This window comes from Shewanella sp. MF05956 (assembly GCF_059758055.1).
Window position 1 is genome coordinate 173,015 of record NZ_JCAYNV010000005.1, and the last position, 85,990, is coordinate 259,004.

Genomic DNA, 85,990 nt, shown 5'->3' on the forward strand with positions numbered 1-85,990 from the left:
TATTAGCCGACTTCCAAACGGATATTATTAAGCTTGATATGGGGCTTATCCGCAATATTCATTTAAATACAACGCGTCAGATCATCGTCAGCCATTGCTTGAATATGATGCACGAACTCAATATCACGGTTTTAGCCGAAGGGATTGAAACCATGGAGGAGTATCTTTGGTTAAAAAATGCTGGTATCGAGCTAATGCAAGGTTATCTTTTTGCCAAACCCGGTTTTGAATGTTTGCCTGACATTGATTTTGAGTTGCTCAAGGCATAAATCAGATAATAAAAAACGCGCCGTAAAGGCGCGTTTTAACATCTATTGACTATGACACTAGCGGATTAGAAGTTTGCAGAACGTGGCGCACGTGGGAAAGGGATCACATCACGGATATTGTTCACACCAGTCACATATGACACTAAACGTTCAAAGCCTAAACCAAAGCCTGAGTGAGGCACTGTGCCATAACGGCGTAAGTCACGGTACCACCAGTAATCTTCCTGGCTTAAATCCATTTCAGCTAAACGTGCATCAAGCACATCTAAACGCTCTTCACGTTGCGCACCACCAATGATCTCACCAATGCCTGGTGCTAACACGTCCATGGCGGCAACCGTCTTGCCATCATCGTTTAAACGCATGTAGAACGCTTTAATGTCTTTAGGGTAGTTTTTCACTACAACCGGCGCTTTAAAGTGTTCTTCAGCTAAATAACGCTCATGTTCAGATTGTAAATCAATGCCCCATTCAACAGGGAACTCGAACGTCTTGCCGCAGTTTTTAAGGATCTCTACTGCATCAGTATAATCAACTTGCGCAAAGTCACTGCTTACAAAAGCTTGTAAACGTTCAATAACCGTTTTATCAACACGTTCGTTGAAGAAGCTTAAATCATCCATACGCTCTTCAAGCACTGCATTAAACGCAAACTTAAGCATTTTTTCAGCCAGCTCAGCCGCATCATCTAATGTAGCGAAAGCCACTTCCGGTTCAACCATCCAAAACTCTGCAAGGTGACGAGTTGTATTGGAGTTTTCTGCGCGGAAAGTTGGGCCAAAGGTATACACTTTAGATAAAGCACAAGCATAGGTTTCTGCGTTTAACTGGCCAGAAACAGTTAAAAATGCTTCTTTACCGAAAAAGTCTTTGTCATAATCCACTTTACCAGCATCTGTGCGAGGTAAGTTTTCCATGTCTAAAGTCGATACTCGGAACATTTCACCAGCGCCTTCACAATCAGAAGCGGTAATCAGTGGGGTCGATACCCAAATAAACCCTTCTTGATGGTAAAAACGGTGAATAGCTTGTGACAAACAGTTACGCACTCGCGCTACAGCACCAATAATGTTGGTACGTGGACGTAAATGTGCAAGTTCACGAAGATGCTCAATAGAGTGACGTTTAGCGGCCATTGGGTAGGTATCTGGGTCATCAACAAAGCCGGTGACTTCAACGCCAGAGACTTGCAGTTCAAATGCTTGGCCAGCACCAGGAGAAGCCACCACTTCACCGGTCATGACTACAGCGCAGCCGGCAGTCAATTTCAATACATCGTCATTGTAATTGGCTAGGCTATTTGGTACGACACCTTGTATAGGGTCGAAACATGAACCGTCGTAAACGGCCAAGAAAGAGATACCAGCTTTAGAATCACGGCGAGTTCTTACCCAGCCACGTACAGTGACTTGCGAACCGATTGCGTGTTCACCTTTAAATACAGAAGCGACAGATGTAATGCTCATTGTTGCTTAATTCTCCAACGTATCGAATTATGAATATAAATTTGCGTTTATCTTACCTTGCTGGTGGCTTTTCTCAAGCTTAAAACGCTATTCTATAATGATTATTGTGTTACTTTTGATTAAGTCGGTTAAATATTTGGCAAAAGAGCAAGTTAAGCCAATGCCGATTACCGTCATCACTCCTATCTTAATTAATTATCAGTGTGAAAATTAATGAAGAGGTATGAGGTTGGCATATTGTGTAAACCAAGGATTAGGACATGTCTCGATTAGGTACTTTGCAAGTTGTGTTGACCGTATTATCGATTTTAGGGTGGAGTTTAGCCATTTATGCGTTAATTATTTATGGTGAGGCGAGGCCAGATCGCGCCGTGGGGTATTTTTTGAGTAAAGGTGTGTCTGTGCGTCTTTATTGGGAACCCGATTTGACGGTTAAGTTAGAGTATTTAATCTGGTGTTGTGCGGGCGTGAGTTTTTTAAACTTGCTGGTTAACTTTTATGCTAAAACAACCACTAGAATTGGCTTTTGGGTCAATATCCCTTTGCTACTGTTGGTGTCGTTATCTGCTGGGTTATACATTCGTTACATGATTTAAATTATAATTAAAAATCAATCTTGCGTGACATGGCGGTATAGTAAATCGATTATTACAGACAAACGACCACTAGAATTGGCTTTTGGGTCAATATCCTTTTTCTATTGCCACTGCTGGTGTCGTTATTTGCTGGGTTATACATTCGCTACATGATTTAAATGATAATCAAAATCAATCTTGCGTGACATGGCGGTATAGTAAATCGATTATTACAGACAAACGACCACGAGGAATGGCTTTTGGGTCAATATCCTTTTTCTATTGCTACTGCAGGTGTCGTAATCTGCTGGGTTATACATTCGTTACATGATTTAGATTATAAGCAAAATCAATCTTGCGTGACATGGCGGCATAATAAATCGATTATAGCTGCCGTTACTCCCCAAATAAAACGGTCTTCAAACGGCATGAAATGAACGTGATAGCGTTTTCCATGTCGATAATGAAATACCTCATGCCGATTATTTCTGTCAATAAAAAAGCTTAATGGCACCGTAAAACAGTCTGCTACTTCGCCCGGATCAATGATTAACTCGAAGGGCTGTTTTACAAAAGCCACCACTGGCGTTATCTCAAATCCCGTAAATGTTTTGTGCGGAGGAAATAAGCCTAATACCTCAACGTTTTCGGCGCTTAAGCCTATTTCTTCATGGGCCTCTCTCAATGCCGTATCAATGGCATTTAAGTCAGTAGGTTCAACTTTACCGCCTGGGAAGCTAATTTGCCCAGGATGATGACGTAAATGCATTGCCCGTTGGGTCAATACAATTTGCAGTTGCTGATCTATTTCAATAATCGGAATTAACACCGCCGCTTGGCGTCCCAAATACGATGTTGGTGCGGATGCAATCGCGCCACTCAATTGATGTAATCGGTAGCGTATTTGAAATTCGTGTTTATTCATTGATGTGTTTGAATCCAATTAATAGTTTATTGAGTGTTATACATATTCAATTAATTATATGTTCGATCAGAGTCACTCAGATTTCAGTTTGAGACGCATTGTTGAAAATATGGTTGTTTCTTTGTAAAACAATGTAACAAATAAATGGAAAGCCTATGTGATTCTTAAGGGCGGTTTTCTGCACCTTCTATGCTGCTTAATATGTTTATTAGGTACAACTGCATGGTCTTATTTTTGCCATAAAATTAAAACATTTCCACCATCTATAGCAGTCAGATGTAGGAGATAGAGTAACGCAGGAGCCGTTGCCGAAAAACAACGATGCCTAACAATCCTATTATTTATCTATAAACCGCAGAATTTCCACTTAATACCAGATAATTAATAAAATGGGTTTAAACATCCAACAATGAGTCGCGCCCAGCAACTCATTGTATAACATTTGAACAAGCCTATCAGAATGCTCAATAGTTTAGGTAATTTGTTTGCTGCACGATTAACCGTTCCTACTTAATATCAACCGTCTACGCAATAAACCGAGTAATAATAATTATAGTGACATTGATTGCTTAATTGCGCCATTTTGTGACACGTGCCCGATTATCGTGCATTTAATAGTCCTAAAATGATTGTGTGTTTAAACATTTAAACGTCAACATCGATTGGTAAGTTGCTGATTTATATTTAGTAATCGTTGTCATTTTATTGCCATTAATCTGTCTTCAATTTGTTATGATGAACTGGCATGGTAACTGCTGGAATGAATGCAGTTAATTATCGCGAGGAAGACAAATATGGGACTAGAGAAGTTGCTATATTTGCAAGGTGTAGGGGCAGAATTTATCGATTGTTTCGGTAATCTTGTTCACATACCCGCTAGGGACAGGCAGGGGATTTTAACTACGATGTTATTGCAATCATCGTTTCATCAACGTGAACATCTTCATGATGAGTCCGACACTCAATCATTTGATATACAGGATTTTACTCAGCAGCAATTATCACCACCAAAGATAGACGCGCGAATAGAGCAACTCGATGTACAGCCTTGGTTGCTTCCGTTACATACTTTTCAATGGTGTACCATTGAAAAGCTTTATGTCGATGTTTATCTGCCAGAGAATTATGCATCTGGGTTTGTGGTGACCATTAGCGGTGAAAATATTGACACACTCTCGGTGAGTGCCAATGTAAGTGATTGTGTTATTGCTGGCGAATATCATATTAATGACAAGCGTTATTGCCAATATCGCTTAATGCTTGATAACGCGGCATTGCATTTAGGTTATCACCAAGTTGATTTAGTGTTTAATCATGATCCTCAGCGTAAAAACACCTTACAGGGACAATTGATGGTTGCGCCGTCTACGGCTTATCAAGGTCGTTCAGCGCAGCCATTTAACAACAATAAAGAAACATGGGGACTTAATGCGCAACTGTATGCTTTACGTAATGAGGCGCAATGGGGGATTGGTGATTTTGGCAATTTAGCTGAACTTATAGAGTACGCTGCCCATGCTGGTGCAGATTTTATTCTTCTCAATCCACTACATGCTGTAGACATCAGCCAGCCAGATAACCCCAGTCCATACAGCCCGACAGACCGCCGTCGATTAAACCCTTTATACATACAAATTGAAGCCGTTGATGAGTATAACGCCCTCAATGGGGAACTTTTATCACAAAAATGGCAGCAAAAAAGGTTAGTGCTGAATCAAGCACACCTTATTAATTACGATGAAGTGCATAGCCTGAAATATGCCGCTTTCGATAAGTTGTATCAAATATTTTGTTCTCATCACGTCAAGTTAGAAACACCAAGGTACAGAGCCTATAAGGCGTTTTTGGCACAAGATGAAACTGCGCTGATGCAGTTTGTTACCATCGAGGTGGAATTAGCACCTAAATATTTCACTCAAGATGTTGGCTTTTATTTGTATCTACAATTTGTCGCTAATGAACAATTACAAGCTTGCCAGTTGAATGCTAAACAGTGTGGAATGAGTATTGGGCTTATTCGTGATTTGGCTGTCGGGGCGGTGAGTCATGGCGCCGAAATTAGTGCCAATGCCGATTTGTTTTGTGACAACGCCAGTATTGGTGCACCACCAGATCCTTTTGCTGAACATGGCCAAAATTGGGGCTTAACCCCATTCGATCCGGTTAAATTAAAACAACATGATTATGGTCATTTTATCCAGTTGGTTCGCAGTAATATGCAAAGTTGCGGAGCATTGAGAATTGATCATGTCATGGGATTACTGCGTTTGTGGTGGTGGCCACTACATGAAGAACTCGGTAATGGCTGTTATGTCTATTATCAATTAGAAACCTTGTTAGCCATTATTTGTTTAGAAAGCCAGCACGCTCGTTGCATTGTGATTGGCGAGGATTTAGGCATAGTACCACCGGAAATTGTGGCGTGTTTGCACGAAGCCGGCATTTTATCTAATGAATTATTTTATTTTTGTAAAGACCACAATAACTTTAAATCACCAAAAAACTATAAGCGTCAAAGCCTAATGATGCTGGCCAATCATGATGTACCAACGCTTTCTGCGTGGTGGTTTGGTGCGGACTTACGTCTACGACGTCAGCTCGAATTGATTGAAACCGATGACAAGTTACAGCAGGCCATCACTCAGCGTCAGCAAGAGAAACAGCAATTAATTGATTTGCTTATCCGCGAACAGGAATTTGAGCTACCAACCTCTACTACATCGGTTGAACAATTAGATTTTGACAGTGTGTTATTGGCCTGGATCCGAGTTGCCGCAAAAGGCAATGCACAACTGTTTAGTGTGCAATTAAGTGATTTAGTCGCCGATAAACACGGAGTAAATATTCCCGGCACCTGGAAAGCATTCCCTAATTGGCAGCGGCGATTACCCCTTTCAATCAAACAAATGTCCCAAAGCCCTAAAGTACAGCAACGTCTTGAAGCGATAGCATCAGCCCGAAAGTCCCAAACTCAAGCCAATCCAGTTAACACAAGTACCGTAAACACAACAGTAAACACCAATGCAGAAAACACATCGTCATCCGATAAACGTGCCTATTAATGGATCATTGAATATGACTGTAGCGACCCCGTATTTTCAACAAGGTAGTGAAATAGCCTTATTAAATGGTGAGTACACAGATGTGTTTTCACTGCTTGGCATGCACAGTGCTAATGATGGTAAAACACTGGTTGTCCGTTGCTTAATACCTGGTGCGATCAGTGTTGATGTATTGAGCGCTAAAGATGGACGTAAAGTGGCAACACTTGAGCAAGTGAACGAGCAAGGTCTATTTGCCGGTAAAATGGGCCGAAGAGTGAAGCCTTTTGCTTATTTATTGCGGGTGCAATATCCCTTATGTGAGCAGCTCATTAACGACCCATATCAATTTGACAGCTTACTCAACCCTGATGACGTGTATTTATTTGGCGAAGGCAGCCAGTTGCAAACATACCATTTTCAGGGTGCTAATTGGCGTGAACATCAGGGTCTGAAAGGGGTTCATTTTTGTGTGTGGGCGCCTAATGCTAAGCAAGTTGCGGTGATGGGGGATTTTAATTTATGGGACAACAAGCGTCATATATTGCGTCACCATCCTGCTAGTGGGCTGTGGGATATTTTCATTGCTGAGGTTGAACCCGATCAACACTATAAATATGCCATTAGCGATATGCATGGCAATCGCGTTATTAAGTCTGATCCTTACGCGGTCGCCATGCAACCATCACCTCATAATGCGTCGAAAATCCCTCATGTCGAACGTTATGACTGGCAAGATAGTCAATGGTTAGCAGAGCGGGCAAGTCATCAGCCACACGTACAACCTATGTCTATCTATGAGGTGCAATTAGCCTCGTGGCGTCGCAATGGGGATGACGGCCAGGAATATACTGATTACTCGCAGTTAATTGCCGAGTTAGCACCTTATATAAAAGAGATGGGTTTTACTCATTTACAGTTAATGCCAATCAGCGAATATCCGTTCGATGGATCTTGGGGTTATCAACCTGTAGGGTTATTTGCCCCGACTTATCGCTTTGGTGATGCCAATGGCCTTAAAGCTTTTATTGATGAATGCCATCAGCAAGGTATTGCGGTGTTGCTCGATTGGGTGCCAGCACATTTTCCTCGCGATCCTCATGGATTGGTAAGGTTTGACGGTAGTTGCTTATACGAACATGCTGACCCCCGCAAAGGCGAACAACCGGACTGGGACACACTAATTTATAATTATGGTCGCGCAGAAGTTCGTAGTTTTTTATACAGTAATGCCCATTACTGGTTAGATGAATTTCATTTTGATGGTTTAAGGCTTGATGCTGTGTCGTCTATGCTCTACCTCGATTACAGCAGAAGAGCAGATCAATGGATCCCAAATAAATTCGGCGGGCGTGAAAACCTTGAAGCTATCAGCTTTCTACAAGAGTTAAATGCGCGCATGTACCAATGCTTCCCAGGCATTAACATGATTGCTGAAGAGTCAACCGCATGGCCAGGTGTGACGCAAGCCACCAGCAATAATGGCCTAGGTTTTGGCTTTAAATGGAACATGGGGTGGATGAATGACACTTTACGTTACATCAGTTGTGACCCTCTTTACCGACGTTATCATCATGGTGAGCTTACCTTTAGCTTAGTGTATGCCTTCACCGAACAATTTATTTTGTCACTCAGTCACGATGAAGTGGTTCACGGTAAGGGGTCGTTACTGCATAAAATTCCGGGTGATGACTGGCAGAAGTTCGCCACATTACGCGCTTATTATGGCTTTATGTGGACTCATCCGGGCAAAAAATTATTGTTTATGGGTAACGAATTTGCCCAGCGCAACGAATGGAACCATAACCAGAGCCTAGATTGGCATTTATTAACCTATGCAACACATCAAGGTGTGCAAGATTGGGTGCGCGATCTCAATCAATGCTATCAACAATATCCTGCATTATATCAACGCGATCACCATAGCGATGGTTTCCAATGGCTCGACTGCAACAATGCTGACAATAACATTTTGGTGTTTTGTCGTTTTGGCATGGACAAGCAACAACATGTCGTGATTGTGGTCAACATGTCTCCACAGGTTTATTACGACTTCAGAGTGGGTGTACCCACGGCGCAAAACTATCGCGAGTTGCTCAACAGTGACCATCGCCACTATGGTGGCGGTGATGTCGTCAATGATAATCCCTGTGAAGCTCAGGCTACTCCATGGCAAGGCATGTTACACAGTATTGTTATCACAGTACCACCGTTGGGTTGCAGTATTTGGGTTCCAGAACTAGACGAACAAGATCAGCCTACGCAATAAGTGGGTGACGAAATAATGGTTTCAACTTTACAAGGGTATGTTATGGATATGACCAGCGGTTATCCTTATCCACTTGGGGCAACACTCGATGATAATGGGGTGAACTTTTCGTTATTTTCGGCGCATGCAACAAAAGTAGTGCTGTGTATTTTTGACTCCACAGGCAGTGTTGAAATAGCGCAATATATTATGCAGCATCAAACACGACAGATTTGGCATTGCCACTTATCGGGTGCTAAAGCGGGACTGCTTTATGGCTATCGAGTTTTTGGGCCTTACCAGCCTGAACTCGGGCACCGTTTTAATCATCATAAATTTCTGCTCGATCCTTACGCCAAAAGATTAGTGGGGGAAGTGACATACCACCCTGCGATTTATGGTTATGACATTGATGCCTTAAATGAAGATTTATCATTTGATACTCAAGATAGCGCACCATATATGCCCAAATGTATGGTGTTAGACAGTCGATTTGTAAACGATATTCCAATAGCACCCCTTAATATTAGTCTCGCTAGAAGCATCATATTCGAGACTCATGTAAAGGGTTTTACTCAACAGCACCCCAATATTCAATTGTCCCAACAAGGGACGTTTGCTGGGTTAGCTAGCCAACCGATAATTGACTATTTACAGAACTTAGGGATTACCTGCATAGAGTTGTTACCCGTGCATGGCTTTTTTGATGAACCCTTTTTGGTGCAAAAAGGCCTGACTAATTACTGGGGATACAACAGCATTGCTTTTATGGCTCCACATTCTGCTTATTTATCGGATGAGGGAGATATTGGCGAATTCAGACGAATGGTTTCTACACTTCATCTTGCTGGGATTGAAGTGATCCTCGATGTGGTTTTTAACCATACCGCCGAAGGAAACCATTTGGGACCCACTTTCAGTTTTCGTGGTATCGATAATGCTAGCTACTATCGGTTATTACCCAATGAAAAACGTTTCAACATTAACGATACTGGCTGCGGTAATACCTTCAACCTTAATCATCCTCAAGTACTGATGCTGGTCATGGATTCGCTGCGCTACTGGGTAGAAGTGATGGGCGTTGATGGATTTAGATTTGATTTAGCCAGTTGCCTTGGACGAGAAGCCTATGGATTTGATCGTGGAAGTGGCTTTTTTGATGCCATCACTCAAGATCCTGTGTTGTGCAAAGTCAAATTGATTGCTGAGCCTTGGGACATTGGCCCAGGGGGGTATCAGTTAGGCAATTACCCAGTGGCATTCAGTGAGTGGAATGACCGTTATAGAGATGCCATGCGCAAATTCTGGCGTGGCGACAGTGGTTTATCGCCTGAGTTTGCCAAGCGGTTCCACGGTTCAAGCGATTTTTTCGAACATAACGGTCGAGGCCCTGCCGCGAGCATCAATTTTATCACCAGCCATGATGGTTTCAGTTTGCATGATTTAGTCAGTTATGGCGATCGTCATAACTTGGCCAACGGTGAAGATAACCGCGATGGACATCAAGAAAACTGCAGTAGTAATTATGGCATCGAAGGTGAGTGCGACGATGACGCCATTAATGCCATCCGCAGTCGACAAAAACGTAACTTATTAACCTGTTTGTTGTTGTCTCAGGGGGTGCCGATGTTGTTGGCAGGCGATGAATCGAGCCAAACTCAACAAGGTAATAACAATGCCTATTGTCAGGACAATCCCATAGGGTGGTTTAACTGGGACAATATCGATTGGCCATTAGTGAACTTTACGGCGCAATTAATCAGCTTACGTAAACGCTTTCCAATGTTATGCCATCAAGCGTTTATTCATAAGCCAGAAGCCCTTTTTGATAATGGTTTAGCCTGGTTTAACCGCCAGGGTGAGGTGATGAACAAATGCCATTGGGGTGAGTATCAAATCCGGACCTTGAGTGTCATTTTAACGGGGAATTTAGCTCATGCTGATATTGGTGCTGCCGCTGAGAGTACAGAAGCATTGTTATTGATGATTAATACAGATGAATTAGCGCATACCTTTACTCTGCCACAATTACCCCATCTTCGATATTGGCATTGTTTATTACATACCCAAGAAAGTGAGCCTTCAGTGAATGAGGATCAGCAAGTCAGTTTAATGAGTCGTAGTTTAATGTTATTTCATACCGAGTTTACAAGGAGCAATTGATGACCACAGCGAAAGATAACGCCAGTGCCAATATCAGTAAAACCAATAGTAAAGTTGAAGTCACTGCCGAGATATTAATAGACGAACAAAATTGTTCTCACGAAGAACCTTGCGATAGCTTAAAGGCCTTATTAGCAAGGCATATGCGCTACGAATTATGCAGAGACGACCATGATAAACATGAATTGTTTAATGCCTTAGCACAAAGCGTTAAGGAACAAATGCTTGATGACTGGCGACAAACACGGCTCAAGGATAATCAATATCAACAAAAACAAGTGGCCTATTTGTCATTAGAGTTTTTGATGGGCCGAGCATTAGGCAATGCATTATTAAGTTTAGACATTACCGAGGATGCTCAACAAGTACTCACAGAGTACGCTACTAACTTAGAACATATAGAACAAGTTGAGCATGATGCAGGGTTAGGCAATGGTGGACTTGGACGCTTAGCCGCTTGTTTTCTCGACAGTTGTGCTAGTTTGGATTTACCCGTTACAGGTTATGGTATCCGATATCAATACGGCATGTTTGTACAAAAAATAATAGATGGCTATCAGGTAGAGCGACCCGATCGTTGGTTACGAAATGGTAATCCTTGGGAAGTGCGAATTTCTAATCATATTGTTTCTGTCCCTTTTTATGGTCATACCGAAACCCATTCTTTTAAGCAGGGACATCGGCATCATGTTTTGGTTAACACTCAAAAAGTATTAGCTATTCCATATGATATGCCTATTCCTGGTTATAAAAATAATCGTATTAACACTTTACGTTTGTGGAAAGCGGAAGCCAATGATGATTTCGATTTAACAGAGTTTAACGAAGGTGATTATGCAGAAGCGGTAGCGACTAAAAACTTGGCTGAACAAATTACCATGGTGTTGTATCCCAATGACGCTAGTGTTAATGGTAAAGAATTAAGGCTGAAGCAACAATATTTTTTATCTTCAGCTAGTTTACAGGACCTATTAATCCGTTATGTGAACAAGTTTGGTGAAGATTTTAGCCACTTCAGTGAGCTTAACGTAATGCAGCTTAATGATACTCATCCTAGTATTGCGGTGCCTGAATTGATGCGATTGTTGCTTGATCAATATGGCTTAAGTTGGGACGCAGCGTGGGCAATTACAAGTCAGTCGATGGCATATACCAATCATACTTTATTGCCAGAGGCATTAGAGCGTTGGTCGGTTCCTATGATGAAAAATATGCTTCCTCGTATTGTCGAAATCATATTTGAGATTAATGCACGGTATTTAGAGTTGGTGGCACATCATTGGCCTGGTGACATTCAAAAGCTAACTGAGATGTCAATTATTGAAGAGGGCGGAGAGCAGCAAGTTCGTATGGCCTACTTAGCCATCGTTGCCAGTTTCTCTGTTAATGGTGTGGCAGGGTTACATACTCAGTTACTCAAAGAGGGGTTATTTAATAACTTCTATCAATTATGGCCTCACAAATTTAACAACAAAACTAACGGTGTTACCCCTAGACGTTGGCTAGCGTTTTGTAACCCAAAATTATCTTCGTTGATTTGCAGTCGTTTAGGCAACGATTGGATTAAGGATTTGTCACGGCTTAAGGGACTAAATGACTGTATCAGTGACAAAGCATTTGTTAAAGAATGGGCCTTGGTAAAATTTGAGAATAAACAATCATTAACCAAATTTGTGAAACAGCAGTGTGGCGTCGAGTTTGATCCAAAGATGATGTTTGATGTGCAAGTTAAGCGTATCCACGAATACAAACGCCAATTGATGAATATTCTTCATGTTATCCATTTATATCGCCGCATACTTAACGGAGACACTCAGGATATGGTGCCACGTTGTGTGTTAATTGGTGGCAAGGCTGCTCCTGGATATGCCATGGCAAAACAAATTATTAAGCTGGCCAATAATGTAGCCCATATGATCAATTCTGATCCTCTTGTTACGCCATATTTACGCATGGCATTTATACCTAATTACAACGTCAGTGCGATGGAGAAAATTTGTCCGGGCACTGATTTATCTGAGCAAATATCAACAGCGGGTAAAGAAGCTTCAGGTACAGGCAACATGAAATTCATGATGAATGGTGCCTTGACCATTGGCACATTAGATGGCGCCAATATAGAAATGCTTGAAGAGGTTGGCCATGAAAACTTCTTCTTATTTGGCTTAAATGCTAGTCAAGTAACGCAAACTCGTATGGATTACCAGCCTCAACACATTATTGATCATTCGCCAGCCCTCCAAGGGGTGATGAATATGTTAGAAAGTGGTCATTTTAATTTGGTCGAACCGGGGATTTTCGACAGCATTATTGCCTCGATTATCGATCCTAATGATCAATGGATGACGGCCGCTGATTTTGACAGTTATTGCCAAGCACAAGCGCTGGTGGCAAAAACCTATCTTGATCAAGATAGCTGGCAACAAATGAGTATTAAAAATACCGCCGCAAGCGGGCGTTTTTCAAGCGACAACACCATAGCGAGCTACCGCGACGAAATTTGGATGAAAAAGTAAACAGGTAAGTGATTTGATGCCACAAATAAGTTAAATCATGTATCAATGTTTATTTATTAATGGCTATTTAAAATAGCAAAATGGAGTCTGCTTATGAGTAATATTCGTTATATTAGTAATTTAACCCGTGATACCTATGCGTTGATTTTAGCGGGGGGACGTGGTTCTCGCTTGTACGAATTAACCGATTGGCGCGCTAAGCCCGCACTCTATTTTGGAGGTAAATATCGCATTATTGATTTTCCATTATCAAACTGTATTAACTCTGGAATACGCCGAGTAGGGGTGGTGACACAATATAAGTCGCATTCATTAATTCGTCATGTTACTCGTGGCTGGGGACATTTTAAAAAAGAGCTAGGGGAGTCGGTTGAAATATTACCGGCTTCTCAACAAACATCAGGTAACTGGTATCAAGGTACTGCAGATGCGGTATTCCAAAATATTGATATTATTAGACAGGAAATTCCGAAATATGTGATGATCCTATCTGGTGACCATATATATCGTATGGACTATGCAGGCTTGCTAGCTGCCCATGCAGAATCAGGTGCTGAGATGACTGTGTGTTGTTTAGAAACACCTATTGACGAAGCCGCTGGAGCGTTTGGGGTGATGGAAGTTGATAGCGATCATCGGGTGATTGGCTTTGAAGAAAAACCCGCTGAGCCCAAACCGGTTCCAAGTGATCCTACAATGTGTTTAGCTTCGATGGGCAACTATGTATTCAACACTAAGTTTTTATTTGAACAGTTAAAAAAAGATGCCAACAACGAAAAATCAGATCGTGACTTTGGCAAAGACATCATTCCAGCCATTATTGAAAATCACAAAGTGTTTGCATTTCCATTTTCCAGTGCGGTTGCTGGACAACCTTCATATTGGCGTGATGTTGGGACATTAGATTCGTTTTTTCAAGCAAACATGGAGCTGTTATTACCCACACCGCCACTCAACCTTTATGATGCCAAGTGGCCAATTTGGACCTATCAAGAGCAGTTACCACCCGCTAAATTTGTGTTTGATGATGATGATAGGCGCGGTATGGCTGTGGACTCTATCGTTTCTGGAGGCTGTATTATTTCAGGTGCTAAAGTTAAACGTTGTGTGTTGTTTGATGAAGTGAGGGTATGTTCTTATTCATTTGTAAAAGACTCGGTTTTATTACCCGATGTGGTGGTATTGAAGAATTGTAAAATCCAAAATGCCATTTTAGATCGGGGTTGCATCATCCCAGAAGGAATGGTGATTGGTTATAATCATGATCACGATAGGGCTAAGGGTTTTAGGGTATCCGAAAAAGGCGTTACTTTAGTAACACGGAAAATGTTGGGTTTACCTGTTGGCTACGAATAAGGACTGGAAATGACTCAAGGTAGTGTAAAACGAGTACTGCTGGTGGCAGCAGAAAACGATGCACTTCACGGCGCTAAAGTGGGTGGCATGGCGGATGTTATCCGCGATTTGCCCCCAGCATTAGCCATGTGCGAAGTGATAGCCGATGTTGCTATGCCAAATTATGGTTTTTTAGCCCAGCGATATCATGCTATGCATATGGTTGATATTGAGGTGTGCTTTGCGGGTGAACACCACTCTGTAGCGGTGTATCGGATGCCTAGACCGCAAAACAAAGATGACATCGCAGCGGCCAGGCAAAATGATGCTGACGATTCAATCGCGCAAATCTATTTATTTGATCATCCGTTATTTAACCATCACGGTAAAATCTATTGTAACGGTTCCGCCGACAGACCGTTTGCCGAAGATGCGACCAAGTTTGCTTTGTTTTCACTCTGCGCGGCTACTAGTTTAGTGCAAGGAGTATTACCGCGAGTGGATGTGTTACACCTTCACGACTGGCACACTGCCATGGTGGCAATGCTTCGCAGTTGTGTTGATGAATTTGCAGTCTTAAAGGCTTTACCTTGTGTATTTACGATTCACAACTTGGCATTACAAGGGATCCGCCCCTTTACCGGAGATGATTCTTCATTCGGCCATTGGTTTCCGCAATATATGGGTAAATTAAACCCAATTGCGGATAACAGCTTGTTTGATCCTCGTTATGACAATTGCATCAATCCAATGCGAATGGGGATTGTACTGAGTGACAAAGTGCATTTGGTGTCACCGACCTATGCTCGAGAAGTGCTCATACCATCTGACTATATTAAAGGTTTTTTTGGTGGAGAAGGTTTAGAGAACGACTTAATTGCTAAATGTCAGCAAGGCAAGTTAGTCGGGATCATTAATGGTTGTGTTTATGATGAGGGTAATAACACCGATGAACCTCATCATGATTATGCGGCGTTGTTACTTAAAGCTGAAAACACCCTTATTAAATGGCAAGCTAAGGTTGCTAATGTCAATGTGATAGATTCCATTGCACTTACTCGCATTAACCAATATAAACATGCACTAATGGCCAACACCCAGTTGCTAAAAAACAGTCAGGTTGTTCCCGATACAGACCGTTTTCTGTTGACTTTTGTTGGACGTTTAACAGAACAAAAAATGTTGATTTTATTACAACCATTTATTGATGCTGAAGGTCGAACCACCACAAAAACAGTGCTAGATGCGATAGTCGAATCGCTTCAGCGACATCAACCGAGTGGGGTATTTATGTTGCTTGGTAGTGGTGATCTGCATATTGCTAAGGTACTGCAAGCTACCGCGGCGCGTTATGATAACTTTCTGTTTTTAAACGGTTATGATGAAGCATTGTCTGAGCAGCTTTATCAATCGGGCAGTTTATTTCTAATGCCAAGTTCATTTGAGCCATGCGGAATAAGTCAAATGCTCGCAATGCGGGAAGGGCAGCCTTGTTTGGTTCATGGCGTGGGCGGACTGAATGACACGATTATAGATAATGTCAGTGGTTGGGTGTTTAATGGTGAAACGCTAGCAGCGCAAGCGGAAGCTCTGGTTGAGCGAGTTAATCAAGTGCTTGAGTTATATGGCAGTGATACTTGGCAACAGGTGAAGCACAATGCTGCCAAACAGCGGTTTAGCTGGAACGATGTCGCGAAGCAGTATCTTGAAAATCTTTATGACACTAATGCTAATGATCATTAAACTTAGTGAGTAAACACGGTCAGTAAGCATTACTCCGCTAGCAAGACAACGTAAGTTAATGTTATTACCCCATCGTTCTCTGTTCAGCTTGAGGTAATAAAAAGCCAATCAAACATGATTGGCTTTTTTGTTTTCAGCGTGAGTTATCGGCTGATTAATGCTTACTAATAACGATTATTTAGTAGGTGTAGCGTAGATCTAAGTAATAGTAGCCACCGTTAAAACCAAATGGAGTATTGGTTAATGGGTAAACAAAAATACCATTGAAGTTATTGTCTTCAGGACGTTTCTCTGGGTAGGTATCAAACAAGTTTTGTACACCGAGTGTTACCGCTAATGAATCAGTTGCTTGGTAACGCGTGCTGATGTCTGTCACCCATTTTGCGTCATATTCTACTTCACTTGACGAATAGCCTACGGTGTATTTACCGAAATAGCTAAAACGTAAGTTAGTGGTGAAGTCATCATAACGATGAGTAAAACCAATATTACCGGTGTTTTTAGGTGTTGCTTCAGTCATACGGATAACTTCAATACGATCAAATAGATCATCTTCTAATCCATCAAGAATAGACGGTAAGTTAATTGATTCAATTTTGGTTTTTTTGTATGAATAAGCAAGATTGGCGCTCACATCACCAAATTGGCCAAGGTCAAACTCCTGGGTCATAACCAAATCAACCCCTTGAGTTTCAGTATCAACTGCATTTATAAAGAAACGCGCTGAGTCGGCATTGCTACCGGCTAAGGCTTCAGCAATCACAGGTGAACTTTCTTGGTCTACCGAACCCGATAAAATAATACGGTCATCAACATTAATTTGATACGCATCTAAAGTCGCCGTAAAGCCATTGTCGCCGTTATACACTAAACCTGCACTGACTGAATGCGAGATCTCAGCTTTAAGATCGGGAATATCTAATGCATCTTTGATTGGCGATAACTGGTTAAAGGTACCTGATTCGCGTGGTACAAACTCACCGGTTACCGGGTCAGGGTCAAAGAAGGTCGATACGTTGGTAAAGTAAAGCTGCTGCACACTTGGTGCACGGAAACCCGTATCAGTGGTTAAACGTAATGCTACATTGTCAGTAATATCGTAACGACCCGACAACTTCCAGCTGGTGTTACTGCCAAAATCTGAATAGTCTTCATAACGCACTGCAGCAGCCCAATAAAATTCATTGGTTAACTGGTTTTCAAGTTCGAAGTATATACCGGTATTGGTACGGTCTTCATCCACTTCAGATTCTTTAGTAAAACCACCAAAGCCCTGGCTTCCACCCGCTTTACCTTCGTAATCACCTTTAATGTATGATTCTACTTGGCCGGCTTCAATTTCATAGCCACTTTCGCGGAATGTGACACCTGTGGCGACCACGATTTCTGAATCATTATAAAAATCATAATAGGTAGACGCATCAAGATTGAGGTTTAACTCACTATTAGACAGGGTGCCAGCATAAAAATCGGTTGGACTCGTTGGACCTAAAGAGGCGTTAATGGTGTTTTCAACATTATATTCAAAGCTGTTGCTACCGTAACCGGCAGAGGCATCAATGTTCCAATCACCTAATTCAGCGTCATAACCCATTACAAATGAATAATCGAGGATTTCAGGGCTAATTTGTGGTAAATAACCATCTGGATAGACTTCAATGATGTTACGCAAATCTAACGCGCGGCGATAAAACGCTCCAGAAGTTGAGGTACGTTTGCTAATCCCGCCAAATGCATACACTTTACTGGTGTCTGTGATGGCTTGTTCAGCATTCACAAATAAGCCGTAGTTATCATAATCGCTGTCACCAACGTGGTGGTTTTTACGATTAATTGTGTCTTCACGAGGATCTAAGCTACCATCAGCCAATTCTGGGTATTGTTGACGGCTATCAAGACCTGCACGGTTAGTGGCATTTTTTTGATGCGCTTCTAAAGACACATTCACAAAGCCATCATCGCTAAAGCTAAAGCCCTGGTTAACACCTACACGTACTTGCTCACCATCACCTTCATAGGTTTGGCCTATTTGGGTAGAAATGCTGCCGCCTTCATTGCTGTCTTTAAGTACAACGTTAATCACACCGGCAATGGCGTCTGAACCATATAAAGCAGAAGCACCATCACGCAGAATTTCAATGCGTTTAATCGCAGTCATCGGAATGGCATTTAAGTCAACGTTTGACGAGCCTTTACCCACAGTACCTGATAAGTGCACTAGGGCAGAACCATGACGACGTTTACCGTTTACTAACACTAAAGTGTGGTCAGGTGACATGCCTCGTAAACTTGCAGGTCGTACCGCATCACTACCATCAGTAATGGATGAAAATGGTACGCTGAAACTAGGGGCGGCAAACTGAAGTGCTTTTGCGGTTTCGGTAATCCCGGTCGCTTCAAGTTGCTCTGAGGTAATAATATCAACAGGTGTTGGGCTATCAGTGGCTGTGCGCAGGGCAATACGTGAACCAATCACTTGAATGCGCTCTAGATTGAGACCTTCCTCTTCAGCCATAGCGGCTGGGGCGGAAATACTGGCGATGACCGCCAAAGATACGAGACTTTTATACATTAGCAATCCTGCGATAACGTTAATAGAAATTATATAACATTATAGACCAGTTTTGCTGGAGATTAGATCTGTTTAATATATGGTGAGTTAGTTTAATACGGCATATGTAATGACACACAGGTATAGTGAAATATACTAATGCAAACAGTTTGTTAATTTACTTTTTAACACAAATAAAAACACCTGTTAAATTTAACAGGTGTTTAACAGTGTAGCCGGTGTCGCTCACGATAATTGATTAGCTAGGCAAACTTGCTTGATGAGCTTTAATAAACTTATCCATCGTCTGTTCAGCTCGTTGTTGCGCAGAGGTCCAAGTGTCAGTTGCTGTCATGGTTTCAACCACTTCGTAATAACACTTAATTTTAGGTTCAGTGCCTGAGGGTCTTACAATAACTCGGGCACCATTTTCTAAGCAGTAAATTAATACATCACTTTTAGGTAAGTCAATGACCGCAGTAGAACCATCGGAAAATGTGCGTAAAGACTGTCTTAGATCATCGCTTGACGTTACTGCAAAACCGGCAATATTGGCGGGTGGTTGTTGGCGTAAATGCTCACCAATGTTTGGCGTATCAGGTTTTAGGGCAATACTGACTTGCGCATTAAGGTGAAAACCATGCAGACGGTAAATTTGCTCTAGCTTGTCCCACACAGTTTGATTTTTGGTGGCCAATTCAGCGCACAACTGTGCAAACGCGACTAATGCAGATAAGCCATCTTTATCCCACACCATGCTGCCCACGGTATAACCCAGCGCTTCTTCATAAGCGAATAAGAATTGGTTATCAGCCTCGCATTTGTTTATTCCTACATTCATCAACCATTTAAAGCCGGTGAGAGTGGTATAACATGTTGCTTGCATCGATTGTGCAACTTTAGACAACAAACTTGACGACACGATGGTGGTGCCCACTAGACGTTGGTGGGCTGGGGCGTGTGATAATAAATACTCGCCAAACAACACACCGACTTGATCACCTGTAAGCATTTTATAGTCGTTTTCAGCAGTACGAACAGCCACAGCAAAACGGTCGGCATCAGGATCGTTGGCACACGCGAGCATGGCCTGATGTTTTTTAGCTTCCGCTATCACCAAATCCATCGCGCCTTTCTCTTCAGGATTAGGGAAGTTCACCGTGGGGAAATCGCCGTCAGGTTCACGTTGTGCCGCGACAGAATAGACTTGGGTGAATCCTGCATCTTTCAACACGGCTTCAGCCATGTCAGCGCCCACACCATGCATAGCGGTGTACGCTAAGCTTACCGGTTGGGTATTAGCATGTTGTTGCAATACACTCGCAGTATGAATGCCTTCGCGGTAGGTTTGGTAAAAATCATCTTCGAGCCAAATCAACTTAGCTTGTTTCTGGGCATCATCAAGCGAGATAAATGGGATGCTCTGGGTGGCAGCATGTTGAATTTGCGCGGCAATACCTGAGTCATGTGGCGGAATAATTTGCGCACCATTTTCCCAATACACCTTATATCCATTGTATTGTGGTGGGTTGTGGCTTGCGGTAACCACAATGCCTGCAGCAGCGTTAAAGTGTTTTACTCCAAAGGCCACTAATGGTGTAGCGGCAACCCGAGTCGTTAACCGAACGGTTATGCCCATTGCGGTCAGCACACTGGCAGCATCGTGAGCAAATGCGTACGAATCATGACGCCCGTCATAACCAATAATCACACCTCGACTGGCAGCATCATTAATTTGTGCCAATAAATAGGCACCTAGACCTGCCGTTGTTTGTCTCACAACGAGGCGATTCATTCCCATGGGGCCTGGGCCCACTTCACCACGAAGTCCTGCGGTGCCAAAGGCTAAACGACCTGAAAACATGTTGGTTAAAGCTGTTTCGTCTTGATTGTCGAGTAATGTTTGTAATTGAGCTTGAGTGCTAGGATCGGGGTCTTGTTGTAACCAGTGATGAATTTGATGCTGTAAGTGGGTATTCATGATCAACCTCATTGATAATCATTTTCAATTGCTGCATTAACATTAGAAAAATAACGGCATAAGAACAAGTAAAATTACGATATTGACTGGGTAAATAACCAAATCAATACATATTAATAACCTATTAATGCCATTTATATACGACCGTGAAGGTGGGATCCGTCACATAAAAAAACGCGTATTACTGAGTAATACGCGTTTATTGACGAAAGCGCCTGTTTAAATCGCTTTATTTAAAGATCTTTATTTAAATCTAAGCAATTTAAACCTTCAATTTACATCTAGGTGTGAAACTTAAGCTTTTGGAAAGTTCTGTGGGAAGAAAGCCCGTTTTGCCTCATCATCAAACTCGCCTTTAAAAGCGACATCTTTTCCAAAATTACGAGCCGTTTCAATGGCAGGGCGTGCACTCACGTGATCAAACCAGCGCTGTAAATTAGGGTATGGTGCTAAACCTTCCTCACCAAGCACAACCGACGCTTTATCAATCCAACCCCATGCAGAAACGTCCGCAATGGTGTATTCGTCACCCACTAGGTACTCACGACCCGCTAAATGATCGTTTAATACTTCGTAATGGCGCTGTGCTTCACGTAAATAACGGTTAGTGGCATAGGCGATTTTTTCAGGAGCATGATGTCTAAAATGAACGGATTGACCAGAAAAAGGACCAAGGCCAGTGGCAATAAACATTAACCACGACAACAACTCACCGCGATCTTCTGCTTTGCCCGTTAACTGGCCAGACTTATCAGCCAGGTATAACAAAATCGCGTTAGAGTCGAAAACTCTTACGCCATCATCATCAATCGCAGGCGTTTTAGCATTGGGATTAATCGCTTTAAATTCAGCAGTATGTTGCTCACCTTTAAGAGTATCTACAGGCACAAGCTCAAACGGTAAACCTGTTTCAGCTAAGAATAGAGCAACTTTCATTGGGTTAGGGCCAGGGTGGAAATAAAACTTAAGCATGTGAGCTCCTTTTTCAGTTAAGGCTGATATTGAAACAGGTTTTGAGTGAATGCTCAAGAAGTATTTGAGCGAGTGGTCAAAGATGCTAATGCTTGTTGCAGAATATCACAGCGCAAATTAAGCACATAAACGCCTTCGTTTCTCGGGTATATGGTTCAAAAATGGGTACTCGATGAACCAATTTAAGTTATTGCCGGCTAATACTTATTGGTTAAAATACCTTGCTGCAAAAAATTGACTATGCAGATTGGGCTCATTAGGTTGGCTAACGCGATACGCGAGGAATAACATGAAAGAGCAATATGAATATCAATTAATTGTGTTTATTAACGCTGAGATGCAACAAGACTTAGCTCATGATCTTAATCATGTGTTTAGAGTGGTTAACACGGCTAAAGCATTATGTGTCACTGAAGGCGCTGACCCTGCGATAGTCATACCAGCAGCTTATTTACACGATTGCTTCTCGTTTGCTAAAAATCATCGAGACCGTGCTCAAAGCTCACGTTATGCGGCAGATAAAGCCAACGCTTTTTTAGAGGGTATTAATTATCCAACTCAATTTTTACCTGCCATTCACCATGCGATAGTTGCGCACAGCTTTAGCGCCAATGTTGCGCCACAAAGTGTCGAAGCTAAAATTGTTCAAGATGCCGACAGGTTAGATGCATTAGGCGCCATAGGTATTGCAAGATGTCTTCAAGTCAGCACCAGCCTTGGTGTGAGCTTGTATAATGCTGATGATCCATTTTGTATAAACAGACAAGCTAATGATCGTCTTTTTGCTATTGACCACTTTTACACAAAATTATTTAAGCTTGCTGACACCATGCACACCGAATCTGCAAAAATAGAAGCCAGCAAAAGAATTGAGTATATGCAAAGCTTTTTGGCTCAATTAAATACTGAGATTTAACGACCTAGCAAATATCAGCGTACTATTGTTTATTAAGACTCTCTAATAAGGGCAAGATTTTACTGACTTTATCAAAGCTTTCTTGATATTCCGCTTTCGCATCAGAATCCGCCACAATACCGCCACCAGCCCAACAATAAATACGGTTTTGCTCGGTCACTAAGGTGCGAATGGTAATACTGGTGTCCATATTACCGTCCTGGCTGATGTAACCAATACTGCCGCAATAAAGATTACGTCTTGATGGTTCTAACTCTTCAATAATTTGCATGGCGCGTATTTTAGGTGCGCCAGTAATAGAACCGCCAGGAAAGGCGGCCTGGAGTAGATCAAAGGCATTATGATCGGCTGCCAGTGTGGCGGTAACTGTGCTCACTAAATGATGCACCGCAGGAAAGCTTTCAATCGCGAATAATGTCGGCACCTTAACACTGCCAGGCGCTGCTACTTTACCTATATCGTTACGCAGTAAATCCACAATCATGACATTTTCAGCGCGATCTTTTTCTGAATGGCTTAGGGTGTCGGCTGCAAGTTTATCCTGAACGGGGTCAATACTACGTGGCAAGGTACCTTTGATTGGCTTTGTTTCAATATGTTTTTGCTGTAACCGTATAAAGCGCTCAGGCGATATCGATAACACACAATGCTCGGGTAAACGCATAAATGCTGAAAAGGGCGCTTGGTTAGCATGCGACAATGCACAATAAGCCTGCCATTCGTCACCTTGATAATGTGCTTCAAAACGCTGGGTTAAATTGATTTGATAGCAATCCCCGCTGAGTAAATACTCATGTACCTGAGCAAACTTTTGTTGGTATTGCTGCTCAGTAAGTTGGTTTTGCCAAGCTGAGGTTAAGGTGAAATCTTGTGTGGCAACGAGAGACCGGTTTTTTAGATTACATTGATTTTTTATTTTTGATTGAATTAAATTCACTTCAGTTTCAAGCGCAAGCTTTCCATTGTAATGGTAAGAAAACCAGCACTTTTTGTCATAGCAATAAATCAAGCAAAAATCGTAAAACCCGATATTCATCTCTTGCAGGTGAATATCTTTGTTGGCTATTTTGGGCAGTTTTTCAATTGTGCGGCCTAAATCATAACCCCATGCGCCAACAGCACCAACACTAAATGGGTGTTCACATGCTTGTTGAGTGGGATAAAGCAAAGTGTGAATGTGGGCTAAGTTTTCAAGGGGTGACTGCGCAGCATAAGGCGTAATATTCAGTTGTCCAATATCGTGATGGATCGGGGTAAATTGGCACTGGCCTTCATCGCTGGTTAAGGTCGCTATAGGATTAAAGGCAATAATGTCAAACTTCGCATCCGGGTGCGCGGCATTGGCGGAGTCGAGTAATATGGCCCAGGGGTTATCACTAAATAATGCAAACAGTTGTTTAGTGTCAATTTCCCAATCTAATTTTTGCCCATAGAGTGCGTTTTTTACCCGCGCAAACATCGATTACCCTTATCTAAAAATGTGATGTAGCCCAAAAAGGATGGAAAGAGTATCATATTGGTCTAAATAGTTAACCTCGTTTGGTAGCCGTTTAATGACGCGTGATTGAGTCAGTTAATAATAACGAGATGGTTACCCAAACGTTTCTGTTGATAAAGATAATAATGTTAGGCCGCAATGGCTGCTGGAGCGCCCCATATGTCGAGCAATACCCCTACAACGATTTCCAATACTCCTGTTGTAATTAAACAGGCCGACTTTATTGAGAGTATCGCTGATTCACTGCAATACATTTCTTACTATCACCCAAAAGATTTTGTTGATGCGATGTTCAATGCTTACAAGCGTGAACAAAGTGCTGCAGCTAAAGATGCGATTGCACAAATCTTAATTAACTCGCGCATGTCAGCAGAAGGTAAGCGTCCGCTGTGTCAAGACACCGGTATTGTGACCACATTTGTTAAAATTGGTATGTCTGTACAGTGGGATAAAACAGACATGACAGTACAAGAAATGGTCGATGAAGGTGTTCGTCGCGCTTACACCAATCCAGATAACCCATTGCGTGCATCGATTGTCGCCGATCCTGCTGGCACACGTAAAAACACCAAAGACAACACCCCGTCAGTGGTACACATTGATATGGTTGCCGGCAATCAAGTTGAAGTAATGATTGCAGCAAAAGGCGGCGGTTCTGAAAACAAATCTAAAATGGCAATGTTAAATCCGTCAGATGATATTGCTGCCTGGGTTGAAAAAACCTTACCGACTATGGGCGCAGGTTGGTGTCCACCAGGCATGCTCGGTATAGGTATTGGCGGCACGGCTGAAAAAGCCGCGGTAATGGCAAAAGAGTCATTAATGGATCCGGTTGATATTCACGAGTTAATGGCGCGCGGCGCAGAAACAACTGAAGAGAAGTTACGTCTCGATATTTTTGAGCGTGCTAACAATTTAGGCATAGGCGCTCAAGGTTTAGGTGGTTTAACCACAGTGCTAGACATTAAAATCAAATCAGCGCCAACTCATGCAGCATCTAAGCCTGTCGTGATGATCCCAAATTGCGCGGCAACCCGCCATGTACATTTTCATTTAGACGGTACAGGCCCAGTTGATTTAGCACCACCATCATTATCTGATTGGCCTGAAATCACTCGCGAAGCGGGCGAGAACACTCACCGTGTCAATCTAGATAACATCACTCAAGCTGAAATCGAAACCTGGAAGAGCGGTGATACCTTATTACTCAACGGTAAAATGCTAACCGGTCGCGATGCTGCGCATAAGCGTATTCAATCGCTATTAGATTCTGGCGAAGGTTTACCTGCAGGAGTTGATTTTACCGGCAAGTTTATTTACTACGTTGGCCCAGTTGATCCGGTTCGTGATGAAGTTGTTGGCCCTGCAGGCCCAACAACGGCAACCCGTATGGATAAATTCACCGACATGATGTTAGACAAAACCGGTCTAATGGGCATGATTGGTAAATCTGAGCGTGGCCCTGAAACCGTGGCTTCAATTAAAAAACACAAAGCAGTTTATTTAATGGCAGTGGGCGGCGCAGCTTATTTAGTGTCTAAAGCGATTAAAAAAGCCCGTGTTGTTGCATTTGAAGACTTGGGAATGGAAGCCATTTACGAGTTTGACGTTCAAGATATGCCGGTTACCGTTGCTGTAGACTCTAATGGCGTTAACGCTCACGAGACAGGACCTGCAATATGGAAAATCAATATTGCAAATAGCAAAGCTAAGTAATCGCAAGCTGCTAGAAAGCATCGATAAGCTTGTTAAACAACAAGATGTCATGTGATAAGACGCTCAAGTTTACAGCTTTTTACAAAAGGCCTGTTGCTTGAGCGTTTTGCTTTCGCTAGTCTGCAATACATATTGATATGTTGATCCTAAATTAGGTTCAGCATGATTTCTACCTAAAACAACTGAGACTCTATAACAATGAAAAAGTCCTCTGTATTATTTGCACTGGTTGCCGCCGGAATGGCAACGTCAGCGCTGGCGGCTGAGCCGACACCTTTTAATGTGCAGCAACTCGTTAATTTAAATAAAGTTCATTCAGCTGCTGTGTCAAACGACGGTAAAAACCTCGTTTATGGCGTTAAAGTCGTTGATGAAAAAGGCGAGGCGAGTTCGGATCTGTACTTGCTCGATTTAAGCAACAAAAACGCTAAACCTAAACAGCTAACGGCTGCTGCGGGTACTGAACATGATGTGAGTTTTTCATTAGATGGGCAGTCGATTTATTTCCTTGCCAGCCGCACGGGTAGCAGTCAGTTATATCAGTTAGCCCTCAACGGTGGCGAAGCCATCGCGGTAACGGATTTACCGTTAGATGTGAATGGCTACAAATTGTCTCAAGATGGCAAGCAAGTTGTTATGACCATGCGCGTGTTTCCTGAGTGTAAAGACTTAGCATGTTCTAAAGACAAGTTTACTGCCATTGATGAAAGCAAAACGTCTGGCCGCGAATATAAGCAATTAATGGTTCGTCACTGGGATACCTGGGAAGACCATGCACGTAACCATTTATTTGTAGCGCAATTAAACGGTAAAAAAATCACTGAGCCAACCAATGTTACCGCTAATCGCGACACTGAAACGCCTCCCAAGCCATTTTCTGGAATGGAAGAAGTGACCTTTACGCCAGATGGTAAATACGTGGTGTATAGCGCAAAAGCGCCAAGTCGCGATCAAGCCTGGACAACCAATTATGATTTATGGCAAGTACCTGTGGCAGGTGGCGACACGGTTAATTTAACCGAAGCCAACACGGCATGGGACTCACAGCCAACGTTTTCTGCTGATGGTCGCTATTTGGCGTACTTAGCCATGACCAAGCCAGGTTATGAAGCAGACCGTTACCGCATCATGTTACGTGACAATGTCACAGGACAAGAAAAAGAAGTCGCGCCTCTATGGGATCGCAGTGCAAGTTCGCTTAATTTCAGTGCCGATGGTCGTACTTTATATGTCACCGCTCAAGATGTGGGTCAGGTCACTATTTTTGAAGTGAACACTCAATTTGGTGATGTGCGTCCTATTTATAATCAAGGCAGCAATAGTTTAATCGCGGTCACTAACAACAAATTGATTTTCCAAAAGTCATCACTTGTTGAACCAGGTGATTTATACAGCGTGACGGCAGAAGGTGAGCAACTTACTAAACTAACTGACGTCAACAAAGATAAATTGGCCAATATTAAATTTGGCGAGTTTGAACAATTCAACTTTAAAGGTTGGAATGATGAAACCGTTCATGGTTACTGGATAAAACCGGCTAATTATGAAGAAGGTAAAAAATACCCAATCGCGTATTTAGTGCACGGTGGCCCACAAGGTTCATTTGGCAATGGATTCAGTGGTCGTTGGAATGCCCAGCTTTGGGCTGGCGCAGGTTATGGCGTAGTGATGGTCGACTTCCACGGTTCTACCGGTTATGGCCAAGCATTTACTGACTCAATCGGTAAAGATTGGGGCGGCAAGCCACTGGAAGATCTTAAAAAGGGCATGGCGTCAGTCACTGCTCAGCAACCCTGGTTAGATGCAAACAATGCTTGTGCATTAGGTGGCTCATACGGTGGATACATGATGAACTGGTTCCAAGGTAAATGGAACGATGGTTTCAAGTGTCTTGTTAACCATGCGGGTCTATTTGACATGCGTTCAATGTACTACGTAACAGAAGAGCTATGGTTCCCAGAATATGAATTTGGCGGTTCGTACGACAAAAACAAAGAACTGTTTGAGAAGTTTAACCCAGTTAACTATGTTGAAAACTGGAAAACGCCAATGTTAGTCATTCACGGTGAAAAAGATTACCGCGTACCTTATGGTCAAGGCCTGGCGGCATACACTTACATGCAACGTAATGGTATCCCATCTGAGTTGTTAGTGTTCCCTGATGAAAATCACTGGATTTTAAACCAGGACAACCTGCAACAATGGTACAAAAATGTACTCGGTTGGATGGATCGCTGGACAGCAAAATAGTCATTACGATGAACTGACGCAATACCGTTAATATGACTTAACGGTAAGACTCAATTAAACAGAGATGTCACCTAAGGTGGCATCTCTTTTTTTATGAGAAAAAATAACAGTAATGTTAGTATTTTTCATCATGATGGTTTTATGTTCAATGTTATGATTTGTTGCTTATCGACATATCTTTAAGGTATACAGCCACTAAAATCGTTTTATGGGTATATATTCAGCAATAATGAGAGTGAACAGACATAAAAACTCAGTAGAGTATTATCTACTGCACTTTCCTTAGGGATATATGACTAACAGGTTCTCATCGCTTAAGAATTTAGTCACTAACCAATGTTAATTAAATTGCAGATAACGGGGTAGATGTCTATTTTATGCACTACTCTGTTTGTCTTAAAATATAGTAAAAGAACAAGAAATTATCCAAGTCATAAAAAAGAAACTCATTGTGGTAGTTAAATGAACTGATGTTTATTCTAGAACGGTAAACGTGCCCTATATGCCAAATTAATAATAAATAATTAGAAAAAAAATTTATAAGTTATATACAATCTCTACCATTGGATATCAGATCAATTATTTTTACCTTTAAGCAGATAGCATAACTTTAATTTAAGTGGTAGTACTGCAGTATTTTTAATGTATTTTTGTTACATAATAAAATATGCATGATAATAATTGAGTAATTAATCTAAATAAAATGCGTCATAAAAGGCATAGTTTATTTGAGAATACTTTAAATCTTAATAGCATTAGTGGATAAAAATAACTTAAAAATAACTTAAAAATAACTTAAAAATAACTTAAAAATAACTTAAAAATGAGAGTCGTCAAAAGGTGTTTTTTCTAAGCTACTGAAAGGTAACACTTAAAGCTCAAGTTAGAGTTGGCTGTCAATGACTAATTAGATTCATGATTTATTCAAATCATTCAATTTACAATGATCATTACGTATCAACTAACCCTCAATAGAATGCTCCTACCTTCTAAAACATCAATCCTACAAATGGTATTGCTGACAATTTACATGCACTAAACACCAATTTTAAACCTGAGAAGGTCCCGTTTTAGAGTACATATGAATTTGAGTGATTAAATATGGTTGTAAGTGTTGAATGATAATGGTTTTAATGTTTAAATTATGTTGCAAAAAGGAAAAGCCGTTAAGGTTGGTTAAATAAAAAACGATTCGAAGTTTTAATCTTAACGGATGTAATTTAATTACTAATATGAATATATCAGGGAGAATTCATGTTTATAAACTCAAAGTTATCACGCTCTATACGCCTTGCTATGGCAATGGGAACCGTTGCTACTCTAGCATTACCAGTCTATGCAGCAGATGAAATTAATGATGATGAAAAAATCGAGAAGATTGCCGTTACAGGCTCTCGTATTGCAAAAGCGGAATTAACTCAACCAGCTCCTATTGTGAGTATTTCTTCAGAAGAGTTAGCCAAATTTGGTAATTCAGATTTAGCGAGCGTTCTTTCAGAACTACCGTCAATTGGCGCAACTAACACTATTATTGGTAATAATAATAGTAATTCTGAAGCCGGTGTCAGTTCAGCAGATTTACGCCGTTTAGGTTCGAATAGAACATTGGTTCTTATAAATGGCAAACGACATGTTGCAGGTTCAGCTGGTTCGGCACAGGTAGATTTGTCAACGATCCCAGCAAGTCTAATCGACAGAGTTGATATTGTTACTGGTGGTGCATCTGCTATTTATGGTTCTGATGCGGTATCTGGTGTTATCAATATTATATTAAAAGATAACTATGAAGGTTTTGAATTCAATGCAACTGCTTCCGATTCTTTAGAAGGAGTAGGTACGAAAGACCATTCATTTGATATTTTAGCGGGTGCAGACCTTTCTAATGGTAAAGGTAATGTCACGTTCTTTGCCGGATACGACAGGACCAAAGAAGTCATGTCTGAAGATATTCGTCAGTTTGAAGGTTGGGGCACAGTTGCCAATCCTGCCGATACTGGTGAAAACGACGGTATTCCTGATAGGTTAAGAAGACGAAATGTTTCTTCTGAAATGATCCATGCAAATGGTGTTGCTAACGCATTCGGTGGTGCTGCAGGACGTTGGGTCTTCGATGACGCAGGCAATCCTCTTGTGCAAACAGAGCGTGATTTGTCGAATAGTTTTGCATTCGGTTCTTTCCCTGATGGCTGCGATTATTGTTTTAATGGTGAGGATTATGAAAACTACACTCCTGCCGTAGAAAAAATAAATATCGGCTCAACGTTCAACTATGATATCAATGATAATATTAATTTTTACAGTGATGTGAAATATGTACGTTCAGATATTAAGCAACAATTTCAACCATCATTCCGTTTTGGTAATGTAAGTGTCAATGTTCAAGATAATGCATTCCTTGATGCCGGATTAAGACAGACGATGCTTGATGCAGGACAAAGCTCGTTTGGTTTTGCCAAATTCTTTGATGAGCTTGGAAACCGTTCAGCTGATAACGTCCGCGAAACTTTCCGTTATGTGGGTGGAGTACGGGGTGGGTTTACGTTAAGTGAAACCATGTTTGATTATGAAACCTTTTACGTTTATGGCCGTACCGATAACCAACGTAAAACTCTGAATGACCTAATCCCAAATAATTTCCTTGATTCATTAGATTCTGTAATTGATCCTGACACCGGTCTTGCTGCTTGTAGAAGTCAAGTTGAAAGTGCACAACCTGACGGTTATACCAGTAGTGCATCTGTTAATAGCGCAGATTGTGTTGCCTATAATCCGTTTGGACTCAATAATGCTTCTCAAGAAGCAAAAGATTGGATTTCAGCTGATGTAACTCGTCAAGACGTTATAACGCAAGAAGTCATTGGCGGAACACTAACGACTGACTCATCTGAGTTCTTTGAACTTCAAGGTGGCGCTGTCGATGTTGTTGTTGGTTTTGAATATCGAGAAGAAACATCTGAAACAACCACAGATGAATTCACGAAAGCAGGTTTCCTATCCGGTGCAGCGACACCAGATGCATTTGGTGAATATGATGTAAGTGAATATTTTATCGAAATAAATGTTCCTTTAATTAAAGATATGACTCTTATCCATGAGTTAAGTGTTGATGCAGCTTATCGTTCAGCTGATTATTCTCACGCAGGTAAAACTGAAGCATGGAAAGTTGGCATGTTCTACTCGCCAATCGAAGAGTTAAGCTTACGTGGAACAATCGGTGAAGCGGTTCGTGCGCCTAATATTGGTGAGGCTTTCGATCCTGTGTCGCCAGGTTTTGCTACAGTGAGTGACCCATGTGATGCCGATAATATCAATGACGATCCTGATCGAGTAGCTAACTGTGCGGCAATAGGAGTACCTAGCGGTTTCCAAGCCAACGATAACGTCAGTGTAGATACATTATCTGGTGGTAACCCAGAGTTAAAGTCAGAAAGTTCTTCATCAATGACTTTAGGCTTAGTTTGGGTGCCTACATTTGTTGATAACTTATCTTTTACAATAGATTATTACGATATTGATATTGAAGATGCTATTCTATTTGTTGATGCTCAAGATATTGCTGATAACTGTGTAGATGCTACAGGTGGACCAGATGCCGGTTATTGTTCGCAAATAGACCGTAACGCATCAAATGACATCGAATTAGTGCGTTCAGGGTACTTAAATGCTTCTGCTATCTACACTAAAGGTTTAGAATTTCAAGCAAGTTATAAAATGGATATGTCCACTTTTGACATGCCTGGTGAGCTAAGTTTTGGCCTTTTAGGTAACCACTTGATTGAACTTGAACGTTTTGAATTCCAAGACCGTCCTGATGAAATCAATGATGAGAAAGGTGAAGTCGGCGATCCAGAGCTTCAATTACGTATGACTATCGATTATCGTATTGATGACCTCCAACTTAGTTGGGCAACGCGTTATATTGATCGTGTCGTAACCTATGATGTGTCACCAAATGGTGGTTCACCTGAAGATTTAGCTCAAGGTTGGGTGCCATCACTTACCACTCATGATTTTACTGCTTCATATCGCGTGAGTGATAATCTATTTGTTAATGGCGGTATTCGAAATGTATTCGATAAACTACCTCCAGGATATACAAATGACGCTTTATATGATCTAGTAGGTCGTCGTGCGTTTGTAGGAATGAAAGTTAACTTCTAATTTAAGTTGATTAAGTTAGTTGGTTATTAAATTAAAGGGCTGCATTTTTTGTAGCCCTTTTTTTGTCAAAATGTTAAGTGAATATGCTGCAAAAATTTAAAAATAGTAATAACCTAATAAATCAGTCTGATAGATTTTGTGCGAATTATATTAATGAGTTTCCCGCATGTTCGCATTAGCTTTTTTATGGCAAAATGGCTCTGAAATAACAAAAAATCTCATTATGTAAATCCACATGTTTCGGCTACATTAGCGCGCTCAGAATTGAGCTTCAAATCAGGTAATATCAAGAGGGTTTAGTTAGTGGATTTTATGCTTTATATCAAGTTCTTCTTAGGACTGTTAGCGATTATCAATCCGGTAGGATTATTGCCTGTATTTGTGAGCTTAACCAGCCATCAAACTGAAGCTGATCGCCAAAATACTAATCGTGATGCAAATATTGCCGTAGTGATCATTTTATTGGTGACAGCAATAGCAGGGCATTACATTCTTAGTATGTTCAGTATTTCATTATCGGCTTTTCGTATTGCCGGTGGTAGCTTGATTTGTATTATTGCGATGTCGATGTTGCAAGGTAAAATCAGTGAAGTGAAACGTAACCAGGAAGAAGACCGTGAGTCTTCAGGTATGGAATCTGTTGCAGTTGTGCCATTGGCTTTGCCATTAATGGCTGGTCCCGGTGCCATTAGTGCGGTGATTGTGTTTGCAGCGGAGCATCACCAAATAACCAACTACATTGGTATGTTTTTAACCATTATTACCTTAGGCCTTGTAAGTTGGGGTTTATTCCGCATGGCGCCAATGCTGTTTAAACTATTAGGTAAAACTGGCATTAACGTAATTACCCGTCTAATGGGTCTACTGATGTTGTCTTTAGGCATTGAAGTGATCGCCGCAGGTGTTAAAGGCTTATTTCCAACCTTAATTGGGTAGATTTTGCCTAAGTTGCCGAGCATTTGTGCAAACGCTTGATAGTGGGGTAATTTAGCTTGACCCGCTATCGGCATTTGCGTAAAGTACGCCACGATTAACATCACAGCTGCTATAGCACGTTAACGTCTACAACAATGTGATGGTTTATTAAATATGCAAGGTTAGATTGATAACGCGTATATTTAATGAAAACGAATAAATGGATTTGAATATGTCATGTATTTGAATCCGACAAATTGGTGAGCTGGCTGAGTGGCTGAAGGCGCACGCCTGGAAAGTGTGTTTAGGTTTATCCCTAACGAGAGTTCGAATCTCTCGCTCACCGCCAAATATGAAAAAAGACGTCTTCGGACGTCTTTTTTCATTTCTAATAGATTATTTTCACTCAAGTGTATTGACCTATGAGTGAATGCTATACTGACCCCACGCTATTTTTTATCCTACTTATTGAGTACTCATTTCATGCCATTTTCGACACTTGGATTACGCGACACTATTGTCAAAGCCTTAGCTGAAGTGGGTTATAGCAACCCAACGCCTATTCAACAACAAACCATTCCGGTGATTTTACAAGGTAAAAACCTACTTGCCGCCGCGCAAACCGGTACCGGTAAAACCGCGAGTTTTGTGTTGCCAATATTAGAACGTTTAGCCGACACGCAAACGGAACGCAAAAAGCGCATTCGCGCCCTCATTTTAACGCCTACCCGTGAACTTGCTGTACAGATCCAAAGTAACATAGTGGCTTATGCCAAACATGTGGGTGTGAGCTCGTTTGTGATTTATGGTGGTGTTGATGAAAAGCCGCAAAAACAAGCGTTGCTCGACGGTGTCGATATTTTAGTGGCAACCCCTGGGCGTCTTCTCGATTTATACACCCAGCGTGCCGTGCATTTTGACGAAGTCGAAGTATTAGTGCTCGACGAAGCTGACCGCATGTTAGACATGGGCTTTATTGAAGACATCAATAAAATCATTGATAAACTGCCATCAGAACGTCAAAGCTTATTGTTTTCTGCAACACTGTCGAACCAAGTTCGTGCACTGGCTAAAACGGCTATTCATCGCCCTGTTGAAATCTCAGTGATTGCTGATAAAAACTCAGCGCCAAAAATCTCACAATGGTTAACCACGGTTGATAAAGACAAAAAATCTGCTTTATTAAGTCATTTGATTAAAACCGAAGCCTGGGACCAAGCGCTTATTTTTATTGAAACTAAGCAAGGTGCCGCCAAGTTAGTCAGCCAATTAGAAAAACGTGATATCGAGGCGGAATGCATACACAGTGGCCGCAGTCAGCCTGTGCGTGAACAAATTTTAGCAGATTTTAAATCGGGTAAAATTAAGTATCTGGTTGCGACAGGGATTGCATCTCGCGGTATCGATATTGACGATTTATCACGGGTGATTAACTACGACTTACCCTTTCCTGCGGATGATTATATTCACCGTATTGGTCGTACAGGCCGTGCAGGTGCGGCTGGTGAAGCGATATCCTTTGTCTCTAAAGATGATTTTAAGAACTTGTGCATGATTGAGAGCCGTTTAGGTCATTTGCTAGAACGTAAAGTCATTGATGGATTTGAGCCGAATAAGCCGGTGCCAGAGTCTATTCTCAATCACATGCCTAAAAGTCGTCAAAATAAGCCCAAAACGCAGGATGAAAGACCGACATTAAGTTTAGGTAAATCTAAAAGCGATAACACAGATTTTAGAAAAGCCAAAACTCAGAAAGCGCCTGTAAAGAAAGGACCAAAGCCAAATCCTTGGAATCTATAAACTTATTGCTTATTGCTTATGGATTAAAGGTTCACTCATGAGGCGCTTACACGTTAAGCGCTTTAGTAATGATATTGTGACCAGTTAACTCGTGGTTTTTGCAGACAGGCAAGGGCAGTCATCTGGCAGTACCATTCGCAGCGCGTGTGGTACAACTTCAAAACGCATTTGCTTACTTGGGTATGGCTCGCCATCAAGATTAAGTGGCAACTCAATCGGGAAATCGATTTCAAGCCAACGAGTTTGAAAATGATAACAAAATTTCGCTTCACCACTTAGAGTGGATATTTCCTCTATCACGGTGGGAATGTCTAAAGGCGAAAAAGACTTCAACAAGGTTACATCCATCAAACCGTCATCAATATATGCTTTTGGTGCTAACAGCTGTCCACCACCCGCTTGACGGCCATTACACATCGCACCAACCACAATCTCGCCTTCAAACCTTCCTTTAACGGTTGTGATGCTTCCTTGATAAGGCTTAAATCCTAGCGCTTTAGCCAATCCGGTTAAGGTATAAGCGCCGCCACCTAAAAAATCTTTTAACTCGCTTGGCGTTTCGGCAGTGACTTGTGCGCCAAAACCTGCAACCGCAGCGTTTATAAAATACTGCGGTGTGGTGTGGGTATCATCAAGATTTGATGCGTTAATCACATCAACATAAAACGCGTTACCTGTAATAGCCAACCGCAAAGCTGATGGAATGTGTACAGGGATATGGCAAGCGCTAGCAAAATCATTTGCGGTGCCTAAAGGCAATAAAGCCAGCGCTATGTTATTTGCAGGAGCGTCAGTGAGTTGCAACGCAGTGACGGCTTCGTTTAAGGTTCCATCACCGCCGCCCACAACAATTCGTGCAACATTATCGTTAATCGCTTCATCGATAAAACGCTGCATATCAGCGTGTTCCCACGTAACCCGAACATCGATAATATGACCTTCATCCCGAAGCAGCATAACGGTTTGTCTTATCTCGGCAATCGCCGCTTTTTTACCGTTAAGGATCAGTCGAATGTGGCTCGCTTGCATGGTGTTTTCCTTCATAGATACACGCAATAGGGTAGACGATAAAGATAACGAGTGAATGGCTCAAATGGATATCTATTTATTGACGGCATAAGTATCATTTAGTGTCACAAAAGATGTCTAGTTGCTGCAAATAGTAAACGAACATGGTTAACTATGGACATTGTGAGAATCAATTTTTCGACTTGAGCGTTAACCAGATAGTTAACGCCATGTAAGCGACGATTAAACACCAATTAAAAATACAAAAACGATAAACTTAGGGATATAAAATGAATAAAGCATTATTGCCGTTGGCTGTCTCATTTGCACTCGCCAGTTTGCTAGGCTGTAGCGACAATCAAACGAGTGTAGCAACTGAGCAAACTACAGCAACAAAAGACGTTACCACACCAGTAGCCGCAGTAGAATTAAACTTTAACGATTATTCACAACAGTTTATTGATGAGTTATGGACACTGTCGCCAACATGGGCGCTTTACAGTGGTAAACACGTAAACGATGGCTACCTTGATATTCCGAATCAGCAGAGCCGTGACAGCACATTGGCTTTTGTTGATAAACAGGAAACCGCACTGGCACAATTTGATCCATTAACGTTAACGGCTAATCAGCAGATTGATTATAAATTACTGGTTAACCTTATTGAGTCGATGAAGTGGGATGTACAACGTTTTAAAAGCTGGCAATGGGATCCGTCTAACTACAATGTGTCCGGTGGCTTTGCGCAAATCATTAACGAAGATTTTGCCCCTCTAGATGAACGTTTAACCTCCGTTATTGCCCGATTAGAAAATGTACCTGCTTATTACGAAGCGGCAAGAGCTAACATTAGTGATCCAACACTGGAGCATACTCAATTAGCCATCATGCAAAACCAAGGTGCGTTTTCAGTATTGTCTGATGCGCTTGTTAAACAAGTCGCAGACTCTGGCTTAACGGCAGAACAAAAAGCGTTGTTTACCTCACGTTTTGATGCGGCTACTGCTGCGATAACCCAGCACATTGAATGGTTAACGGCACTTGAAGTCAAACTGACCAAAGATGGCGCGCGAGATTTTCGTATTGGCGAAACCTTATACGAAGAAAAGTTTGCCTTTGATATTCAGTCTGGGATGACAGCAAAACAGCTATTTGACAAAGCGGTTGCGGACAAAAATCAAATCCAGCAAGAAATGGCTAAAATCACCACCCAAATATGGTCTAAGTACATCAACACGCCACAGCCAACAGATGACAAATTGGCCATTCGTCAGTTAATCGATGTGTTATCGGCTAAACATGTTAAACGCGAAGATTTTGTGCAAGAAGTACGCAAACAAATTCCTGAACTGATTAAGTTTGTTAATGACAAGCAATTAGTCACCCTCGACCCTAAAAAGCCGTTAATCGTACGTGAAACTCCAGAATACATGCGCGGGTTTGCAGGAGCGTCAATCAGTGCGCCAGGGCCTTACGATCAAGGCGGTAATACCTACTATAACGTATCGCCGTTAGATGGCATGAGCGATGAATCTGCAGAAAGCTATTTACGTGAATATAATCATTGGATTTTACAGGTGCTTAATATTCATGAGGCGATCCCGGGTCATTACACCCAGCTTGTGTATTCAAACCAATCACCAAGCCTGGTAAAAAGCTTGTTTGGTAACGGAGCGATGGTTGAAGGTTGGGCGGTATACACTGAGCGCATGATGTTAGAAGAGGGCTATGGTGATTTTGAACCTGAAATGTGGCTGATGTATTACAAGTGGAATTTACGGGTTATTTGCAACACCATTCTTGATTACAGCATCCAGGTTAATGGTATGGGCGAACAAGACGTGATCAATTTACTCGAAAACGAAGCGTTCCAACAACGCGCAGAAGCTGAAGGGAAATGGCGCCGTGCAACGTTAAGCCAGGTCCAGTTAACGAGCTATTATGCTGGCTATCGTGAAATTTATGATTTCCGTGAGCAGCAAAAAGCCAAGTTAGGTGATGATTTTGACTTAAAACAGTTCCATGAAACGTTTTTAAGTTATGGCAGTGCGCCAGTTAAGTTCATTAAGCAGTTAATGAGCGAAAAATAATCGTCAAAGCTGCGTGAGTGTAAATAAAATGGTCTGAATGTTCAGGCCATTTTTTATGCCTGATGAAAATGAATGCCCATATTGTGATGTAGGAACATAGTCAGTTGTTAATTGTTGTGATAATCTAAATAGAAATCGTTATCATTAAGTGGTTGGGCATGAAACACATTCTATTAATTGATCTACATTCTGCAACTCATGAGTTATTTCATCAACTTAGCGCGCAAGGGTACTATGTCAATCAAGTCGATAACGCCTTTGATGCACTGATCAAAATGGAAACGTTAACCCTGGAAGCCATATTACTTGATTTTTCTGTGCCTAAAATGGATTCCTTTTGGTTATTGATAGCCCGACAAGCCCCGACGCCGATTATTGTCATTGCAGATGCGAACAATGAACTTGAGCGTATTAATGCACTTGAGTTGGGTGCCGACGATTATTTGAGCCAACCAGTTAATGTTCGTGAGTTACAACTGCGCCTAAATGTGCTGAAGCGCCGTTCGCATCCCGCGATTAATGACGTAAAACCTCCCCAAATTAGCTTTGAAGACGACACCTATACGGTCAATTTAGTGGATAACGCGTTAGTGTTAACACAAACTGAATATCGCTTGTTTAAGTATTTATTTGAACATCAGGGTGAGGTCGTGACAAAAGCGGAATTACAACAACGGGTACTTCACAAAGAACATGGCCGGTTTGATCGTAATTTAGACATGCACATCAGTAATACTCGGCGTAAGTTAGTTAAAGGCAATCTGCCTAGAGAAATGATCAATACCGTACGTGGACAAGGCTACAGCTTTAGCTTTTAAAAGGTTCACACCAATAGCCGCATTTGATAAGCTATGGCGCATAAAATAAGGTATATACCGAGTTCAGGTTAAATATAAGCGCAAGCAAATTAAAGGAAATTCCAATGCGGATCAGTGCAAACTTTGACGGTGGCAATATTAACGTCATCAAGATCGACAAACACGATGACATTCAACTCGCTATTCGTCCTGACTTTGGCGATGAATTCTATCAATGGTTTAATTTCCGTTTAGAAGGTGAAGTCGGTCAAACTTATACCTTAAATATCCTTAACGCAGGCACTGCATCTTATCCAAAAGGCTGGGAAGATTATCAAGCAGTGGCAAGTTACGACCGTCAAACCTGGTTTAGACTGCCAACGCAATATGAAAATGGCGTACTCACTATTCAAGCCGAGCTAGACTGTGAAGCAATGCAAATTGCCTACTTTGCACCTTACAGCTACGAGCGTCACCTAGACCTCATTAGTGAAGCCCAATTACACCCATCAGTGAGTCTTGAGCATTTAGGCTTAACCTTAGATGGTCGTGACATGACGTTGCTAAAAATTGGTGATGGCGACTCAGACAAGAAAAATATCTGGATTACTGCACGTCAACATCCTGGCGAAACCATGGCAGAATGGCTAGTCGAAGGTTTACTCAACCGTTTACTAGACGGCGATTGCCCAACGTCTAAAGCGCTGTTAGACAAGGCAAATTTTTATATCGTACCGAATATGAACCCAGACGGAAGTGCACGTGGTCATTTACGTACCAATGCTGTGGGCACCAATTTAAACCGTGAATGGCAAACGCCGAGCCTAGAAAAAAGCCCAGAAGTGTATTATGTAGTGAACAAAATGCAGCAAACTGGCGTAGATCTATTTTACGATGTGCATGGTGATGAAGGTTTACCGTATGTATTTTTAGCGGGTTGTGAAGGTGTGCCAAATTACAATGATAAAATGGCCGCATTACAACAACAGTTTGTTAGCGCTTTAACCATTGCCAGTGCGGATTTCCAAACTGAATTTGGTTATGACAAAGACGAGCCTGGTAAAGCTAATTTAACAGTGGGTTCTAACTGGGTAGCAAATACATTTTCATGTTTATCTAATACATTAGAAATGCCGTTTAAAGACAACGCAAACCTAGCCGATCCATTTGTTGGTTGGTCTCCAGAGCGCAGTATTTATTTAGGCGAGGCTTCATTGGTAGCCATGCTCGCTGTCGTTGATAGCTTATAATCTCAATTGAACTCAGCAGGAACGGTATAACATGGCGTTAGTTGCATGCCCTAAATGTCAAAAACGTATTTCCAGCCAAGCCAAACAATGTCCGCATTGTAAAACTGATTTGTCTGGTAACACGCAATCTTTGTCTGTTATTAGTCATATAGAGCGTTCAAACAGTTTAATGAACCAAAGTTTTATCTATTTGACCTTATTCATTGCAGGTGTAGTGGTGTGGTTTTGGGGCGGCGAACCTGCTCAAGGTGTCACCTTGTACTTAGCTGTGGCCAGCTTTGTGGCAGGTTTTACAGGTTACTTGATCACTCGGATCAGAATTGTGTTACATAAACGGAAATCAGTATGAACGATATCAATAAAGTCATCGATGAAATGCCAGATGAAGTGTACCAGCGTTTATTGTCTGCCACTGAATTAGGTAAATGGGATGACGGAACTGTGTTGACCGAGCAGCAGCGAGAATCAACGTTACAAGTCGTGATGATGTATCAAGCGCGTAAGTTGAATCAAACGGAGCATTTTACCATCGCATCAGGTGGTAACATTAATGAACTGTCTAAAACTGAATTGAAAAAACAGTTTAAAGGTGAAGCGATTGCTGAGTTTAAAGAAGCAGACCTGTAATTTATCCATTGCTAGCAACCGATAAATTCTGCGTAGAGTACGACCGCTCACTACCATGAGTGAAATTAATTGATGAAAAATGCGAACCGCTAGGTTCGCATTTTTATTTTTTATAGGATATAAAATCAATGATTTATTGATTATCCTTCAGTAAGCTCACCAATCAGATTTTGTTGCATACGCTGTTTTATTTGATTTGATGTCAAACCAATTGATAGTAAATAATGCAGTTTAGCGAGTGCGGCTTCAATGGTCATGTCTGATCCGCTAATCACGCCAGCTTGAGCCAGTGCATTACCCGTCGCATAACCGCCCATATTGACTTTCCCCTGAAAACACTGCGTTAGGTTCACTAACACAATACCGCGTTCGTCAGCCTGTTTCAGCGTGTCTAACAGTTGTTTATCTTGCGGTGCATTACCAACGCCAAAGGTGAGCAAGATTAAAGCTTTAACGGGTTGCTGCAAGATGTTGATAAAAATTTCAGTTGAAATACCGGGGTATAACGTCACCACGCCAACAGGTTGCGGGCTAATGGTCACCACTTCGAGCGGCTGATCGGTGGGCGCACTGATTTTTCCCGCCTTAAGGTTAATTTTTATGCCAGCCTCTAACAATATCGGAAAGTTCGGTGAAGCAAAGGCATCAAAACCATCGGCATGAGCTTTGGTTGAGCGGTTACCACGGAACAATTTATTATTAAAAAACAAACAGACTTCTGCCACAGGATAGTTCGCAGCAATGTATAACGAATTAAGTAGGTTGGTTTGACCGTCAGAGCGCAATTGCGCTAATGGAATTTGCGAACCTGTCACAATGACGGGTTTGGATAAACCTTGCAACATAAACGACAGTGCCGATGCGGTATATGCCATGGTGTCAGTACCATGCAAAATCACAAAGCCATCGTATTTGTCGTAGTTGGCCTGAATATCATTAGCAATCATTTGCCAATCGGGTGGTGCCATGTTCGATGAGTCGATGAGTGGACTGTATTCGTGGATAACAAAATTAGGCATTTCATCATGATAAAACTCTGGCATAGATTGAACACAATCTGTTAAAAAACCGGCAACGGGTACAAACCCATTCGCAGTTTTTTGCATGCCGATAGTACCGCCAGTATATGCAACGTAAATCGAGCGTTTTGTCATGAAGTTTGGACTCAAATAAAGCAACCATTGAAGATATCGCAAATTATACGAGTTTATTTAACGATACCCAATAAAAAAGCCTGCAATGCAGGCTTTTTTTGAATAATCTTCATCTTATGCGGCTTGGTTATTCTGCAAAAGAGGGTTAACCGTGATTAATAGCTACATTGTTCACAATAAAGGTAAGCATTATTTGGGTCATCAAATTTTGAAAACTCTTCATAAACACCCGCCCATTGCTTAACCATTTTCTCAACCATGGTTGTTTTACCAAAACTTTCTGGCATATATGATGCTGACGCGCCGAGAACTTGTTGCATTAACTGTTGTTCAGCAGATAATTCTTGCTCGATAAGCTTCACATCAAACTTATCCATTTTGGCTAATTCTGCTGCTTTGGCTAATGCCGCTTCCATATCGCCTAATTCATCAACTAACCCTAAGGTCAGCGCACGTTTACCTGTCCAGACGCGGCCTTGAGCAATGCTATCAACCTGTTCTAAGGTCATATGACGCTCTTGCGCCACTAACGAGATAAACTCGTGATAACCGCGTTCAATATGACGTTGAATCACTGCCGCAACTTGTGGACTCAGCTCGCGCGCCGGAGATAAACCGGCCCAGTCTGATGTGGCAACGCCGTCTGATGTAACACCAATATGAGTCAGAGCCTTCTCAAAGGTGGCAAACATACCAAAAATACCAATCGAGCCGGTTAGGGTGGTTGGTGTTGCAATAATATAGTCTGCACTGGCTGCAATCCAATAGCCGCCTGATGCGGCTAAACTGCCCATGCTAACCACAACAGGTTTGCCAGCCGCTTTGAGTGCCAATACTTCTTGGCGAATCTGTTCTGACGCAAATGCACTGCCACCAGGGCTGTCTACACGAAGTACAACCGCTTTTACCTTGTCGTCAAAACGTGCTTTTGTTAGCAGTTCAGAGGTACTGTCGCCACCAATTTGACCCGCAGGTTGCTTGCCGTTAAGGATGTTTCCTTTAGCGACAATTACTGCGACAGAATCATTTTCTATAAACTGTGGTATAGGAGCTGTGACGCTGCGGTAATCATTAAAACTAATTTGACGATAGTTTTTACCATCTTTATCAGCACCTACACGCTGCATCATGGCTAAACGAAACGCATCAGCAGAGACTAATTCGTCAACCCACTTCATGTTAATCGCCATTTGTGCGCTGTCGCCATCGGCTTGCTCTAATTGCTCAAGGTAGGCATCAGTGCTGAGCACCAATTGATCAGGCGCAATTTGACGGTTACTAGCAACAATAGTGGAGTAGCTTTGCCACATGTCGCCGAGTAATACTTTACTGGCTTCTTTGTCTGCTTCAGACATGTCATCACGAATAAATGGCTCAACGGCAGATTTAAACGTACCGACACGGAAGACATGGGTGGTGATGTTCAGTTTTTCGAGTGCCGCTTTGTAATACAAGCGGTAGCGACTTAAGCCATCAAGTGACACCATACCTTTGGTATTTAGATAAATCTTGTCAGCAAAGCTGGCCAAGAAATACTGGTCTTGATCATAACCATTCTCCATGGCAATAACTGACTTGTTGGCAGCTTTAAATTCGGTTAACGCTCCACCAATGGCGGTCATTTTACTGATCCCAGCGCTTTGTAGGTTGGCTAAATCAAGTACGATGCTAGTAATGCGCTTATCTTCTGTCGCATTATTAATGGTGTACAGCACGTCTGCCAATAAGATTTCACCGCTAGGGTCGTTATCCTGGCCCTGGGTTAATGCCGCTTCAAATGGGTCAACATAGTGCTTTTGATCCACAATGCTGCCCGATAAGTTCAGGACTAAAGCGGATTGATCTTCAACCACGACTTCATCTTCACTGCTGAGCACCGCCACAAATATGATGGCTAATACACCAAAAAATATAAAGTTAATTATAAGCTTGCGAATGGTGTTTACCGTATTCCACAACAGTAAAAACATTCTTTTTAAAAACGAGGGTTTAGCGGACATTAGCCACTCCTTTATCAGTCTAATGCAGTCATCCTAACTGAAAATCAACTCAAATGTGAAACTCAATTGTAAAGGTTTTTAACAAACGACCGTTTAAATGATTGAGCAATTCAAATTGTCGTTGTATGCTGGTTTAAATCACTTGTTTAAAAAGGATGTTTGAATGTCGTTTCCACACTTACTAGAACCTTTAGATCTAGGCTTTACACAGCTGAAAAATCGCGTGTTAATGGGCTCAATGCACACAGGCTTAGAAGAAGAAAAAGGCGGATTTGAGAAACTGGCAGCGTTTTATAAAGAACGTGCTGAAGGCGGTGTAGGCTTAATCGTGACCGGTGGTATCGCCCCTAATTTACGTGGGCGTTTAGCGCCTAATGCTTGCCAGTTAAGCTTTTCTTGGCAAGTTAGTAAACATAAAATTGTTACCGATGCAGTACATGATGGCGGCGGAAAAATTTGTATGCAAATATTGCATGCCGGCCGTTACAGTTACCATCCATTCAGTTTAGCGCCGAGCAAAATAAAATCTCCGATCACTCCCTTTACACCATCCGCCATGTCAGGCCGCCAAGTGCGCAGCACCATTAAAGATTATGCCACCAGTGCCGCATTAGCCAAAAAAGCGGGCTATGACGGTGTTGAAGTTATGGGCTCTGAAGGTTATTTGATTAACCAATTTATCAGCACGCGCACTAACAAACGCAGTGACGAGTGGGGCGGCAGTTTTGATAACCGCGCACAATTTCCAGTAAAAATTGTTGAAGCTATTCGTGAAAAAGTCGGTAAAGACTTTATTATTGTGTTCCGCCTATCGATGCTCGATTTAGTTGACAACGGTTCAACATGGGATGAAGTCGTGCAATTAGCCAAGTGGCTAGAGCAAGCCGGGGTCAGCATTATTAATACCGGGATTGGCTGGCATGAAGCGCGTGTGCCGACCATTGCCACAAGTGTTCCTCGTGGTGCATTTTCTTGGGTGACAGAAAGACTTAAAAAAGAAGTCAAGGTGCCGTTAATTGCTACAAACCGAATTAACACCCCTGAAATTGGTGAATCGATTATTGCATCTGGTCAAGCTGACATGGTGTCAATGGCGCGTCCTTTCTTGGCCGATGCTGAATTTGTCAATAAAGCAGCGGCTAATACTCCTGAACTCATCAACACGTGTATTGGTTGTAACCAAGCCTGTTTAGACCACACGTTTTCGATGAAACGTGCCACCTGTTTAGTCAATCCTCGTGCATGTTACGAAACCGAAATCAACTTTACACCCACCACGAATAAGAAACGCATCGCGGTGATGGGCGCAGGCCCTGCAGGGATGGCGTTTTCAGTTTATGCCGCAACTCGGGGCCATGATGTGGTGTTGTTTGAAGCCAAATCTGAAGTCGGTGGTCAGTTTAACTTGGCGCGTAAAATCCCAGGTAAAGAAGAGTTTAACGAAACCATTCGTTACTTTATTAATCAGATTAAATTACACAAGATTGATTTACGTTTAAACACTAAATTGGATGCTGCTGTGTTAGCCACTGAAAAGTTTGATGAAGTGGTTATTTCATCTGGTGTGGTGCCGCGCGAACTTAAATTACCGGGCTTTGATAATCCTAAAGTGGTTGATTATCAACAAGTGCTCAATGGTCAGGTTGAAATTGGTCAAACTGTTGCGTTAATCGGTGCTGGCGGTATTGGTTTTGATATGGCGCACTTTTTATGTGAACGTGAATCGACCAGCTTACAAACAGATAAATGGTTACAGCAATGGGGTATCGATAAAACCTACCAACATGCTGGCGGTTTAACCGAAGAGGCTGAACATCATCCGGGTCGTGATGTGTATCTGCTGCAACGTAAAACCACTAAAATGGGCAAAGGCCTGGGTAAAACTACCGGTTGGATCCACCGCAGTGTGTTAAAGCAGCATGAAGTGAAAATGAAAACCGGTGTGAGTTATGAAAAGTTTGATGAGCAAGGTCTGCATATCAAAGTGGGTGAACACTCTGAAATTCTTGCCGTTGATAACGTTGTATTGTGTGCTGGACAAGTGTCTAACACCACATTAGTGGATGAAATGAAAGCCAGTGGCTTACCTGTCCATCTTATTGGTGGAGTAGATGTGGCAGCAGAGCTTGATGCTAAGCGTGCTATCCGTCAGGGTGCTGAGTTGGCCATGGTGATTTAAGTTCAGTTAAGGCTTTTGAGGCATAACCAATAAAAAAACCTAGCAATCATTGCTAGGTTTTTTATTGGCTTAAAATACCCTTAGTACAGGTTATTTTTCACTGTTAAGTGCAGCATCAATGTCTGCAGCACTGTGACGTTCAGCTAAGCTCACATCACCCCATGATGTATTGACAATTTTGCCACGTTGCACACCAGGACGCTGTAATAGTTGGTTAGCCCAACGGACAACATTTTTATAACTGGCAACATCTAAAAACTCTGCAGCGCTATATAAGTTGCCTAATACCAGGTTGCCATACCAGGGCCAAATAGCCATGTCGGCAACGGTAAAGTCTTCGCCGGCGATAAAGGTGTTATTTGCTAATTGCTTATCTAATACATCTAACTGACGCTTAACTTCCATCGCAAAGCGATTGATTGGGTATTCTTGCTTTTCATCGGCGTAAGCATAGAAGTGACCAAAACCACCACCGAGAAACGGTGCCGAGCCTTGCGCCCAGAATAACCAGTTAAACGTTTGCGTTCTTGCTGGGCCAGATTTAGGCAAAAAGTGACCAAATTTTTCTGCTAAATACACTAGAATTGACGCAGACTCGAACACATTGATATCTTCAGCAGCCGATTTATCGACTAATGCAGGGATTTTAGAGTTTGGGTTAACCGCAACAAAGCCAGATGAAAACTGGTCAAGCTCGCTGATATTAATTAAATACGCATCGTATTCCGCTTCTTTTACGCCAAGCGCCAATAGCTCTTCAAGCATAATCGTGACTTTTTGACCATTAGGCGTGCCTAATGAATATAACTGTAATGCATGTTCACCAACTGGCAGAGTCTTTTCAAATCGGGCGCCAGCGACAGGGCTGTTAATATTTGCCCATTTGTTAGCACTACTGGCTTCGTTAACCCACACTTTAGGTGGAACATATTGATTACTCATAAAATCTCCTCAAATTCGATAATGTAATGTCACCATTAAATATGGCGTGATACTAATAATGTGTTGTAAATAATCTTTTTATCATCAATCTGTCGCAATAATCGTTTACAAACTGTCTGTTGTCGCTAAATTCTATTTCACTAATTTCTATTGCACTAAATAGGCTTAGCACTAAATATACTTAATTAATCGTGCATCACTAACGAGTATCTTCAGTTTAAGCGATCACTATTTAAATAAGTCATAACAGCTGCAATAAAAAGTGAGTCAATACGCCTAACCCTTGAGCATTTCGGCTAATTCAATCAAATCACTCACGATCAAATCAGGTTGAATTTCCCATGGGTCAAATATTTTACTGGGGCTTCGTTTTACCCATACAGCTTGTAAACCAGCCGATTTAGCGCCAATCACATCCCAAGGATTACTCGATACCATCATGCATGAGTTCATATCAGCTTGCATGCGCCTCATTAAATATTGGTAAACATCCGGATTGGGTTTGTAAGTCTGTAAATCGTCAACACTGATCACATGGTGTAAATGTGGCAAAATCTGCGAATTAGCCATTAACGTTCGCACAGACAATTCTGGTCCGTTAGAAAATGCCGCTATCTGATGACCTTGCTCTTTGAGTTTTTTAAGCCCAGGGATCACATCATCAAACGCGTTTAACTCAGCAAACTTTGCCATTAACTGCTGTTGCTCGGTAGACGTCAATGATATCTGATAAACATGTAAACAATATTGTAGCGCCTGTTGAGTACAAACAGTAAAGTCAGCATATTGCTGCATCAGCGCGCGTCTAAAGGTATATTCAACTTTCTTGTCGTGCCATAACTGGCCAAATTCAGAGGCTTTATCGCCAATAAGATTCTCAAGGTGCTGCCCCATATCAACTGGGTCGACAAGGGTGCCGTACACATCAAAACCAATAGAATAGTTCATCTGATATCCTGTATTTAGTAGGTTAACACTCAACATTTAGACGATGTAATGACTATAAACTAACTGTAACGAGTGTTCAATAACTATTTTGAGCGCTCATTCAATAATTATATTCAATCACATTAAAATGATAATTTGTATTGCAACTTTATCAGACACCAACAGCGCGGTATCATATTGTGATAGAGATAAATGTGATTGAGATAAATGAGGTTGATAAAATGGAATGTCCAAGCTGTAACAGTCAATTTGCCAGAAGAGCATTAAAAGTGGTGCGTAAAGGCGATAACGGTGTCGAAGCACAATGCCCAAAATGTAACACTTGGCTGATGTTTGAACCTAAAATGATGCGCATTAAAAACATCGGTATGTTGTTGCTATTGGTGTTTAGCGTTACCAATTTCTTTCTTGAAAACAGTGATTATCGCCTAATCTGTTCATTTGCCGCTTTTGCTGGTGCGTGTATAGCGTTATTTGGCGCGTTTAAAGGCAAAATGATTGTTGTTAAATCAAATGATAATAAGGAACCCGCATGAAAACGGTTGTTATCACTGGTGCAAACCGCGGCATAGGCTTATCGCTCGCGACAATATATGCGCAGCAAAATCAGGTTGTTTATGCGCTTTGTCGTCAATCATCAGTGGAACTTGCTGCCCTAGGTGACAATGTAAAAGTCATTGAAGGTGTTGATGTTACGCAAGATGCTGGCATTGAAATCATGCAAACCCGTTTACGTGGCGTAAACATTGATCTGTTAATTTGTAATGCAGGTATTTTACGCGACGAAAGACTTGATCACCTTAATCTCGATACCATACGACAACAATTTGAAGTCAACGCACTGGCGCCGCTCCGGGTTGTTGCATCTTTACAGTCACATTTAGTCAATGGTGCAAAAGTGGCGATGATCACTTCTCGGATGGGATCGATTACCGATAACAATTCAGGTGGTCGCTATGGCTATAGAATGTCTAAAGCCGCGTTAAATGCTGCGTCAATGTCGCTTAGCCATGATTTAGCACCAAGACAGATATCAGTAGGCATTTATCACCCAGGATATGTACAAACCGAGATGGTCAATTATGGCGGGGATATTTCAGCTATTGATTCAGCATCAAGATTAATCGGCTTAATTGATGCACTTTCGATGGAGACATCGGGTGTGTTCAAGCATTCTAATGGTCAAGATTTACCTTGGTAACATTGGTAACATTGGCAACATTGATATAAACCAGACATAAAAAACGCGAGCAAATGCTCGCGTTTGTGTATCTGAATGCTTAACATTCAGCAGGGCAGTTTACTGAGCTGCTTCTGCTTGAATTTGACCCACTAATAATACTGGCGCAGCATCAATGTCATCTGCGTCCATCATTGACGCAATTCGCTCAACCGCAGACAATAACTGGCTTTGCTCCCATTCTTCTAAGTTTTGGTAATGCTTAATAAAATGTTCTTGAAGCGGTTTAGGTGCGCTACTGAGTATTTCATTACCCGCATCGCTCAACGATAAATGCACTTTACGCTTGTCGGTTTCGCTACGCGTACGGATCACCAGATTTCGGCTTTCTAGTCGATCAATAATGGTGGTGACTGTAGCTGCGCTTAAATTAATTTCTTGGGCAATTTGTTTTGCTAATGGTGCGTCAAGCTCATGGATTTTCTTCATCACCATAAGTTGCGGCCCTGTTAAACCAGAGAGTTTATTCAATTGACGCGAGTGTATATCGATAGCTCTGATCACTCGGCGCAATGAAATTAATAATTGTTCGTACTTTTCCATAATGTCCTCTAGACCACAGAGTTAGCAATTTTGCCCGCACCTTAACAGATATAAGGTCATTACTCATGCGTAAAATCAAAAAAAGCAGAATAACAGCGAACCGTTATTCTGCTTATGTCGCGTAGATCAAATTACAGGTTAAATGTGCGCGAGACTGAAAGTACAGCGCGAGTATCACTTAAATCTGTATCCCAATCAGTATCTTCAACAGCAACGTTAAAATCAAAACCTTCCCAGCTTGTCATATACTCAGCTCGGTAATGGTTATAAGACTTGTCTTCGCCCCATGAAAATTTATCTTTATCAAGTGATGTTGAACGGTCAAAACTAACACGAATATCATGACCTTCTGTAATCGTAAATGTATGAGCAACCATAGCAATGTAATGGCCAGCATCTAAACCAAAGTAATCCCACGAGTACCAGAAGTTTAATTCACTTTGACCTAACGACGAGGTGTAGCCAAATTTAGTGTAGATTTCTGGGTAGTAATAATCATCTGATGCATCATCACCATGGTAAGTATAGTAAGCAATACCCGCATCTAACGACACGCGGTCATTCAGCTCAAAGTATTTACCGGCATAGAAATCTAGCTCTAGCCAGGTATCTTCGCCGCTACCGAAATCAACATTCGATGCCCAAGCACCAACATACCAACCGTCATCCATTGCATAATCAAGGCTAGCTTGTAGTGCCGGGTCATTGTCTGTTTGGCTTACACCATTAAAGGTGTAATCTGATGTTGCGTTAACTGTGGTGCTTAAATCTCCCGCCATCACTGATGTTGGTAGGGCAAATAAACTTAATAGCGCCAGTGTTTTAATTTTAGTGTTCATTATCATTCCTTGGGTATTATTATTATTAATTAATCCAGTAACTCAATTTTTGTAAAATCAATTTTGTTCGCTTTTGGCGAGCGTTCAATGTCTGCCACTTTAGTTAAGTGACCTTTTAAAATAAAGAAGAAACAACTTAATATTAGGCCGATGGCTAATGCTCCAACCCATTGAATTTCTAAGAAGTCTAACTTAAATAATAAGGTTAATCCGCTCAGTAACACAACATTACCTATGATATACGGCACTTTACCAAAACGCTCTACTGTGAGGTTTAAATTATCTGTGTATAAACGCACTAGTGAGTCTAATGAGTTAATCACAAACGTGATGCCCACGATGACCATAGCAAGGTTATAGAACCCTGAGGTGTCGATACCATTCGCGCTGTAGTAATAAAGTACAGTAAACCAGATTGCAATTGGGATAGACGGAAATACCATCATCGCCAGTAATACTTGATAGGTTTTCATGCCGCCAACAAAACGCGCAGTAAACTGACCAATCATAATACTCCAAGCAAACCACCAGAATAAGTAGAACTCGTGGTAATCATTCATGGGTAAGACAAACTCATGCATATTTGAAAAGTAGCTACCGATTAACGCAAAGGTAGTAAAGAATTCACCCACACTTGAATCGTCTGACAAAAATGCACCAGACCACATCAACGCGATTAAGCCAAAGAATAACCAGGTACTGCCTAAACTTAAGTAGCGTACATATTTAATGCTGGTGCTTGAATATACTGCAGCAGCAATTACCATAAATACAATGAGATAGAATGTACTCACAACCGATTCACCGTCACCTAAGTTAGGCAAATACCAAGGGAGATTTGTGAGCAGTAAGTATGCCGTAAACGCACAGGTACCGATAATAACCAGGTTATTAATAAACTTGATCAACGGAATTTCAAAATACTTCACTCTGGGTTCAATAACACAGAAATAGAAACAGGTTAAAAAGTAAAAAGCCCAAATTAAACAAGCCCAAAAACCAAACTCAATGGCGAGGGGATTAGTAAAACCATACTCAGGGCTGGCGGCTAGATCGGCATATCCCGCAAATTCAGTCAGCGGGAACATAATCAGTCCCACATCTAAACCAGAGGTAAAGAGAATCGCAATAAAAGTAAACTTACGTACAGGCGTCACACCAATACATTGCATATTACCCCAGCGATAAATCACAAATGCGATAGCGGCGAACGTAAATAAAATGCCTATTGATAACCAGGTCGTCATTACTTAACTCCTGATTTAATTGTGTGTGCAAACATGATGTTGGCTCCTTGTTGTATGTTTTATTTAATGCCATAGAACAATGTTTAAAGGCGGTTATGCCCTCAAGCCTTAAGTATCGCTGTCGATAGTTAAACCCTGATAGATTGAACATAGCTAAATTGGTCATTCACAAAATTGTAGGTTGACCAAAGACCTTTACCTCAAACCGTTGGATTAACTCAGCGATCTTTTTGGCGCTTTTACCCGCTGCTGAGATTGCCAATCATCGGCGATAGTTACCTTGGCAAAACTAGGCGCTAGCGTTTGTTTACCCAAAATAATGTCTGCTACACGCTCGGCCACCATAATCGTCGGCGAGTTTAAATTACCGTTTGGTATCGTCGGGAAAATCGACGAATCAACCACTCTTAAGCCTTTAATACCGTGCACTTTAGTGTCTGAATCGACAACCGCCATGGCATCTTCACCCATTTTGCATGAGCAAGAAGGGTGGTAGGCACTCTCAACTGAACTGCGCACAAACGCATCGATTTGTTCGTCGGTTTGTATGGCTAAGCCAGGTTGAATTTCTTCACCACGGTATTCATCTAATGCAGGTTGATTAATAATTTCACGCGTTAAGCGTACGCAAGCTCTAAAGCCTTCGATGTCATCTTGATGCGATAAATAATTAAACTGAATTTGTGGCGCAACCTTGGCATCTTTAGAGACAACGGTCACTGCACCGCGACTTTTTGGCTTGTTATGGCCAATGTGAACTTGAAATCCGTGACCGGCAAACGCTTCTTTACCGTCATAACGCATTGCTGCAGGTAAAAAGTGGTATTGCAAATCTGGCCACTCTAAACCGGGTTTTGAGCGGATAAAGCCACAAGATTCAAAATGGTTTGTCGCACCTAAGCCTGATTTATCTAAAATCCAACGGGTACCAATGAATAGCTTATTAAGTGGGTCTAACTTTCCGTTGAGTGAAATAGGCTGTAAGCACTTAAATTGGAAATAAAACTCTAAATGATCTTGAAGATTTTGACCGACACCAGGTAAGTGGTGAACGGTTTCAATTCCTGCGTCGGCTAAGATTTGCTTATCGCCAATACCAGACAATTGTAAAATGTGTGGCGAACCGATAGAGCCTGCAGACAACACCACTTCTTTATTGCAGTGCACATCAATCATTTGGCCTTTACGCTCGTAACGCACGCCAACGGCTGTTTTGTCTTGCATAATGACGTTATGCACTAACGCATGAGTCACTACGGTTAAATTGTCGCGTTTCATCGCCGGACGAAGATAAGCGTTAGCAGTAGACCAGCGAACGCCATTTTTAACCGTCATGTGCATTGGGCCAAAGCCTTCTTGCTGACTGGCATTATAATCACTCGTCGCTAAGTATCCGGCATCGACACCTGCATCCACAAAAGCTTGATACAACGGGTTTTTCATTTCGTTACCGTTGTTCACCGCTAAAGGTCCCGTGTCGCCGCGGTAAACATTGCCACCAAACGACCATGTTTCGGCTTTTTTGAAATACGGTAAACAATGGGCGTAGTTCCAATCTTTTGCACCATGTTGCTGCCACTCGTCAAAATCACGTGCATGACCACGTACATACACCATGCCGTTAATTGACGATGAGCCGCCCAACACTTTACCGCGAGGACAATGCATACGACGGTTATCTAGATGTGGCTCGGCTTGTGTTTCAAACTGCCATGCATACTTTTTAGTATTCATCGGGATTGAAAGGGCGGTTGGCATTTGGATAAAAATACTCTTATCACTACCACCAGTTTCTAAAATTAATACTTTATTGTCTGGATTTTCGGTTAAGCGGTTGGCTAATACACAACCTGCGCTACCAGCACCAACAATAATATAATCGTATTCATGAGACATTTGCGTAGACATTAATTGGGTCACTCCTAAAATGGGCTTTCAAGTGACTGCATACCCACGTAAACCGCTTTAATTTGGGTATACGCTTTTAAGGTTTCAGAGCCATTCTCACGACCAATACCAGACATCTTGTAACCACCCACTGGCATTTCTGCTGGCGATGCACCATAGGCGTTTATCCAGCAAATACCGGCTTGCATTTGGTGAATTACACGGTGAGCGCGAGTAATGTCCTGGGTAAATACGCCAGCGGCTAAACCTAAGTGAGTGTTATTGGCTCGCTGAATCACTTCATCTTCATCATCAAAGGTAAAGACTGACATTACCGGGCCAAAAATCTCTTCTTTAGCAATGGTCATGTCATCAGTGCAATCAGTAAAGACAGTAGGAGCAACAAAGAACCCATGAGGTGCATTATCAGGGCTTAATGCCACACCACCGGTTAATAAGGTGGCCCCTTCTTTTTTACCAATAGCGATATACTCAAGCACTTTTTGTTGATGTGCTCGTGAGATTAATGCGCCAAAATTGGTTTCTGCATCCATCGGATCGCCACAAACAATATTATTTTCAGTGCGTTGCTTTAAGCGCTCAATAAATTGTGGGTACATGTTTTTTTGCACAAATACGCGTGTGCCATTAGTACACACTTCACCCTGGGTATAAAAGTTCGCCAACATGGCTGCTGATACCGCATTTTCAACATCGGCATCATCAAAGATGATTAACGGTGATTTACCGCCAAGCTCCATGGTCACTTCTTTTAAGGTACTTGATGCTGCAGCCATCACTTTGGTGCCTGTGCCGACTTCGCCAGTAAATGAGACTTTGGCAATATCGTCATGAGTCGTTAACCAGGCACCTACACGGCCATCGCCTTGAACAACGTTAAACACACCATCGGGTACGCCTGCTTGAGTGAATATTTCTGCTAAACGCATTGCACCGCGAGGCGTTTCTTCAGAAGGTTTAAAAATCATTACATTGCCACACGCTAGCGCAGGGGCGGCTTTCCAGCATGCAATTTGTAATGGATAGTTCCATGCGCCAATGCCAGCACAAATGCCTAACGGCTCACGGCGAGTGTAGTAAAAGTCATCACCAATAGATTGTTGATTACCTTCAATGCTAGGCGCTAAACCTGCAAAAAACTCGATTGAATCGGCGCCGGTAACGACATCAACAACCGAGGCTTCTTGCCAGGGCTTACCAGTGTCAAGCACTTCACCTGCGGCAAGCTCGTCGTTGTGTTCACGAAGTAGGGCTACTGCTTTTAATAAAATTCGGCTACGTTCCATCGGTGTCATCTTTGACCAAACGGCAAAACCTGTTTTGGCACTCTCTATTGCGGCGTGTTGTACCGCTTCTGTCGCGACTTCTACTAAATAACTTACGCTGCCTGTTGCAGGGTTAACGACTTCGAAGGTTTCTCCGCTGCCATTAGATATGTACTTACCATGAACGTAATTTTGGTATGTGATTAACGCTGACATTCAATTTCTCCGTGTTGCACGATCACAGCCTCTATAAAGGCTTTAGATAAAATTTGGGCTTGCTTAAAATCTTCTACAGGGCTGTGGCTTAACGCACTGCGTAACCAAAACCCGTCGATAATTGCCGCAGTTTGTTTGGCGGCATTAATCGCGTCTGTTTTGGGTAATAATTGTTTAAATGAATAAAGCAGGTTGCTGTATAGGCGCTGATTATTGATGTATTGCAGCCTGGCCAGTCCTGGGTCGTGCATGGCTTGAGACCAAAAACTTAACCACGTTTTTGTTGCCGCACTTGATCGTTGAAGTTCAGTAAAGTTAGCTTCAACTATCATTGATAATCGTGCCATTGGGGTTAATGTTTTGCCTGACGTTCTGGTCAGTAAGGCTTGCTTCAATTCTTCTAATAAGAATTTTTGCGTGGCTTCAATTAACCCTTGCTTGCCACCAAAGTAGTGGCTGATGATCCCTGATGACATACCCGCTAAACCACTGATCGTATTAATTGTGGTGTGCTGTAATCCATGACGTTCGACTGACATTAACGTGGCATCTATGAGCTGCTGTTGTCTGACGTTTTTCATTGCTGGTCTTGACATTAGTGACATCCTTTTTTGGCTGAAACGTTATTAATTGAACGTTCAATTAATAACAATACTAATGATTAGACCTCTAATTATCAAGCGGTTGTTTGATATAGATCACTATAACCGCGTCATTTTATTGCTAGGTGATTGAGTTGGGTTACTATAAGTAATTGTTATATATGAATTATTAGTTTTAGCGGCTATTTGTGACGTTATTGTCGGTTTTTATTAATTATTGCAGCTGTAATGATTTTTCTGTTCAAATAATCGACCAGACTCACGCTTGTGGCATGTTAATACGATGAGGCACACGCTATACCACGCTTGTTTATAAGTGGTTTTCATATAACAGGCTTGTCCTGCAAGCCAACCATAAGCTCATTCGTTAACGCTGATAACGTCAAGCCTCACTAAAATCAAAATCGTGCCTCAAACAAGATTGTATGAAGACACTGTGATGTAAGAATCAAAATAACAAAAAAGTATTTGGCATATGCTATTAATGAGTATATAAATAGCATATGCCATTTACTTGTGTGCGTAATCTAAAAAGGATTGGGTAACTGGTACCAAAAAATATTAATTATCGCAGTGAATTAACTGCAAGAGAGGACATAATGATTACAGTCATACCTATTAAAGATGAGCATATTGCTAACCATTTTAGCAAAGCAGAGAGTTTCATTATGGTTAATGAACAAGCCAGTATTGTTGCGCGATTTGATAATCCGGCATTGAGCGATGGCTGTGAAGGTAAACGTAAGTTAGTTGAACTTATCAAAGCCCATGGCGCGACCCGAGTGATTATGAGAAATATTGGCCAACAATTGTTGTCTAAGTTACTTAACCAACAACTCGATGTTTTTCATGCCAAAAATGGTCGTACAGAGATTGCTTATTTTGCCAACGAACACTTAGCTGAATGTGAACCATACCTTGATGCATCGCAGGGCAGACCTTCAACTAAGCATATCGCTAAACAAGGTAAAGGCGGATGTTGCGATCATAACCATGGTGAAAGTGGTTGTCATGGTGGACATTGTGATTCTCATGAACATGGCGAAAGTGATATAGACTTAAGCGAACCCATGCATATCAAGCGCTGTTGCCAGAAAAAACATTCGTTATTACGTGCGAATTAAACGACTCAAGTGAAAGTCTTAGTTGAGCGCTTGAGTAGAGCATCTGAGCTGAGCTGCCAGAGTGTTGAATCCAGAAGTGAAGTGGCTAGAATTTAGAATTTAGTGTTTAGTGTTAGAGTTAGGTGCTTGATCTGAATGTGAGAGTTAACACCGTAGTTAAAAGTAATACTTTATTCGTTAAGCGCTCACATTGCAGCAGAAGTATCACGCAAGCTTACAGCTTTAAACCGTATCGTTGTAATTTACGATATAAGGTTCGCACGCTGACATTGAGTATGATGGCCAATTCGGCGGGCGAACCTGTAAATTGTAGACACACTTGCGATAAATACTCGGATTCAAGATCATCTAAACTCATCATTTTCGTCTCAGTGAGATTAACTGCACTAGCATCAAAGCCTGGTGTATGTTGAGTCGCTGCTTTGCTGGCGGTTGCATTGATGCTTTCAGGTAAATCACTACTGTGGATCAAATCTTCATTAGCAATCAGCGCAGACTGTTCAATAATATTTCTTAGTTCGCGAATATTACCCGGGAACGAGTAACTGCTAAGGAGTTGTAACGCATTGGCTGAAAACTTTTTGTGTTTATAGTCTGACAACTTCATAAAATGATTGATCAAGGTTGGAATGTCATCTTGTCGCTCACGCAATGAGGGTAGGTATATTGGGAAACCAGCGATGCGATAATACAAATCTCGTCTAAATTCACCTTTATCCACCAATTCAAGTAAGTTTTTATGACTGGCACTGACTAATCTAAAATCAGATCGTTTTTGCTTTAAGCCACCTACCGCTCGATAACATTGTGTTTCGAGTAACCTCAATAACTTAACTTGCATGTTCATGGGGACATCACCAATCTCATCAAAAAAAACTGTCCCACCATGGGCAATTTCAATGAGTCCTTTTTTACTGGTGGTCGCGCCAGTAAAAGCCCCTTTTTCAAAACCAAATAGCTCACTTTCAAATAGATTTTCGCTCAGTCCGGTACATTCAATGACCACAAATGGTTTGTCGCTTCTATTACTGGCTTGGTGTACGGCTTTTGCGACTAACTCTTTACCCGCACCTGTTTCACCTTGCAGCAATACAGCGATGTTTGATTGCGATGCTCGGTTGATTTTATTGAGCATTTGTTTAAACGGAGCCGATTGGCCCACCATGGTGTCTTTTTTTGATTCAGTTGATGCATAGTCAATGGAATCTAAAATCTCAAGAAAGCCCATGATCATGCCTGCATCATCTTTAATGGGCTTCATTAAAATGTCGCAATACGATTTACCTTGAGCAGTACTGTGTATGTGAACGGCGTTTGCTGCGCGCGTTGTTTTTTGGCACTGCTGTAACGGACATTCCTCGCCATGTTTGTCACAAGGTTCATCGCTGTGATGAGATATTTGATGACAACGACTTTTACCTAACGTTACCTCTGTATCATAGGTTTCAATATACGCTTGGTTTACGGCATGGATAATATAATCGGGGGTGATGAATATGGCCGGCTTATCTATTGCGTTGATCATCGATTGTACAACGGTAGTATTTTTCATTGTGCTAGCTCTCATAAACATGCGCGCTAAATTAGCTGTCATTAATGCCACCAAAAATGACAGTGTGTGACATTTTTGTCAACAAGATACGTCGCGGACATTAAATCAATAACGACTATTTAGCCTATAGCGCTATAAAATAGGCTTTTTATTTTATTTTGCGACATGGCACAAAGTTTGTAAGTAGATCCTTGAATATCTCAAGACCGCATCTGGTCCCAAGAGGAAAAGGAACAAAAATAATGAACGCAACAAAGACTCCTAATATTTTATTTGTTAAAACCCTAGCCATAAGCAGTATTGCACTTTTATCTTGTGTCAGTTCCATGGTCAATGCACAACCATTAACCGAACAACAACTTGAGCAAGAAGCCAATCAAAAAATTGCCCAATTTAGTCAGGCATTAAAAGGGCAGCTACAAGCTGCTATTAAGCAAGGTGGACTTCCTGCCGGTGTGTCTGTGTGCAAGTCAGTTGCCCCTAGCATTGCTGCTGAAAACTCTAAAGACGGTTGGACACTCAAACGAACCAGTTTGCGCGTGCGTAATAGTGATAACACACCAGATGCCTGGGAGTTGGCACAGTTAACGCAATTTGAACAAACAAAAGCCGCAGGCAAGCAAGCCGCTGATGCCCCAATTGTTGCGAGTGAATACATTGTTAACGGTGACACGACTGAGTTTCGTTATATGAAAGCCATTCCAACACAAGAACTGTGTTTAGGCTGCCATGGCAGTAACATTACTCCAGAGCTAAGCACGCTAATTAAACAAGCTTATCCAGACGATAAAGCCATAAACTTTGAATTAGGCGACTTACGCGGTGCATTTTCATTACAAAAGGTCATCAGCAGTACAGAACAATTGAAAACCATAAGTGGCAAACCTTAAGGTGAGCGTATGGTGGGTTATGTTAATGGCGTATTAATGGGTAATCTCTATTAGCCAACGCAACCCCGCGATATCACATATTCTGCGGCCGAAGGGCCTTTGTTGCGACCCTCGCCGCAGTTTACTATTTTGTTTTCAGTTAACATTATGCTGTAGTTAATAACCGCCTTGATATGTCGCTAAATAAAGGCTGAATTAGGGTTTTATCTAACAAAAATGCAATGCTTTTTGTTGGGAGTTAATTGTTCATGAGTAAAATCCGCATCGATCCCTTCTATCACCCAAGCAGTCACTCTGTGAGTTATGTGGTGACCGATCTTGCTTCGCGTCAAAGCGCCATTATTGACCCTGTGTTAGATTTTGATATTGCCTCGGGTAAAATAACGACTGTGTTAGCAGACAGTATGATTGACTATCTAGACAGTAATGGCTACGAGCTTGAATGGATTTTAGAAACCCACGCTCATTGCGATCATATTTCTGCTGCATGTTATATCAAACAGAAACGCGGTGGTTCTACTGGTATCGGCGAGCACATCACTAAAGTGCAACATATGTTTAAGCGGATCCTTAACCTGGATGACAGCTTTCATTGTAATGGTGAACAGTTTGACCAGTTGTTTGTTGATGAAGAGCTGATTAAGTTAGGTCACTTAGATGTACACATCATGCATACTCCAGGGCATACACCTGCATGCGTGAGTTACCTTATCGAAGATGCCGTATTTGTTGGTGATGTTATTGCTTCACCCGACATTGGTACCGTGAGTGCTGATTTCCCCAACAGCAGTGCAGCGACGTTATACCACTCCATTCAAAAAATATTAGCCTTGCCTAATAGCACCCGGGTATTTGTTGGTCATCAGCCGCAAACTGCGTGGACACAAAGCAACATAGTTGAAACCTCAATCCTGGCTCAAAAGCGCACTAATCGGGTTGTAGGCGGTAAAATAAGTTTGGATGAGTTTATTCAATTGCACCAAGAGCAACATCAAGGTACATCGATGCCATCATTGTTATTACCTGCAATACAACTCAACATTAGGGCAGGACACTTACCGCCCCCAGAAGGTGAAGATAATTACTTTCTAAAAATTCCGCTTAATCAATGGTAACAATGTACTGCTAAGCATTAAGCATTAAGCATTAAGCATTAAGCATTAAGCATTAAGCAATAAGCAATAGCATTAACAATCAATAATAAAAAAGAGCCATAAATGGCTCATTTTTATATGCTTATGCACTGTACTGACTCACTCATATTAACTCATCTCTAAACCTTCATGTCTTCACACTGATGCTTATGAGCGTTAATTTAAGGATAAGCTTTGGTTTAAAGTGACGTTATGAGTTAAAGCCGTGAATCTCAGACTATATTTTATGAGGTATCACGGGAAAGCCATCTTGCTCCCATTGCATCATGCCACCAGCAACCGATAACGGTTTGGTAAAGCCCATGTTCTGCAACGAGGCAGCAGCTAAAGCAGAGCGTCCGCCCGTACGGCAAATAAGATAAATCTCTTTGTCTGCCAACTCATTTAACGCTAAAACCCACTCACAATGATGACTAACTGATGGGTGCTCATGAATCTTCATTTCTAATACACCCCGAGGTAGGTTAACTGCACCTTCGATATGGCCAGTTAAAAACTCTTCATGTTCGCGCACATCAATAATGATAATGTCAGGATTTAACATTGCTGTGAGTAATTGCTGCGTGTTGACTTCAGCAATCGTTGTTTTGATTTCACTAATATATTCTTGAGCAGTTTTCATGTGTGCCTCGTGATACTAAATAATTGATTGAGTTGTAATAAACAATGCCATTACCACTAAAAATACCGCGAATACTTTTTGTAATGTGGCTTTAGGGAGGTATTGGGTGAGCTTCTGTCCGGCTAAACTTCCGACAAATCCGCCAGCAATCATGATGGCAATAACAGGCCAGTCGAATTGCAGCCCTTTATCAGACAACAAGCTGTAATATTTAATGAACCCCATTGAAGAGTTCATGGTGATAATCAACAAGCTGGTACCCACTGCTAACGACATTTCAATGCCGCCGAGCAATACCAAGGCAGGGATAATTAAAAATCCGCCACCGACACCCACAAAACCTGTGACGACACCGACTAATAATCCTTGCAATAGCACGTTAGCGAGCTTGAGTTTGCCTTGGGTGAATTCAGCATTTTGTTTGCGCCACATCATCACCGCACCGATCAGCATTAATCCCACAAACACACTCAGTTGGATCTGGCTGGTAAAATAGGTACTAATCCAAGCACCTAAATACGTGCCCGCCATACCGGGTACACCAAACAAAAAAACATGTGGCCATGAGACCATTTTTTGTTTAATAAACCCGATACTACTCACCGCGCTAATGGCTGCGACAATACAAAGAGACGATGCTATTGCGAGCTCTGGTTGCATCCCAACAAGATATAACAACACAGGGACCGTGAGTATTGAACCTCCAGAACCCAGCATGCTCAGCACTAAGCCAATCACTAACGCACCTAAAACGGCTTGTATCATATTGATAACCTCTGTTTTAAAGTAAGTTAATCGGCACTTTTAAATACACAGTGCCATTCGATTCAGGTGCTGGCATGTTACCCGCGCGAATATTGACCTGAATAGACGGTAATATCAGTCTTGGCATGGGTAAGGTGGCATCACGAGCTTGACGTAGCGACACAAACTCAGCTTTGCTGATGCCATTTTTAACATGGATATTGTTGGCTTTTTGTTGGCCCACTTGGGTTTTAAACTGGTGACTGCGACCTTCAGTTGGATAATCATGACAAACATAGATATCTGTAGACTCAGGCAAGCTAAACAACGATTGAATTGAGTCATATAAAGTGTTGGCGTCACCACCGGGGAAATCACAACGAGCAGTGCCTACATCGGGCATAAATATGGTGTCGCCGACAAAAGCGGCTTGTTCATTGATGATGTAAGCTAAGTCAGCAGGGGTATGGCCAGGTGTGTGCATAATACGAATAGTCATATTGCCCACTTGCAACAATTCATTGTGTTTAAATAACCGGTCAAACTGGCTGCCATTGGGTAAAAAATCACTTTCAAGATTAAAGACTTGCTTAAAGGTTTGTTGCACTTGAGTAATGTGTTCACCAATACCTATTTGACCACCAATTTGATCGCGGATATAACTGGCAGCAGATAAATGATCTGCATGTGCGTGAGTCTCAAGTATCCATTTAACACTTAATTCTTGGCGTTCAACCCAATGCAGAACACGTTGAGCACTGCGGGTGTCTGTTCGCCCGGACTTATAATCAAAGTCTAAAACCGGATCGATAATCACCGCAAAGCGTGTGGCATTATCTGCAATAACATAGGTGAATGTTTCACTGTCATCATCTAAAAATTCATGGACACTAAATGTTGAGTTCATTACAAATCTCCTATAAAAAAGATGCACAGGGGCGGGGGATACCCCCTGTGCAGTAACGGATTAAAGAGATTTCTTGCTGAAGTACCAATCTACATAATCATATCCTTGGCCTAAACGTGCTTTGGCGTCGGCTGTTGTGGCTGGTGGTGGAACAATGACATCATCACCAGGCTGCCAGTTTTCAGGGGTGGCTACACCATTTGCATCACTTGTTTGTAATGCTTTAACGAGGCGTACAAATTCATCAACTGAGCGACCATTGCTCATTGGGTAATACACCATTGCGCGTAAAATACCTTCAGGGTCAATAATAAAGGTCGCTCTTACCGCCGCGGTATCGCTAGCACCGGGTTGGATCATGCCGTATGCTTTGGCGACTTCCATTGATAAGTCAGAAATGATTGGGAACGTAATTTCAACACCAAAGTTTTCTTCAATGTTACGTACCCAAGCAATGTGAGAGTGAATACTGTCAATCGATAAACCTAAAAGTTCAGTATTCAGCTTGGCAAACTCACCTGCACGTTGAGCAAAACCCATAAACTCAGTAGTACAAACAGGGGTAAAGTCAGCAGGGTGTGAAAATAATACTAACCATTTACCTTTATAATCATTTAACGAGCGCATACCGTGAGTCGTTTTAGTATTAAACGCAGGTGCAGGGCGGTTAAGTTGTGGGAAAGATACGATTGATTCAGTCATGTTATTACTCCAAATGAATTAAGTTAGGGTAATTTGAATCTAAAAATTAGATTACAAACTTGCTTTGTAATAGCAATGGGCGGGCCAACTTTGTTTCGGTCGTATTAAATTGACTAAATAAAACCGTAAGCTACTGTTTAATAAAATTAATTTATATTTTAATTTTATTGTTCTCATTGTCGGTGTTGTTAATTAACAGAGGCGAGTACAGGTAAAGTGTCATTTATGACATTGAGCGCTTTATGTGACTGCCATTTATGACGCTAAATGATTTAAGAATATGACTAATATCGCTTTTGGTCAGCCGTAAACGCAGAAGAATGAATATTGATTGATACCCCCTGAGTCAGCATATTGAGAGCTACGAGTTGATTACTCTTTTTACTCTTTATTTTGCTACTCAATGCGCAACTTTATTTATCGCAACATTATTTAGCGCTAGTAATGAGCAGTAAAATGCATTTAACTCAGCACAGCTATCTAAACCATGAAGGAGCTACAATGGATGCAACAATGATGATGTGGAGTGTATTGTTTGGTGCTATTGGAATGGGCTATTTTGTCTATGGAAAGCGCCAGCGAGCAATCGTACCTTTGTGTGTAGGCATGACGTTATGCGTGTATCCGTATTTTGTTGCCAGTGTGACCAGCTTACTGATCATAGGTGTGGTGTTAGTCGCGATACCGTACTTTATCCGGCTGTAGCTGTGAATATCTTAAAGGTTGTACAACCGCAATAAAGCATATTCCAATAGCATCTTACATTGAGCAAAAAGGTACTGATTAATATGGATGTAGCATCGGACAAGTCCAATAAACGATTCTTACCTTGAACACAACGCATAAATACTAAAACGTTATGTTTTCATTGGAATTAACAAATGAGTTTGAGCACTAATCAATTAAATTTAATCGTCGTATTGTTCTCACTTTCATTAGGTGTTGCTTTAGGGCTATTAGCACTCAACTATTCAAATTTACCATTAGGCTTCAGTTCAATAGTCGGTTATTGTATTTTTATGTTGGGTTACTCTAAAAAATATAATGTAATTAATAAACTAGCTTTTGTTAGCGCTATCACATTGATTGTGGGTTGGGGTATTTATATTGCGGGTTAATATTGATAGGGTTTGAGTCGTAACCATTTAATTAATAACATAAAATATCAATTTTTAACTTTAGTTTCTTAACGTTGTCGCCCATAAGTTTTTACCCATCATTAAGACGTTTCCTTGGTATCAGTGTCCTTTCTGTACCTTAGTCTGTCTTTTTCTACTGCCGCCACTCTTCTATAAGTTTAAGCCACATACTATCAGTTGTTGATGGTAAGACAGGATACTCTAAGAAGGATTGTGGTTGAGTCCCTTTCTATCCTTGCAGGGTAGTACTTTGCATTGATTGTGTTGTAAGCACAGGCGAATATTTAAACAACGAGCATCCTGACTCATAGAGCTACTTTTGTGGGGTAATTAACTACTTTTTGCCTGTAGCTTCTTTGTATCGCGAGTGAGCGGCAACTCATCCAGGTCTCAGTGAATACAATCTTACTTTCTTTAAATATTTATTACTCACTTCTTTATTCTAGGCTATCTCGCCATGTAGAAAGCGCGTTAATGTGGCTTGGGTAAATACCACAACATCCACCAATAATGGTCGCTCCTAATTGGGACCAGCACTTGGCAAACTCAAGGTATTCTTCTTCGGAAACATGACGTAACGTTTGCAAGGTGCCATTGGCTTGATGGCCCGATTGGATTGGGGTAAAACTATTTGCAAAGACACCAATAGTTAACGTTTTATTGTGTTGCGCTAATACTTGTACAACATCATTAATGGCTTGCTCGATAACTTCAGGGATCGAACAGTTAAACAAGATCCCTGTTGCATTCGTTGCCAACAATGCCGCAACAGCATCGGTGAGCAATTCCCCAGAACGTAGCCGAATCGGCTGGTCAACTTCATCAATCAGAGTATAAGCGAAATAACAGGGCTTATCGGTATTGGCTAGCACCTTAGCAATGACCTCTGCTTCAGCAATACTGGCTATTGTCTCAGCAAGCCAGATATCGGCCTGCTTATCCTGAGCTGTAAACAAAGTAGAACAGATCTCGTATGCTCGCTCTGCCTCAAATAACTCAGGACGATAGGAGCCTAAGGCAGGGGGGATTGAGCCAGCAACAAGCACCTGTCGTTGAGATTGAGTGACAACCTCACGTGCAATATCTGCCGCTTTTTCAGCAAGCTTTGCACCTTGCTCTGCATACAGCGCTTCACCTAAATGAAAAGGGACACAGGCATAGCTATTAATCGTGATAATCTGTGCCCCTGCGTCGATAAAGCTTTGATGAGCTTGCGCTACGAATTGTGGCGACTCAATTAATGCCTGCGCACTCCAGAGCGGCTGAGAAAAAGGCGCGCCGATACGTTTGAGCTCACGCCCCATACCGCCGTCTAAAATTGTTAGTGTTGTCATAATTGATTTCCGAAAGACTAAATTCGTATTTTGTTTCCAGTATGACCAGCTTACTGATCATAGGCCTCTGTTATCAACACTATTTTGGATAGCTCAAGTAGAAGCATAGGTATTCGTGTTTAAAGCAATAATTGAATACTAATAATTGAATGCTATGATTTTTGTTAAATATTAACGCTACATAACGAGTTTGTATTATTCTCGATTATCTAAATTCTCGCTTTCACCTAGACTAAAAGGTGATTGATTAGTGAAAAACAAGTTGATAAGTTACTGAAATTATTAATAATTAAAGTGTTTATACGATAATTCTTTAGATGAACATCTAAGGATGTATATCGGGATTATCTCTAATACGCTGTAGGTTTCGCACATGTTTGGTAGTATTTTTCTAGCAAGTATTATTCAATTTGGAGAAGTGAAAGGATGTTCAGATCCCAGGGTAATACCCCCTAAAAATAGTTGCTCTCGGCAACAGCTCCTGCATTGCTCTATCTCCTGCATCCATGCAGTCGTACGTCAAAATGCTATTAAGCAGTATAGAAGGCACAGAAACCCGCCTTGCAGGAGACACTCAGACCGTTCATTTCTTTGTTGCATTGTCTTAAAAGGGAATAACCATTATTTCAACAATGCGCCTCAAACTGAACAATCTGACTCTGATTGGTCACATAATTAATGGAATTGGTATTATTTAGGTCTTCGCAGATAGAGTGATAAAAAATGCCAGTCAGTTAACTGACTGGCATTTTTGTGTCGGATGCTTATTGCATCAAAACTGATTAGCGTACGGTTTTAAGCATTAAATGTTAATTCCTAACGCTTAACGCCTAAAGCCTAACTTCTAACTCCTTGTACGTAATCTGTAATCTGTAAAACTACCAAATACGCACGCGTTGATCTTCTGGTAAATACAGCTTGTCACCTGGTTTAACATCAAACGCTTTGTACCATGCATCGTGGTTACGTGGTGCTAGTGCACGGTAACGACCTGGGGCATGAGTACCTGCACGTAATTGACTTAGCATACTTTGCTCAGTGCGTTTTTCTTTCCACACTTGTGCCCAAGCCATAAAGAAGCGTTGATCGCCTGTGGTGCCGTCGATAATAGGTGCTTCTTTACCGTTTAGGCTTAACTTGTAAGCATGGTATGCCATTGACAATCCGCCCACATCGCCAATGTTTTCGCCTAGGCTGTTACGGCCATTGACAAAGTTTTCTGGTAGCGGTTCGTATAGACTGTATTGTTGCGCCAACATATCGGCTTTGGCTTCAAAGGCGGCGCGATCTGCATCTGTCCACCAATTGCGCTGAATACCGTGCGCATCTGATTTAGAGCCTTGATCATCAAATCCGTGGCCCATTTCATGGCCAATAACTGCACCAATACTGCCATAATTTACCGCTGGATCAGCATTTGGATCAAAAAATGGAGGTTGTAATATCGCCGCAGGGAATACAATTTCATTAAACGAACTGTTGTAATACGCATTAACAAACTGGGGTGTCATGCCCCAACGATTACGATCCGTTTTCTTAAGCTCATTTGCAACGCTATCATCTTGGAAATACTGACGAAGCTGAGCAATGTTCGCGACTAAGTCATCTTTCTTTAATGATAAGCCATCGTATTTTTGCCATACATCTGGGTAACCAATTTTAGGCGTAAATGCCGCAAGTTTGGCGTGTGCGTTGACTTTGGTTTCTTCGCCCATCCAATCTAAGCCATCAATACGTTGACCTAGCGCTGTGCGAAGGTTTTCGACTAGCTCAGCCATTTGATGTTTAGATGACTCAGGAAAATAGCGTTCTACGTAGACTTTACCAATCGCAAACCCTAATGACTGGGTGCCAGACATTTGTTCAACAGCGCGTTTCCAACGTGGACGAGGCTCTTCTTGACCATTTAATGTTTTACCAAAAAAGGCAAAGTTTTGATTAAAGATGTCTTCAGACAATAATTCAGCATTATTGGTGATGGTATGGAAGGTGAGGTAGTCTTTCCATACTGCAAGATCGCTATTATTGACTAAGCCAATCATGGCGTTAACCGGTTCTGGCTGTGAAATGTTTAACTGCGGGACTTGGTAGCCGGTTTGTTCAAAAAACAGATCCCAATTAAAGCCAGGGTATGTTTTGGCTAAATCGCTGCGGGTGATTTGGTTTAAGGTTAGGTCGCGGTCGCGACGCTTTTCACGTGGCCACTGGCCTTCAGCAATTTGGGTTTCTAGCGCTAAGATAGCTTTTGCACGTTGTTCGCCATTTTCAATACCGGCATAGTTAAGCATGGTAGCAATGTGCTTTACATAAGCATCACGAATGGTACTGAAACGTTCGCTGTCTTCTAAATAATATGAACGATCAGGTAATCCTAAGCCACCCGCACCGACAGTCATTTCATACTGGTCTGGGTCTAAACGGTTAAACCACATGCCGCCGCCAATAGGAGATGAAGCACCCGTGAGCCAGGCCTGGCCAAATACCTTGGTTAAGTCATCGGTATTTTTGATGGCATTAATTTGATCTAACGTAGGTTGAATCGCAGTGATACCACGCTTATTAATGGTGTCTGTGTCCATGTAAGCATGATAAAAATCAGCAATCAGTTGTTCGTCTGGGGTTAATTCAGTGCGGCTGGCAATATCATCAATAATCGCTTTAACTTGCTCTTCGCTGCGCTCTGCTAATACGCTAAATGCACCATAGCGAGTTTTATCGGCTGGCATTTCAAAGTTGTCGTACCATGTGCCACTGGTGTACATAAAGAAATCATCACCTGGTTTAATGGCTTCATTACGTGCGGATAAATCAATACCAAAAGTACCTAACTCTGCTTTAGCTACAACAGGTTGTGCCGCTGGTGTACTCGCTTTTGCAGGAGGTGTTGGTTGTTCGCCGCCACAGGCTGTCAATAGCGCTGCTGTTAATGCGATAGAAATTAAGGACTTTTTCATTGTAATGGTATTCCTTTTATATTTTTAATATGTTGTTTGCTGAACCATAATCTAAGAATGACAAAAAATGTCAATGTCGAAATTGTGAGTAAATATAAGCAAAACTTTATGAAAATAAGCTTAAAGGCGCAGTTAATGCAGGGATAATGCTGTATTTATGACAATACAGTGAAGATGAGCAGGTAAAATTTAATCAATAACATCGCGGTAATTCAGGTGTTAGCTTCAATCCATATTGATATTATCAGACAAGAACGGACTGAATTTAGCCAGTTCAGCAGCATTATGTACTTCGAGTTTTTTGATGATTTTTGCTCTATGAACTTCAATGGTTCGCAATGACACAAAAAGTGTATCGGCCATTTGTTTATTGGTTTTACCTGCAATAAGCAGCTGCAATACTTGATCTTCTCTTTCTGTTAACGTGCTGTAGCGCTGTTGTAGTTGTATCTTTTCATACTCGTGTCCGCTTACTAGCAAGGCTTTTTCTATTGCCTGCACCAGCTCTTTGCCTTTTACAGGTTTTTGAAAAAAATCACAGGCACCTTGTCTAAATGCATTAACGGCCATGGGGAGATCACCATGGCCAGTGAGAAATATGATCCCTATGGGACTTTGCGCACTCACCAGTTTTTGCTGTAATTGAAATAAGTGTTAATAAAAGTTGTGAGATTAATTTGTGCTTATTGATGGATAACGCGTCAATTCTGACAGGTTATTTTGCTTGAGTGTGAATTGCTTCGTGATTATCAAGTCTTGGCGTATCTCTGAAGCTGGCAACGAGTTATATTTTACTCTCGTTCTGATGAAGGCTTATTAACGTATGGATTTGGCAAAACTTTCTCGTATTAGTATGAAACACTTAATAACCTTGCATGTGATGCTCGATACACTAAGTGTTACCGCCAGTGCCGAGCGTTTATGTTTGAGCCCATCTTCAGTGAGTAAAACCTTAAGCCAGCTTAGGGATAATCTTAATGACGAATTATTTTATCGTCATGGCAATGTTTTGATCGCGACGCCATTAGCAAAACGGTTAGCGCCAAGCGTGCAGCAAATGATCAATGACATGAATCAGATCATGAATCAGGACGTATTTAACCCCGCGCAGTACCAAGGTCGGTACTCCATTGCGATGCGAGAAAGTACCTTTGAATTATTAGCCGCTAAGCTGTGCGCTCATATCTTAACGGTGGCGCCCAATATTCACTTAGATATTTACAATAAAGATAATATTGGCTTTGACGGGCTAACAAATGGCTCATTAGATTTTATTATTTTGCCGCATGATCTTAGTCAACCGACTCATATTGATGAAAACCTAGTCTGGGAAACCTTAATGAATGATGAAATGGTGTGCCTAATGCATCCTAACCATCCTTTAAGCGCTCAAACTCATCTAAACCTGGAAGACTATTTACGCTTTGGTCATATTGGCATCAGTGATACCGATTTGAATACGCCATTCTTTGATATTTTATTGGCTCAGCAAGCAAGGAAACGTCATGTGCCTATTTCGGTAGCTGATTTTGGCAGCGCCGCCACAATGTGTCATCACAGTGAGTTACTGTTTACCTGCTCTCATCGCTGGGCAACTCAAGCAAAACAGGCTCAAGGGCTGGTGATAAAAACGTTACCGATTGAATATGGCCGTGTTGCCTATAGTGTGGTGTGGCATCGTCAAAGCATGAACGATCCAGCCTTACGTTGGCTATTTGAGCAAATACTACGTTGTCGACCTGAGATTAAGCGCTAATGCTTAAGACATATGCTTAAGCGTTTATGATTAAGGGCTAAGACTTAAGCGTTAAGGCATCCGTCTGGACTCATTTAAATATATTGTGGGTAAGGTGATGTTATTGACGCCACGCTGTCTAAGTTGGCTGGCGAGTAATTCGATATCATCTTGAGTACATACTGGCCATTGTGCGGCGATTCCTTCTACACCGTGATGATGAAATGCATTGAGTTTGATCTGCGTAGAGGAGGGCAATTGTCGAAGGTAATTGGCTAATGCTTCAATTTCGACATCATAATCAGTCATTGTTGGGATAGATAAGAGCCTTACTTCATATAATTTATGCTGCGCTGCTAACCATGTTATTGACTGAAACACCGGATGATTATCACGAGCAGTAATATAGCGATGTGTGTCTTGTTGCCAGGCTTTTAAATCGACCATTGCGCCATCTAAATAAGGCAATAACTTATGCCAGCCTGTTATCGATAAACTGCCATTGGTGTCAATCATGCAACTTAAGTGTGCTGTATGTGCCGTAGACTTGATGGCTTTAAATAAGTTAATCACAAAGGGTAATTGTAAACTGGCTTCACCGCCACTCACGGTAATGCCATTAATCACATGCCTTTGCGCTTCGATTATTGCAACCAACTGCTCAACGCTGTAAGTGGTGGTTTTAGGAGACGATTGCGTTGGGCAAATGCTCAGACAGGTATCACATTGGCTACACAGGCTTTTATCCCACGCAATATGGTCTTTAGTGCCAATCTTTACTCGCTTAAGGGCTTGTTGAGGACAATGCTCGATGCAATCACCACACGCATTGCAGACATTAATCGTATATGGGTTATGACAGTTTTTACATTGATAATTACACCCCTGCAAAAATATAACCAAACGACTGCCGGGTCCATCGACACATGAAAATGGCAGTATTTGACTTACAATCGCTTCTCTACTCATAACAAATGGGCGCTTGCTCATGGGCAATCACCCGTGTTTTTCTTTGCATCATCCCAGTATTGGCAGCGGCTTCAGCAGCTAAGCCTGTAGTGTTGGTGCGAGAGCCGCATTGGCTAAACTTTTCAATGTCCGAACGTTTCACCATGTAGCCTGTGACTCTAATTAATTCTGTGTTAGCTACATTCGCGGTAAATTCTCTAAAGCCCATACTTAGCGCGCCTTTGCACAATTGCATCATGGCTTGAGGGTTGGCTTTTATGGTTTCATCTAAGCTTAAAATATCACTTATTCCGGCAGGGTAATATTGATGATGTTGCGCCAATGCTTGAATATGGCTAATGGGATCCGGTTCAAAACCATTAGGGATCCTCACGCCAGGTGTCACATCAGTGTCGAGACTAATGCCACTTTGTGAATGCAACATGGCACGTTGGTTGAAACCATAAGTTACTGGCGTGGTGGTCACAATTTGATCCAATGCCTGTGATATTTTAAGCCCGAGAGCATTAGCCTCCTGGTGATGGCCATAAGTGTGTTGCGTACTATGAGACTCATTGGAGATCCCTCGCAATGTATTCACTGCTTCTGCCATGCCATAAATGCCAAACATGGGAGAAAACCGCGACTCATCAATAAGCTGCTCTTTAACTAAAAAGCTGTCAAAGAAATGTGATTGTTGATGTAAAAATGCCGAGCGTGCTTCAATCAGCTCATAGGTGAGTTGGCAATAATAGGGCAAGGCGCGTTCAAAAAAGTCTGTAATGCTGGTTGATTGTATTGCCACTTGCTTAAGATTAAGGCGCACTAAGGTATTGGCGCCTCCGGCTAATGGCAGGGCGTTATAACAACTCACAATCCCAAATCCGCGCTCATCAAAACTGTTGGCATGCATTGGGTAATTGGCAATATGCGGTTTATTACACAAGCAAATATTGCTGGTGGCTTGTAGCAATAAATCATCAGGGGTGGTGCTTGGGTCGTACATAAAGGTGAGGTTTGGGGCTATTTGTTGTAGCTCCGCATCAATGCGCAACAGCGTTCGACAAATAATATTATCCGTTGGGCCAATATTCACATGCATAAATGCATCGGGCAGGGTGCGGTCCAATAAAATCCAAAAGCGGGTTAATTTCCGGTAAATGGCATCATTGTCCATATCAGATACAAATGGCATGAGCAGCGTATCGAGTTGGCCTAAATACACAGGAATATTGGTGACCGAGGGCACATGATGATAAAGCACCATGAGTGAGTTTAAGGCATCATCAAAGTCTTGCGCTGGTGGCATCTCTAAATAATCAGATCCCTGACTGAGATACCGGGCATAATCTGGCAATACATAACGTGGTTTATACGGCGCATGACCTTCAAACATATCGCAAATAATGCCAGCTTGTTTTGCAGCTAATGCCTGCGCCGAGACTTCAACATAATCAAGACTGTTCTCAGCTTCTAACGCTAAGTAATTTGACTTTTGTTTTGCTGACAGAAGTGGATCTTTGATGATATGAGTAATGCGATTTTGTAATGACATAATGCAATCCATTTATGACAGTGCTGATTTAATGTGACCAGCTAATGTATTTAACCTGAGCTCGGGATAATAAAGGCCTTTCAAACAGCCCTTTGTCCTGCTAACTGTGTTGAATCGACTTACAATAGGCTAGCTATTGACGCGTCAATTCGCCTTGTTAGCATAACAAATGACAAGCTTGAAAGTGAGCTTGGTTAACATGCTGATGTTAAATAGCTAAGTTCATTCCTTATCCCGAGTTCAGGTTATTTAATGTACTGATTAAAAGGGGCTTATAACAGTGAAAAGAGCCGAAGGCGGGGTTGAGGGAATCGAAATCCGATGATGTAGATCACAACTTTTTAGGATGTAATACCAATTCCACTAATTATCTGGTCATTCAGCGGGAATTCTGTGTCTTCTAGGCAAGTAATAGGATTGAAGGCATAGTTGCTCTACGTCAAAATGCTATTAAGCAGCATAGAAGGCACAGAAACCCGCCTTACAGGAGGCACTCAGACCGTTCATTTCTTTGTTGCATCGTCTTAGAAGGGAATAACCATTATTACAACAATGCGCCTCAAACTGAACAGTCTGAGTGACTCTGATTGGTCACATAATTAATGGAAATGGTATACAAATAATAAAGGCCTTATATAAATAAGGCCTTTATTGACTATTGAGTTAATGGATTAACAAGATGCGTTATGCATTTTGACTCTCAACTTTTTTAACGGCTGCATTGCCAGATCTTGCGGCGTATACCAGTAATACACCCACGACTAACACAATCGATCCACAAAGTAAGAACATTAAACGGCCTGTTGGTTCGTTAGGAATTAACGCCATTATCAGTACACCAAAACCTGCGACTGTGATGAGGTTACCCAGCATTGAACGCTGTTTAGTGTCTAAGGTTTGCTGATCTTCACTGTCTGCAATAACAGGGGTGTTCCAGTTAATAAACAATTGATCGACTTCTTTTTCGCGCTCTGGAGACAATCCTTTGTAGAACAGCATGGTTAAGAAGAAGAATCCGCCAGTAAAGATAACGTGCGCGGCTAAGCTTAAGCCAATCTTTAAGTCAGACCATTCTCGTTCAGTTAATGGAATGTCTAAACCAAATATGGTTTCAAATTGACCCGCGGTCAGTGCAATACCAAAGAAATAAGAAACAAAACCACCGATTATCAATGTTGTCCAACCAGCCCAATCAGGTGTTTTACGTATCCACATACCCAGTAATACCGGTATTAACATGGGGAAGCCGATTAATGCACCTACGTTCAGTACAATATCGAACAAGCTTAAGTGACTCAGTGAGTTAATAAATAACCCAATCAAAATCATGATAATGCCCATTATAACGGTGGTTATTTTACTGACTGTCACTAACTCTTTTTGTGAAGCATGCTCACGTAAAATAGGGGCATAGAAGTTACAGACAAAAATACCCGCATTACGGTTAAGGCCAGAATCCATAGATGACATAGTCGCTGCAAACATTGCCGACATTAACAAACCAACCATACCGGCAGGCATGACTTCTTGCACAAAGGCTAAGTAGGCAGCATCGCCTGCTTTGTCGCCCATAAACGCATATTGCAGAGCAAAGTCTGGCATAAATGCGCTGACATACCAAGGTGGTAAAAACCAAATGAGTGGGCCAACGACCATTAAAATACAGGCTAGGGCAGCGGCTTTTTTAGCATTCTCACTGTCTTTAGCACATAAATATCGGTAGGCATTAATGCTGTTGTTCATTACGCCAAATTGCTTAACAAAGATGAACACCACCCAGAGTACAAAGACGCTGACGTAATTTAAGTCGTTACCCAACATAAAGTTACCGTGGAACTTGTCGATGATGTTACCGATGCCGCCGCCATAAAAATAGGCTGCAATCGCACAGGTAATGGTTACGGCCATAATCACAATCATTTGCATAAAGTCTGATGCTACAACGGCCCACGAGCCACCCGTGACTGACATGACAACGAGCACTGCACCAGTCACTATGATGGTGGTTTCCATAGGGATATCAAACACCGCAGACACAAAAATAGCTAAACCGTTGAGCCAAATTCCGGCAGAAATTAATGAATCAGGCATACCCGCCCAAGTAAAAAACTGCTCAGAGGTTTTACCAAAACGTTGGCGAATGGCTTCAATTGCAGTCACCACTCTTAATTGTCTAAACTTTGGTGCAAAATACAGGTAATTCATTAAGTAGCCAAAAGCATTGGCTAAAAACAGAATAACCACCACAAAACCGTCTGAAAAAGCACGACCCGCAGCACCGGTAAAGGTCCATGCGCTAAATTGTGTCATAAAGGCGGTGGCCCCAACCATCCACCATAACATTTTCCCGCCGCCTCTAAAGTAATCACTGGTTGAGGTGGTAAATTTTCTAAACATCCACCCAATAGCGATTAGAAAGAAAAAATAGGCAAGTACGACAAGCATATCAATAGTCATGATTTAGCCTCGATAATTTATAAACTCTTATTTTTGTGTGTTAACAATGTTAACCGCGAAAAATGGCCATACATTTGATGGCCATAAGGTTTTTATTTTGATTTATTGATGTGTGCTACTGCAACACGCACTAAACGGCCTATTTCGTCCCATTGCCCTGCGTCAATTAGATTGGTTGGCACCATCCACGTGCCGCCACAGGCAAGCACAGCAGGAATATCAAGATACGAATCGATATTGGCTAAATTAACCCCGCCGGTAGGCATAAACTTAACGGGGTAAACTGCAGTTAATGCTTTTAGCATGTTAACACCACCAGAAGCTTCAGCAGGGAAGAACTTCAATGTCCTTAGCCCCATTTCCATGGCTTGCTCAACAAGGCTTGGGTTGTTAACACCGGGAACAATGGGCATGCCTTTATCAAGACAATGCTGAACAACACGAGGATTAAAGCCTGGGCTCACGATAAAGTCGACACCGGCAGCAATAGCCTGGTCTGCTTGTTCTGTTGTTAAAATAGTACCCGCACCAATAAACATAAACGGAAAGGCTTCACGCATGGCTTTAATGGCATCTGCTGCGCATTCTGTTCTAAACGTGACTTCAGCACTTGGCATGCCATTGTCAATCAATGCTCTGGCTAACGGGACTGCGTCGGCAGTGTTATTAATGGCAATCACAGGGATTAGTTTATGTTTTGCTAGTAAATCATTCATAAATATCATGGTTCCGTTGACGTATTTTTTTATAAGTTGATAGAGGGCATTGCAACCATCGGAATGATTGCCCCTGGGTACTGAATGACTGTGCCAGCCATACAATGTCCGGCATAGGCGGATTCTGATGCGCTGCCATGATTGAGTCGCTTAGCTAAAAAGCCAGCATTAAAAGAATCACCAGCCGCAGTGGTATCAATAATGTTTGAAACTGAGGTCGCTGCTACGTAACTGGTTTGATTATTTTCAATAACGATGCAATCTTCAGCGCCTCTTTTAATAATGAGTTCGCTTACGCCCAGAGCTAGTGTTCGGTCAATGCATTGTTGAACATCTGTGTCTTCATACAATTGCACTTCGTCATCGAAGGTCAATAATGCGATATCGGTCAATGCCAATACTTTTTGGTATTCAGCTATTGTTTGTGATTTATTTAGCCACAATCTAGGGCGATAGTTGTTATCGAAAATAACCTTACCACCACCACGTTTGAATTCTTTAAGTAATGAAATTAATTTGCTTCGGCCTGACTCTGTTAAGATCGCTAGAGTAATGCCAGTGATTAAAAGGTAATCATAAGTGAGCAGCTGTTCTGCAAGATGTTCTGATTCAGGTTGATCGAATAGATATTTTGCTGCGGAATCGTTGCGCCAATAATGAAAGCTACGCTCGCCACTGTCATCCGTTTCTATGTAATATAAACCAGGATTTTTATGCGCTAACTGCAATACTAAACTCGTGTCAATTCCTTCGGCTTGCCATGCTGTTAACATTTGTTCACTAAATGAGTCGTAACCCAATGCCGTTACATAGCTCGTTTTGATGGACTGACCTTTAGTTAAACGGGCTAAGTATAAAGCGGTGTTTAGCGTGTCACCGCCAAAAGCTTGCTTTAAGCCGCTCAATTTCTTTTGAAGCTCAACCATACATTCGCCAACAATTGCTATTTTCAATGGTTTCATGCTGTTACCTTATGATTATTCTGGTATTACTTTAAAAAGTCTTCACGAGCAGGAGAGAACATGTCCAGTAAGATACTGTCTTGTTCTAATGCTACTGCGCCGTGCATAAGATGTTTGCGAGCAATGTAGGCGTCACCGGCTTTAAGCACTTGTTTCTTGCCATCGACTTCAGCTTCAAAACTGCCGCTAATCACATAGCCTATTTGATCATGGATTTCATGTGAGTGAGGATAACCAATCGCACCTTTATCAAAGTTCAGATGTACGGCCATCAGTTCGTCAGTGTAACCGACGATTTTACGCTTAATGCCATCGCCTAACGTTTCCCATGGATGGTCATCAGCTTTAAAAAATGTGTTCATGCGCTTTCTCCTACAGCATTCGATATGGTCATTATTATACAAATAATAAACATTAAATACATATTGTAATACAATTAGATCTTACCAATAAGGTTAAAATCGGTAATAACGATTCTTAGTGGTTTATAATCAATAGTTTAAATTATTATTTATTTTTGTGAAAAGACAATTATTTTAAAATGGTTGATCTTTTTGACTACAAATATATCAAAAATCATTGTTAAGATGTGAAGTTGTATGACAATATTGTCATACAGATTTTGTATTCATTGAAGATTAGATATTAGCCATAAGGTAAACACTATGACCATTACAACGCCCATTTTACTTACGCAGCCAGAAATAGCTGATTTACGTAAAGAGTTTGGACGCACAAGTTTGATGGGAAAAACAATCGACTCCCATATAAATGAGTTGCAAGATTTTATGCGTTTGCCAATAGATGTGCCTGGGCACGGTGAAGCAGGTGGTTATGAGCACAACCGTCACAAGCAAAACTACACCTTTATGAATTTAGCGGGGCGGTTGTTCTTAATTACTCAGCAGCAGCAGTATGCAGACTTTGTCATCGCGCTATTAGAAGAATACGCAGACAAGTATTTAACCTTCGATTTTCATTTACAAAAAAATACCAATCCGACAGGGCGTCTATTTCACCAAATCCTGAATGAACATTGCTGGTTACTCTATACAAGCCTGGCTTATTCTTGTGTGGCCGAAGTGATGACCGATGCACAGCGCACTAGAATTGAAAGCCGACTCTTTGAACCTATGCTAGAGATGTTTACCGTTAAGTATGCTCATGATTTTGACCGTATCCATAATCACGGCATTTGGGCTGTTGCCGCGGTGGGTATTTGTGGTTTAGCTATCGGTAAACGTGAATACCTAGACATGGCGGTATATGGAATAGATCGAAATGACACTGGTGGTTTCCTTGCACAGATTTCGCAATTATTTGCCCCGTCTGGATATTATATGGAAGGGCCTTATTATCATCGTTATGCCATTCGCCCGACGTGTTTATTTGCCGAAGTATTGCAACGCCATATGCCTGAAGTTGATATCTATAATTATAAAAGCAAAGTGATTGGTAATACAGTAAACGCGTTATTGTCTACTGCCTATCCGAATGGCCAGTTTCCAGCGTTGAATGATGCGTCACGTACTATGTCGATTACTGACATGGGCGTACAAGTGGCTGTAAGTGTATACAGCAAACACTATGGTGTAGATGACAATTTACTGGGTATGGCCAAAATTCAAGATAGAGTCTGGATGCATCCATGCGGATTAGTGTTGTCTCGTGCCCTTGAACATGCAGAAGAAAAAGCGGTTATTGGCATGCCATTTTGGCCAAGTGTTGAATTAAATGAAGGCCCGGATGGTACTCATGGCGCACAAGGCTTTATCCGCATGCAGGATAAAAAAGGTGATGTGTCGCAACTGGTGATGAATTACGGCCAGCACGGTATGGGGCATGGAAACTTTGACACCTTAGGGATCAGTTTCTTTAACCGTGGTCAGGAAGTGTTACGCGAATACGGGTTTGCCCGCTGGGTCAACGTAGAGCCTAAATTTGGTGGCCGCTACCTTGATGAAAACAAATCTTATGCGCGCCAAACCATTGCTCATAATGCCGTTACCGTCGATCAAAAGTGTCAAAATGATTTTAACGTAACGCGTGCAGACAGCGTGCACGGCTTGCCGCATTTTTTTAGTGTAGGCAGTGATGTCATTAGTGGCATGAGCGCTTTTGCTAATCAACATTATGACGGCTTGTCGATGCAGCGTAGTGTGTTTATGCTGGCGTTAGATGAACTTGAATCACCACTATTAATTGATTTATACCGTTTAGCAGGTGAGGGTGAGCATCAATACGATTATTCACATCAGTATGAAGGTCAAATTATTCGTACTAACTTTGATTATCAAAGCCATCAAGAAGTGTCTACGTTAGGCGCTGACAATGGTTACCAACACCTTTGGAATTTAGCCAGTGGTAAGCCTACCAATACAGCTCTTGTGAGCTGGCTACAAAACAACACTTACTACACCTGGCTAGGCACGAGTAGCAATGACTCAAGTGAGGTTTTCTTTACTCGCACAGGCGCTAATGACCCCAGTTTCAATTTACGCAGCGAACCCGCTTTTATTTATCGCACAGCAGGCAAAACAACATTGTTAGCATCGGTGCTGGAAACGCATGGTTATTTTAACGAAGAGTTTGAGCAGTCGGTCAGCGCTCGCGGTAACGTCAGTGATATTCATATAATAGGGCATAACGACGTCGCCTCTGTCATTGAAATCACCACAGCGTCTTCAGTGGTGATCTTAATGGTTAGCAATCAACTTTCTGCTGATGCCAACACCGAACATCGCGTGAATTTAAATCAGAAAACCTATCAATGGACTGGCCCATACGCTGTTGAAATTACTGCCGTTAAGCAGGAGAAATAAACATGAGTTACCAACCGTTATTGTTAAATTTTGACGAAGCAACACAACTAAGACAGTCGCTCAATACCCAGACGTTATTAGGCAAAGCATTATCCCGTGATATCGCTCAAACTGACGATTATATGGCCACAGTGGGCATTGAAGTGCCTGGTCACGGTGAAGGTGGCGGCTATGAGCATAATCGCCATAAACAAAACTACATTCATATGGATTTAGCTGGGCGGTTATTTTTAATAACCCAAGAAGATAAATACCGCAATTACATTGTTGATATGTTGAGCGCTTATGCCACTGTGTACCCAACACTTGAAAGTAATGTCAGCCGTGACAGTAATCCGCCGGGTAAGTTGTTTCATCAAACGTTAAATGAAAACATGTGGATGCTCTATGCCTCGTGCGCGTATAGCTGTATTTATCACACCTTAGATGAATCTCAAAAACGCCATATTGAAGATAACCTGCTTAAACAAATGATTGATATGTTTGTGGTCACCTACGCACATGATTTTGATATTATTCACAATCATGGTTTATGGGCTGTAGCTGCTGTGGGTATTTGTGGTTACGCGATAAACGATCAAGCATCAGTAGACAAAGCACTGTATGGCCTTAAATTAGACAAAGTCAGTGGCGGTTTTCTTGCGCAGCTAGACCAATTGTTTTCGCCAGACGGTTACTACATGGAAGGTCCGTACTATCACCGTTTCTCGTTACGTCCTATTTATCTATTTGCCGAAGCGATTGAACGTCGCCAACCTGAAATCGGTATTTACCAATTTAACGATTCGGTAATTAAAACCACTTCTTATGCCGTGATGTCGACCGCGTTTCCTGATGGCACGTTACCTGCGCTTAATGATTCATCTAAAACCATCAGTATTAATGATGAAGGTGTCATTATGGCCACCAGTGTGTGTTATCACCGCTATGAGCAAAACGATACCTTACTTAGCATGGCAAACCATCAACAAGATGTGTGGGTGCATATATCCGGATTAACCTTGTCTAACGCGGTTCATGATACCAAAGACATTAAACCCTTTAGCTGGGGTAGCTTGTTTGTAACCGATGGCCCAGAAGGTGAAAAGGGCGGCGTGGGCATTTTGCGTCATCGCGATGCAAAAAATGACGATACCATGGCACTGATTTGGTTTGGTCAACATGGTAGCGATCATCAATACCATTCTGCGCTCGACCATGGTCATTATGATGGTTTGCATTTAAGCGTGTTTAATCGTGGCCAGGAAGTGTTACACGATTATGGTTTTGGCCGTTGGGTTAATATTGAACCTAAATTTGGTGGCCGTTACATTCCTGAAAACAAATCATATTGTAAGCAGACCGTTGCACATAACACGGTAACCGTTGATCAAAAAACTCAAAACAATTTTGATACCGCCCGAGCTGAATCTAAATTTGGCCAAAAACACTTTTTTAAAGCAGACGATTCTGGTTTACAAGGTATGAGTGGTCGTATTGCTGATTACTACGATGGCACTGAAATGCAGCGCACGATTATTGTTGCTGACATCGCAGAGTTTGAGAAACCATTGGTTATCGATGTGTATCGCATTACGGCAGATCAACCGCATCAATACGATTTACCTGTGCATCATTCTGGGCAAATAATCCGGACTGACTTTGACTATCAAACAGAGGCAACGTTAAAGCCGCTTGGCGCCGACAACGGTTACCAGCATTTATGGAATGTTGCATCGGGAAGTGTCTCTGGCAGTAGTTTGGTTAGTTGGTTACATGGCAACAGCTATTACAGTTTAGTGTCGAGCGCCACACCAGACAGCAAAGTGATATTTGCACGCACAGGGGCAAACGATCCTGATTTTAACTTGCGCAGTGAGCCAGCCTTTATTTTGCGTCAATCAGGTCAAAATCATGTGTTTGCTTCTGTGTTAGAAACTCACGGTTACTTTAATGAATCGATTGAAGCCTCTGTGGGCGCGCGCGGTTTAGTCAGCAAGGTTGAAGTGGTTGGCCATAACGACAATGCAACCGTGATTAACGTTAGCACCACGAGCGGTCATTGTTACACCATCGCGATTTCAAATCTCAGTGGTGATGAGCTAGAAGGTCAGCATACTGTTGAGTTTAATGGTCAAACTTATCAATGGCAGGGCGCTTTTGCGGTAGTTTAAAGCCAAATGCTCTGTTAGCTTATAAAAGGGTTGAACATCATGTTCAACCCTTTTTGTTGGCGTTTACAAGCTGATTAGCCATTTGCTGGGTATGCGAATTGTATTCTACTCATTGAACAGTTATGTGGGTTCAAATATTTGCCACTAAATCAAAAATCGGAAATCGTTACGTTATTAACGAGATGTAGATTATTCTAATTAAGTTTATTAAGCGTAAAAGGATTTTGAAAATGGATGATATTCAAATTTTTATCTCAAAGATAGACAATAAAGCTCGTCTGAAAGATGCACATAGTTTGTTATCACTACTTGAAAGTGCATCGGGTTATCAGCCCTATTTAATGGGCAGTATTATTGGGTTTGGCCACTACCATTATCATTATGACAGTGGTCGTGAGGGTGACTCTGCGGTTATTGCTTTCTCGCCGCGCAAACAAAATACAGTCGTTTATATCATGCCAGGGTTTGATGAGTATCATGATTTACTTGCTAAGCTTGGCAAACACAAATTGGGTAAATCTTGTCTGTATATTAATAAACTATCGGATGTAAACCTGAGTGTATTAATGCAAATTTCTGAGCTGTCGGTAAAACACATGCAATAAAAATATCAATGTACCGCGAGCTAAAATTACAAAAGCTAAACAAATAAATGGATAGGAGATCCTGATGGCCAATGATGACGTGTTACACATACTTGCTCAATTTGAACTGGTGATAACCCATGAGTTTAACGCTGACAATTTAGCTAGCGCAGATGGTGATAGGGTGTTGATGCAACATCATTTTGAACAAGAAATTCAAATGGCATTTGCTGAGTGGGACATCGACATTCAGCTCGATAAAAAAATTAAGCATTCTAGTGCACAACACCACAGCTTTTTAGGCCGTTTACAGCGCGACGTAGAATTACAAGCCGATGATATAAAAGCAGTTGAATCACCAAGCGATGATTTAAACACTAATGATTTGATGCTAAATCAGATGAAGTCAGATGTGGATCAATGTTGCGATATGATCCCCTATGAGACAACGCTCGTGTCGTTTCGGGTCTTGTAAAATATCGTTATTCATTATTACGTTGAACAACCTCCAATCAAGCGCGGACTAACTCCGATGCCTTACTCTTAAAGCAAAGAACTTAAAAAGAAGAATAAAGAACTTTTTTTGCTCGTGCCACTTGCTGGTTACCATTTTAAATTGGTTACATTTAGCCAATGCCTGCATTGTTGTACCACAACCACGTTATGGCTATCTTTATTGACTCATTTTATACAGCTGCCCAAAACGCATTTTATGGTGTGGCTGCAGTTTTTTTTGTTGGGCTAAAAACAGCTCCGCAGTAGATACCGCATCGGCCAATGCATTATGGCTATTGTATTCAGGTAGATTATATCGCTCACGTGTCGTAGCAAGTGTCAGATCTATGTCTGATTTATTAATCGACATTGCCATGTGTTTCTCAATACTTAAGGTATCAATCCACAGCAATGGTAATGCTGCTAACTGAAAATTACGTTCCATGTATTTTTGTAGAAATTGTGCTTCAACAATGCAACCGTGGGCAACAAGGATTTTGCCTTTTGAGGCATTAAACAGGGCTTTAATGGCATCGTGAATCGATTCACCTTCATCGAGCATTTGTGGGGTGATGTGATTGATGACTGCGGTAACAGGCTTAATTTGCGTCTTTGAATTAATGTAGTGATGTTTACATGATGCCAGATCAATTTGTGAGTGAATAATCTCTACCCAACCAATGGATAAAATGAGGTCATTATCGACATTTAACCCTGTAGTTTCGAAATCTAATACTAAGTAATCAAACGAATCCGTCGTATCACTCAGTGTGGGTAGGGTCTCAAGTAAATTGTCGTGAATAAAGTCAGGAACATTTTTATTAGATAAAAACTGTTCGCGTTCACGCATTATCTGCATTAGCGGATGAAAGTAATGGATAAAAGACTTCATTAACGGCTCCCAAACCTGACTTTTACCGCATCTTGTAAGTCAGCAATAATTCTAAAAGCATCTTTTAAATGTTTGCGTTCAAAGCTGCCGAAATGATTGGGGTTGATGTTGTTATTAGGTTCTTCACCTTGCTTTAATGCCACTAATTGATGGTTAAACCGAAAGGATAATATGAACTTATACGCACCCAATATATTTTTGAATGAATCATCACTGAGCACACCTTTTTCATTGGCGGCTTTAAAGCGTTCATCCGTTGCCGATGAATCACATTCAACGGCGAGACCATAGATACGGGCGAGGTCAATAATTAAGTTTATGGCGTATTTTTTAACGTCGAGCGTTTTCTTGTTTTCACCTGATTTTTCTAGCACGAGTTTATTAAAAATTCCTAATGGCGGATTCGTGTTTACCGCATCCTTGACTAAACTGCTTAAAAATTCGCGGTTATTTTTAATATTGCAGTGGAGTTCGCTGCGTAACTCTGTTTCGTAATCAGCATTGCCATAAATGGTGCGGATTTCAAGAAAAACACTGATATTGAGTAAGCATTCATATTCAGGGTTAGCGACCCATTTTTTATAATATGCTTTCCAGATAGATAATGATTGGCACCATTTTGGTGTCGATGCCATATAGTTGCCTGTACACAGTGAGTAATGACAACTGTCTAAGCCATGAGTGACAAGATTGGCTAAATGTTTAAAGTAGATCTTGTCATTGTCGGTAGCATTGTCGGCTAAGACTATCGCGTTGTCTTGGTCTGAGAGCATATGCACTTCATTTCGTGCATGAGAGCCGGCCACTATCCATGAGAATTCACAAGGTGGTGGGCCTAACTTGTCGATAGCAATTTGAATTAACCGACGATTATAAGCGTCCATAATCATGGTCATCACTTTACCAATGGTTTCTGGGGCGACTTTTCCTTCAACCAGGGCTTCAAATATTGCCTGACGTTCAGGCGTAAAGCTGGCTAATACCGTAGTGCTTCCGGCATATTTGATCTTATCAATTAAGAATATTGCCTGCATACGGTGATTTTGTACCAGATGGCTAGTGGTTAATAAGCCGATGACTTTATTATCTTTTACAACAGGTAAGTTACGAATACAGGGTCACCGCATGAGTGTTTAATTTTTAACCTAACTACTAAATCCAGCCTTTAATACTGCTTCAAGCATCGATGGATTCATCATGCATCGCTTTTGTTTTCCAACAATGCTTATCTTCGTCGGCTCTGCTCGTAACATATTCAAACTCATATGACGCAGACATGACAGATTTTCCGCCCCGTGAGCGTTGTATATTTGACATGCATCCTCACTCATACTGACATCAAGCACCCAGTGCATCGATTCTATGCCCCAATGTTCTCGAACGGCTATCGCTGCTTGTTCGGCACTTAACCCTTTAGAACTGATGTAATAACGATACTCAAGCTCGATTGGCTTTCCTTTCTCAAGGCGACAACTTTCAACCATAACGATATTTTTTAGTCCTTTCCACTTTGAAAAGTCTCCGACTAAGTTTTTACTATCAATAACATAGCACTGGCGACACTCAGTACGTCCGTGACCGTGTTCAATTATTGATTTGTCCGTATTGTTAGCTCGCTGAAATGCGAAGGCTTGTACTATCGCTTCGCGCAAT

At 41.6% G+C, this 85,990-nt stretch carries 65 protein-coding genes, 1 tRNA gene and 1 pseudogene (1 of these 67 only partly in view); 33 read left to right on the forward strand and 34 right to left on the reverse strand.

Annotated features, from left to right (window positions below; translation table 11 throughout):
• A protein-coding gene (locus tag AC19MX_RS07620; protein ID WP_498297426.1) for an EAL domain-containing protein crosses the window boundary here: on the forward strand, positions 1 to 269 show its final stretch. It extends 505 nt beyond the left edge of the window; only the last 269 of its 774 coding nucleotides appear in the window; its start codon lies beyond the left edge, outside the window; the stop codon is at positions 267 to 269.
• A 65-nt stretch (positions 270 to 334) separates the two neighbouring features.
• Here AC19MX_RS07620 and asnS read toward each other — a convergent pair whose 3' ends face one another.
• Positions 335 to 1,735, reverse strand: a complete 1,401-nt coding sequence (gene asnS, locus AC19MX_RS07625) for an asparagine--tRNA ligase (protein WP_432401968.1) — start codon at positions 1,733 to 1,735, stop codon at positions 335 to 337.
• 260 nt (positions 1,736 to 1,995) lie between these two features.
• Between asnS and AC19MX_RS07630 the strand changes: the two genes are divergently transcribed.
• Positions 1,996 to 2,331, forward strand: coding sequence for a hypothetical protein (locus AC19MX_RS07630; protein ID WP_432401966.1), 336 nt, complete (start codon positions 1,996 to 1,998; stop codon positions 2,329 to 2,331).
• A gap of 328 nt (positions 2,332 to 2,659) precedes the next feature.
• On the opposite strand, the gene AC19MX_RS07635 is transcribed toward AC19MX_RS07630, so the two are convergent.
• Entirely contained in the window at positions 2,660 to 3,235 is a 576-nt protein-coding gene (locus tag AC19MX_RS07635; RefSeq protein ID WP_432401964.1) for a CoA pyrophosphatase, read from the reverse strand.
• A 794-nt stretch (positions 3,236 to 4,029) separates the two neighbouring features.
• Here AC19MX_RS07635 and malQ point away from each other — a divergent pair.
• The 6 genes from malQ (at position 4,030) to AC19MX_RS07665 (ending at position 16,281) form a co-directional block, all read left to right on the forward strand.
• Positions 4,030 to 6,297 (forward strand): 4-alpha-glucanotransferase, encoded by a 2,268-nt coding sequence (malQ, locus tag AC19MX_RS07640; protein ID WP_498297427.1) that lies wholly within the window; start codon positions 4,030 to 4,032, stop codon positions 6,295 to 6,297.
• Positions 6,298 to 6,310: 13 nt separating this feature from the next.
• Complete coding sequence (gene glgB / locus AC19MX_RS07645; RefSeq protein WP_498297428.1) at positions 6,311 to 8,545, forward strand: 1,4-alpha-glucan branching protein GlgB; 2,235 nt, start codon at positions 6,311 to 6,313, stop codon at positions 8,543 to 8,545.
• 42 nt (positions 8,546 to 8,587) lie between these two features.
• Complete coding sequence (gene glgX, locus AC19MX_RS07650; protein ID WP_498297430.1) at positions 8,588 to 10,687, forward strand: glycogen debranching protein GlgX; 2,100 nt, start codon at positions 8,588 to 8,590, stop codon at positions 10,685 to 10,687.
• Positions 10,687 to 13,203 (forward strand): glycogen/starch/alpha-glucan phosphorylase, encoded by a 2,517-nt coding sequence (locus AC19MX_RS07655; protein WP_498297431.1) that lies wholly within the window; start codon positions 10,687 to 10,689, stop codon positions 13,201 to 13,203. The genes glgX and AC19MX_RS07655 overlap by 1 nt, the downstream gene beginning before the upstream one ends.
• A gap of 93 nt (positions 13,204 to 13,296) precedes the next feature.
• Positions 13,297 to 14,559: a glucose-1-phosphate adenylyltransferase gene (gene glgC, locus AC19MX_RS07660; protein ID WP_432401954.1), complete on the forward strand. Its 1,263-nt coding sequence runs from the start codon at positions 13,297 to 13,299 to the stop codon at positions 14,557 to 14,559.
• 9 nt (positions 14,560 to 14,568) lie between these two features.
• On the forward strand, positions 14,569 to 16,281 hold the full coding sequence (locus tag AC19MX_RS07665) for a glycogen synthase (protein WP_498297432.1): 1,713 nt from the start codon (positions 14,569 to 14,571) through the stop codon (positions 16,279 to 16,281).
• A gap of 178 nt (positions 16,282 to 16,459) precedes the next feature.
• Here the strand turns inward: AC19MX_RS07665 and AC19MX_RS07670 are convergent, their stop codons facing one another.
• From AC19MX_RS07670 to AC19MX_RS07680, 3 genes are all read right to left on the reverse strand, one after another.
• The gene (locus AC19MX_RS07670; RefSeq protein WP_498297433.1) at positions 16,460 to 18,853 is read right to left on the reverse strand and encodes a TonB-dependent receptor plug domain-containing protein; all 2,394 of its coding nucleotides are present in this window, start codon (positions 18,851 to 18,853) and stop codon (positions 16,460 to 16,462) included.
• Positions 18,854 to 19,091: 238 nt separating this feature from the next.
• The gene (locus tag AC19MX_RS07675; protein ID WP_498297434.1) at positions 19,092 to 20,813 is read right to left on the reverse strand and encodes a phospho-sugar mutase; all 1,722 of its coding nucleotides are present in this window, start codon (positions 20,811 to 20,813) and stop codon (positions 19,092 to 19,094) included.
• Positions 20,814 to 21,107: 294 nt separating this feature from the next.
• Positions 21,108 to 21,785 carry a glutathione S-transferase family protein gene (locus AC19MX_RS07680; RefSeq protein WP_498297435.1) on the reverse strand — a complete coding sequence of 226 codons (678 nt, stop codon included), beginning with the start codon at positions 21,783 to 21,785 and terminating at the stop codon, positions 21,108 to 21,110.
• A gap of 289 nt (positions 21,786 to 22,074) precedes the next feature.
• Between AC19MX_RS07680 and AC19MX_RS07685 the strand changes: the two genes are divergently transcribed.
• Positions 22,075 to 22,701: an HD domain-containing protein gene (locus tag AC19MX_RS07685; RefSeq protein ID WP_498297437.1), complete on the forward strand. Its 627-nt coding sequence runs from the start codon at positions 22,075 to 22,077 to the stop codon at positions 22,699 to 22,701.
• A 22-nt stretch (positions 22,702 to 22,723) separates the two neighbouring features.
• Here AC19MX_RS07685 and pabB read toward each other — a convergent pair whose 3' ends face one another.
• Positions 22,724 to 24,160: an aminodeoxychorismate synthase component I gene (gene pabB / locus AC19MX_RS07690; RefSeq protein WP_498297439.1), complete on the reverse strand. Its 1,437-nt coding sequence runs from the start codon at positions 24,158 to 24,160 to the stop codon at positions 22,724 to 22,726.
• A gap of 198 nt (positions 24,161 to 24,358) precedes the next feature.
• On the opposite strand from pabB, the gene AC19MX_RS07695 reads away from it, so the two are divergent.
• The 6 genes from AC19MX_RS07695 (at position 24,359) to AC19MX_RS07720 (ending at position 35,041) form a co-directional block, all read left to right on the forward strand.
• Entirely contained in the window at positions 24,359 to 25,915 is a 1,557-nt protein-coding gene (locus AC19MX_RS07695) for a fumarate hydratase (RefSeq protein WP_498297441.1), read from the forward strand.
• Between the two features lie 198 nt (positions 25,916 to 26,113).
• Positions 26,114 to 28,165: a dipeptidyl-peptidase 5 gene (locus tag AC19MX_RS07700; protein ID WP_498297443.1), complete on the forward strand. Its 2,052-nt coding sequence runs from the start codon at positions 26,114 to 26,116 to the stop codon at positions 28,163 to 28,165.
• Positions 28,166 to 29,419: 1,254 nt separating this feature from the next.
• Positions 29,420 to 32,326, forward strand: a complete 2,907-nt coding sequence (locus AC19MX_RS07705) for a TonB-dependent receptor domain-containing protein (protein WP_498297445.1) — start codon at positions 29,420 to 29,422, stop codon at positions 32,324 to 32,326.
• Positions 32,327 to 32,638: 312 nt separating this feature from the next.
• Complete coding sequence (locus tag AC19MX_RS07710) at positions 32,639 to 33,262, forward strand: YchE family NAAT transporter (RefSeq protein WP_498297447.1); 624 nt, start codon at positions 32,639 to 32,641, stop codon at positions 33,260 to 33,262.
• 238 nt (positions 33,263 to 33,500) lie between these two features.
• Positions 33,501 to 33,590 (forward strand) — tRNA-Ser (locus AC19MX_RS07715).
• 134 nt (positions 33,591 to 33,724) lie between these two features.
• The gene (locus AC19MX_RS07720; protein ID WP_498297448.1) at positions 33,725 to 35,041 is read left to right on the forward strand and encodes a DEAD/DEAH box helicase; all 1,317 of its coding nucleotides are present in this window, start codon (positions 33,725 to 33,727) and stop codon (positions 35,039 to 35,041) included.
• 84 nt (positions 35,042 to 35,125) lie between these two features.
• Here AC19MX_RS07720 and yegS read toward each other — a convergent pair whose 3' ends face one another.
• Positions 35,126 to 36,070: a lipid kinase YegS gene (gene yegS / locus AC19MX_RS07725; RefSeq protein ID WP_432401930.1), complete on the reverse strand. Its 945-nt coding sequence runs from the start codon at positions 36,068 to 36,070 to the stop codon at positions 35,126 to 35,128.
• 269 nt (positions 36,071 to 36,339) lie between these two features.
• Here yegS and AC19MX_RS07730 point away from each other — a divergent pair, with 269 nt between their 5' ends.
• From AC19MX_RS07730 to AC19MX_RS07750, 5 genes are all read left to right on the forward strand, one after another.
• The gene (locus AC19MX_RS07730) at positions 36,340 to 38,139 is read left to right on the forward strand and encodes a DUF885 domain-containing protein (protein ID WP_432401928.1); all 1,800 of its coding nucleotides are present in this window, start codon (positions 36,340 to 36,342) and stop codon (positions 38,137 to 38,139) included.
• A 158-nt stretch (positions 38,140 to 38,297) separates the two neighbouring features.
• Positions 38,298 to 38,957: a response regulator transcription factor gene (locus AC19MX_RS07735; protein ID WP_498297450.1), complete on the forward strand. Its 660-nt coding sequence runs from the start codon at positions 38,298 to 38,300 to the stop codon at positions 38,955 to 38,957.
• Positions 38,958 to 39,061: 104 nt separating this feature from the next.
• Positions 39,062 to 40,186 (forward strand): M14 family metallopeptidase, encoded by a 1,125-nt coding sequence (locus AC19MX_RS07740; protein ID WP_432401924.1) that lies wholly within the window; start codon positions 39,062 to 39,064, stop codon positions 40,184 to 40,186.
• A 31-nt stretch (positions 40,187 to 40,217) separates the two neighbouring features.
• Positions 40,218 to 40,535, forward strand: coding sequence for a zinc ribbon domain-containing protein (locus tag AC19MX_RS07745; protein WP_160054759.1), 318 nt, complete (start codon positions 40,218 to 40,220; stop codon positions 40,533 to 40,535).
• The gene (locus AC19MX_RS07750) at positions 40,532 to 40,813 is read left to right on the forward strand and encodes a YeaC family protein (RefSeq protein WP_432401921.1); all 282 of its coding nucleotides are present in this window, start codon (positions 40,532 to 40,534) and stop codon (positions 40,811 to 40,813) included. The genes AC19MX_RS07745 and AC19MX_RS07750 overlap by 4 nt, the downstream gene beginning before the upstream one ends.
• 140 nt (positions 40,814 to 40,953) lie before the next feature.
• Here AC19MX_RS07750 and ansA read toward each other — a convergent pair whose 3' ends face one another.
• Both ansA and sppA read right to left on the reverse strand, forming a co-directional pair.
• Positions 40,954 to 41,967 carry an asparaginase gene (gene ansA / locus AC19MX_RS07755; RefSeq protein WP_498297452.1) on the reverse strand — a complete coding sequence of 338 codons (1,014 nt, stop codon included), beginning with the start codon at positions 41,965 to 41,967 and terminating at the stop codon, positions 40,954 to 40,956.
• A gap of 155 nt (positions 41,968 to 42,122) precedes the next feature.
• A complete protein-coding gene (gene sppA, locus AC19MX_RS07760) occupies positions 42,123 to 43,967 on the reverse strand; it encodes a signal peptide peptidase SppA (protein WP_498297454.1) in 1,845 nt (614 codons plus the stop codon).
• Positions 43,968 to 44,130: 163 nt separating this feature from the next.
• Between sppA and AC19MX_RS07765 the strand changes: the two genes are divergently transcribed.
• Positions 44,131 to 46,146, forward strand: a complete 2,016-nt coding sequence (locus AC19MX_RS07765) for an oxidoreductase (protein ID WP_498297455.1) — start codon at positions 44,131 to 44,133, stop codon at positions 46,144 to 46,146.
• A 90-nt stretch (positions 46,147 to 46,236) separates the two neighbouring features.
• Here the strand turns inward: AC19MX_RS07765 and yghU are convergent, their stop codons facing one another.
• Together yghU and AC19MX_RS07775 are read right to left on the reverse strand one after the other, a co-directional pair.
• Positions 46,237 to 47,088, reverse strand: coding sequence for a glutathione-dependent disulfide-bond oxidoreductase (gene yghU / locus AC19MX_RS07770; protein WP_498297457.1), 852 nt, complete (start codon positions 47,086 to 47,088; stop codon positions 46,237 to 46,239).
• Between the two features lie 276 nt (positions 47,089 to 47,364).
• A complete protein-coding gene (locus AC19MX_RS07775; RefSeq protein WP_498297459.1) occupies positions 47,365 to 48,036 on the reverse strand; it encodes a haloacid dehalogenase type II in 672 nt (223 codons plus the stop codon).
• 194 nt (positions 48,037 to 48,230) lie between these two features.
• Here AC19MX_RS07775 and AC19MX_RS07780 point away from each other — a divergent pair, with 194 nt between their 5' ends.
• On the forward strand, positions 48,231 to 48,572 hold the full coding sequence (locus AC19MX_RS07780) for a zinc ribbon domain-containing protein (protein ID WP_498297461.1): 342 nt from the start codon (positions 48,231 to 48,233) through the stop codon (positions 48,570 to 48,572).
• Positions 48,569 to 49,237, forward strand: coding sequence for an SDR family oxidoreductase (locus AC19MX_RS07785; RefSeq protein WP_498297463.1), 669 nt, complete (start codon positions 48,569 to 48,571; stop codon positions 49,235 to 49,237). Before AC19MX_RS07780 ends, AC19MX_RS07785 begins: the two co-directional genes overlap by 4 nt.
• 99 nt (positions 49,238 to 49,336) lie before the next feature.
• On the opposite strand, the gene AC19MX_RS07790 is transcribed toward AC19MX_RS07785, so the two are convergent.
• The 6 genes from AC19MX_RS07790 to betI all read right to left on the reverse strand — a co-directional run bounded on the left by AC19MX_RS07790 (position 49,337) and on the right by betI (position 55,890).
• Entirely contained in the window at positions 49,337 to 49,819 is a 483-nt protein-coding gene (locus AC19MX_RS07790) for a MarR family winged helix-turn-helix transcriptional regulator (RefSeq protein ID WP_432401905.1), read from the reverse strand.
• 131 nt (positions 49,820 to 49,950) lie between these two features.
• A complete protein-coding gene (locus AC19MX_RS07795; RefSeq protein WP_498297465.1) occupies positions 49,951 to 50,658 on the reverse strand; it encodes a TorF family putative porin in 708 nt (235 codons plus the stop codon).
• A gap of 29 nt (positions 50,659 to 50,687) precedes the next feature.
• A complete protein-coding gene (locus AC19MX_RS07800) occupies positions 50,688 to 51,905 on the reverse strand; it encodes a BCCT family transporter (RefSeq protein ID WP_498297467.1) in 1,218 nt (405 codons plus the stop codon).
• Between the two features lie 213 nt (positions 51,906 to 52,118).
• The gene (gene betA, locus AC19MX_RS07805; protein WP_498297523.1) at positions 52,119 to 53,801 is read right to left on the reverse strand and encodes a choline dehydrogenase; all 1,683 of its coding nucleotides are present in this window, start codon (positions 53,799 to 53,801) and stop codon (positions 52,119 to 52,121) included.
• Between the two features lie 26 nt (positions 53,802 to 53,827).
• A complete protein-coding gene (gene betB / locus AC19MX_RS07810; protein ID WP_498297469.1) occupies positions 53,828 to 55,294 on the reverse strand; it encodes a betaine-aldehyde dehydrogenase in 1,467 nt (488 codons plus the stop codon).
• A complete protein-coding gene (gene betI, locus AC19MX_RS07815; protein ID WP_432401897.1) occupies positions 55,282 to 55,890 on the reverse strand; it encodes a transcriptional regulator BetI in 609 nt (202 codons plus the stop codon). The genes betB and betI overlap by 13 nt, the downstream gene beginning before the upstream one ends.
• A gap of 605 nt (positions 55,891 to 56,495) precedes the next feature.
• Here betI and AC19MX_RS07820 point away from each other — a divergent pair.
• Positions 56,496 to 57,020 carry a NifB/NifX family molybdenum-iron cluster-binding protein gene (locus tag AC19MX_RS07820; RefSeq protein WP_498297471.1) on the forward strand — a complete coding sequence of 175 codons (525 nt, stop codon included), beginning with the start codon at positions 56,496 to 56,498 and terminating at the stop codon, positions 57,018 to 57,020.
• Between the two features lie 214 nt (positions 57,021 to 57,234).
• Here AC19MX_RS07820 and AC19MX_RS07825 read toward each other — a convergent pair whose 3' ends face one another.
• On the reverse strand, positions 57,235 to 58,572 hold the full coding sequence (locus tag AC19MX_RS07825; RefSeq protein ID WP_498297473.1) for a sigma-54 interaction domain-containing protein: 1,338 nt from the start codon (positions 58,570 to 58,572) through the stop codon (positions 57,235 to 57,237).
• Between the two features lie 242 nt (positions 58,573 to 58,814).
• On the opposite strand from AC19MX_RS07825, the gene AC19MX_RS07830 reads away from it, so the two are divergent.
• Complete coding sequence (locus tag AC19MX_RS07830) at positions 58,815 to 59,462, forward strand: Tll0287-like domain-containing protein (protein ID WP_498297475.1); 648 nt, start codon at positions 58,815 to 58,817, stop codon at positions 59,460 to 59,462.
• 248 nt (positions 59,463 to 59,710) lie between these two features.
• A complete protein-coding gene (locus tag AC19MX_RS07835; RefSeq protein ID WP_432401889.1) occupies positions 59,711 to 60,577 on the forward strand; it encodes an MBL fold metallo-hydrolase in 867 nt (288 codons plus the stop codon).
• Positions 60,578 to 60,833: 256 nt separating this feature from the next.
• Here the strand turns inward: AC19MX_RS07835 and AC19MX_RS07840 are convergent, their stop codons facing one another.
• From AC19MX_RS07840 to AC19MX_RS07855, 4 genes are read right to left on the reverse strand one after another with little or no spacing between them, the layout of a single operon-like run.
• The gene (locus AC19MX_RS07840; RefSeq protein ID WP_498297477.1) at positions 60,834 to 61,238 is read right to left on the reverse strand and encodes a rhodanese-like domain-containing protein; all 405 of its coding nucleotides are present in this window, start codon (positions 61,236 to 61,238) and stop codon (positions 60,834 to 60,836) included.
• A 15-nt stretch (positions 61,239 to 61,253) separates the two neighbouring features.
• Complete coding sequence (locus AC19MX_RS07845) at positions 61,254 to 62,003, reverse strand: sulfite exporter TauE/SafE family protein (RefSeq protein ID WP_498297479.1); 750 nt, start codon at positions 62,001 to 62,003, stop codon at positions 61,254 to 61,256.
• 16 nt (positions 62,004 to 62,019) lie between these two features.
• On the reverse strand, positions 62,020 to 62,889 hold the full coding sequence (locus AC19MX_RS07850; protein ID WP_498297481.1) for an MBL fold metallo-hydrolase: 870 nt from the start codon (positions 62,887 to 62,889) through the stop codon (positions 62,020 to 62,022).
• Between the two features lie 60 nt (positions 62,890 to 62,949).
• Positions 62,950 to 63,591 carry a peroxiredoxin gene (locus AC19MX_RS07855; RefSeq protein ID WP_498297483.1) on the reverse strand — a complete coding sequence of 214 codons (642 nt, stop codon included), beginning with the start codon at positions 63,589 to 63,591 and terminating at the stop codon, positions 62,950 to 62,952.
• Positions 63,592 to 64,092: 501 nt separating this feature from the next.
• On the opposite strand from AC19MX_RS07855, the gene AC19MX_RS07860 reads away from it, so the two are divergent.
• Both AC19MX_RS07860 and AC19MX_RS07865 read left to right on the forward strand, forming a co-directional pair.
• On the forward strand, positions 64,093 to 64,296 hold the full coding sequence (locus tag AC19MX_RS07860) for a hypothetical protein (RefSeq protein WP_432401881.1): 204 nt from the start codon (positions 64,093 to 64,095) through the stop codon (positions 64,294 to 64,296).
• A gap of 176 nt (positions 64,297 to 64,472) precedes the next feature.
• Positions 64,473 to 64,709 (forward strand): hypothetical protein, encoded by a 237-nt coding sequence (locus AC19MX_RS07865; protein WP_432401879.1) that lies wholly within the window; start codon positions 64,473 to 64,475, stop codon positions 64,707 to 64,709.
• A 458-nt stretch (positions 64,710 to 65,167) separates the two neighbouring features.
• On the opposite strand, the gene AC19MX_RS07870 is transcribed toward AC19MX_RS07865, so the two are convergent.
• The 3 genes and pseudogenes from AC19MX_RS07870 to AC19MX_RS07880 all read right to left on the reverse strand — a co-directional run.
• Positions 65,168 to 66,064 carry a homocysteine S-methyltransferase family protein gene (locus tag AC19MX_RS07870; protein ID WP_498297485.1) on the reverse strand — a complete coding sequence of 299 codons (897 nt, stop codon included), beginning with the start codon at positions 66,062 to 66,064 and terminating at the stop codon, positions 65,168 to 65,170.
• 878 nt (positions 66,065 to 66,942) lie between these two features.
• A complete protein-coding gene (locus AC19MX_RS07875; protein WP_498297487.1) occupies positions 66,943 to 69,018 on the reverse strand; it encodes a M13 family metallopeptidase in 2,076 nt (691 codons plus the stop codon).
• A 225-nt stretch (positions 69,019 to 69,243) separates the two neighbouring features.
• Positions 69,244 to 69,663 (reverse strand): annotated as a pseudogene (locus AC19MX_RS07880) (response regulator transcription factor); the annotation flags it as partial.
• 178 nt (positions 69,664 to 69,841) lie between these two features.
• Between AC19MX_RS07880 and AC19MX_RS07885 the strand changes: the two are divergent.
• Entirely contained in the window at positions 69,842 to 70,774 is a 933-nt protein-coding gene (locus AC19MX_RS07885; protein WP_498297489.1) for a LysR family transcriptional regulator, read from the forward strand.
• A gap of 51 nt (positions 70,775 to 70,825) precedes the next feature.
• Here AC19MX_RS07885 and AC19MX_RS07890 read toward each other — a convergent pair whose 3' ends face one another.
• The 6 genes from AC19MX_RS07890 to AC19MX_RS07915 form a co-directional block, all read right to left on the reverse strand.
• Positions 70,826 to 71,743 (reverse strand): YjjW family glycine radical enzyme activase, encoded by a 918-nt coding sequence (locus AC19MX_RS07890; RefSeq protein WP_498297491.1) that lies wholly within the window; start codon positions 71,741 to 71,743, stop codon positions 70,826 to 70,828.
• A complete protein-coding gene (locus AC19MX_RS07895; RefSeq protein WP_498297493.1) occupies positions 71,715 to 73,256 on the reverse strand; it encodes a YjjI family glycine radical enzyme in 1,542 nt (513 codons plus the stop codon). Before AC19MX_RS07895 ends, AC19MX_RS07890 begins: the two co-directional genes overlap by 29 nt.
• Positions 73,257 to 73,940: 684 nt before the next feature.
• Positions 73,941 to 75,713, reverse strand: a complete 1,773-nt coding sequence (locus tag AC19MX_RS07900) for a sodium:solute symporter family transporter (RefSeq protein WP_498297495.1) — start codon at positions 75,711 to 75,713, stop codon at positions 73,941 to 73,943.
• Between the two features lie 92 nt (positions 75,714 to 75,805).
• Positions 75,806 to 76,429 carry a bifunctional 4-hydroxy-2-oxoglutarate aldolase/2-dehydro-3-deoxy-phosphogluconate aldolase gene (locus AC19MX_RS07905; RefSeq protein WP_432404962.1) on the reverse strand — a complete coding sequence of 208 codons (624 nt, stop codon included), beginning with the start codon at positions 76,427 to 76,429 and terminating at the stop codon, positions 75,806 to 75,808.
• Positions 76,430 to 76,458: 29 nt separating this feature from the next.
• Positions 76,459 to 77,391 carry a 2-dehydro-3-deoxygluconokinase gene (gene kdgK / locus AC19MX_RS07910; RefSeq protein ID WP_498297497.1) on the reverse strand — a complete coding sequence of 311 codons (933 nt, stop codon included), beginning with the start codon at positions 77,389 to 77,391 and terminating at the stop codon, positions 76,459 to 76,461.
• Positions 77,392 to 77,417: 26 nt separating this feature from the next.
• Positions 77,418 to 77,753, reverse strand: coding sequence for a cupin domain-containing protein (locus AC19MX_RS07915; RefSeq protein WP_498297499.1), 336 nt, complete (start codon positions 77,751 to 77,753; stop codon positions 77,418 to 77,420).
• Between the two features lie 303 nt (positions 77,754 to 78,056).
• On the opposite strand from AC19MX_RS07915, the gene AC19MX_RS07920 reads away from it, so the two are divergent.
• The 4 genes from AC19MX_RS07920 to AC19MX_RS07935 all read left to right on the forward strand — a co-directional run bounded on the left by AC19MX_RS07920 (position 78,057) and on the right by AC19MX_RS07935 (position 83,425).
• A complete protein-coding gene (locus AC19MX_RS07920; protein WP_498297501.1) occupies positions 78,057 to 80,213 on the forward strand; it encodes a heparinase II/III domain-containing protein in 2,157 nt (718 codons plus the stop codon).
• Between the two features lie 2 nt (positions 80,214 to 80,215).
• Entirely contained in the window at positions 80,216 to 82,366 is a 2,151-nt protein-coding gene (locus tag AC19MX_RS07925) for a heparinase II/III domain-containing protein (protein ID WP_498297503.1), read from the forward strand.
• Positions 82,367 to 82,596: 230 nt separating this feature from the next.
• Positions 82,597 to 82,971 carry a DUF1801 domain-containing protein gene (locus tag AC19MX_RS07930; protein WP_498297505.1) on the forward strand — a complete coding sequence of 125 codons (375 nt, stop codon included), beginning with the start codon at positions 82,597 to 82,599 and terminating at the stop codon, positions 82,969 to 82,971.
• Between the two features lie 64 nt (positions 82,972 to 83,035).
• The gene (locus tag AC19MX_RS07935) at positions 83,036 to 83,425 is read left to right on the forward strand and encodes a hypothetical protein (RefSeq protein WP_498297506.1); all 390 of its coding nucleotides are present in this window, start codon (positions 83,036 to 83,038) and stop codon (positions 83,423 to 83,425) included.
• 198 nt (positions 83,426 to 83,623) lie between these two features.
• Here the strand turns inward: AC19MX_RS07935 and AC19MX_RS07940 are convergent, their stop codons facing one another.
• The 3 genes from AC19MX_RS07940 to AC19MX_RS07950 form a co-directional block, all read right to left on the reverse strand.
• Positions 83,624 to 84,337: a 3'-5' exonuclease gene (locus tag AC19MX_RS07940; protein ID WP_498297508.1), complete on the reverse strand. Its 714-nt coding sequence runs from the start codon at positions 84,335 to 84,337 to the stop codon at positions 83,624 to 83,626.
• Entirely contained in the window at positions 84,337 to 85,371 is a 1,035-nt protein-coding gene (locus AC19MX_RS07945) for a putative nucleotidyltransferase substrate binding domain-containing protein (protein WP_498297509.1), read from the reverse strand. Before AC19MX_RS07945 ends, AC19MX_RS07940 begins: the two co-directional genes overlap by 1 nt.
• 111 nt (positions 85,372 to 85,482) lie before the next feature.
• Positions 85,483 to 85,990: ISAs1 family transposase (locus tag AC19MX_RS07950; RefSeq protein WP_498297510.1), on the reverse strand; the 508-nt coding region annotated here is incomplete at its 5' end.

What these genes read in the sequence shown, in the direction of transcription:
- AC19MX_RS07900 (WP_498297495.1), bottom strand. Translation starts at nt 75,713, where the DNA reads ATGACTATTGATATGCTTGTCGTACTTGCCTATTTTTTCTTTCTAATC.
- AC19MX_RS07750 (WP_432401921.1), top strand. Translation starts at nt 40,532, where the DNA reads ATGAACGATATCAATAAAGTCATCGATGAAATGCCAGATGAAGTGTAC.
- AC19MX_RS07685 (WP_498297437.1), top strand. Translation starts at nt 22,075, where the DNA reads ATGAAAGAGCAATATGAATATCAATTAATTGTGTTTATTAACGCTGAG.
- asnS (WP_432401968.1), bottom strand. Translation starts at nt 1,735, where the DNA reads ATGAGCATTACATCTGTCGCTTCTGTATTTAAAGGTGAACACGCAATC.
- glgB (WP_498297428.1), top strand. Translation starts at nt 6,311, where the DNA reads ATGACTGTAGCGACCCCGTATTTTCAACAAGGTAGTGAAATAGCCTTA.
- AC19MX_RS07920 (WP_498297501.1), top strand. Translation starts at nt 78,057, where the DNA reads ATGACCATTACAACGCCCATTTTACTTACGCAGCCAGAAATAGCTGAT.
- AC19MX_RS07835 (WP_432401889.1), top strand. Translation starts at nt 59,711, where the DNA reads ATGAGTAAAATCCGCATCGATCCCTTCTATCACCCAAGCAGTCACTCT.
- AC19MX_RS07655 (WP_498297431.1), top strand. Translation starts at nt 10,687, where the DNA reads ATGACCACAGCGAAAGATAACGCCAGTGCCAATATCAGTAAAACCAAT.
- AC19MX_RS07870 (WP_498297485.1), bottom strand. Translation starts at nt 66,064, where the DNA reads ATGACAACACTAACAATTTTAGACGGCGGTATGGGGCGTGAGCTCAAA.
- AC19MX_RS07830 (WP_498297475.1), top strand. Translation starts at nt 58,815, where the DNA reads ATGAACGCAACAAAGACTCCTAATATTTTATTTGTTAAAACCCTAGCC.
- AC19MX_RS07860 (WP_432401881.1), top strand. Translation starts at nt 64,093, where the DNA reads ATGGATGCAACAATGATGATGTGGAGTGTATTGTTTGGTGCTATTGGA.
- ansA (WP_498297452.1), bottom strand. Translation starts at nt 41,967, where the DNA reads ATGACAAAACGCTCGATTTACGTTGCATATACTGGCGGTACTATCGGC.
- AC19MX_RS07730 (WP_432401928.1), top strand. Translation starts at nt 36,340, where the DNA reads ATGAATAAAGCATTATTGCCGTTGGCTGTCTCATTTGCACTCGCCAGT.
- AC19MX_RS07865 (WP_432401879.1), top strand. Translation starts at nt 64,473, where the DNA reads ATGAGTTTGAGCACTAATCAATTAAATTTAATCGTCGTATTGTTCTCA.
- AC19MX_RS07820 (WP_498297471.1), top strand. Translation starts at nt 56,496, where the DNA reads ATGATTACAGTCATACCTATTAAAGATGAGCATATTGCTAACCATTTT.
- AC19MX_RS07875 (WP_498297487.1), bottom strand. Translation starts at nt 69,018, where the DNA reads ATGAAAAAGTCCTTAATTTCTATCGCATTAACAGCAGCGCTATTGACA.
- AC19MX_RS07720 (WP_498297448.1), top strand. Translation starts at nt 33,725, where the DNA reads ATGCCATTTTCGACACTTGGATTACGCGACACTATTGTCAAAGCCTTA.
- betI (WP_432401897.1), bottom strand. Translation starts at nt 55,890, where the DNA reads ATGTCAAGACCAGCAATGAAAAACGTCAGACAACAGCAGCTCATAGAT.
- AC19MX_RS07850 (WP_498297481.1), bottom strand. Translation starts at nt 62,889, where the DNA reads ATGAACTCAACATTTAGTGTCCATGAATTTTTAGATGATGACAGTGAA.
- AC19MX_RS07905 (WP_432404962.1), bottom strand. Translation starts at nt 76,429, where the DNA reads ATGAATGATTTACTAGCAAAACATAAACTAATCCCTGTGATTGCCATT.
- AC19MX_RS07740 (WP_432401924.1), top strand. Translation starts at nt 39,062, where the DNA reads ATGCGGATCAGTGCAAACTTTGACGGTGGCAATATTAACGTCATCAAG.
- AC19MX_RS07710 (WP_498297447.1), top strand. Translation starts at nt 32,639, where the DNA reads ATGCTTTATATCAAGTTCTTCTTAGGACTGTTAGCGATTATCAATCCG.
- AC19MX_RS07790 (WP_432401905.1), bottom strand. Translation starts at nt 49,819, where the DNA reads ATGGAAAAGTACGAACAATTATTAATTTCATTGCGCCGAGTGATCAGA.
- AC19MX_RS07800 (WP_498297467.1), bottom strand. Translation starts at nt 51,905, where the DNA reads ATGACGACCTGGTTATCAATAGGCATTTTATTTACGTTCGCCGCTATC.
- betB (WP_498297469.1), bottom strand. Translation starts at nt 55,294, where the DNA reads ATGTCAGCGTTAATCACATACCAAAATTACGTTCATGGTAAGTACATA.
- sppA (WP_498297454.1), bottom strand. Translation starts at nt 43,967, where the DNA reads ATGTCCGCTAAACCCTCGTTTTTAAAAAGAATGTTTTTACTGTTGTGG.
- AC19MX_RS07700 (WP_498297443.1), top strand. Translation starts at nt 26,114, where the DNA reads ATGAAAAAGTCCTCTGTATTATTTGCACTGGTTGCCGCCGGAATGGCA.
- AC19MX_RS07915 (WP_498297499.1), bottom strand. Translation starts at nt 77,753, where the DNA reads ATGAACACATTTTTTAAAGCTGATGACCATCCATGGGAAACGTTAGGC.
- AC19MX_RS07885 (WP_498297489.1), top strand. Translation starts at nt 69,842, where the DNA reads ATGGATTTGGCAAAACTTTCTCGTATTAGTATGAAACACTTAATAACC.
- AC19MX_RS07735 (WP_498297450.1), top strand. Translation starts at nt 38,298, where the DNA reads ATGAAACACATTCTATTAATTGATCTACATTCTGCAACTCATGAGTTA.
- AC19MX_RS07675 (WP_498297434.1), bottom strand. Translation starts at nt 20,813, where the DNA reads ATGAATACCCACTTACAGCATCAAATTCATCACTGGTTACAACAAGAC.
- AC19MX_RS07925 (WP_498297503.1), top strand. Translation starts at nt 80,216, where the DNA reads ATGAGTTACCAACCGTTATTGTTAAATTTTGACGAAGCAACACAACTA.
- AC19MX_RS07785 (WP_498297463.1), top strand. Translation starts at nt 48,569, where the DNA reads ATGAAAACGGTTGTTATCACTGGTGCAAACCGCGGCATAGGCTTATCG.
- kdgK (WP_498297497.1), bottom strand. Translation starts at nt 77,391, where the DNA reads ATGAAACCATTGAAAATAGCAATTGTTGGCGAATGTATGGTTGAGCTT.
- AC19MX_RS07895 (WP_498297493.1), bottom strand. Translation starts at nt 73,256, where the DNA reads ATGTCATTACAAAATCGCATTACTCATATCATCAAAGATCCACTTCTG.
- AC19MX_RS07775 (WP_498297459.1), bottom strand. Translation starts at nt 48,036, where the DNA reads ATGAACTATTCTATTGGTTTTGATGTGTACGGCACCCTTGTCGACCCA.
- AC19MX_RS07855 (WP_498297483.1), bottom strand. Translation starts at nt 63,591, where the DNA reads ATGACTGAATCAATCGTATCTTTCCCACAACTTAACCGCCCTGCACCT.
- AC19MX_RS07705 (WP_498297445.1), top strand. Translation starts at nt 29,420, where the DNA reads ATGTTTATAAACTCAAAGTTATCACGCTCTATACGCCTTGCTATGGCA.
- AC19MX_RS07845 (WP_498297479.1), bottom strand. Translation starts at nt 62,003, where the DNA reads ATGATACAAGCCGTTTTAGGTGCGTTAGTGATTGGCTTAGTGCTGAGC.
- AC19MX_RS07765 (WP_498297455.1), top strand. Translation starts at nt 44,131, where the DNA reads ATGTCGTTTCCACACTTACTAGAACCTTTAGATCTAGGCTTTACACAG.
- yegS (WP_432401930.1), bottom strand. Translation starts at nt 36,070, where the DNA reads ATGCAAGCGAGCCACATTCGACTGATCCTTAACGGTAAAAAAGCGGCG.
- AC19MX_RS07745 (WP_160054759.1), top strand. Translation starts at nt 40,218, where the DNA reads ATGGCGTTAGTTGCATGCCCTAAATGTCAAAAACGTATTTCCAGCCAA.
- pabB (WP_498297439.1), bottom strand. Translation starts at nt 24,160, where the DNA reads ATGTTTGCGCGGGTAAAAAACGCACTCTATGGGCAAAAATTAGATTGG.
- AC19MX_RS07635 (WP_432401964.1), bottom strand. Translation starts at nt 3,235, where the DNA reads ATGAATAAACACGAATTTCAAATACGCTACCGATTACATCAATTGAGT.
- AC19MX_RS07940 (WP_498297508.1), bottom strand. Translation starts at nt 84,337, where the DNA reads ATGAAGTCTTTTATCCATTACTTTCATCCGCTAATGCAGATAATGCGT.
- AC19MX_RS07695 (WP_498297441.1), top strand. Translation starts at nt 24,359, where the DNA reads ATGTCGAGCAATACCCCTACAACGATTTCCAATACTCCTGTTGTAATT.
- AC19MX_RS07890 (WP_498297491.1), bottom strand. Translation starts at nt 71,743, where the DNA reads ATGAGCAAGCGCCCATTTGTTATGAGTAGAGAAGCGATTGTAAGTCAA.
- betA (WP_498297523.1), bottom strand. Translation starts at nt 53,801, where the DNA reads ATGTCTCATGAATACGATTATATTATTGTTGGTGCTGGTAGCGCAGGT.
- glgX (WP_498297430.1), top strand. Translation starts at nt 8,588, where the DNA reads ATGGATATGACCAGCGGTTATCCTTATCCACTTGGGGCAACACTCGAT.
- AC19MX_RS07665 (WP_498297432.1), top strand. Translation starts at nt 14,569, where the DNA reads ATGACTCAAGGTAGTGTAAAACGAGTACTGCTGGTGGCAGCAGAAAAC.
- malQ (WP_498297427.1), top strand. Translation starts at nt 4,030, where the DNA reads ATGGGACTAGAGAAGTTGCTATATTTGCAAGGTGTAGGGGCAGAATTT.
- AC19MX_RS07825 (WP_498297473.1), bottom strand. Translation starts at nt 58,572, where the DNA reads ATGAAAAATACTACCGTTGTACAATCGATGATCAACGCAATAGATAAG.
- AC19MX_RS07840 (WP_498297477.1), bottom strand. Translation starts at nt 61,238, where the DNA reads ATGAAAACTGCTCAAGAATATATTAGTGAAATCAAAACAACGATTGCT.
- AC19MX_RS07795 (WP_498297465.1), bottom strand. Translation starts at nt 50,658, where the DNA reads ATGAACACTAAAATTAAAACACTGGCGCTATTAAGTTTATTTGCCCTA.
- AC19MX_RS07680 (WP_498297435.1), bottom strand. Translation starts at nt 21,785, where the DNA reads ATGCTTAAGTTTTATTTCCACCCTGGCCCTAACCCAATGAAAGTTGCT.
- AC19MX_RS07670 (WP_498297433.1), bottom strand. Translation starts at nt 18,853, where the DNA reads ATGTATAAAAGTCTCGTATCTTTGGCGGTCATCGCCAGTATTTCCGCC.
- AC19MX_RS07630 (WP_432401966.1), top strand. Translation starts at nt 1,996, where the DNA reads ATGTCTCGATTAGGTACTTTGCAAGTTGTGTTGACCGTATTATCGATT.
- AC19MX_RS07930 (WP_498297505.1), top strand. Translation starts at nt 82,597, where the DNA reads ATGGATGATATTCAAATTTTTATCTCAAAGATAGACAATAAAGCTCGT.
- yghU (WP_498297457.1), bottom strand. Translation starts at nt 47,088, where the DNA reads ATGAGTAATCAATATGTTCCACCTAAAGTGTGGGTTAACGAAGCCAGT.
- AC19MX_RS07945 (WP_498297509.1), bottom strand. Translation starts at nt 85,371, where the DNA reads ATGCAGGCAATATTCTTAATTGATAAGATCAAATATGCCGGAAGCACT.
- glgC (WP_432401954.1), top strand. Translation starts at nt 13,297, where the DNA reads ATGAGTAATATTCGTTATATTAGTAATTTAACCCGTGATACCTATGCG.
- AC19MX_RS07935 (WP_498297506.1), top strand. Translation starts at nt 83,036, where the DNA reads ATGGCCAATGATGACGTGTTACACATACTTGCTCAATTTGAACTGGTG.